We start from the raw sequence: 113799 nt of genomic DNA on the forward strand, positions 1-113799 counted from the left end.
TGCCTCTACACCCTCAAATACGAAGAGCCACTAAACCTGAATCCACTGGTGGATTCGGGTTAGATGAAGCTGATGTGATACCGGGTTGGCGAGGGCTGAAGGACTCTTGCGGATTCGGAAAGACAGTGTCCCCTCAGTCAAGGGAGGCCTTTTCCAGTACGGATCGGATAACAGCGCGCTGCGGGTGAGTAGATCCTGGTGCATCAAAGTCTCGGACTGGTGGCGGCAATCGAACTGTGACTGAACATTAGCTATGCAAAAGCCGAAAACAAGCTTACGATCTGCGTGAGGGGAACAATCGTCCACCTCGTCCCTCTGGGTGGAAAGCGAAAACATAATATGGCGTCACTTCCTACAGGCCTGACGGCCATGCTTGCTATTGGTCTCATTGTTGGCCCTTCAATCGATGGATCACCGGCCGCACAAACTCCAATAGCTGATTCATCACAAAATGCGGCAGAAGTCACTGACGGAGAGGTTTTGCTAGAAAATGAGGAAGTAGCTCCCGAAGTTGAGGCACACGAGGTCGGCGAAGCCCTCGAGTTACTCGATGCCGACCCGGTCTTCCCGGTACTGACTGTCTATGAACCGCGAGTGCTCGAAGCCCCTTTACTAAGTGAAGGTGACGTTGTCGACATCGCGACTGCGGTGTTTCCGATCCCTGACGGCTGCGCTCCCTCTACAGCGGAAGCGTCTTTGGCCTGCGCAACCGGTGCGGTTGATTTGTCCTCCACGGTGATCGATGACAACGGTGATTTTCTGCCAGTTGAGATCAGCGCAGATCCTGAGCAGATTCTTCTGACCTCCCCGATCTCGGAGGATCTTGCCTATCCGCTGATCTTCACGATCTATCTGGCAGAGTCAGGGGCACCTGAGCTGCTGGACGCCGCCGAAGAAACGTTGGCTTGGATGATCGCCGAGGACGAGGGCCCAGGTTTGACCGCCGAGGAACTGGCAGCAGAAGAACAGCAGCTCAACGAAGAGGCCGAGGCAAACGGGTATACCGATAATGAAGAGGAGGCCGATCACACCGAGATACAGTCATCACTGCTCCACGGAACCTTTAGCACCGTTGATGCCCACTTCCAGGCTCAGTCTGCCGCGAGCATTACTGCAGTCCCGGCGTCGAGCAGCCGCCCCAGAAAAGTAACCATACCCAGTAGTTATCGGTATTGCCCCAACAGCTGTACGCCTCCGGCACGTCACGACTATTGCACTTCGCCGGCTCGAAACTACTGGGCGACTCTTTCAGGGGTGGCCGACTTCCGGGGCCCCTGTGCACGACACGACATGATGATTGCCAACATCGCCAAGAAGAAGATCTCCCTTTCATCGAAACAAACACAGCGCTACCAGGGGGATCTGCAGTTCAGAGCAAATCTCCAGCAAAACTGCCGGCACGGCTTCTACAAGTTGAATCAAACAGGAGGCAAGGCCTCTTGCTTCGTCACAACAGGTGCCTATTATTCAGCAGTCGTCTACACGACGTGGCGATGGAACGGGAAGTGACCCATGGAACCAACTCGTGGTAGCGCGATCTACTTTGGACTGGCTGGCCTGGTAAACCTCAGTGTCTTCGTCACGGCCTGGGACTTCTTCGGCCTCTTCAGAGGCTCGCAGCCACCGTTCCTAAGCATCGTTGTGATCGGACTATCGATCGTTGCCCTGTTCACGACAGTGTGGGCCACAACCGGTACTGTGAAGAGGGTTTGGCTACGCCGTATAACGCTGTTTGTGGTTCTTGCGGCGTCTCTGCTAACCGTCGTCGGCGAGGTGCTGGTGCTCAACAGTGAAGATGGAAACATTGGAGTCGGACTGATCCCAGTGCTGGGAGTATTCCTCCACCTGCTGCTGGTACCGTTCTTGGTCACGCAGGCGTTTATCCGTGGTGCATTGCCTGATCAATAACAACCGTTCGATGGTTTGGCACCAGCTCGGACGCGGTGATCACAGTGGGTTCAGGGCTTTGTGCGGCCCGTAGAGCTGCGCCTCTGCCTATGGTTGACCAATGACGAGAAAACAGGTCACCATACGTGTCTCCATCGCCTTACTGCTCGTGGCCGTCGTCGTGTTCTTCCTCGGTCTTGAGCAAGTCGAGTGGTGCGACGATACAGGCGAGGCGTTGACGAGTGAATGTCACTCAACTTGGCAATGGAGCCTTTGGTAGATCTTCGACATAGAGAGTCACGTCGCATCCAGCCTCGGCAGTAGCGGCGGCATCACGTACAACAGTTCACTATGCGGAAATCTAAAAACTCTCCCCAGTCGAGTGAGCGTGACGTGTGCAGCTGGCCCAAAAGGCACCGCGTAGTCAGTGAGCGCTTGCCGGGTTTGATGGCTCTTCGTATTTGAGGGTGTAGAGGCAGGGACGGGGAGCAGCGGCGTGGCGGTGGCTGGATAAGAGTCGAGGCCTTCCGATGATGGAGGTTCCTACGCCTTCCACTCGAAAGACCTCGACGTGCTCAAGCCTACTTTCACCTGTCCTGACCTCAACAGTTTCTGCCTGCTCGATGCGCTCGGGCTCGTCGTCACCGGCCAGCTGATCCGTCGTGACCGGGCGATCCTGGAATGCCGAGTCGCTGAGGATGATCCGTGGTGCCGGGGCTGCGGCGGCCAAGGCGTGCCCAGAGGCACAGTGATACGGAAGTTGGCGCACCTACCACTGGGGTGGCGGCCCACCGCTCTCTGGGTCCGGGTCCGCCGGTATCGGTGCGCCGACTGTGCCAGGGTCTGGCGGCAAGATACATCCCAGGCTGCGGCCCCGCGGGCGAAGCTGAGCAGGCATGCGGTGCTGTGGGCGCTGAAATCAGTGGTCATCGACAGGATGTCCATCGCTCGGGTTGCGGCCGCCCTGGCTGCTTCGTGGCACACCGTCAACGACGCGGTGCTCACCGCCGGCCGGCAGCTGTTGATTGAGGACCCCACCCGGTTCGACGGGGTGAAAGTCATCGGGGTTGATGAGCACTGCTGGCGCCACACCGGCAAGGGGTCGCACTACGTCACTGTGGTCATCGACCTGACCCCGGTCCGCGCCGGGATCGGGCCTGCCCGGCTGCTGGACATGGTCCCGGGTCGGTCCAAGGCCGTGTTCAAGACCTGGTTGGACGCCCAGACCCAGGGCTTCCGAGAAGGCATTGAGGTGGTGGCCATGGACGGGTTCTCCGGGTTTAAGACCGCCACCAGCGAAGAGCTCCCCGAAGCGGTAGCGGTGATGGATCCCTTCCACGTCGTTGCCTTAGCCGGGGACGCCTTGGATCAAGCCCGCCAGCGGGTTCAGCGTGAGACCACCGGGCACCGCGGGCGATCAGGTGATCCCCTCTACGGGGCACGTAGAACGTTGCGCACCGGGGCGGATCTGCTCACCGATCCTCAGGACCGCAAGCTGACCGCGGTATTCGCCGCCGATGAGCACGTGGAAGTTGAGGCGAGCTGGCGGATCTATCAGAAGATCGTCGCCGCCTACCGGTGCCCGTCGAAGCCCATGGGCAAGCAGATACTCACCGAGGTCATCCGCTCCCTGCGTCGCGGGATTCCCGTGAAGCTGGTCGAGTTAAAGAAGCTGGGCCGGACTCTGAACCGACGAGCTGCTGACATCCTGGCCTACTTCGACAGGCCGGGCACATCCAACGGTCCAACCGAGGCGATAAACGGCCGGCTCGAACACCTCCGCGGCACCGCCCTAGGGTTCCGGAACCTCACCAACTACATCACCCGAGCCCTGCTCGACACCGGAGGATTCAGACCCTTGCTACACCCTCATCTGCGATGAGCCTCTTAAGGAGCAATTCCCGTAGGGAGTAGATTGTCGTTCTTAAGGTAGAAGGGGGTCTTTGTTCTGAAGAGAAGCTTCCCTTAGGCAGTGGGTAGTCGTTCTCAAGGTATAGCGCGTTACTCGTTCTGAAGAGACGCTTCCCGTGGGTAGAGGGTTGTTGTTCTGAAGAGGGGCTTCCCGTAGGGAGCAGCGTTGCTCTCCTTAAGAGGCTCTTCGGACTTGGGGTGGGGCTGGCGACTCGCGGAGGATCTTGAGTAGGGCATGAAAGTGGGGCCGGGGCCTCGATGATGTGTAGCGACCAAGCCAACACGTCTCAGAAGGACCCCGACCCCGATGTTCGAGAATACGCGCCTTGTCCCTGCTTGCCCAACAGGCAAGATCAGCTACTGCCACGACTGTGACCTCTTCGCTGATCTTGAGGGCCTGCACGTCACTGCTGTGGACCGGCCGAGCAGGAAGGCGGCGCTGGTCGTGTGGGTTGAATCAGCCAAGACCCTCACCGGTTGCCCCGACTGCGGAGTCATCGCGGTCAGTGCCGGCCGCCGGGAAGTGGAGCTGATTGACGCTCCGGTCTATGCGACACCGGCCCGGTTGGTCTGGCGTAAGCGACGGTGGCGCTGCCAAGACGTTGACTGCCTCAGGGGTGTGTTCACTGAGCAGAACCCCACGGTCGCAGCGCCCAGGGCGCTGCTGACCCGGCGCTGTATCGCCTGGGGTGTTCGGCAGATGCGTAGGGAGAACCTCTCACTCCAGGGCCTGGCCCGCCAACTCGGGGTCGACTGGCACACTGCGTGGAAAGCGATCCGGCCCCTGCTGGAACAAGCTGCCGCTGATGAGCGACGCTTCACCGGGGTCAAGACCCTCGGGGTCGACGAACATATTTGGCATCACGTCAACCCCGCCCGGCGGGGACCGAAGGCGCTGACCGGCATGGTGGACCTCACCCGCAACGCCAAGGGTGCGGTGCAGGCACGGTTGCTGGACCTGGTGCCAGGCCGCACCGGAAAGGCCTACGCAGGGTGGTTAGCAGACCGTAGTGACCAGTTCAGGCGCGGGATCGAAGTCGCTCCGCTGGATCCCTTTGCTGGGTACAAGAACGCCATCGATGAACAGTTAGAAGACGCCACCGCCGTGCTCGATGCTTTCCACGTGGTGCGCCTGGGCACTGCCGCGGTTGATGAGGTCCGTCGCCGCGTCCAGCAAGACACCCTGGGTCACCGCGGCCGCAAGGGCGACCCGCTCTATGGGATCCGCCGAGTGTTGCAATCCGGGGCAGAGAACCTCACACCCAACCAGTCTCGACGCTTAGAGCGGGTCATCACCGCCGACCCGCGGCATGAGGAAGTGTTTCTGGCCTACCAGTGCGCCCAAGAGCTGCGGGCCGCCTACCAGCACCACGACCTGAAGGCTGGTCGGCGGATTGCGCTGAAGGTCCTCGACTCCTTCCACAGCTGCCCTGTACCGGAGATCGCCAGGCTGGGGCGGACCCTGCGCCGCTGGCGCCAAGCGTTCCTGGCCTACTTCACCACAGGCCGTGCCAATAACGGTGGTACTGAAGCGATCAATGGGCTCATCGAACTCGCCCGCCGCGTCGCCCGAGGCTTCCGCAACCGAGAGAACTACCGGCTCAGAATGCTGCTCATCGGCGGAGGCCTCGACGGACACCTCCCCACCTGAAGTCCGAAGAGCCCATTTATCCAGAGTACGTCCCCCACCGCAATTAGATTTGGGGCATCACGTCCAGCCCGAGCCTGCCTTGTCACCGTTCCCCGACATTGCCAGTGCTTTTCTATATGCTGCAGTCTGTTCGGACCGCCGTCCCTTAGGGCGCTAAACGCGGTGCCGACTTTGCTCCAGAAGCGTGTCCTCATCGGATTTCGGCCCGAGAAGGCTTACGGCAATGAAGGAGACGGCACTGATTGCCAACCCATAGTAGATGGGTTCATTCGCCATGAGCCCGGCGACGAACATAAAGAGTATGACGGTCACACTCCCGAGAATCATCGCCGCAAAAGCACCGTGTGGGGTCGCTCTGCGCCAAACCAATGCGCCAATAACTGGCACGAGCAGGCCACCGACCAGGAGGTTGTATGCGACAGTCAGCGCACCTACAACATCACGGACCACCAGGGATATGAGTATTACAACTACACCCGCAGCCAATACCCATATGCGACTTTCTTTCATGGTTTCAACGCGTTCCTTGCCCTGGACTAACCTCCCCCAGACATCGTTAGCCAGAATCGTGGCAGATGCCAAGAGGGTGGCGCTGGCTGTCGACATCACGGCAGCGAGCGCAGCGGCCAGAACGAGTCCACTTAGGCCGATGGGCAGGACTCCCTCCGCCACGACAGCGAAGGCATTGTCCGCAATCTCGAGATTCGGGTAAAGCGTTGCCGCCGTCATCCCGATGATTGCTCCCACCACTGCGTAGGCCATGCAGTAGAGGCCTGCCCCGAGCCCGGCGAATCTTGCCACCTTGGGCGATCGCGCGGTGAAGACACGCTGCCAAATATCTTGTCCGATGATTATTCCGAAGAAATAAATAAGGAAGTAGGTAAAGATCGTGTCGCCACCGATGGCGACAGGATCAAAGAAGCTCTCGGGCAGAGAATTCTGCAGGCCGGACCATCCACCCGCACTATGCAACGCAACAGGAAGTAGGATCAAGAAGATCCCGACTGTCATGATACCGAACTGCAAGATATCTGTTAGAGATATTGACCACATACCCCCAAGCACGCTGTAAATGACAACAACGGCCCCTCCAATGAGAATCGCGGGAATTTGGGGGACCCCAATCATTACGTTGACCACGGTGCCGATCGCAAGGATGGACGTCACCGCCACCATGAGGTCATAGCCAACCATCACCACCCCGCTGATCGCGCGGCTAGCGGCGGTTCCGTAACGACGTTCCAACATTTCAGGCAATGAATAGACCTTGAGCCGGGTGAGCACCCCTGAGAACAAGACACTCAGGGCTATGATGCCTACCCCGAGCCAAAAAACGAGCCACATCCCCGATATCCCGTACTGATAGCCGAGACTCACTCCCCCTACAGTGGAGGCACCGCCCAGTACCACCGCAGCCAAGGTGCCCATGTAAAACATCGGTCCCAAGCGTCGTCCTGCCACGAGGTAGTCGTCGTTATTTCGCGAGCGCCGATAGCCCCAATACCCAGCAGCAAGCATAACTACGAGATAGAGGACGATGATCAAGAGATCGACAGACATTCTTGCCTTTCCGGTGCGTCTTAGCTCGCGTCAGTCTTGATTGTGAACATGGGCCATGAGGCTGATCAGATCGTAGGCGCAATGCGAGGCCGCCACTGAGGTCACTGCCGCGTGGTCGTACGGTGGAGAGACCTCAACTACATCTGCTCCGACGAGGTTGATTCCTTTGAGCCCACGCAACAGCTCGAGCAGTTCGCGGCTAGTCAGACCGCCCGCTTCCGGCGTGCCTGTACCAGGAGCGTGCGCGGGGTCAAGAACATCTATGTCGATTGAAATATATACGGGTGCGTCGCCGACTCTGCGCCTCACACGTTGCATAATGTCGAGAAATTTTTCGGTGTGGAATTCTCTAGCGTGCACAATGGAGAAACCCAGGTTCTCATCATCGGCCAAATCTTCGGGACCGTACAGGGGGCCTCGGATGCCAACATGTGCCGAGTGCTCTTTGATGAGAAGACCCTCTTCGATGGCATTGCGAAAAGGAGTCCCATGCGTGACCGGGGTGTCCATGTATGGCCCCCAGGTGTCTAGGTGAGCATCAAAATGCACCAAAGCCACGGGACCATGCGCCTCATAGATGGCACGAAGAGCACCTAGGGCGATGGTGTGGTCACCGCCTAGTAACAGAACCCGGCGGTTGTCACGGATCAGGTCTCCTACACCAGCCTGAATTTGTTCGAGCGCTTTCGATATGTCGAAGGGTGTGCAATCGATATCACCGGCGTCCACCACCTGCATACTGGCGAAGGGAGACACGTCGCCTGCCGGGTTGTACGGCCGCAATAACCGAGAAGCTTCACGAATCGCTCCAGGGCCAAAGCGTGCCCCGGGACGAAAAGTCACACCCGAGTCGAATGGGACACCTACTACGGCCACGTCGTGGCGAGGTGCCTGGTCCCGCCTGGGGAGCCGCGCGAAAGTTGTCAATCCTGCGAACCGAGGAGAAGCTTGACCGTCCACGGGACCGATAGGTAGCTCGTCACTTGAATCTATGTGCTGCATGATCCGTTCCATCCTGCTCTAGGAGCTTTTCGGACTGAATTGGTTTCCGTTTCCACCCCGTCGGTGCTGAGTGTCCCTCTATGGCTTTCAGAACGATTCTTATACTGGGTCGCGAGTTCTTCGGAATACCTCACGTCCTTTATACGAATGCGTCAGCGAGGCTGAGTGCGTCGTCGATCACATCCAGGCCGAAGTTCAGGTCATCTGGGGTGATATTGAGCGGAGGGCAGATGTGCAGACGGTTCATGTTCATAAACGGCACCGCACCGTTGCTCCGGCATTGAGCCATGATCGCGTTCATGACGGAGGCAGTTTGGCCATAGGGTGCCAGCGGCTCTTTAGTCTCACGGTCGGTCACCAGCTCAATGGCCCAGAACGCCCCGACCCCGCGAACATCCCCGACGCTGGGGTGCTTCTCCTTGATCTGCGCCAGGCGGGGGGCGAACACTTCCTCACTCAGCCGTTGGACGTGTTCTAGCACGCCTTCCGTCTCCATGGCTTCGATGGCGGCCACTGCAGCGGCTGCCGCCAGCGGGTGTCCGGAGTAAGTGAGCCCGCCAGGATAAGCCCGGTGAGCAAATGTGGCGTAGATGGCATCATCCATCACCACCCCGCCCATCGGCACATACCCGGAGTTCACACCCTTGGCGAAGGTGACAATGTCCGGCTCCACATTGAAGTGGTGGTGCGCGAACCACTTCCCTGCCCGGCCGAAGCCGGCCATGACCTCGTCCAGGATCATCACGATGCCATGCTCATCGCAGAGCTTCCGCACGCCCTCCATGTAGCCCGGAGGTGGTACGTATATCCCGGCGGTGCCGGGAATCGCCTCCAGCACAATGGCTGCTACCTGATCCCTGCCTTCCAGCATCATCACATCACGCAGGTGGTTCAGTGCACGCTCGGCCTCCTGCTCCTCGGTCTCCGAGCCGAAGTGGGAGCGGTACGTATATGCCGGGAAGAAATGCACGACGCCGTCGCTGGCCCGGTCTGAGGCGAACCGCCTGGGATCACCGGTGAGGTTGATCGCCAGGTGCGTACCACCGTGGTACGCCCGGTAGGCAGAGAGCACCTTGTGCCGGCCGGTGTGCAGCCGGGCCATGCGCACCGCATGCTCATTGGCGTCGGCACCGCCGTTGGTGAAGAAGACGTGGTTGAGGTCATCGGCCAGCCGTTCAGTGATCAGCCGGGCCGCCTCAGAACGCGCACCGTTGGCGTGCTGGGGCGCGATGGTGCACAGCGCTTCGGCCTGCTCCTGGATCGCCGACACCACTTTGGGGTGCTTGTGACCCAAATTGGTGAAGATCAGCTGGGACGCCAGGTCAAGGATCTTCCTGCCCTGGCTGTCCCACATCCAGGAGCCTTCGGCGTCCACCACCGTCATGGGATCGATCTGCTCCTGCGCGCTCCAGGAGTGGAATACGTGCTGGCGGTCCAACTCATAGGCCCGGCGGCCGGCCTCCATTTGGGATTCGGTAAGGCGCCCCTCCGAGGTCTGCGCGGTGGCCATGGTGTTCATTGTGCCTCGTTTCTGCAACGTTCGTAGCGGTGGGGAGGGGTGCTCAGTCGTTCTGGGGGAAGCCCAGTTCCAGTCCGCCCTCGGCGGGGTCGCCCCACCGGGAGGTGACCACCTTGCCGCGGGTGAAGAAGTTGACCCCTTCAGTGCCGTGAGCATGAGAGTCTCCGAACAGCGAGTGCTTCCATCCGCCGAAGGAGTAGTAGGCCATGGGGACTGGAATCGGCACATTGATCCCGATCATGCCGACCTGGACCTCCATCTCGAAGTGGCGGGCTGCGGCGCCGTCGCGAGTGAAGATGGCGGTGCCGTTTCCATAGGGGTTGCTGTTGATCAGCTCCAGCGCCTGGTCATAGTTCTCTGCGCGAACCACCGAGAGCACAGGCCCGAAGATCTCATCCCGGTAGGCAGCCATCTGAGAGGTCACCTCATCCAACAGGGTCGGACCGAGGAAGGCGGCCTCCGGTTGGTCAGCCTCAGACCAGCTGCGCCCATCCACGACCAGTTTGGCACCTTCTGCCTCGGCGCCGTCGACGTAGCCGCGGACTTTGTCCCGGTGGTCACGGGAGATCAGCGGACCCAGGTCGGGATTATCGCCCTGCATAGTCAGGCCGCGAGTGCGCTCTGCGATTTTCTCCACCAGCTCATCGGCGATATTCCCCACCGCGACCACCACCGAGATGGCCATGCAGCGCTCTCCGGCCGAGCCGTAGCCTGCCGAGACTGCACTGTCTGCGGCCTGGTCCAGGTTGGCATCCGGGAGCACCACCATGTGGTTCTTGGCTCCACCCAGGGCTTGGACGCGCTTGCCGGAAGCGGTGCCGGTCTCGTAAACGTGCTGGGCCACCGGGGTGGACCCCACGAAGGAGATCGCCTCAATGTCAGGATGGGTCAACAGACCATTGACCGCTTCCTTGCCTCCGTGCAGCACGTTGACCACACCGTCAGGCAGACCTGCCTCCTTCCACAGCTGAGCCTGCCAGTTGACGGCGCTGGGATCCTTCTCGCTGGGCTTGATGACCACGGTATTCCCTGTGGCCACCGCGATCGGGGTGAACCACATGGGCACCATGGCTGGGAAGTTGAACGGAGTAATGATCGCCACCGGCCCCAACGGGTGGCGGCCAGAGCGGACATCCACACCAGTCGAGGCGTTCTGCGTGGCAGAGCCTTTGAGCAGATGCGGGGCATTGCACGCGAATTCCACGACCTCGAGGCCTCGGGTCACCTCGCCGAGGGCATCGGAGTGCACTTTGCCGTGTTCGCGGGTGATGATGGCTGCCAGCTCATCCTTCCGAGCATTGAGCAGCTCCCGGTAGCGAAACAGAATCTGGACGCGGCGGGACAGGGAGACAGAGCGCCAGGAGGCGAAAGCTTCTTTCGCAGCGTTGACAGCCTGGTCGACTTCTGCGGAGGAGGCCAGCGGCACCTGGCTGACCACTTCTCCGGTGGCGGGGTTCTCCACCGCTGCAGTCTGGGCATCAGCGGGCATGACCTCTTGGCCATTGATCAAGTGCGGTGTGTTCGTCATCCCTCCATCATCAACCCGCTATGAGTGCGGTCACAGTGACAAGATGTTCGTATCTCCCAGCAATTTCTTCCATACTGTAAAGCTATGAGCGACACTGGCGAGGCGGGACATGTACGGGTCTCCGATGTGTTGGCGCTGCGTTCATTCCAAGAGGCCGAGTGGCAGCTGCTCACCCCGCGGGCGGCACTGACCTCCCCGGTGCGCTGGGTGCACACCATTGATGACCCACGGCCTGCCGCCCTGCTGCAGGGCAAAGAGTTTGTGTTCTCGACGCTGTCGCGATTCACCGAGGACACCGAAGATCTCGAGGAGCCCTTGGGCATCTTCTTGGCCGAGCTGGACTCCGTGCCCGTCTCAGCACTGGCAGTCGAAGTCCTGGCGGACCGGCCAAGGCTGCGCGAAGCTCTGCACGCCGTCGCCCTAGAGCGCTATTCCGGTGGAGCAGACCCGCTGCCGATTGTGCTGTTCACCGAACAGGTGCGATTTGTCGATATCACTGAAGACGTTCACCAGCTGCTGATGGCCCGGCATCTTGCTGACGAGTCTGACCGAGAGTCCGCTGACCCATTGTTCGAGGTCTCAACTCAGCTGATCCAAGAGGTGCTCAGTGGACACCTGTCCTCGGCGGAGCAGGTGAACCAGCGGGCGCAACCGCTAGGATTGGCTGGTGCCGCAGAGTACCGCTCCCTTATGCTGCGGCTGCGTACTACAGCTCGCCGCGGTTCGGCCGCTCGCCTGGGTCCCGCCGGACGGACCCGCACCAAGCACGTCACCGTCAACGCCGTCCGCACTGCGGCCTCCGAGACCCATACCAGAGCGCTTGTGGGCCAATCTTCCGACAGCGACATCGGGATCGTGCTGGCGTTGGACACGCGAGAGCCGTACAGATCAGAAACAGACTTCTGCCGGGCGTTGGGCCGCGCAGTAGCGAAGAGTCGAAGCTCAGGAGTAGTTCCGACTTTCGAGGTCGCCGCCGGTGAGCCGAGTGCCTCAATGCTGAGGGCGATTACTGAGCTGGACTCCGCGCAGCAGGTGCTGCACAGCCTGGAGCGAATCCTGCCCCGGGCGGAGCGCTTCGCCGGCTGGGGAGCGGCAGCTGCTGAGCGGGGCTTCTGGCGGGCTGCCGATCTGGGAGTGCTCGGGCTATTGGCACGCGTGGAGGATCCGGGTGCCATCAACTGGTTCGTCTCAGCGCAGCTGGGACCGCTTGCCGGACCCGACGCCGAAGAACTGCGTGCGGTGATCCGAGCCGTGGCCTCCCCCACCCAAAGCAAGTCGGAAGTCGCCGCCCACCTGGGGATCAGCAGACCCACGCTGTACGCGCGGCTGCGCCGGGTGGAGCGCCTCATCGGTCATGAGCTCACCGATGAGGTCATCCATACCCTGCACCTGGCACTGTTGACCGAAGACCTGCACTGCTGAGCTGAAGTATCGGCCCCATGCTCCTCCAGACAGTCGATTATCATCGCTAAACTCTCGGGCGGCTTGTGAGGCGCTGATGAGCCACTTATGAACCCGTTTCAGCCTTGCGCCGGATGGGTTCATCTGAGTAAGCCGTAGGATCTCCTCTCCGGCCTTCTCCCCCAGCATGGCCAGGGTTGCACTTGTATCTGAAATGCAATACTGTTGCATATGTAACCATGGGTTGCATGTGCGACCGAATGAAGGAATGAAGCCATGAACACGATTCTGCGTACTAACAGTGAGCAGGTCCTCGCCTCTCAGGAAGAAATGAATCAAGCACGTGAGTTGGTTGGCGCTTTTACTGACGAAACACGCATGAGTCTCGAGTCGCACGGCGGGGCTACGCAGCTGCCGCCAGGGCTCTCGCGCATAATTTGCCAGATAGTACGTGTACTCGCCGAAGGCCGTACTGTCACTGTAGGGTCACTGCCTCCTGAGTTGACCACTACTGGAGCGGCACAAATCTTGGGCATTTCGCGTCCAACTTTGATGAAACTGATCAAAAGCGGAGAGATTAAAGCTCACAAAGTGGGCTCTCATACACGACTCCATACTGAGGACGTCATTTCAGCTCGGCGAGCTCGCCGAGACCGCCAGCGTCAAGCGCTTGATAAGCTCCGCGACTTTGAAGATGAGCTCGGCATTTAGTTGTCGGTAAGAGAGCTATCGATACTCTGAGGAGATGCCAGGTCCTCAGATCGTTCTCGTTGACGCCAGCGTGTTCTTTTCTCGAACATTGCGAGATTGGGTTTGCCTTCTTCAATCCAGCTCCATCGGGGAGACCTTTAAGGGTTGCTGGACCGAGGACATCATGTCCGAGACTATATACAAAGTGCGACGTAAGTACCCTAGCCTCTCGGGAGGCCAGCTCACACAGATCCGGCGTGGTATCGAGGAGGCCTTTGAGGGCGGGAAAATTGAAGATTACGAGATTGACCCAAATTTCTTGGGCAGCGACCAGTTCGATGCGCATCTTCACTCTGCCGCTGTAGCTCGAGGCGCTACGATAATTCTGACTTCCAACCGCGAGGATCTCTTGCCCGAAAATCGTAACGCCGACGAGTTGCCCTATGAGATCTACACTCCGGATGAGTTCTTCATTCTCCTAGATGACTCCGCCTCCGAAATTGTTCGAGAGGTCATCTCGAAGCAGCTTGAGTACTTTATGAAGAAACATCAGGAAGTCGATCTCCCTGGCCGGTTACGCGAAGCAAAGGCCCCGCAGTTTGCCCTTCGTGTAGCCCAGCACTTACAGACGATCCCCCTCCCAAGAATGAAGTGAGCAACCTTGCCAAGTTCACGTTGCTTCAATGCAGTTCCCTCTAGGACCGGGACGGCCATCCCCGCCACCTGCCCCGGTGATTCCGTGAGCACCGACCACACCTCGGCCCCGGGCCACATGCCGCCGGGAACCTCCCGGGATCTCCGCGATCTGCCAGTACGAACGGGATTCCAGCAACAAGGAGGTGACCGTCCTGCAATCAGCCATGATGGCCTGCTTCCATAAATTTGAAGGACAGCATCGCCGACTGACGCCACCGCCCATCAGCAGGCCACAATCGCTACCGTGTCCTCAGAACAGCGCTTCCAACTCTGCAGACTCCGTGCCGCAGGCGCTCCAAGCGATTCGCAGAGGCTTAGAGTCACATTCTGGTTACCGCGTCGCTCGCCTCGGTCGCCGTCGGTGGGACACGATGTGTTGGAACGCAGAGAGGTTATTAGCGCTCCCCATGGCGGCATGTCCCGGACAGCAACAGCGTCAGAATTTCTCGGGCCGCAGAACTTCCACATCGGCGATGAAAAGGATCATGGCGTAGTCCTGGTAGTACCGATCATGCAGCAGCGCGGCCAGGGACCGGGCGGTCTCGGCATCGCAGACCACCTCCACCCGGATGTTGGCACTGGCCGGCCAGCCGGCGTCGCGGACCCCATGATCACCTTTACCGCGGGCATCGGTGACGGTGTAGCCGTGCGCGCCGCTGCGGTCGATCTCCCGAATCAGCGTTGATTCCAGGGCAGCCTCAGTGACAATGGTCAACAGTTTCTTGGGGTACGAGTTCATCAGTTGCCTCCTTGTTCAGCCTAGTGCCCAGGCGGCCATGGCGTGGTAGATGGGGATGCCGATCAGGACGTTGAAGGGGAAGGTCACTCCCAGGGCGGCTGCTAGTGACAAGGTGGGGTTGGCCTCTGGGACCGAGATGCGCATGGCCGCTGGCACTGCGATATAGGAAGCGCTGGCCGCCAGTGTGGCCAAGATGACGGTACCCCCAAGGGAGAGACCCAGCATCCATGCTGTTGCGATACCCAAGACAGACGAGAACAGCGGCATGGCGATGCCGAAACCCACCAGGAACACCCCGTAACGGCGCAGGCCGGTCAGCTGAGCGGCAGTGATGAGTCCCATTTCAAGCAGGAACAGGGCCAGAATCCCTTTGAACAGGTCCATGAACAGCGGCTCCAGGGGCTCCACACCGACCGGCCCGGCGGCCCACCCAATGAACAGTCCGCCCAGCAGCAGCACAATGCCTTTTCCGAGGAACACCTCGTGCACCACCGAACCCCACCGGGTGGAGCGTGAGACGCCTCTGGCCAGAATGATGCCGACGATGATCGCCGGGACCTCCATGAGCACCAGCAGCAGCGGCATGTGCTCTTCGAAGGAGACCTGGCGGCTGCCCAGGTAGGCCACTGCCACGGCGTAGGTGCCGACGCTGACCGAACCGTAGTGGGCGGCGATGGACGCCGCGTCCGCACGCTGCAGGCGTCCCAGTTTCCGCAGGATCGGAAAGGCCAGCAGTGCCAGGACGAAGCCCAGCGCCACCACCGCCACCATCTGCGGAAGCAGCTGGCCGAGAGGCTGCTTCGCCAGCTCGATGCCGCCCTTGAGCCCGATGGCCAGCAACAGCACGATGGTGACAAACTCGTAGACCGCCGCAGGCAGCCGAAGCTCCGAACGCAGCAGTCCGGCCGTGATGCCCAGCACGAAGAAAAGTATGACGGGATCCATGATGCCGGTGAGTCCTTCCCAGAAGTGGTGTTCGCAGGTGCGAGGCCAGCGGCAGCCCCACCAAGGAGCAAGGATACACGACATTTGTTTCATGCATCGAATGTCATATATCGGCTATGCTGAAGTATGACCGACTGGACCTTCCTGACCAACCATGCCCATGTGCTCATCTGCGTGGCCCGGGACCCCGGCATGCTGGTCCGCGAAATCGCTCAGCAGGTGGGCATCACCGAACGCGCAGCACAGCGCATCCTGGCAGATCTGATTGCGGAGGGGTACTTGGACCGGGAACGTGACGGGCGCCGGAACCGGTATGTGGTCCACCCGGAGCTGCCCCTGCGGCACCCGCTGGAGCGGCATCACCGGGTGGGTGAGCTGCTCACCGCTCTCAACGCGAAGACGACCTAAAGCATGCGCGCAGCACGAGGCTCCCCTGACTTCAGGGGCGGGGCGGGGCTGGGCGCAGCGCGGGGGGCAGAGCTTGGCACGGCGCAGGGGCGCATGCGGCGCTGCGAGAGCGGAGGAATGTCAGTTTTGGGGCGGATCGTTCCGCTGGGCTCGGCGTGCGGCGTTCTTCCGGTTGTTGACCATAATTGAGCCCAGGAACACCAGCAGCATGACGGTCACGCCCACCAGGAGCACTGCTGTGAGCTGTAACGCAGTCATCAGCCCTGATTCTTGAAGACCACCAGGAAGCGGTGGGCCTCTTCGGTGGTCAGCGGCGAATTCGCTGCGAGTAGGTCGGCTGCCTGGTCCACATGGTCATCCCGCAGCAGTGCATAGAGCTGATCGTGGACCCACGGCTCCAGGTCCTCGTGAGACAGGGTGATCTTCTCATCCCCGCGCTGGACCTCCAGGTGGAAGCCGGCCTGCTCATCCCCGGCCGCCCAATCCTCCGGGATGGTCAGCTCCTGGTCCGGGTCAAACCCGGAAGCTTCCATCAGTTCGCGGGCACGGGCGTCGATCTCTTCGTCATCGCCCTCGGCCGCGGGCCGCTCTCCCCCGGGAATGTTGGGCACGTTGGAGGAATTCTCGCCGACAATCTCGCCAGTGTTGGGGTCCGCCTCCGCCAGTGGTGCCTCCTCAGACTCTGGGGCGGGGGCGGCGTCGTCCCGGACCTCATCAATAGCGTCCTCCAGATACTCCTCACGGACACCCTCTTCCCCGGAGCCGTCCTCATTGAGGTTGAAGCCGTCCTGGAAACGGATCTCTGAGGCGCTCGGCTGGGGGAACCGGTACAGCGCCTGCACCGCCACCACGCAGTCCTGCACCGAGGCACCGGTGGCCTGCTTGAAGACCATCATGGCGCGCTTGGCGTCTTCGGCGGCGATCGCCTGATACACCGCCTTGTGCTGGTCGTCGTTGAGCGCCAGCGCGGCCTGGCGAGCGGTCTCAGGGGTGATTTCCTGCTGAATGCGGTTGCTCATCTTCTGCGCCTGGCGCTGCATCATGGTCCGCACGAACAGGAAGACCACCAGCCCGAGGACTAAGAGCATAAGGATCTCCATAGAATCCAGTGTACGCAATGCATCAGTCCCTGGTCAGACCCTCCCGCCTGCGCTGCACGGTGCTGCTCGGGCCGCAGAAGCCTTCGGCCGTAGGATATGCCTGTGACTATTGACCTCAGGGATTCCTTCAAGGCCTACGATGTCCGCGGAATCGTGGGCGAGACCATCACCGCTGAGTCGGTCCGCGCAGTGGGGGCGGCGTTCGTCGACGTCCTGGAGCTCACCGGGCAGCGGGTCCTGGTCGGCGGGGACATGCGGCCCTCCTCCGCGGAGTTTGCCCGCGCGTTCGCCGAAGGCGCCATGCGGCGCGGTGCCGAGGTCACTGACCTCGGGCTGATCTCCACCGATATGCTCTACTACGCCTCCGGGACGGTGAACGCGCCCGGGGTGGTCTTCACCGCCAGCCACAACCCGGCGGGGTACAACGGGATGAAGATGTCCCGGGCAGGGGCGGCTCCGCTGAGCGCGGAGACCGGGTTGGAGGAGATCCGTGCCGCCGCTCAGGCCTACCTGGACTCCGCTGCGATCCCCCAGCACGACGCCGCCGGCTCGCTGAGCACCGCAGACCTCCTCACCGACTACGCCGGGTACCTCCGCACGCAGGTGGACCTGTCCGGGATTCGCCCGCTGAAAGTGGCCGTCGACGCAGGCAACGGCATGGCGGGAATGACTACACCGGCCGTGCTCGGCGGCGAGCGCCTGGGGGAGCTGCCGTTGGAGATCATTCCGCTGTACTTTGAGCTCGACGGCACGTTCCCGAACCACCCCGCCAACCCCCTGGAGCCGGAGAACCTGCGTGACCTGCAGCGTGCGGTGCGGGACCACGGAGCGGATATCGGCCTGGCCTTCGACGGCGACGCCGACCGCTGCTTCGTCATCGATGAACACGGCGAACCGGTCTCCCCCTCGGCGATCACCGCACTCGTGGCGCGCCGAGAGATCGTCCGAGCCCGGGCTGGCGGAGAGGAAGAACCGGTGGTGATTCACAACCTAATCACCTCACGGGCGGTCCCCGAAGTGGTCGAGCGCGCTGGCGGGCGGGCGGTGGAGACCCGCGTGGGGCACTCCTTCATCAAAGCCGTGATGGCCCAGGAGTCAGCAGTGTTCGGCGGTGAGCACTCGGCGCACTATTACTTCCGGGACTTCTTCAACGCTGACACCGGCATGTTGGCCGCGATGCACGTGCTGGCGGCCCTGGGTGAGCAGGATCTGGGGCTCCAGGAGCTGGCCGCTGAGTACAACCCCTACGCGGCCTCGGGAGAGATCAACTCTGAGGTGGAGGACAAGGCCGGGGCCATCGAACGCCTGGCTGCGCAGTTTGATCGCGACGGTGCGGTGCTCTCCCGGATGGATGGGCTCACCGTCCGCGCCGGTGATGGCACATGGTGGTTCAATGTGCGCCCGTCCAATACGGAGCCGTTCCTGCGGTTCAACGGTGAAGCTCACAGCGCACAGACCATGCAGGCGGTCCGCGATGAGGCCCTGCACCTGATTCGACAGCACTGAAGCTGGCCGGGCGACCATCGTCCGGTCAGGTACCTCAAGTCACGTTGGCCGCCTCACCGGCCGGTGACAACCTCCTTGAGGCGCTCGATGGAGGCCGCCAGGTAGGAGGCATCAATGCTGCGGGCTTTGGGCAGCCGCGCTTGGTCCGTCAGCTCTGACCAGTCATAGGTGTGGGTGACCACTGTGGTGCCGTCGCCGCGCTCCTCCAGCTGCCATCTCCACAGGTGCCCGGCAGGGGCCTGCCCTTCATTAGCAGGTTTCCAAGCGATCAGTCTGTCTTGGGCGAATTCAACAACGTGATTATCCCGCACCTTGTCGTTGGTCAGCCGGACGGTGAACACGTCTCCCACCGCGCTGACCTGCTGGCCAGATTCGGCCTCGCCAACGTTGTTGTTTCCGTCCCACTGGGCCTGTTTGGCGGGGTCTGCCAGCAGCTCGAAGATGCGTGCGGCAGGGGCATCGATAGTGTCACTGGCTTGGACCACATACTCTTGTGTCATAACCCCTAAGGGTACCGCGCACTGTGACTCCCTTCACCGGGGTGATCGCACGGTGGAGCGCTTGAGCAGCCATAACAGATACGGCGGGCCCAGCACAGCGACCACTAAGCCCGCCGGCAGCTGATCAGGGGCGATCACGGTCCGCCCAAACGTGTCCGAAAGCGAGACCAGGCCAGCCCCCAGCAGCGCGGAGACCGGAAGGAACCATCGGTGGCGGCGCCCGACCAGCATCCGCGCCATATGCGGAGCCGCAAGTCCTACGAAGCTGATCACGCCGACACCGAGGACCGCCGCCGCTGAGAGCAGCACCGCGGTGGTCAGCGCCGCCGCCCGCACCCCCGGCAGCCGTATGCCGAGCACCCGGGGGGTGAGGTCGTCGATGCTGATGATGTCCAGCTCCCGGCGTATCAGCACCACCACCGGAACCGCTAACACCAGGGCTAGCAGGATCGGAGCAAGATCGGACCAGGTGGCGCCAAATGTTGAGCCGCCTAGGAAGGAGATGGCCATGGCTTGGCGATGCGGGCTCGTGGTGGAAATCAGCAGCTGGGAGACCGCCTGTGCGGCGGTCATCACGCCGATGCCCACCAGTACGACCCTCTCCGGGGAGCTGTTGCGGGAGCCTGCCAGGAGGAAGACCACCAGCCCGGCGAGCGCCGCACCCACTGCGGCGCCGGCGGACATGGTCCACGCCGAGGAGCTGAACAGGATCAGCGCCACCATGGCGCCCGCTCCCCCAGCGGCGGCGACGCCGAGGATTCCCGGGTCCGCCAGCGGGTTGCGGGTCACCGTCTGCACCAGTGCGCCCGCTATTGCCAGCACCGCACCGGCCAGCACCGCGGCAGCTACCCGGGGAGCGCGGAAGTTCAGGGTTATCTCGATGGCGCGGGCGGCCTGCCCGTTGAGCCACAGGTGAATGTCACCCAGGCGCAGCCACCAGTCCCCCAGCAGCAGACCCGCCGCGACGAAGACGATCAGCAGTGCCGCTGCGGCCAGGCTGAGCAGGACTCTGCGGCTGCGTGTGATCCGGTGCGGAAGCGGCAGAGCGGAGATCTCCTGGCTGCTGCCAGTGCTGCGCACCCGCAGGGCAAGCACCACCAGAAACACGGCGCCGACCAGGGAGGTGACCACACCGGTGGGGATACCCACCGCCATATGGGGGCCGGCAAGAGCAAACACCACCGCCCGGAGGGTCACATCCGAGCCGATGACGATCAGCGCCCCCGCCAGCGCGGAGGCGGCCAGAGCCCACGCAAAACGACCGAAGCGGATGATCTTCACTGAAGCCAGCCGCACGATGGCCGGTGCGCAGAGCCCGACGAAGCCCAGCGGGCCGACCATCGTCACCGCTGCGGCGGAGAGGACCACTGCGCAGAGCAGCAGTCCCGCCCGTAAGAGTGCGACGTTGACTCCCAAGGACTGTGCGGTCGCACCCCCCAAGGAGAGCACGTCGGTGCTGCGTGCCAGCAACACCAGGCCGATCACTGCTGCGGCCACCACCGGAAGCAGGGGCAGCAGTCCGGAGATTCCGGACAGATTGAGCGTGCCGGCACCCCAGAGAAACAGCCCTTGTGTGGACTGGGCGTAGAGCATCAGCAGGGCCGCAGTCACTGAAGCCAGGCCCATAGCGACCACCGTGCCAGCCAGCACCAGACGAATGGGGGCGTGTTCGGAGAATCCCGCTAAGGCGAGCACCACGCCGGCTGCGGCTCCTCCGCCGAGGAATGCCAGCGCCGCAGAGCTCAGCACCGGCAGCGAGACACCGAATGCCGCTGCAGCGGTCAGCGCCAAATGCGCACCAGCATTGACTGCGAGGGTATCCGGGGAGGCCAGTGGGTTGCGAGTCATGGCCTGCAGTGCGCAGCCCGCCGCGCCGAGGGCCGCACCCACTACGAGTCCGCCCACCAAGCGCGGCAGGCGCGAATCCCACGCCAGGGCTCTCAGCCCGTCCGAGGTTTCAGGGTCCCCCGAGGTGAAGACTGCTGCGAAGAGGTCCCAGGGCGAAACCGCCGAGGTCCCCTGAGTCAGGTGGACCGCGGAGAGCACCGCCAGCGCCGCCGCTGCGATGGCCAACACTGCCCCGGCAACGAACCGTGCTCTCACCGGCGGTGGCGCTGCGGGATTCTCACTGGCGATGCCGCCCAGAGGAAGGACGTCTGGGTCAGCAGCAGTCCTGGGTCTGCTCACTGCTGGCCGGCAGTCTCAATCGCCGTCTCAGACAGGTAGTCAATCCACTGTCCGGCAGAGGCTGGTCCCCCGTAGATCCAAATGCGCTCCATGGAGTGCATGGCGTCATTCTCCACGAAATCGAGAGAGTTCCACGCGGAGTTGTCCTCCAGAGGTTCCAGCGGGTCCTCCGGCTCATCCTCGGAGGTCCACCAGTAGACAATGGTGTCCTCGTGAAGGGAGCTCAGCCCCTCGACATCTGATTGGCTGATCGCATACGCCTCATCGCCCTCATCCGCCCAGGCGGATTCAAGGCCAATCTCCTCCCCGAGGGTCTGTGCGAGGGCACCTGGCCCGTGCATGCGGAACGTGGCGGTATTGCCCTCCACCGTGGGGTAGACCAGCACGAAGGGAGTCCCCGCGACATCGGCCTCGGCGATCGCTTCCTCCCCCGCGTCCCGGGTCGCTTCGAACTCCGCCCAGACCTCATCGGCGCGGGCCTGGGCGCCAAGAAGCTCTGCGGTCAGGTAGAAGTTGTCCTCCATGGTCCCCAGCGGATCGGAGGCATCTGCACCCTCTTGCAGCACCACAGGGGCAATCTCCTCCAGATCCTCCAAGAGCCCCTCGGGCACCGAGGAGGTGTCGCCGAGGATCAGGTCCGGGGCGGCCTGGCCGATGGACTCCAGGCTCGGCTCGGTGCGCATGCCGACGTCGGTGACCTCGTCGTCGACGTCGACGGCGCTGGTCCAGGTCTGGAAACCGTCAAGGTCTGCCGCACCCACATGGTTTCCCCCTAGGACCTCCACATTCTCCGTTTGTGCCCATTCGAGGGTCACCACCCGTTCGGCCGGGGCATCTAAGGTGATCTCTTCGCCTCGGGAATCGGTCACGGTGACGGGTCCAGCATTGGCGGTGGGATCACCTGCCTCGGGCTCTGAAACGTCAGTGGTGCCGCACGCGGTGAGAGCGAATACTGCGGCACCGGCGGCGATGGCCGTGCTCCTCAGTGTCAGGGCGAGGTTCATTCTGGACGGGGTTCCTTTCGGGACACGGCAGTAGTGGGCTGGGCAGTAGGGGGCTGGGGAAATCTCAGCAACGCAGGGTACGGAGGACTCAGGCGGAGAGCAGCAGTGGTTCGGCGTATTCCTCGACCTGGTGTGCGGTCCGGCGGCCTGCGCGTTGCGCCCGGACGGCTAAACCCCCGCTGGGCAGGGCATGGACCTCAATGGGCACCCCAAAAACGTCGCTGAGCCGGTCCGCGGTCATCACCTCAGCAGGGGCTCCGACGGCGGCAATCCGACCTTCCGAAACCAGCACCACACGGTCGGCGATATCGGCGGCCTGCTCCAGATCGTGGAGCACCACACCGATGGTCAGCTCATGGTGATCAGCCAGGTCACGGATCAGGTCCAGCAGGCTCATCTGGTGTTTGAGGTCCAAGAACGTGGTGGGCTCGTCAAGCAGCAGCACATCAGTGTCCTGAGCCAAGCAGGTGGCTAACCAGACACGTTGGAGCTGGCCTCCGGAGAGTTCACTCACAGGCCGGTCTTGCAGCTGATCCAGCCCGGTCAGCGTGATGGCTCGCTCCACGGCACGCTGGCTGGCGTGATCAGCGCGGGAGAACCCCTTGCGGTGCGGGTGCCGCCCCAGCTCGACCACCTCGGTGACGGTCAGGCCCGCAGGGGTGGGGCGCTGCTGAGCGAGCACCGTCAGTCGCTTTGCGAATGCCCGGGGAGACAGGGCCGTGGTGTCGACCCCATCGAGTGTGACGGTCCCGGTGGTGTGGGCGAGCCGGCAGATACCGCGCAGCAGGGTGGACTTGCCGCTGCCGTTGGGGCCGATCAGGGCCGTCACGCCTCCGGGAAGCAGCTCCACGGTGGCATCCGTGACTACGGGAGCGGCACCGTAGGAGACGGACAACGACTCTGTACGCAATGCAGCGGGCTGATGTCTGATTTGCACATACAGACGTTATCAAATTATTGGCAAGGTTGCCCTTACTGCACGAAAAAAGGGCTGAGTGGCATATTTCGCATGCCACTCAGCCCTTCTCAGGGTGTCCTGATTAGGCGTTCAACCGCCCGCGGAGTTCCTCGAGCTCGGCGCGGATGCTCTCCGGCAGGGATTCACCGAAGTGCGCGAACCAGGCGTCGATGTCCTCCAGCTCCTGCCGCCACTCGTCCGGGTCGACCTTGAGCGCGTCCTCGATGTCCTGGTCGGTGACCTCCAGCCCGGTCAGATCAAGAGCCTCCGGGGTGGGCGTGTGGCCAATCGGGGTTTCCATCGCCTCGCCGGTGCCCTCCAGGCGCTCCACGATCCACTTCAGCACGCGGGTGTTCTCGGCGAACCCGGGCCAGGCGAAGCCGCCGTCGCGGTTGCGCCGGAACCAATTGACCAGGAAGATTTTCGGCAGCTTCTCCGCTGCGGCGGCACCGGAGACCTCCACCCAGTGCTTGAGGTAGTCACCGGCGTCGTACCCGATGAAGGGCAGCATCGCCATCGGGTCCCGACGCACCGTGCCCACTTGGCCTTCAGCGGCGGCTGTGGTCTCTGAGGACAGAGTGGCTCCGAAGAAGATGCCGTGGTTCCAGTTCCGGGCCTCGGTCACCAGCGGCACCGTGGTCTTGCGCCGTCCGCCGAAGAGAATGGCGTCGAGTTTGACCCCGTTGGGTTCAAAGTACTCCGGGGCGAGCATGTCAGTCTGGTCGATGGGAGTGCAGAACCGGGCGTTGGGGTGGGCCGCCGGAGCCGGCGAGTCCGGGGTCCAGTCCTGGCCCTGCCAGTCGATGAGGTGAGCCGGGGTCTCCTCCGTCATCCCTTCCCACCACACGCCGCCGTCGTCGGTCAGTGCGCAGTTGGTGAAGATGGAGTTGCCTTTGGCGATGGCGCGCATGGCATTGGCGTTGGTGTGCCACCCGGTCCCCGGCGCTACGCCGAAGTAGCCGGCTTCAGGGTTCATGACCCTGAACTCTCCGTCCTTGCCGGGGCGGATCCAGGTGATGTCATCACCGAGCGTTTCGGCCTTCCACCCCTGAAGTGTGGGGTCAATGAGCGCCAGGTTGGTCTTGCCGCACGCGGAGGGGAACGCCCCGGAGACGTAGTAGCTCTTCTGTTCGGGGCTGGTGAGTTTCAGGATCAGCATGTGCTCAGCCAGCCAGCCTTCGTCGCGGGCCATCACTGAGGCGATCCGCAGCGCAAAGCATTTCTTGCCCAGCAGCGCATTTCCGCCGTAGCCGGAGCCGTAGGACCAGATCTCCCGGCTTTCGGGGAAGTGGACGATGTACTTGTTCTCGTTGCAGGGCCACGGCACATCCGCTTGGCCGGGCTCCAGGGGGGCGCCGACAGAGTGCACTGCGGGAACGAAGAAAGCATCCAGCTCCTCCATCTTGCGCAGCACATCGGTGCCGATGCGCGCCATAATCCGCATTGAGGCGACCACATAAGCCGAATCGGTGATCTCCACGCCGAACTTGGGATCGTCCGCCTCCAGGTGCCCCATGACAAAGGGAATGACGTACATCGTCCGGCCACGCATGGCTCCCTGGAACACTCCGCTGAGGGTCTGCCGCATCTCCTCCGGGGCCACCCAGTTATTGGTGAAGCCGGCATCGCGCTCGTTCTCGGAGCAGATGAAGGTCCGGGACTCCACACGGGCGACGTCGGCCGGATCAGAGAACGCGGCGAAAGAATTGGGGAAGTCGGGGCTGGTGAGCCGAGTCAGGGTGCCGGCCTCGACGAGCTGATCGGTCAGCCGGGTGTACTCCGCAGCGGATCCATCCACCCAGTGGATGTTCTCCGGCTGGGTCAGCTCTGCGATTGTGTGGACAAATTCGATGAGTTTCTGATGGCTGGTGGGGGCGTGTGCTGCCTTGCCCCTGAGCTTTTCACCGGGCTCCATTGCAACGGTGTTCACTGTGTTTCCCTCCATTGGGTGACAGACGTTTCACGTCTACACAGGACGCCGACATCATGCCCGACGGGGCGAGCCGCTCACGGCCCCGGCACGAACCTCATTGTTCGCGCACACCCTGACGTGCACTGATGGCTTCGTCGTCCAGGAGTAGACACCGCTAACTCTAACGCCCCAATATGACAATCACGTGAACACGGTGTCCAAATGTGACTGGTATCACACTTACGTGGAGGGGCGGGCCTTACTTCAGCTGGCGGTTCTTCCACCACAGGAGTCGCCGGCGCAGGATGCGGACCTGTCTGCGCACCTGCGTGGTGACCCCGCTTCTCGAGGCGCTTACGCCGGAGCCTCCGGGGCTGCTGGCATTGGCGGGGGTAGGGTGCACCGTCCCACCGCGGCGGGGGAACATCCCGTCCAGCAGCATGCCAGCGGCGTCTCTGGCCTGGCCGACCCAGGGGTAGTGATGTCCGGTGATCATGGCACTGCTGTTGACTTCAAGAACATAGGGCTGGTCCCCGTTGCCCTCGCGAGGCAGGAGCATGTCAATCCCGGCGACTCGAAGACCCGGGATGGCCTTGGCCACCGCTGCTGCCATCTCGATCTCTTCTGCGGTGAGCTCATCGGTGGCATCGACCCCGTCTCCCCCGCTGTGAACATTGGAGTTCGGGCGCAGCCAGACCTTCTGGCCCTGTGCCGGAACGGAGTCCAGGCTGAGCTGTTGCTTCTGCAGCTCCTTGCGCACCACGTCGTCAACGGGGATCTGATAATGCACCGGGTTCTGCGATTCTGTGCGCAGCCGGTTCTTCTCTTCGACCAATTCCGTGATGGTCGAGGTTCCGTCTCCGATCACGTTGGCAGGCACACGACGCGCTGCGGCAGCCACTTTCCCGTAGACCAAGAGCACCCGGTGCTCCACGCCTTCGACAAACCGTTCCACCAGGACGAACTCAGACTGCGCGGCGACATCCTCGAAGGCCTTCTCAAAGTCGGCGAACTCCGTGATGTTCACATGCACCGAGGTGCCCATGCCCTCGTCCGGCGGCTTGACCACCACTGGCAGCTGGCACTCCGCCCAGCTCCAGGCCTGTGACAGCTGGTCGTGACTGAAGGCGACATTTTCCGGGGCGCGCACCCCGTGGTGCCGCAGGAGCCTGCTGGTGACGTCTTTATAGCGGGTGCAGCGGCGGGCCAGCAGATCGTTGAGGTTGGAGCGGGCGCCGTCGAACCAGATCCGGCGCTTGCCCACCTTCAGGCTGAGCCGGCGCTTGGCGTCTGCTGAGATGGGGATACCTCTGGCCATGGCCCGGTTGGCCAGCAGGGTGGTGGTCAACCCGCCCTTGATGTCGTGCTTGACCAGGTATTTGTGCGTCTCAGCCAGGTCCACCGCTGTTTCTTTCATATCCGCCTGTTCCATCGCCGTCAGAGGCCAGCACCTCAATCCGTCGACCACGACTGTACAGGGCTTTGGTCCTCCGCTGGCGCTGCTCCCTTCGCCGGTACAGCCGCACGGCCGCGCTAGGGTGTGCGCGGGCGAGACTGGACCTAAGGGGGAAATACCTGGTTGCAGCTGACCCCCACCCAGCCGGTAGCGTGGCGAGCCACTGCATGGCGTGACAGTCAATACAAGGAGGTTCCAATGCAGACCGAAGAGATGGACACCGTGATTCAGAACCGCGCGGGCCTGGAGTCCGCCGAGCAGGCTCACCGGACCGGCACAGCGGTGCTGAGCGAACTTGGCCGGCTGGACCTTGGCACGGAGGCCCGTGAGGTGGCCGCCCAGCTGCCTGCCGGGTACAAGGACGCCCTCGCCAATGCAGAGGGTTCCGCCGAGCCGGTGACGAAAGAGCAATTCCTCAGCCGGGTCGAGTCCGCTCTTGAGGTGGACCGGGAGGCTGCCACACAGCTGGCACACGCGGCAATCTCCGCCGCTGCCGACGCCGTGACTCCCGGGGAGCGCACCTCCTTCGTCAACGCTCTGCCGCCGGAGATCTCCGGCCTGGCCACCTGGAGCTGAGCCTGCTGATGTCCTACACCCACACCATCACTGTCCCGTTGCCATACGCGGACGCCGTCGAGCGCACCCGTGAGGCTCTGGCCGAGCAAGGATTCGGGATCCTGAGCGAGATTGACGTCCACGCGGCCTTCGAGCAGAAGCTGGGTACCGAGGCGGCCGAGGCGCTTGGTGACTATGTGATTCTGGGGGCGTGCAATCCCGGCCTCGCCAGCAAGGCCCTGGCGGCCGAGCCCCAGCTGGGGGCCCTGCTGCCCTGCAATGTGGTGGTCAGGCGCGGCGCCGAGAGTCAGACCACCATCGAGGCCGTGGACCCCCAAACTCTGGTCGAGCTCAGCGAAGCACCTGAAGTGCGTGATGTGGCCGACGACGCCGACGCGCGGCTGCGGGCGGCGCTGGAAGCGATTCAGAGCGACGCCGCCCCAACCACCTGAGCGCCAGCCCGCCTTCACCTCCCGGAGATTGCCCCTGGGCTGAGCCGGAACGGAACACTAGAGGCGTTTGACGCCGATGGTGTGAGCGGTGGTGAATTCTTCGATGGCCCATTCACCGTTGAAGCGGCCCAGCCCGGAGTTGCGTTCTCCGCCGAAGGCGACGTGGGCTTCGTCCTGGACGGTCATCTCATTGATGAAGGTCATTCCGGATTTCACTTGGTGTGCGAATTGGACGCCGCGGTCGAGGTTCTGGGTGAACACCGCTGAGGAGAGCCCGTAGGCGTGATCGTTGGCCAGGCGGAGGGCGTGGGCTTCGTCGTCTGCTTTGAGGATTGCGACCATGGGACCGAAGATCTCTTCCCGGGCGATCTCCATCCCGGCGGTCACGTCGGTAAAGACATGCGGAGGCACCACCCGGCCCGTGATCTCACCACCGACTGCGACCTGGGCTCCGGCTTCTGTGGCGCGAGCGATCTTGTCCTTCAACCCTTGTAGCTGGTCGTCGTTGATCACCGGCCCCACCAGGGTCGACTCCGCGGTGGGATCGCCGTGGTGTACTGCTTGAGCCGCGGTAGTGAATTTCTCCACGAATTGGTCATAGACCGGGGCTTGGACAATGATCCGGTTCACTGACATGCAGATCTGGCCAGAGTGCAGGAACGCCCCGGGCACTGACTGTTCGACCGCGGCGTCGAGGTCGGCATCATCGAGGACCACCAGCGGCGCGTTGCCACCGAGTTCCAGAGAGACTTTCTTCAGGTGCTCACCACTGCTGGCCACAGTGGCCACGTTCTGACCCACCGGCGTGGACCCGGTGAAAGAGATCAGTCGGGGCACCGGGTGGGCAACGAAGTCATCCCCGATTTCTGCACCTGATCCCACGACCACGGAGAGCACACCGGCCGGCAGCCCGGCTTCTTCGAAGATCCGGGCGATCAGCAACGCTCCGGTCACCGGGGTGTCGGAGGCGGGTTTGATCACTACCGCGTTGCCCAAAGCCAAGGCAGGGGCGACTGAGCGTTGCGACAGGTGCAGCGGGAAGTTCCACGGGCTGATCACCCCCACCACTCCCACCGGTTTCCGATAGACCCGCATCTCCCGGCCCGGGGTGTTCGAGGGATGGATTGTTCCATGGACACGGGAAGGGAACGAGGCAGCCTCCTGGGTGATGCTCACCGCCAAGGAGACTTCGATGTTGGCTTTGAACACTGTGGATCCGGCTTCCTTGACCAGCCAGTCGACGATCTCCTCCCGGCGCTGCTGCAGAATCTGGGCAGCCCGACGCAGGATCTCTGCCCGTTTCCCCGGTCCCTTCTGCGCCCACTGGGACTGGGCGTCCTCGGCAGCACGATACGCCTCGTCCACATCCTCCCGGGAAGCCAACTTGATCTGTGCGACCGCCGCGTCATCGAACGGGTTACGCACAGTACTGACTCGTTCCGAAGAGCCCTGCCGCCACTGCCCGGCGATGAACTGTGACTCTACCGACTCACCGGCAAATCTCGCGGGGGCATGTTGTGTCGCAGCAGTCATAGTGAATCCTCCTGGGGAATTGATTGATATTGACGATAGTGGGTGTGACTCAGGATCGGGTGGAGGCGAAGACTTTGCCCTCAGGATCCAACTCGCCCAGTAGCGCTTCTGCAATGTCAGAGAGCTGCTGCACTTGTTCGGGTGTGAGCCGGTCCAGTACCAACCGGCGCACATTCTCCACGTGGCCCGGTGCCGCCTGCACCACTTTGGCCCAGCCCGCTTCTGTGAGTGAGACGTTCTTCGCTCGCCGATCCTCTGAGCAGGTGGCGCGCTTCACCAATCCAGACTTCTCCAACCCGGTGAGCACTCGCGAGAGCCTGGGCAGCGTAGCGTTCGTCAAAGCCGCCAGTGCGGTGATGCGCAGGGTGCGTTCCGGCGCCTCGGACAGGGATGCTAAGGCAAAGTATTCGAAGTGCGTCAGATCCGAATCACGCAGCAGCTGAGAATCCAGCGCGCCCGGCAGCAGCTCCAGCACCGCAGCGGTGCGCAGCCAGGCCCTCTGCTCGTCCTCGTCGAGCCAGCGTGTCTCTGACATCTCCACACCCTTCTTATGGTTGCACCTACAACGATGTGTCGGTATGCTTTTATTTGCACCTACAACAAATACTACTCGAGGAGTCATCCTGTGACCACCTTCACCATCTTCGGCACCGGCTCCATGGCCACTGCTATTGCCAGCGTGCTCACCAAAGGCGGCGCGACAGTCGAACACATCGGCAGCCAGGACAAGGACGCCGCCGTCAACGGCAGCGTCGCCATTCTCGCGGTCCCCTACCCCGCTCTGGCAGACATTTCTCAGCAGTACGGCGAGAAGCTTGCTGGCAAGGTCGTCGTCGACATCTCCAACCCGCTGAATTTCGAGACCTTCGACTCCCTGGTGGTGCCCGCAGACGGCTCAGCTGCCGCCGAGCTTGCGGCAGCTCTGCCTTCGTCCACGGTTCTGAAGGCTTTCAACACCAACTTTGCCGCCACGCTGACGGACCAGTCGGTGGGCCCGAACCGGACCACGGTCATGGTGGCCGGGGACGACGAAGCAGCCAAGCAGCAGTTGGTGGCCGCTGTGCAGGCTGGCGGCCTCAAGGCCGTCGATGCCGGGGCTCTCAAGCGAGCGCGCGAACTGGAGTCCCTGGGCTTCGTCCAGCTCACCCTGGCCGCTGGCGAGAAGATCCCGTGGAACGCAGGCTTCGCGCTGGTCCACTGACGTCTGCAGCGACCCACCCACCACCACCGCGCATCACCCGACTGAAGGAGCAACCTATGCAGAAAACCGCACTGACCAATACCGGACTCACCGTACTCCGGATCGTTCTCGGATTCCTCTTCACCGCCCATGGCTGGCGGAAGTTCAACGAGTGGACCATTGACGGCACGCAGGCAGCTTTCGGTGAGATGGGCATCCCCTTGGCTCAAACCACCGCCCCGATGGTGGCCACCCTGGAGCTGGTCGGCGGCATCGCGCTCATCCTGGGTCTCTTGAGCCGTCCAGTCGCTGTCCTGCTGAGTGTGATCATGCTCACCGCCCTCGTCATGGTTCACCTAAGTGCGGGAATCTTTGTCGAAGCCGGCGGCGTGGAACTGGTCCTGCTGTTGGGAGCCGGCGCAGCCGCGGTCGCCCTAGCAGGGCCAGGCAAGCTGTCACTTGATTACGCAATGTTCTCCCGGCGGGACTCCAAGCTGGCAGTGCTGGCCTGACAAGCGGATTCTCGGGTCCTCGAGTGGACTTCCGCGGGAAATTTTCCCTAGTCTCTGAAGTTTTTCCGGGGTATCTTGAAGATCCGCATTCTCGATAGATAGACGGGAGAAACACCATGAGCATCCTCGGCTGGATCTTATTAGGGCTGATCGCGGGTGCGATTGCGCGTGCGATCCTGCCCGGCAAGCAACCGGGCGGCATCCTGGTCACGCTGCTCACCGGTATCCTCGGCGCACTCCTGGGCGGCTGGATTGCCTCGGCAATCTTCGGAATCAATGTCAACGATGCATTTTTCGACCCCGCCACATGGGGCTTCGCCATCCTCGGGGGCCTCATCGTCGCCTTCATCTGGGGCGCCATCGCCGGCAGACGCGCGGACTGACTCCCGCCGCACTCGGCTATCTATCCAATGGGCCTCCACCTCATGGTGGGGGCCCATTGCGCTGCCACCACTGACGAAAAGAGCCCCACCGGGCTGTGCCCGGCAGGGCTTCGTTCCGCATCCACAGCTCCAGGCACTCTGCCGGGTATCGACTCCAACGAAGCGCGGCCACTGGGTTCACGTAACGTGATTGAGATCACAGTATCACCCCCAAGGTGGAAGTCAAAAAGCGACTCACCCATCAGCAACGGGCGTTCAGATCCGCCTGCCAGGCGCAGCGAATCATCTCTTCAAGCACTTCGAGATCAATATCCTCGGGCTTGTTGAAGTAGAGGCATGCTTGTCCGGTGGTGTGCTTCCCCAACCGGAGCAGAAGGCTTTCGGCCTGCGGGGAGCCAGTGATTCCATACACCGTGATCTTCGCCTTGCGGGGCGAGAATCCCACCCGGAACGTATCGCCCTCGCGGCCGGTCGCATAGCGGTAATGGACCTGCCCATAACCGATCATGGAGGGGCCCCACATGACCGGCTGCTCACCGGTGGCGCGCGCAAAGATCTCCAGCAGCAGCCGCCCGTGCTCTACCCGTCTGGGCACCTCCAGCTGCTCGACGAACTCACTCGGTGACTGCTTCGACGGCGCAGTCTTGAGATCAGGAGCGTTCTGACCAGTGTGGCCAGGGGTGATCACAGCTCGGCGCACCTCGGGCTCGGGCACCTGGCCGGAGAGCGACAAACCACGCTCCACCAGGGCCGCCTGCAGCCGCTCAAGACCTCGCTTACCGACACCGTGGAGGGAGGCAAGTTTGCCGTAGTCGACGCCGTCCAGAGACTCCAGATCCGGATATCCGGCCAGACGTAAAGCGTCTTGGGCAGGGCGCCCCACCCCGGCGACAGACTCGTAGGAAGTGCTCATGGTCACATCCTACTGAGCACGTGAACATCCCTGCCTCTAGGAGCAGTACAGACAGCATGCTCGAGGAAACCAGTCACAGCAGCGAGCACGTCAAGATTATTCGAAACGAGAAAACCCCCTGCATCCCTGCATTTGCAAGGGATACAGAGGGTGTGTCTGCCTGTGCGCCCATAGGGATTCGAACCCCAGACCTTCGGTTCCGTAGACCGACGCTCTATCCAGCTGAGCTATAGGCGCATCATCCAAGAAATCTCACTGTACCGCGAGTTGGACCTTGACGATACTACACGCGGTGATGGTGGCGGACCAAATCTGGGCCTACCCACGGGACCTCAGCGTGCGGACCCTGCGGTGACGAAGTCCGTGAGGACGGCGTCGCGCCCGTCCAGCTCTGCCCATGGTTTACTCAGTTCGAAACGCGCCAGCCCCGCAGGTGGCCACTGTGTGGCCATCTCCAGCGCGGCACTCTCCTGCGACTCCGCACTGGTCAACCTCATGCTCAGCTCCTGAACCCCAGGCATATGAGCAATCAGCAGCAATGTGCTCACCGTCTCGGGTGTTTCATTCAGCACTGAGCACAGCTGCGCCTCGGACCCCAGATAGATGCGGTCATCCAATTCCGCAGTAGGCGCCTGGTCTCCGAGGACGTGCGAGATCCAGATGCTGGTCTGACGGGTGCGCATGGCGGAGGAGACCACTGTCATCTCAGGAACACATGAGGATCCCAACAGCCACCGGCCCACCTGGCAGGCTTGTGCCTGACCTGACTCGGTCAGGGTCCGGGCAAAATCATCCCCGGAGAAACTGTGACCGGCTTCAGCGTGGCGGAGCACCAAGAGGGTCTTGGACATGGGTCAGATGCTGTATTCAGGTGCGGCCCAGACCGTCACCTCGGGGTGCTCATAGAAGCGGTAGCCCTGACCACGCACAGTGCGCACAGTATTGGCCAGGCGTCCGAGCTTGGAACGCAGACGGCGGATGTGGACATCTATGGTGCGTTCATTGGGCATCTGCTCAACATCCACGTGGCGCCACAACCGTTGGAGCAGCTCTTCACGCCCGACGGTGCGGGCGGAGCTCTCCACCAGGTAGTTCAGCAGTTCGAACTCCTTGTACGTGAGGTTGAGATTCTCGCCGTCGAGCTGGACCTCCCGGCGCGCCAAGTCAATCAGTACCCCGGAGGCGGAGTAGGACGTGGGCGGGACAGTGGCCCCGGCCGCCGGCTCTGGCTGGCCTGCGGCACCCACAGTCGGGTCCCCCAGTGCTTGCCGCACCACCTCCAGATCCTCCCCTTCAGCAGTGGGCGAGGCCATGGCCATCGCCACATGGACCTGCGACTCAGGAGCGATGTGCTCCACGTAGTCACGCAGCTGCGTCGCGATCCGGTGCAATGAGGTGCCCTCAGCTTTGGCCGTATCCTCATCCAGTCCCACATAGATCACGAACCCGCGGGCCACCACATCAGGGTGGCCGGCGCCGTTGTTCGCCGCCAGCACTTGGATCGGCGCCGTGCGGGGGTGCCCGTCCGCACCAGTGGCCCCATTGCGCATTTTGCGGGCCAGCTCAGCACGCCGGGCAGCGTTCCTCACTGAAACGTGAACGTACCCTGGATTTTGGGCCTTATTGAGCGGTGCGGACATGCGAATCGTGACTCTTCCTGGGTGGTTGCCGTGTGAGGGGCCCTCTCAGGATCGCCGTAATATTTCGGGAATGCAAGTAACATAACAGCGAAAATTCCAAATAGTGAGATTTCACTGATTCATTGTGGCGCAGCTACGTACTATTCCGCCAGCCCGTAAAGTCTGTCCCCGGCATCGCCCAAGCCGGGCACTATGTAGGACTTCTCGTTGAGCTTCTGGTCGACTGCCGCCACGAACAGTTCGATCTCACGGTCACCGACTTCATCCTCCAAGCGCTTGATGCCCTCCGGGGCGGCCAAGAGACACAGGCAGGTGATCTTGGCCGCCCCGGCACGCTCCAAGAACCGAATGGCCTCTGCCAAGGTTCCCCCAGTGGCCAGCATCGGATCCAAGACGAACACCTGACGCCCGGTGAGGTCTTCGGGCAGCCTTTCGGCATAGGTGACGATGTTCAGCGTCTCCTCATCCCGCGCCATCCCCAGGAACCCGACCTCCGCAGTGGGGATCATCGCTGTCATGCCGTCAAGCATGCCCAGACCCGCACGCAGGATCGGCACCACCAGCGGCTTGGGGCCGGACAGCCGGGTGCCGACCATCCCCGTCACCGGAGTCTGAATCTGCACCTCCTCCGTGGGCAGCGAGCTGGACGCCTCATAAGCCAAGAGCGACACCAGCTCCCGGGTGAGGTCTCGGAACGTGTTGGACGGTGTCTCCACCCGCCGCAGCTGAGTGAGCTTATGATCGATCAGCGGATGGGAAACGACGTGAGTGCGCATGGAATCAAGGTACCAGCGCATCCGCGGCAGTATCGTGTCAGAGGTGAGCTTCTCCCCCCGGCATCGGCAGACCCAACACCAGCTGATGGGGCAGTGCCTGGAACTGGCCCGCCAAGCCCCCGCTTCCGGTGACGTGCCAGTGGGAGCAGTGGTGCTCAGCGCCGATGGAGTCATTCTCGGCGCCGGCCACAACACTCGCGAACGCGACGCCGATCCCACCGGTCACGCCGAGCTCAACGCGCTCCGCGAGGCTGCCGGGGCGATGGGGTCCTGGCGGCTCGACGGCTGCACTGTGGTGGTGACGCTGGAACCGTGCACCATGTGCGCCGGGGCCATCAGCCAATCGCGGATCTCCACGGTGATCTTCGGAGCCTGGGATAAGAAGGCCGGAGGCGCAGGCAGCGTCTTCGACATCCTGCGCGAACCCCGCCTGAACCATTGGGTGGAGATTCAGCCGGGGGTCCGGGCCGAGGAGTGCAGTGCCCTGCTGAAGGACTTCTTCGCCGAGCAGCGCCGCTGATGCCGCCTGACCCGTGGACTAACTGGTAGCATGGCGTGGCGCGATTTCGTGCGCAGGGTAGCGTGTCCGAGCGGCCGAAGGTGCAGCACTCGAAATGCTGTGTAGGGTAACCCCCTACCGTGGGTTCAAATCCCACCGCTACCGCGTTCTGACGGCCCCACAGACCCCGACGTCTGGGGGCCGTTGCCCTTTCTGCCCGGAGAGGCCAACGATGAGCACAACTGTTGTTGCGGTCGGCAAGAAGCATGAATCGTGGGTGGCCGACGGGATCGCCCGCTACAGCAAGAGGCTCCGGAAGCCCTATGACCTCACCTGGCGTCTGCTCCCCCACTCCGCCAAAGACCACGACGCCGCCCGCGCTGAGGAGTCCGCCAAGATTCTGCAGACTCTCAAGCCTCACCAGCATGTGATCCTGCTCGATGAACGCGGCACCAACTTGTCCTCCCCCGCACTGGCGGCCCACCTGCAGCGGCAGTACGACTCCGGAACCGAGGTAGCCATCATCATCGGCGGGGCCTACGGGGTCAGCCAGGACCTGCACCACAGGGCAAACCTCACCTGGTCGCTGAGCAGTCTGGTCTTCCCCCACCAGCTGGTCCGGCTGATTCTGACCGAGCAGCTCTACCGTGCGCAGGAGATCAGCGCAGGGCGGTCCTACCACCATGTCTGAGCAGGAGGTGGTCGGAGTACTCGGGGCGGGGCGAGCTGGAACAGCCTTCGCCCGAGTCATGCTCCGGGTGGGGATCGGGGTCGACCTCTGCTCCACCCGGCCCCCGAAGGCGCTGCAGCACCACCTGAAGATCTACGCCCCCGGGGCCGAGGCCGTCTGGCCCGACCAGATTGGGGTCCGCACCGCCCGGCAGGGTCCCGGCATCGTCATCCTCGCCGTGCCGCAGGAGGATATGGACGGGGTGGACCCCAGCTGGCTCTACACCACAGGACCGGAGCCGCTGGTGCTCGTGGACGCTACCAATACGTGGCACGACGAGGAACTGCCCAGCTGGCTGCAGGCCGCCCTGGACGAACAGCTTCCCTCCTCCTACGGCATCGCCGGCCGCTTCGGCCAGACTCGCGTGGTCAAGGCGCTGAACCACATCTCGCACCATGACCTGGAGAAATTCGCCGATGCCGAGCTGCCGCTGGATCAGCGCCGGGCGGTGGCACTGGCTGGAGACGACGACGCCGCCCGCGGTCGTGTGATGGGGCTGCTGGTGCGTATGGGGTTTGACCCCGTCTCCCTCGGAGGGCTGGCTGCGAGCCGTCCCATTGAGCCGGAGGGTCCCCTGTTCGACCGGCCGCTGCGCCGCGAGGAGATCCTTCGCTTTGCCCAGTGAATCCTGGCCGCCCGGGCCCGTACCGAGTTCTACAGTGCCGAGTTCTACAGTACCGAGTTCTACAGTGGAGGCCATGGGGCTCGATCAGTTCTCGGAGGCAACCCGTACATGGTTCACCGCCTCCTTCGGGGTGCCCACCGCCGCGCAGGCCGGCGCCTGGGAGACAGTGGCCCAGGGCAAGAACGCATTGGTCGTGGCCCCCACCGGCTCCGGCAAGACTCTGTCGGCATTTCTCTGGTCGATCGACCGCCTCATGAGCCAGGCTCGGCACCGCGAGCCAGCAGACCGGCAGCGCGGCACCTCAGTGTTGTACATCTCCCCGCTGAAAGCCCTGGGTGCCGACATTGAGCGCAATCTGCGCAGCCCGCTGGTCGGCATCGGACACACAGCCCAGCGGCTCGGCGGCGCACCGGCTGAGGTCACCGTGGGGGTCCGCACCGGGGACACCAGCTCCAAACAGCGCCGGGATCTGGTGCGCAATCCGCCCGATATCCTCATCACCACCCCCGAGTCGCTCTACCTGATGCTCACCTCCCAGGCCCGCCGCACCCTGACTGCAGTGGACACCATCATCGTGGATGAGATCCATGCCCTGGCCGGCACCAAACGCGGCGCTCACCTCGCGGTCTCTTTGGAGCGGCTCGATACGCTGCGCGAATCCGGGGAGGCCGCCCGGCCCCGCCCAGCCCAGCGCATCGGGCTCTCCGCCACCGTGGAACCCCAGCACGAGGTGGCCCGGTTTCTGGGTGGGCGCCACCCGGTGGAGGTGATTGCCCCAGCATCAGAGAAGAAGTGGGACATTACCGTCTCCGTCCCGGTGCCAGATATGGCCTCCCCCTCAGCGGAGCCGAGCCCAGGCGACGAGGGCGCCCCGCTGCAGCCCTCCATTTGGCCGCATGTGGAACACCGGGTGGTGGACCTGATCTCTGCCAACCGGTCCACCATTGTCTTTGTGAACTCCCGCCGGCTGGCGGAGAAGCTCACCGGCCGGATCAATGAGATCCACGCCGAGCGGGAGCCTCCTGCGGCCACGGAGGACGGTTCCGCACCTGGTCTCCCCGCGTTGGCCAAGGCCCACCATGGGTCAGTCTCCAAGGAGCAGCGCAAGCAGATCGAGGATGAGCTGAAATCCGGTCAGCTGCGCTGTGTGGTCGCTACCAGCTCTTTGGAGCTGGGGATCGACATGGGCGCAGTGGACCTGGTCATCCAAGTGGAGGCCCCGCATGCGGTCTCCTCCGGGCTGCAGCGCCTGGGCCGGGCCGGGCACCAAGTCGGTGAAGTCTCGGTGGGGTGGTTCTTCCCGAAACACCGCGGTGATCTGCTCAGCTCAAGCGTCGTAGTGGAGAGGATGCTCACCGGCCGGATCGAGGCGCTGAAAATTCCGCGCAGCCCACTGGACATCCTGGCACAGCAGACCATCGCCGCTGCCGCCATGGACACCTTGGATGTGGAGGAGTGGTTCGACACTGTGCGCAGAGCCGCGCCCTTCGCCGCCCTTCCGCGCTCCGCCTATGAGGCCACCCTGGACATGCTCGCGGGAAAGTACCCCTCGGACCGTTTCGCGGATCTGCGGCCGCGGATCGTCTGGGACCGGGACGCAGGCACCCTCACCGGACGCCCCGGGGCGCAGCGGCTCGCGGTAACCTCCGGCGGCACGATCCCCGACCGAGGGCTCTTCGGCGTCTATTTGGTCGGAGCTGAGGACACCCGCACCGGCGGCCGGCGCGTGGGCGAGCTCGATGAAGAGATGGTCTACGAGTCCCGCGTGGGCGACGTCTTTGCCCTGGGGGCCACCAGCTGGCGAATCGAGGAGATCACCTTTGACCGAGTCATGGTCTCCCCGGCTTTCGGCCAGCCGGCCAGCCTGCCATTTTGGCGCGGGGACGGCATCGGCCGCCCAGCCGAACTCGGTGCCGCCATGGGGGCGTTCACCCGGGAGCTGCACACCGCCAGCGTCAAGGAAGCCACTGAGCGGCTGACCGCGCTCGGGTTGGACCAGTGGGCGCGGGAGAACCTGCTGCGGTATCTGTCTGATCAGCACGACGCCGCCGGTGCCGTGCCCTCCGACCGCACTCTGGTGCTGGAGCAGACCAAGGACGAGCTGGGAGACTGGCGGATCATTCTGCACTCCCCTTACGGGATGCAGGTCCACGCGCCCTGGGCGCTGGCGGTGGGCGAACGGCTGCACGAACGCTACGGCTTGGATGGCGCCGCCTTCGCCGCCGACGACGGAATCGTGCTGCGGGTGCCCATGATGGACGACCAGCCGCCCGGGGCCGAACTGTTCACCTTTGAGCCCGAGGAGCTGGAAGAGCTGGTCATCCGCCGGGTCAGCAGCTCGGCGCTGTTCGCCGGACGTTTCCGAGAATCAGCGGCCCGGGCGCTGCTGCTGCCACGCACCCGCCCGGGTCAGCGCACCCCGCTGTGGCAGCAACGTCAACGATCTTCGCAGCTGCTGGAAGTCGCCCACCAGTACGCGGACTTCCCCATGATCATGGAAACCATGCGGGAGGTCCTCCAAGATGTCTACGACCTCCCGGCCCTGGACGCGCTGACCCGCAGACTCGCCCAACGCAGCGTCCGGATGGTGGAGGTCACCACCTCCACCGCCTCACCGTTCGCCCAGTCCATCGTCTTCGGCTACATCGCCCAATACCTCTACGAGGGCGACTCGCCCCTGGCTGAGCGCCGCGCCGCGGCCCTGAGCGTGGACCCCACGCTGCTCAACGAGCTCCTGGGCCGGGTGGAGCTGCGCGAATTCCTGGACGCCGGCGTGATCAGTGAAGCTGAAGCCTCCGCGCAGCGGCTGACCCCCGCCCGCCGACTGCCCACAGCCGATGCCCGAGGCCCGGAAAGTGTGGCCGACCTGCTGCGGCTGCTGGGCCCGCTCACCGCCGATCAGCTCGCCCTGCGGCTGCGTCCTGCCGATGACGACGACGAGGCCACCCTCACGGCCGCCGAAGCCCGTGAGTTCGCCGAGGAGCTGGTCAGCACCCAGCGGGCCATCCCGGTGATGTTCCAGGCCGAAGCGCGGTTCGCCGCGGTGGAGGACGCTGCGCGACTGCGCGACGGGCTGGGAGTCAATATCCCGCCAGGTGTCCCCCACACATTCCTCGAGCCCTTGGAGGATCCGCTCGGGGATCTCGTGGGGCGCTTCGCGCGCACACACGGACCGTTTACGCCTGCCCAGGTCAGCCGTGCGTTGGGCCTGCCCAGCGCGGTGGTGGTCGATGTGTTGCGCCGGCTGGTCCAGGACGCCCGCATCGTCGAGGGGCTGTTCACCCCGGATGCTGAGGCCGAGGCGGAGTACGTGGACGCGGAGATGCTCCGCCGCATCCGCCGGCGATCGCTGGCGGCGCTGCGAGCGGCGGTGGAACCTGTACCGCCGCGGGCTTACGCCCAGCTGCTCACCGAATGGCAGCTGACCACCAGAGCCACCGGGGTCAGTGGTCAATCCGGGCTGGCTGAAGTGCTGGCCCAATTGGCCGGGGTGCCGGCTCCGGCCAGCGCGTGGGAGTCTCTGATCCTCCCCGCGCGGGTCAGCGACTACTCCCCCACCATGCTGGACACCCTGCTGGCCAGCGGCGAGTTCCTCACCAGCGGACACGGGGCACTCAGCGGCCATGACGGCTGGCTGGCGTTCTACCCGGCAGAGGAGTCCGCCCTGGTCAGTGCCGGCCGCGACCTCACCGCCCCCGAGGGGCTGGCAGCTCAGGTGCACCACGTGCTAGAGCGTGGAGGGGCATGGTTCCCGGAAGCCATCGCCGCAGAGTTGGAGGACGTCTCGGCAGTGCAGTGCCAGCAAGCTTTGTGGGAGCTGTTCTGGGCCGGGCGGGTCCACCCGGACAGCTACGCTCCGCTTCGGACGTTCATGGGTGCCGGCCCCACCGCGCACAAGGCCAGGCCCTCCAGCAGGAGCCGGCGAGTCAGCCGCCGGACCGCCCTGCGCCAAGCTGTCACCGCCGCCCGGGGTGCGGCCTCCGCCCCCTCAGGAGGGCGCTGGCAGGTCATTGCCCCCGCGGGCGTCGGGGCCACCGAGATCGCCCATGCTCGGGCAGAGATCCTGCTGGATCGGTACGGGGTGCTCACCCGGGGCTCGGTGGTGGCCGAGCAGACCCCCGGGGGGTTCGCCGGAGTCTATAAGGTCTTGGCAGCAGCTGAGGAGGCCGGGCGGGTCCGGCGCGGCTACTTCATCGAGCACCTGGGGGCCGCCCAATTCACCCTCAGCTCCACCATCGACCGGCTCCGGGAGATCTCCGAGCAGCTCGAGCGTCAGGATGACCCCTACGTCACCGCGCAGCAAGCCCCGGTGGCGCTGGCTGCCACCGACCCTGCCAACCCCTTCGGTGCCGCCCTGGACTGGCCCGAACTACCCGCCGCCGGAGATGCCCCCGCTGTCAAGGCACGTCCGGGGAGGAAGGCCGGCGCCGTCGTCGTGCTCAGCCACGGAGAACTGGTGCTCTACATGGAGCGTGGCGGCAGGACCATGCTGCTCTACACCCGGGACCAGAGCGCCGGCGATGCCGCCGCCGCTGCGCTGGTCAGCGCATTGACCCGGGGCAGAGCCGCGAAGCTGGCCGTGGAGCGCATCAATGGTGAGCCCGTACTGCAGCATTGGTTCGGTCAGTCCCTGCGCACTGCAGGATTCCACTCCACCCCCTCCGGCCTGCGCCTCTCCCCCTGAACCCGTGGCGCTGGCTATCGCCGAACCTGCGAGGTCGGCCACGTGCCTCCCACGCGTATGGGCTACTCTTGCCCCATGATTCTGTGTATGCCATTCATGATGTTCCAGGGCCGAGCCCAGGAAGCCATCGACCATTATCTCGCGACGTTCCCTGACGCCCAGCTCTTGGAAATCATGCACCACCCAGAAGGCACAGAGATCTTTGACCCAGAGGCCACCGAGGCTGGACCCGGGACCGCTGCACCGGCGGCCGGGACCTCCCAGGATGACACCGCAGCCATGGAGACAGTGGTGGACTGGGACACCACCCTGGTGGCCACCGCGCAGCTGCAGGTGGGCGGGCAGATTCTGATGATCCAGGATTCGCTGGTCAAGCATGCCTTCGACTTCACGCCCTCGATGTCCATGGCCGTCGTGGTCGACACCGAGGAGGAGTTTCACCGCATCACCAACTCACTGGTGGACCAGGGCGAGTATCTGATGGAGCCCGGTGACTACGACTTCGCCCAGAACTTCGCCTGGGTCCAGGACCGGTTCGGGATGACCTGGCAGATCAACCACCCCCGCGGCACCCCGAACCCTTCAGACACGGACTCAGCCGCCAATGTGGCGCAGTCCAAGGCTCCGGAGTGGAGCTGACCCGCCCCCTGTGCCGCACAAGTCCCCCCTGCCTGTCCGCAACGGCGTCAACGCCACCCGGCTGCGGGTGCCCGCCGCGGGTCCGTGGCCCACAATCCATGAGTATGTCCAAGAGACATTCGGCCATATAGACCCTGCCGGCATCACCTCCCGCTTCCGTGGCGGTGAGGTGGTCGACGCCGCCGGTGTCCCGCTGGACACCACGACTCCGCTCGGCGCTGCGGAGTTCATCTGGTACTACCGCTCCCTGCCGCAAGAGCCCCCGCTGCCGGTCCAGGAAGCGATCCTGTGGGAGGACGAACACCTCTTGGTGGTGGACAAGCCACACTTCCTGCCGACCACCCCGGCCGGGCGCTATGTCCAGGAGTCGCTGCTGGTCCGGCTGCGCCACCGGTTGGAGATGCCGCACCTGGTGCCCATTCACCGGTTGGACCGTGGGACCGCCGGGGTGGTGATCTTTGCCAAAGAGCCGCAGACCCGCGGGGCGTACCAGCTGCTCTTTGAGAACCGCCGGGTGTACAAGACCTATGAATGTGTCAGCCTGCTCAATGACCACCCCAGCGGCGTCGTCGACCGATTTCCGCTGACATTGCGCAACCGCATCGAAAAGACCAAAGGGGTGGTGGTCAGCCAGCTGTGCAGCTATGACACGGCTGACTCCGGACGGCGCCCGGCTCAGCAGTGGCACCGCGTGAAGGGCAGGCGACGCACAGATCCTGTGCCCGGAGCGAACTCCTCCTCCCGGATCGAGCTGCTCCACCACGGCCCGCCACCGGGTGGCGCACCCGAGTCCCCGGTCGGGTTGTTCCGGCTTACCCCGCATACAGGAAAGACCCATCAGCTGCGGATTCACATGGCGATGCTGGGGCTAGGCGTTCTGCACGACCGGTTCTATCCGGAGCTGTGGGATGACACCCCCGATGACTTCAACACCCCGTTGCAGCTGCTGGCCCGCAGCCTGAGCTTCACTGATCCGCTCACTGGTGCGTCACGGCAGTTCACCTCGACCCGTAAACTGGACTACGCCCCAGTCACACCGGACTCGGAGGCTTCCTAACAGCAGAAAAAGGGGACAGATGGTCGAGCTGATCGACACGTGGGGCGCATGGTTCCTTCCGTTACAGGCACTTCTGGTGGCGCTGACCGCTCTGTTTCCGCCATTTCCCTCCGAAGTGCTGGTGATCGCCTCCGGCACGATGGCCTCCGCAGGACTGCTCTCACTGACCTGGGTGATGATCGCCACCACACTGGGGTGCCTCGCCGGGGACCTGCTGCTGTACGCCCTGTTCCGCTATCAGCTGATCCGACTGCTGTACCGGTGGCGCTGGGGGCGGCGGCTGCACCGTGCGATGCTGCGCGCCTCGATTCGTGGCGGTGACGCCACCACCTGGGCCGGACTGCTGCTGATCCGGTGGATTCCCGGCGGACGTTCAGCCTCCATGGCCACTGCGGGGATCATGCGACTGTCCTGGCGCCACGTGCTGGCCTTGGCGGTCTTCGGGGCCGTGATCTGGAGCGGCTGGCTGATCGGCTTAGGTTACATTACGGGAACAACTACCGGACTTCCCCCCTGGGCGAGCACTCTGACCGCCATAGGTATCGGTACCCTAGTGGGAGTGACCATCGCTTGGTTCTCCACGAGGCGGCGTCGTGCTCGTAGTCAGGCTTCTGTGGAAGTATCGACAGTCAGCCCAAACTCCTAATATGCGTGAGAAGCGCACATGATTGCTCTAGGGAGGCAGCAGTTGTCCGAGCCAATGAGCCCAGACACCTCCTCACGTCCTGCCGACGGCTCCGCGACCAGTCTTGCGGAGGAGGAACGCCCCGATGCAGCCGCCGTCGAGGTGGCCGGCCAGACAGCTGAGCACCCGGCGCCGCAGACTCCTGCCGAGAACCCACCCGAGAACCCACCCGAGAACTCAGGCTCCGTGGACTCTCCACGCGCTGAGGCGCAGCCTGAAGGTTCTGCATCCGCGCCCCCAGCGGTCCCGGAAGCTGACGCTGACGCTGTCGCTGTCGCTGTCGCTGTCGCTGACGACGATGAAACCAGCGACGCTGATTCCGGGGACGCTGAGTCCGGCGAGGCTCATTCCGGCGAGACTGATTCCGGCGACCCCGGGACCGAAAGCCCTGACGCTGACTCCACCGAAGCTGACTCCACTGAACCCGACAACGCCGAATCGGACAACTCCGAATCCCTAAACTCCGAGCAGCCGCAGGGTTCGGACGGTGCCGAGGAGCCAGCGCAGGAGACTCCCCCACCATCCCCGCCGGAGGGCAGCTCCCCTGCTGAAGCGCCGCCGGCGGAAGGCGACTCCGCGCAGTCCCCTCCCGCTAGGCCAGGCATAGCCCCTGCACGTGCCGTTCCCGCCGGGCCGGATAAGAGCCTGGGTGGTTTCTTAGACACCTTGGATGAACGGGCCAAGAATTGGTGGGCCAACCGGAAGGTGCGCCATGCTCGGCGCAAAGCCGAGGCCGCCCGAGCCGCCGCCGAGGTTCCGGAAACACCTGCTGCGGGGACCTCGGCGCGCCATGCGCGACGCAGCGGTGGGCAGCTGCCGGTGCCCGCCCCCCAGGTCTCTCTCCCCAAACCGCCCCCGGCCGAACAGCGCCCCGAGCCGCAACTCTTTACCGACGCGATCCCGGTGGTACCTGCCGAGGAGACCACCGTGCTTCCCCCCTACTGGGACGAGCCCCAGGCTCCGCCGCCACCAGCTGCTCGCCGTGAGCTTGATGAGCAGCGCAAGCGCACCGTGATCGCGCAAAAGGCTGCGGCTATTGAGAAAGCCACCGCGCAGGATTCGCCGCGTCCGTATGGCGGTTCAGGGTCCATCGGGGGCCAGTACCGCCATGAGGCTGCGGCCTTCGCCGACGATGAGGAAGATCTCTACACCTACATCCCCCCGTACAACTTGCCCTCCCGCAGCCCGGACCCAGAGCCCACCCAATGGGATCTGGCACGGCGGATATTCGTCAGTCTGGGTGCCGTGGCAGCGGTACTGTCCACCATGTGGATGTTCGGCTGGTTCGGCTCCAGCGAGGAGAATCCCGCCATCCTGGGACAGCGCGGCCTGCAGGAGGCCCAGGCCGGAGGGTGGTACTCCGGGGAGCAGGCGCTGCTCTCACCGGACTACAACTGGTACTGGCTCTGGCCTGCCATCACTATCGGGCTCATCATTCATGCGTGCTACCAATGGCGCCCCGCCCAGCACTCCACCCCTCGGCAACAACGTTCCGGGTGGTTGATCGGCACCGCCGCGATGCTGATGTGGGTCGTGACCGCTTCGCTGTACGCCGGGCTTTTCACCCTGAACCTGCTCAGCTCCTTGGCCATCGCCGCCGCGCTGACCGAGGCAGTGCGGCAGTTCAACCTCTACACCGCCCGCAACGATACCGAGCGGAAGCTCACCGATGACATTGTGGGTCTGTTCTACGGCTTCGCCCTGGTCCAGGTCATGAGCGCTCTCTCAGTGTGGCTGACCCAACTGGGGTGGCACATCCCAGGCATTCCGGCCCCCCTGTGGGCCACGATCGGCTTGCTGATCTGCGTGTGGACCGCAGCGTTCTACTCCATGACAGAGCGCGGCAGAATCACGATCGCACTGAGCCTGGCCTGGGGTCTGTTCTGGCTGATCTTCCCGCGCATCCTGGGGGAGGTCACCAGTGTATGGGTGGCGCTCGGAGCGGCGATGGGCGCCTTCATCGTCATTCTGTGCACCCAGTCCCGCCGGTACCGGATCAACCACGCAGAGCGCCGCGCGGCAATGGGGCGGCCACTCGAAGACATCATCTGAGTGGCCCGCCGCGCTCGTGAGAACATAGTGCCATGTCTGTCCGCACACCCGATCCACACCCCGGCTGGCTCAACGAGGAGGACCTCTACGAGGCCCGGCGCCGCCTCCCCATGGTCTACGTGGAGGCTATCCCTGTCCGGCTGGACTCACTGGGCTACGTCACCGAGGTGGGACTGCTCTATACCGCCGACGGTGACGGCCGGGTCTACCGCACCGTGGTCTCCGGACGTGTGCTCTACCGGGAGACCCTCCGGGCTGCCCTGCTGCGGCACATAGAGAAGGATCTCGGCCCGATGGCCATGCCGCAGCTGCCGGCCTCCCCTACACCGCTGACGGTCGCGGAGTACTTCCCCTACCCTTCGGAGACCGGGCTGGTGGACGACCGGCAGCACGTGGTCTCCATGGCCTACATCGTGCCCGTCAATGGTGAGTGCTCAGCACGCGAAGACGCCCTCGAACTGTCCTGGCTGACCCCGGAACAGGCGCTCAGCGCCGAGGTGCAGTCAGAATTTATCGGCGGGCGGGAAAAGCTGATCCGCCAAGCCCTGGCCCATGTGGGCCACACCGCATGAACTGAGCCCAGGCAACTGTCTGGGAAGCCCCGTGCCGCGATAACCGAGGAGAACCATGACCACTCCAGCTCCGGAAAAAGCCGCAGGACGACGACGCCGAGCCACCTCCTCGACAGCGGCATCCCGACCCCGCCTGCGCCTGGGCGCTGTGGGCTGGACGGTCTCCTGGCTGGTGCCCACCGCACTCATGGGAGCAATCCTGCTGGGATTGTCGTTCCTGCCAGGATTGGACGGCGAGGGATACCTGAGTCCGCTGATTCCGCTGCTCGCCGCAGCAGCCGTAGTGGTCGGCATTCCCGGGACACTGCTGGTCAGCTGGTTGCTGCGCCACCACGTCAACCCGGTGGCGCATGTGCTGGGTTACGTGCTGGTGGGGCTCTTCTACGGGCCGGTCGTGCTCTTCGCCGGCGCGGAGGGGCTGATGCCCATGCTGATTCCGATCATCGGCTTCCCCGCCGGCGTGCTGCTGGGGCTGGGCCGGTGGTTGGCTCAGCCGCTGACCAGCCTCGAGCCCGCCCGGGGGAATGCCGCCGCTTGATGGAGGGCTCGGGCGGTGCCGTTCTCACCGCCCGAGCCACAGGTCGGATGAGCCAATTCCGGAGTCGTTGCACCAGCACTCCAGGTGCTCGAAATCCCACCTGATTGTGAACGCACCTGAAGTGCGCCGCACCCATAGATTCTGTGCGCTGTGCAGCCACGTGCCTAGTCAACTTTCGTCTAGACATGTCAGCGCGCTGCAGTTCACGACTGCTTCATACCGCTGACACAGACGCGCCAGCGGCCGGCGTCATCATAACCAGTCTGGGTCACGCCCCCGAAAGCTGCGGCGCGGTCGCGCACGCCAATCAGTCCTGCCCGTGAGGCCGCCCACTCTGGTCTGCTGTGCTCAGCAGCCACCACAGTGTTGGTCACCCGCATATTGACGTGCTCCTGGTCCACCTCGATCTCAATCCAGCATTCAGCCCCGCGGCCGGCGAACTTCGCCACGTTGGTGGTGCACTCCTGCAGCATGCGGTAGAGCGCTGAGCTCACCGAACGAGACAACGCAGCCAGCTCCCCCTGGATGCTGCACTGAACCGTCACCCCCAGGCGCTCCAGCTGCTCGGCAAAAACTGTGACTCCACTGCGGACATCCAGTGCGCTGGCAGCACCCAACTGACCGCTTGCAGTACTGTCCTGGATGAGGTCCTCCTCTTTGAGAACCTCCAGCACACGGCGGAGATCGTTCAGCGCTGCTCGCGACGAATTGCCGATCACCTCGAGTGCCTCACGGTAGGCCTCCAGCGTGTCCTTCATCTGCGCAGCCCGGGACTGCATGGCAATGATGGTGATGTCATGAGCCACGATGTCGTGAAGGTCCCGGGCAATGGAGCGTCGCTCGGCGGTCTTGGCAGCCTCATGACGCTGCTCGGCGACTTCAAGATCCTGAGCGGATTGCAGCCGGTCGTGAGTGGCCCGCCGGAATGAAGATCCGATCCCATAAGCTACAAACAACCCGCTGCTGACCCCGATGAGCGCCAAGCCGGTGACCGCCGGATCGTTCAGTGTGGCGGCGTAGGCCACCCCCCAGATCAGCATCACTGCAAGGGTGCTGCGCCGGAAAGGCGCAGTCGTGGTCAGCGCAGCCAGTCCCGTCAGCAGCAGAGCCAGCAGCACCGAGTAGGCGCCGCTATCAACAAAGAGCGCCAGCACCAGTACCGCAGCTCCTGCGGCGACCGCGAGCGTGACGCTGGTCCAGAGCAGTATTACGCAGCCCACAGCGATCAGACCTGCAATGGCCAGGGCTGCGGAGAACTCGTCGCTGACGAAAACGTCGTAGAGGACGTCGACCCCGAAAGCGAGCCCGAAGCCGAGGGTCACCACTACCAGCAACCATCTGTCGAGTGCTCGGCTGAACCAATATCCTCCCGCTTCAAACTCCTCGGCGATGGTCGGAACAGAACCCTGAGCTGGTGAGGACATGCAGGCAAGTCTAGAGACTCTCCACGAGTCACCCCGGCAGCTGCTGTGCGGGGGACGCTCAGGGGATTCCCGGTGGCGTGGCATAGCATGGTGATCATGCCCCAAACTGCCCACAGCCCTGAGACAGTTCCGGCTCAGTCAGCAGCGCACCGGCAGGATAATGTGCGGGTCCTGATCTGTGATGACCACCCCATCATGTCAAAGGCTCTGCGCACCTATGTGGATTCAGCCCCCGGCCTGGAATGCGTCGGAGAAGCCCGAGATGGTGAGACGGCGGTGGAGATGTCTGGCCAATTGGACCCCGACATCGTCCTGATGGATCTGCACATGCCCACCATGAGCGGCATCGAGGCCACTCGCCTGATACGGGAGAAGTTCTCCGACATTTCAGTGCTGGCCGTGACCACCTTCTCCACCGAGCTGTATGTGATTCCGGCACTGCGGGCCGGCGCTGGCGGGTACTTCCTGAAAGATTCAGAACCTGACCAGATCATCGAGGCCATCCGCGAGGTGCACGAGGGCGCAGCGGTGTTCTCCCCCTCAGTGGCCCGGCAGCTGCTGGTAGCGGTGAAGAACGCGCCCGCCCAGGTAGCCACAGCACTGCAGAGGTTCCCGGAGGCTCCGCATATTCCGGCTCGCGAGCTTCAGGGCTTGGAGCTGCTGGCCACCGGCTGCTCCAATGCTGAAATCGCCGAGAAAATGATGGTTTCCGAGGCCACTGTGAAGGTATACATGGGCAGGCTCATGCAACGCCTGGACGTGCGGGACCGGGTCCAGCTGCTGATCCGGGGCGTGGAGCTGGGCCTGGTGGAGCCTTCGCTGAGCTGATTCGAGCAACGATGTGACCCTCCGGTAACATGTGCGGTATGACACATGCGCCGGATCCTGCGACTGACCCTGACTACAACCTTGCCGCGCCTCTTGACCTGGACTACTACGGCGTTTTTGCAGATCTCCCAGAGGCTGACAAGCGGTGGTGGAGCACGGCACGCCGGTTCGGTGAGGGGCTCGAGGCGCGAATGACCCAGCATTGGGAAAAAGCCGAGTACCCGGTGGATCTGCTGCGGCAGGCAGGCTCTCTGGGCTTGTTCACTGACGGCGTCGATGTCTCAGATCTCGGCATCGAGACCCTCTCTCCGATGGCCGCCGGCCTCGTCAACATGGAAACTTCCCGCATCGACGGATCTCTGAGCACTGCGCTGGCGGTCCAGGGCGGGCTGGCGCTGCGCACCCTGGCGCTGTTCGGCTCGGCAGCCCAAAGGCAGGAGCACCTGGCCAAGCTCGCCTCCTGCGAAACCCTGGGCGCGTTCGCGCTGACTGAGCCCACCCACGGCTCCGATTCGGTCTCCTTGGAGACCACCGCCGAACTCCACGGTGATGAGGAGACCGGCCGGTACGTACTCAACGGCGCGAAGAAGTGGATCGGCAACGGGGCCTCCGGGGGGATCACGCTCACCTGGGCCCGGGTGCTCGGCGGCGAGCATGACGGCAATGTGCGCTGCTTTCTGGTCCCCCAGGAGACCCCCGGCTACCGTGCGCAGGTCATTGAGCACAAGGCCTCACTGCGGGCCATTCACCAGGCACTGATCCAATATGACAACGTGGAGCTGCCCGCCACTGCCGTCCTGCCACTGTCGAAGACCTTCAAGGATGCCGCCACCGTCCTGTTCGCCACCCGGCTCGGTGTGGCCTGGTCGGCGGTGGGGCATGCCGCGGCGTGTGTTGAGGCCGCCCTGACCTACGCGCAGCAGCGCAGACAGTTCTCCAAGCCGATTGGTGCCCACCAGCTGGTGCAGGAGCGGCTGGCCTTCATGGTCTCGGAGCTGACCAGCATGCAGCTGCACGCCAAGCAGGTCACCGAGCTCGACGCCGCCGGCCGGCTCTCCGGGCCGCAAGCGTCGATGGCCAAGCTCCACAACACCCGCAAGGCGCGGCAGATCGCGCAGGTGGCCCGGGACATGCTGGGCGGGAACGGGATTCTGCTCAGCAATAAAGTCGCACGGCATATGGCGGATATAGAGTCCGCCCACACCTATGAGGGAACCGAATCGGTGCAGTCACTCATTATCGGTCGCGACCTCACCGGATTCTCCGCTTTCGCCTAGACCACAACCCGTTGATCAGGAACTGCTGCCCTGCCGCTTGTAGAACGGTGGTTTGACGACCTTGAACGGAATGGGCTTGCCCCGTACATCGACCTGGACCTCCGTGCCCGGCTCCGTGTACGCCACATCGACGTATCCCATAGCGATGGCATAGCCGAGCGTGGGGCTGGGCGCCCCTGATGTCACTTCTCCGATCGGGGTCCCCTCCTGATTCTGGATCACGTGGCCGGTGCGGGCGGCCCGCTTCCCGGCCGCCTTCAGACCCACCAAGCGCTGGCCGGTGGTGCGGCCGAGGCCTTCGGCCTTCGCCTGCTCCAGCGCAGCTCGGCCCACGAAGTTCTCCTCCTTGGAGAAGGCCACCACCGGCAGTCCGGCCTCCTGGGGCTTACGCGAGGTGGTCAGCTCGTTGCCGTAGAGCGGCATGCCAGCCTCCAGGCGCAGCGAGTCCCGGCAGGCCAGGCCGCAGGGAGTCAGCCCGAAATCGGCGCCGCCCTCCAGCAGGGCGCGCCACAGCGCGCCAGCCTTGTCATTGGGCAAGTAGAGTTCAAACCCGTCCTCCCCGGTGTATCCGGTGCGGGCGAGCAGAATCTGCTGACCACCGATGGTGACAGTGGTATGGGCGTAGTAGGAGACACCGTCCACCAGCTCGACCTCATCAGCTCGCACCATGGAGCGCAGAATCGCCGCGCTGGCCGGGCCCTGCACAGCAATCAGGCTGATGCCTTCGGATTCGTCCCAGACCTCAACGTCGAACCCAGCCGCTCGGTCTGTCAGCGCTGCCGCCACCGTTTCCCGGTTGCCGGCATTGGGAATCACCAGATACTCCTGCTCACCCATCCGGTAGGTGATCAGGTCATCGATGATCCCACCCTCCGGGGTGCAGATCAGCGAATACTTGGCCTTGCCTGGCTCGATGTTCGCCAGATTGCCCACCAGAGCGGTGTTGAGGAAGGTGGCGGCGTCGGGCCCGACTACCCGCACCTCTCCCATATGAGAGAGGTCAAACATGCCAGCCGTGCTGCGCACCGCGCGGTGCTCTTCCAGCTCGGAGGTGTACTTCAGCGGCATGTGCCAGCCCCCGAAGTCCGTGAACGAGGCGCCCAACGCCTCATGTTCAGCAGCCAGGGCGGTCTTCTTCAATTCCGTCATCAGTTCACCTCAAACGCTTCGGGGGGCGGGCAGGAGCAGACCAGATTGCGGTCCCCATGGGGGCCGTCGATCCGGCTCACCGGTGGGAAGTACTTGTCCTGCCGCAGTTCCGGCACCGGGAATGCGCCCTGCTCCCTGGAGTAGGGGCGGTTCCACTCCTCAGCGGCCACCACTGCTGCCGGGTGGGGCGCGTGGCGCACTGGTGAGTCGGCGACGTCGTGCTCGCCGTCAATGACCTGCTGGATCTCGGCGCGCACGGCGATCATCGCCTGGATGAACCGCTCGATCTCCTCCAGATCCTCCGACTCAGTCGGTTCCACCATCAGCGTCCCGGCCACTGGGAAAGCCAGCGTGGGAGCGTGGAAACCGTAGTCAATCAGACGTTTGCAGACATCTTCGGCGGTGATACCGCTGGCCTTGGTGAGTTCGCGCAGATCCAGGATGCACTCATGGGCGACCAGTCCGTTCTCACCGGTGTAGAGGGTCGGGAAGTGGTCGGCCAGCCGTCGGGAAATGTAGTTGGCGCTGAGCAGGGCGTGGGCGGTGGCGCTGGTGAGGCCTTCGGCCCCCATCATGGCGAGATACGCCCAGCTGATGGGCAGCACGCCCGCCGAGCCATACGCCGTGGCAGTGACCGGGGCGTGGCCAGCGGGGTCCTCCGGGTGTCCGGGCAGGAAGGGCAGCAGGTGCTCAGCCACCGCGACCGGGCCTACACCGGGGCCGCCGCCTCCGTGCGGGATGCAGAAGGTCTTGTGCAGGTTCAGGTGAGAGACGTCGCCGCCGAATTCTCCCGGCTGGGCCAGTCCCACCAGGGCGTTGAGATTGGCCCCGTCGATGTAGACCTGACCGCCAGCCTGGTGGACCTTGTGGTACACCTGCCGCACGTCAGCCTCGTAGACACCGTGGGTGGAGGGGTAGGTAATCATGATCGCGGCGATGCGCCCGGGGTACTGTTCGATCTTCGCGTCAAGATCAGCCAGGTCGATCGTGCCGTCTTCCGCGGTGGCGACCACTGCGACCTGCAGACCGGCCAGGACTGCGGAGGAGGCGTTGGTGCCGTGTGCTGAGGCGGGGATCAGACAGATATCCCGGGCGGAGTCACCCTTGGAGAGGTGGTATTCGTGGATGGCCAGCAGCCCGGCGTACTCTCCCTGGGACCCGGCATTGGGCTGAATGGAGACCCCGGCATATCCGGTGATCTCGGTCAGCCGCTGCTCCAGATCCGTGATCAGGCCGCGCCAGCCCTCGGTCTGGTGCTCAGGTGCATAGGGGTGGATCCCGGCGAACTCCGGCCAGGAGATGGCCTCCATCTCAGTGGCAGCATTGAGCTTCATCGTGCAGGAGCCCAAGGGGATCATCGTCCGGTCCAGAGCGAGGTCCCGGTCGCCCAGGCGCCGCAGGTAACGCATCATCTGCGTCTCAGACCGCACGGAGTGGAAGATGGGGTGGGTCATGAACTCGCTGGTGCGCACCAGGGTGTCGCTGAAGGCGTACTCGCCCTCAAACTCGACGCCGTCGTAGAGGTCAGCGGCTTGGCTGGGCTTTTCCACCAGGCCGAAGGCGTAGGCCAGCAGGTACATTTCACGGGTGGTGGTGGTCTCGTCAGTGCTCACCCCCACGGTGGTGTCATTGACGCGGCGCAGGTTGATGCCGGCGGATTCCGCTTTGGTGACCAGTTCCTGGGCTTGCTGGGCAGAGTCGCAGCGGACCTGCACAGTGTCGAAGAAGGACTCGGTGACCAATTGCCATCCGGCCCCGCGCAGCACCTCGGCGAGGGCCCGGGCCTGATTGTGGGCGCGCTCTGCGATCCGGGTCAGCCCCTCTGGGCCGTGATAGATCCCGTACATGGAGGCGACCACGGCCAGCAGCGCCTGCGCGGTGCAAATATTGGAGGTGGCTTTCTCGCGGCGGATGTGCTGCTCACGTGTCTGCAGGGCAAGCCGGTAGGCGGGGCGCTGCTCGGCGTCTTTGGAGACCCCGACCAGGCGTCCGGGGAGCTGGCGCTGCAGCCCGGATTTCACTGCCATGTAGGCCGCATGTGGACCGCCGAAGAACAGGGGCACCCCGAAGCGCTGCGAGCTGCCGACAGCGATGTCAGCACCCTGCTCCCCCGGTGAGGTCATGAGGGTAAGCGCCAGCAGGTCAGCGGCGATGCTGACCAGCCCGCCGCGCTCCTTCGCCTCGGCGATGACCGCGCTGTGGTCGACCACAGCCCCGGAGTTGCCCGGCTGCTGCAGCACCAGTCCGCAGAGCTCGCCTTCCGGCAGGCCCTCAGTGAGGTCGGCGAACTGCAGCTCAATGCCGACCGCCTGGGCGCGCCCTTCTATGACCGCGCGGGTCTGCGGGAAGATATCAGCGTCGACGACAATTTTGGCTTTGGCGTGCTTCTTGTTCGACCGGCGCATCAGCAGGATCGCTTCCGCCACTGCGGAAGCCTCATCCAGCAGGGACGCGTTGGCGAGGTCCAGCCCGGTGAGGTCGGCCACCATCGTTTGGAAGTTCAGCAGCGCCTCCAACCGGCCCTGGCTGATCTCCGGCTGATAGGGAGTGTAGGCGGTGTACCAGGCGGGGTTCTCCAGCACATTGCGCAGGATCACGCTGGGGGTGTGTGTGCCGTAGTAACCCTGGCCGATCATCTGTGTCTTCACCTGGTTCTGGCCCGCATACCGGCGGAGGGCGGCGAGCGCCTCGGATTCAGACAGTGCTGGTGGCAGGTTCAGCGGTGCTTGCTGCCGGATGCCCCCGGGGACCGCGGAGTCAACGAGATCCTCCACGGAGTCGTAACCGAGAGTGCTCAGCATGGTCTCCGCTGTGGCGTCAGTAGGACCCATATGCCGGGAGGCGAATCCAGCGGGTATTGAGTAAGTCATAGGCTCAACCTTACGGGCAGGGGATGAAACAGGTCAGTGCCCCTTGCTCTGTGATCAAACCTGAGAGATTCGCCGGAGTTACCGGTTTGCACCTTCGGTGAGGGAGGGTGAGCCTCCGCTGCTTTCCAGAGTCGCCACCCCGCTGCGGTCCCGCCTGGCCTGAGAGATTCGGAGGGGGTTCCTTGCTCCTTCGGCGCCGAACGGTCAGTGACCGGACGAACTCTCCCGCATCAGGGACGTGGCCTGTATTCAGTTGGTCCTATTTTGCCACATCTCGGCCAACCCGCAGGCGGGTCGCCACTGAACATAGCCCCGACGCCGCGGCAACTGTCATGACGACCCCTCTACTGTGGGTCAGTCTGGTGGAAGCGCTGCCTGTTGCGGAAGAGGAAGAGGACCACACAGCTGCTGAATAAGAAGAAGCTGATCGCGGCCACTGCTCTCAGGTGCGCGGCAAACGGAAGCTCAATGGCCGCCCACCAGATCGACAGTGCGGTGGCCGCGAACGTCGCCAACCAACCGGCCACCCCGACCCCGAGCGCGGCGTTGCGCGCGATCGTTGCCGGAGTGGAGAAGTCCGCCCAGATGGCGAAGTTCAACACCGTGTAGATGCTCACCGCCACGGCGTAGAGCAAGGGCATCCCCAGAGTTGGCGGTGCCTGCGGCATGGTCAGCGCATGGAACATGTAGCTGAGCTGGACGAGAGCGAAGAGCCCGAAGGCCCCACCCAGCAGCACGACTAACGGCAGCGTTCGGTAAAGAATTCCGGCGAAGAGGGCGGCGAGCACGTGCGCGATACCGATAGCCCAGAGCGTTTCAGACTCCGCAGAGCCCCATGCGAACCTGAGGTAAATAGGCGTATCGATAATGCGTATGAACCCCAAGCTGTCGACGAAGTAGACACCGAACATGAGTGCCAGGCAGAGTATGAACGCAGTTCTCGGCCACCCGCGCACACCTTGACGCACAAAGCGCCCGGGACCGTAACTGTCCAGGCGGTGCTGTCGCGCCAGGGAAGCCGTCACTGGCCATGGGATAAAAGGCAAGGACCAGCAGACCCACCGTGCTGGGAATCATGAACCACACCATCTGCGCGGCAAACTGGTCGATACGCCAATCGGAGGCGAACACCGCAGCAGGTAGGAACGCGGCCGAGGTCACCGCCGCCGCGACAATGCCGCGGTGGCGGATGGGGACGAGGTCGCAGGTCAGCCCGAACAGGCACGGGACTCCAAGACCCAAACCTATCGAGGCAAGTACGATCCACACGGTCAATTCCGTCTGACTGCGGAGCAGGGGAGCCACCAGGGTCAATGCCGTCTGCAGTACCGCCACGGCAGCCAGCAACTGCAGTTTGAATTTGAAGCTTTCACTCCAGCGCCGACGATGCATCACTAGCCCTGTCCCCAGCGCCACCACCAAAGTGACACCTGCTAAGAGTGCCATCGCCTGTGCAATTCTCCCCGCCGGCAGCTCAAGGACACGTGAACCCAGATCCACCACGCCGAGCTGGATGAAGGTGAGATTGTAGAAATACCCCGCTGAGGCCAGGGCCACGAAGAGGCCGATTCCCACCCAGGAAACCCACCTGCTCTCTGCCGCGTGCTCGCTCATACCATCACGGCTCCGAACTCGGCGCGACTCCTCGCCCACAGCGGCCGGGGAACGCCGGGGTCACAGCCAGGACGGCGCGCACTAGGAGCGGAGCGGTTGCGGGAAGAATCGTCTCCCCCGGGAAGGGACCTTGACACTGTGAGTCCTCCCCCACCTCGCGCCAGAGAGCCTCAATGCTCATGGTAAGGGCCTGCCGCGTATGGACGAAGGACTATGGGCCCGCGTGGGCCGCCCTCACGTCACTCGCTCGCGTGCGGGTTGATCTGTTCGCCCGGCTGCGCCCGGCAAGGCGCGGTAGACTCCCAGCCCCAGTGCCCCTAACCGCTGCGCCGGGCTCAATGTGCTGTTCTGTCCGGCCGCACTCAGGTGTGGAAGGTGGGCCGCGGCCACGGCAAGGCTGGTTCCCGCTCCCACCGGGTCCTGGCGTGTGATGAGCACGGAGGTCCAGCCGCGCACTGCGGGGGTGGCACGCAGCTCCAGTCCGGAGACGCTCCACTGCGGCACGCGGCGGGGTCCATAGCCAGGCAGTCCGTAGGCGAGCCCGGTGGGTTCGAAGACTCCGGCCATCCAGCCCAGCACCTGCTCGGCTGCCGTGTGGCTGATTCCCGTTGCTGGGCGCTGCGGCGGGTGCGGAGCCGACGACGCCGCCGGGTTCTGCAGGCCCCCCGCCTGCGCCAGGGCGGTCAGCAGGGTGACCAGGTCCCCCGGGGAGCTGCGCCCAGTGAGCAGATCACCGGTGGCGTCATGGACGTCCTCCTCCGCAGTGATGACGGTCCGCTCCAGCGTCTGAAGCGACTGTGAAACTCTGCCGATGACCTCCTCTGCTGCGGCAGGCAGATCCATGCGCCGGCGCTTCAGCGTTCGCCGCAGCGCCAACGCGGCTGAGGCATCTGAGGTGGCGATCACCAGAGCGAGCGCGTCAGCCAAGCACAGAGTCAGCTCACCGGTGTGGGTGCGCAGGGGGCCTACCGCCGCGGCTCTGCGGTCTTCTGCGGTGATCGTCACCGGGTCCCGGAGCAGGACGGGATCCTCGGCTCCGGCCTCGGCGATCGCGAGCGCGGCGAGAAGCTTCCCGGCTCCGCTGAGCGGATGGGCGGTGGCCGGCGCCTCCTCCCCCTGTGGCGGCGTGGACGGTGCCAGCACCTTCCAGCAGTGAGGTATCGGTCCGTGGGTGGTCTCTCCATGGGTGGTCTCTCCATGGGTGGTCTCCAGGTTCTCCGAGCGTTGCGGAGCCAGCGACGGGCTGCTGTGCTGAGTGGGACGCTGTCGCATGTGCCACTGCTCCACTGCTCGGCCGATGCCTGCGAACAGCTCGTAGACGGCTAGGCGTCCGGGGCGACCGGTGGGCAGCTCAGTGGGTATCTGTTCAGCGAACACGGCCACGGCTGCCACTGCCGTGTCCTGCGGGTCCAGCGCGAGTCCCACCTGGGAGAGGCTGCGTAGCCCCCTACCGTTCTTCTCGGCGAATCCCACCGCGGTGGTGAGCGCACCCAGCAGTGGGGTGTGAATCTGCCGCATCAGCGTCACGGCGAACCGGCACAGACTAGGGCTCAAGTGCAGTGCTGCTGCGACGGCGTCGTCGGCTGCGGCCCTGCCGAGAAGTTCCAGCAGCCACGCCTGGTCCCGGGGGGTGGTCACCGTCATCTGGTGGATGCTGTGATGCCAGGCCAGGTCGCCGCTGCGCGGGAAGATCTCGCGGTGCAACGTGGCGTGCATGCCGATCCAGGAGCAATAGTCGTTGACCCACTGCAGGCTGTCTCCGGTGGCTTGCGCGATGGCTTCAAAGACCAGCTGGGTGCAGATATTGTCGGAGCTGATCATCATCTGCCGGAGGTGGTCTTCCAGGCTCAGTTCCACCCCAGGGGCGAGGTTTTTCATGATCCCGGCCTGGACACCCTCCCGCATCTCCTCGGTGATGAGCAACCGCTGGTCCAAATCCACGTCCCCGCGGTGCACCAGCGCCAGGCATGCCAGCAATAAGCTCACCTTGCGGGTGCTGAACGAGGCCACCTGAGCCGCGTCACCCTGGCCGATACTGGCGCGGGTCTGTGGCGCAGCGGCACCCTGCAGGGCTCGGATCTGCCAGTGCACCGCGAAGGGCTGCTGGGCGACCAATTCCGAAACGTGCGAATGCAAGTCACTGAGGCCAGCAGGTGGCGAAGTCCGCTGCGGAGCGGGGCTGGCCGCAGGGTGGCTGGTCGGCGGAGGGCTGTGCACCATTGTCCTACGCTACCGGGACTGCTCAGGACAGTGAGAGGAAAAGCTTTTCGAGTTCCTCGACAGTGAGCCCATCATCAGTCTCTCGGGCGGCTTCTGGGTCGGTGAGACAGTACTGCATGGCGGAGGAGACCACGCTGAAGCCCGCCCGGTCCAGTGCGTGGGAGACTGCCGCTAACTGTGTGACCACATCGCGGCAGTTGCCGCCGGTCTCCACCGCTCGGATCACGGAGTCCAGCTGGCCTCGGGCGCGCTTGAGTCGGTTCAGGATCTTTCGCTGGGTCTCCGGGTCAGCTTCTTTCATGAGGTACTCCTCTCAGGGCGGTCTCCTGGGAAGCTCCCACTTCCTGTGCGGAGGGGGGCGTGCCTGGTGCGTCTGTACCTGTCCGGCGACGCTGCAGGACCTTGACCAGGATCAGGGTGATGACAATGAGAATACCCGTGGTGAGACCGTAGAGGATCGGCAGCTCGTAGAGGAGAACAATCACGCCCATCGCAAGGACCATGTAACCGAAAGCTTTCTTCAGCATCTTGTCAGGCACTTTGGAGCTCACCGCTGAGCCGAGGAGTGCGCCAGCGACGGTCACACCGGTGATGAGCAGCACCGGGCCCCAGTCGATACTTACTGAGGTCAGATATCCGGCCATCCCGGTGAATGACTTCATCGAGATGATCAGCAGTGAGGTTCCGACTGCGGCTGACATGGGCAATCCCCCCAGCAGGACCAGGGCGGGCACTACGAGAAACCCTCCTCCGGCCCCGACCACCCCAGTGACCAGCCCGACAACCAACCCTTCCATGACGATCTTGAGAACGGGAAGTTTGGACCGGTATTTCGGCTCGGAGGGCGCCCGGCGGTCCACGACCATGGCGAGCGCGGTGGCGATCATCATGGCTCCGAAAGCGACCATGAGCACCACGCCAGGCAGTTGGCTGCCCAGGACCCCACCTCCGAAGGCGCCGGTCATACTGGCCGCACCGAACACCAACCCCATGCGCCATCGCACGTTACCGCGCCGCGCGTGTGCCCCGACGCTGATCAGGGCTGTGACCCCGATGATGAACATCGAAGCGGCGATGGCTTCCTGGGGCGGCATTCCGGCCACGTACGTCAGCAGCGGCACTGCCAAGATGGTGCCCCCGCCGCCGAGCAGCCCCAGACTGAGACCGATGCCAATGGCGAGAACGAGCGTGACGAGCAGCGCGGTGCTCACCGGCTTGGTGCTTTCACCTGAATGGCGGAGGGAATCTCTGCCAGGACCTTTTCCACGCTTGGATCGGCGTCCACCCTGTTCCACGGCATCTTCTGCAGTGCTGATGCCATCGCACAGGAGTCGGTGAGAGCGGAGAAGGTCAGACCCGCCCCGACGGCCCCAGCGAGGTAACCGATCTTCGGTGAGATGAGCTTGCTACCGAGGAATCCCGTGAGCACCAGGCTCCCTGCCACCATGCGGACCTGGCGGTCCATGGCCCAACGGTTCTGGCCGCGCCGTGTGTGATGCTGGTGCTCGGCCTCCATGGCGGTGACGCCTCCATTCAGCACCCGGGCGGAGTCCAGGCCGGCGGAGCGCAGGTGCTCTTGAGCCTGTTTGGCGCGGTTGCCGGTCTGGCAGATGAGCACGACCTCCCCGTCGTACTGCCCAGCGAGCCGTTCGCAGTTCTTCTGCAGCAGCTCCAGCGGGACATTGTGGGAGTCCGGCACCCGCAGCGATTCGTACTCGGCAGGTGTGCGTACGTCGAGCAGCAGCGGGGCCTGGGGAGTCCCCAGGCGCTCGGCGAGCTCCGTGGGACTGATGGGCACAGCAGTGCTCTTCGGCGAAGTCTGCGAGGTCACGGTGGTCATAAGAGTCAGTTTCCTTTCACGGATGGGCATGTCTCAGAGCGGGCAGACCGCGGTCTGCCCGCAGTGGCGATGTGGTTCAGCGGCTGTGTGCGTACTCCGACCAGCCGGCGAAGCTGCCTTCGAGTTCGCGAACGTCGTAGCCTTCGCGGCGCAGTGCACTTGCCGCCACCGAGTTGCGGCGGCCGGACTGGCAGTAGGTGACGATAGGACCGCTTTGTGGGAGTTCGTCGAGGTTCCACAGCACTCGCCCGGCACTGAGCTGTTTGGAACCGGGGATGTGGTCCTCGGCGTGCTCTGATCTGTTGCGCACATCGAGCAGCAGGGCGGAATCGAAGTTTTCGAGTTCAGCAGGGCTGATGGTGGCCGGCCGGGTCTGCGGCAGGCCCTCGATGGTGGTGACAAAAGTGGTCACGGCGTCGATGCCGACTCGCATCAGGTGGGCGCGCTGATATTCAGCATCCTCAGCGTCCTCGGCCAGTACGATCATCGGCCGGTCCTCGCGCTCAGGGTCGTAGGCCCAGGCCCCGAAGCTGGCGGGCTTGCCGTCGGCAGGAATGTTCAGGGAGCCGACCACTGTGCCCCGGTGCACTTCAGTGTGAGGCCGGGTGTCGATGAAGACTGCGCGCTCCTCCTCGATGGCCTGCCGAGCTTGGTCGGTGGTCATCTCGGTCAGGGGCTGAAGATTGCCCAACACATGGGGCCCGTCTCGGTTCTCTCGCTTCATTCTTGCGAAGTACGCGTGGGCGTCGGGCTGCCCATCGAGCATCTCGTCGATGAAGCCCTGCTCGTCGTCGCGCTCGAGGTACTGCGACCACCAGGCATTGTGCCTCTCGTAACCCACCGTGGTAGCAGGCAGCGCACCCAGTGACTTGCCGCAGGCGCTGCCTGCGCCGTGGCCGGGGAGCACCAGCACGTAGTCCGGCAGTGTGAGGAACTCGTCCTTCAGGCTCTTGAAGATTTGCTTGGCGCCCTCGAATCGAGTGTCCTGACCGCCTGCAGCCTCGTCCAGCAGATCAGGCCTGCCCAGGTCGCCGGCGAAGATGAAGTCTCCCGAGATCATGTACCCGGGATCGTCGCTGAACGCTCCGTCAGTGACCAGAAAGATGAGGTGCTCAGGTGTGTGGCCGGGAGTGTGGCGGGCCTCAATGCGGATATTGCCCAAGGTGATGACGTCGCCGTGGTGCAGACGGTTGGCCTCGAAGCCGTACTGCCAGTCTGGGCTGCCCTCACCTGAGACGTAGAGCGGAGCGCCGGTGACTGCGGCAATCTCCCGAGTGCCTGAGAGGTAGTCGGCATGGATATGCGTCTCCGCCACGGCGGTGATCCGCATTCCGTGCCGGTGTGCCAAGTCCAGATACTCCTGGACGTCTCGGCGGCCGTCAATGACGATCGCCTCGCCAGTGGCCTGGCAGCCGATGAAGTAGCTGGCCTGGGCTAGGTCTTCGTCATAGATGCGTTCCAACAACATGTGCATGTCCCTTCCATCGCTTAACCTGCCTTGCATACCCCATGGGGTATGCGACCAAGTCTCACATATACCCCCTCGGGTATACAAATGGGCGGGCGCGAGACACGAGAAGGGCCGGCAGTCTCCCCCGTACTGGGGGCACTGCCGGCCCTTCTGACGCAGCCAGTCAGGTCAGCTGGCTGGGGTGCACTTACGCGTCTTCAGTGACCACCTGGTTGACGCTCTGCTTGTCCTCATTGGCTTCGGGTTCGTCGACAACCGGGATCAGGCTCAGCTTGCCGCGGTCATCAACCTTGGAGAGCTCAACCTGGATCTTCTGACCGACTCCGAGGACATCCTCGACGTCGTTGACGCGCTTGCCCTCGTTGAGCTTGCGCAGCTCAGAGATGTGCAGCAGACCGTCCTTGCCCGGGGTGAGGCTGATGAACGCACCAAAGGTGGTGAGCTTCACCACGGTACCCAGGTAGCGTTCGCCGACCTCGGGCACAGTGGGGTTGGCGATGGCGTTGATGGCCGCGCGGGCGGCATCGGCAGCTTCACCCGTGGTGGCGCCGATGAGCACCGTGCCGTCATCTTCGATGGAGATGTCCGCACCGGTGTCCTCCTGGATCTGGTTGATCATCTTGCCCTTGGGGCCGATGACCTCACCGATCTTGTCCACCGGCACGCTGACGCTGATGATGCGCGGGGCGAACTGGCTCATCTCGTCGGGGGCATCGATGGCGGCACCGATAACACCCAGAATGTGCAGCCGTGCCTCGCGGGCCTGCTTCAGAGCAGCCGTCAGCACGCTGGCGGGGATGCCGTCGAGCTTGGTGTCGAGCTGGATGGCGGTGATGAACTCAGAGGTGCCAGCGACTTTGAAGTCCATATCGCCGAACGCGTCTTCGGCGCCAAGGATGTCGGTCAGCGCGGCGTAACGAGTCTCGCCGTCGACCTCATCTGAGACCAACCCCATGGCGATTCCCGCCACCGGTGCCCGCAGCGGCACACCAGCGTTGAGCAGGCTCAGCGTGGAGGCGCAGACGGAGCCCATGGAGGTGGACCCGTTGGATCCCAGGGCTTCCGAGACCTGCCGGATGGCGTAGGGGAACTCCTCACGGGTGGGCAGCACCGGAACTATCGCGCGCTCTGCCAGGGCGCCGTGGCCGATCTCCCGGCGCTTGGGGGAGCCCACACGCCCGGTCTCGCCCACGGAGTAAGGCGGGAAGTTGTAGTTGTGCATGTAGCGCTTCTTGGTCTCCGGGGAGAGACTGTCGATGCTCTGCTCCAGCTTCAGCATGTTCAGCGTGGTGACGCCCATGATCTGGGTTTCGCCGCGTTCGAAGATCGCCGAACCGTGGACTCGGGGCAGCACCTCCACCTCGGCGGTGAGCTGACGAATGTCGGCCAGGCCGCGCCCGTCGATGCGCACCTGGTCCCGCAGGATGCGCTGGCGGATAACCTGCTTGGTCACCGATGACAGGGCCTTGCCGACTTCACCTGCGCGACCCTCGAAATCCTTGCCTTCACCGGCGAGCTGCTCCACCAGTTCGGCTTTGAGCTCGGCGTCCGCGACTTCACGCTGCTGCTTGTCGGCGATCTGGTAGATGTTGGCCAGCTTGTCCTCAGCGGCGGTCTTGACTGCTTGGAAGACATCATCCTGGTAGTCCTCAAAGATCGGCACCTCGACCGGCTGCTTGCCGGCCCGGGAGGCCAGATCAGCCTGCGCCTCGCAGAGCACTTTGATGAACGGCTTGGCCGCCTCAAGACCCTCGGCCACGATCTCCTCGGTGGGAGCGGTGCGACCCTGGTCCTTGATCAGCTTCCACGAGTCGTCGGTAGCCTCAGCCTCGACCATCATCACCGCGATGTCATCGCCGACCACCCGACCGGCCACCACCATGTCGAACACGGCGGTCTCCAGCTGAGAGTGCTTGGGGAAGGCCACCCACTGGGCGCCGTCGCCATTGTCGATCAGCGCAACGCGGACACCACCGATCGGCCCGGAGAAGGGCAGACCGGAGAGCTGGGTGGACATGGAGGCGGCGTTGATGGCCACCACGTCGTAAAGGTCGTCGGGGTTGATCGAGAGCACGGTCTCGACCACCTGGACCTCATTGCGAATGCCCTTGGTGAAGGCCGGCCGCAAGGGGCGGTCGATCAGCCGAGCGGTCAGGATTGCATCCGTGGAGGGGCGTCCCTCACGGCGGAAGAAGCTGCCGGGAATCCGCCCGGCGGCGTACATGCGCTCCTCGACGTCGACGGTCAGCGGGAAGAAGTCGAAGCCCTCGCGGGGGGATTTGCCGACCGTGGTGGCCGAGAGCAGCGTGGTTTCCTCATCGAGGGTGACCAGTGCAGAACCGGCGGCCTGCTTGGCCAGCCGTCCGGTCTCGAAGCGGATAGTAGATGTGCCGAACTTGCCGTTGTCAATGACGGCTTCAGCAGTGTGAACCTCAGGTCCCTGCATAGGGGTGTGTCCTTTCATGTTGCGGTGAGGGAGAAGATCCCTCGGTTGGCGTGGGAGATGTACTCCCCTTATGAGCGGGCCAACACAGCGCGCTGAGATGCTCAGTGCAGTTACGAGCCGAACCTGAGCAAGGCGGTCATCGATCGAAGCCCACGGGTGCGGGTGCCCTCACGCACTCCCGTAAGCCACTACCGAGGACCGGACCATGCGTCGTCGTCGGTTCGTCAGCTGTATCGGCTTCCGCCAGTCTCTCATACAACGATGGACGGCCCCGCAAGGAGCCGCCCATCACTGTGCTTGGTGTCGGTGCTTGACCGAAGTATCAGCGGATACCGAGTCGCTTCTTCAGCTCACGGAACCGCGTGATGTCTTTGCGCTCGAGGTACTTCAGCAAACGACGACGACGCCCGACCAGGATCATCAGCCCCCGGCGGGTGTGGTGATCCTGCTTGTGCTCCTTGAGGTGCTCGGTGAGGTCGGAGATCCGACGGGTCAGAACTGCGACCTGAACCTCTGGGGAACCGGTGTCGCCCTCGTGGGTGGCGTACTCCTCGATGATCTGCTGCTTGACAGCGGGATCCAAAGCCATGGTAAAGCTCCTTGTATGTGGTGCCGCGTTCAGGAATCCGGTCTCACCCGGCGCTGGCCACCGCGGACTGCAGCACAGCGACTTACCAGCCTACCTCACCAGTGCCGCAAGTGCCGCACCAGTCAGACCTTCACCGGCGAATGACCGACCCGGAGGCAGGATAACCGGTCTCCGCGACCCCGTGACTGCGCCCGGCATCCAGCAGCGTGGCGTGCAGGTAGCGGCCGGAGGAACGCTCACAGTGAAGGAGGTACCGCCGGCGCCCGCCTTCCTCGTCGTGCCGGATAAGGTCAGTCACCACGCCCGCCACATTGGTGCGCAGGGCCGCTCCGTCGGGGACCATGTCATCGGCGAGGTCGATGGCGCACACGGCGGCCAACAGCTCAGCGGCAGACTCTCCGCTGAGCTGAAACAGGGCTCGCCCGTGCGTAAGGTCCACGATTGAGGTGAGCTCCTCCGCATCCTGGAGGATCTCGCTGAGCTCGTTCAGGGCTGCGGCTCGTTCCCCCGGCTCAGCGAGCACCATCCATTCCCCGGGGCCTGAGCCCACCACCAGGAGCCGATCGCCCCAAGGCCGCGCCTGCCCGAAAGCCGCGGGCATCCGGTCAGCTGTGACACCGTCGGGGGCTGCACGCACGCTGATCTTCACCAGTGGAGTCACGTCCGCCAGGGTCAGAGGCGCCATGCTCTGCTCGGTCGAGACTTCCCATCCGGCGATGCTGGTCTTTGGCCCCGGTGCTGGTACTGAGCCCCGAGCCACGGGGTCTGCCCACCTCTCCGGTGCTTCGGGCCCGGTGTCATTGTTCAACCGGGTCCCCTCGGGGTCCACATGCGCCAGCTGCGGCATCACGGTTCCCTGTACGATCCGGCCGTCGGCCAGACGGATATCCAGCACGGTGCCCGGGTCGCTGAGGGCACGCTCCACCTGGCCCAGACAAATGGAGCGGTTCAACGTCGGCGAATACCGACTGGAAGTGATCCGGCCACCAATCCTTCCCGTAGGGAACAGGACTTGGGCGGCTTCCTCCGGCACGACGCCGGGATCCACGGGTTGAATGGCCACCAGGCGGTGGCCTGAGCCCTGCTCGTGCTGCCAGACCAACTCCGGCTTTCCTGCGAAGTCGGGCTTGTCCAGCTTTACGGCCCAGTCCAGCCCGGCGCTGTATGCCTTGGTCAGCCCGTCGGTGTCCTGACCGACAATCAGATGCCCCTTCTCCAAACGCAGCACCCGCTGCGCCTCAACTCCGAAAGGTGTGACTCCCAGGTCCTCTCCGGCGCTCAGCAGCGCCTCCCACACGTGAAGCCCGTATGAAGCCGGCACGTGGATCTCATAAGAGAGCTCCCCGGTGAACCCGATCCGCCAGAGGATGGACTCGTCCACCCCGGCCACCCGGCCGGTGCGCACCCGCATATAGCCGAACTCCTCCGCAGAGAGATCCACCCCTTCAGTCAGCCGCGACACCAACCGGCGGGAATGCGGCCCGGCCACATTGATGCTGGTGTAGGCGGTCGTGACCGGAGTGACGTGCACCTGCCAGTCCGGGTGCATGGTCTGCAACCACTCCTCCACCCACTCCCACACCGCGCCGGCCCCTGAGGAAGTCGTGCTCATCACGTAGTGCTCCTCACCCAGGCGAGCGGTGACGCCGTCGTCGAAGACCACCCCGTCCTCGGCGCACATCACTCCATAACGCACCCGGCCGATGGCCAGCCGCGACCACTTGTTCACGTAGAGCTGGTTGAGCAGCTTGGGCACGTCTGGGCCGCGGAGGTCCAGCTTGCCGATAGGGGTGACGTCGATGATGCCGACTCCCCGCCGCACCGCCTTCACTTCCGCCACGGGGTCCCCGTAGTGCTCCGGCCGGATCCATTGGCCAGCGACCAGCGGCACCGCTCCATGGGAGGCGTGCCAGGGCTGCAGCTCCGAGTACCGCACCGGATCGTAGTTCCGGCCAGCCAGGGCGCCCAGCGTGACGGAAGTGTACATAGGCCGCCACGTGGTGGCACCGGTCTCCGCAATGGTCTTCCCGGTGGTCGACGCAATGACGGCCAGGGCGTTGACCAACTCGAACTTCCCCTGCGTGGGCCCCATCGTCACCGTGGTGTAGCGCTTGACCAGTTCGGAGCTCTCATAACCTTCCCGGACTGCGGACTCCAGATCCCGGGAGGTGACGTCTTCGGAAAAGTCCACCATGCCGTGGGTGGTGGAGCGGAACAGCTCCGGATGCTCGGGCACCGGCAGGGGGGCCACCGGGCCGGGGCTGCTGGGAGACTCATTCTCGGTGGCGGGCACACCAGTGGGGGTGGCCGCCACGGCGGCGCGACGCTTCCGCAGAGCGTGCTGAGCAGCCTGGATTCCCACTGCAGCGCCGTGCTGGTGGAGCTGCTCCGCATCGCCGTCTCCCACCAACCCCCCGGTGCTGTAGACCCCTGCTTGAGGCTGTGCGCTGGAGAGGAACCGGGCCGCTTGGGGAACGTACTCCGGTGCAGCCCCGGACATGTTCAACAGCGCCGTCGGTGCGGTCCAGCCGGTGGCGGTGACGAGCAGGTCTGCCTCGATCCTGGTGCCATCGGTGAGTTCGACCTGCTGCAGTGTCTTCCGTCCTCTGGCCCGGCGCACATTCCCGCCGGTGCGGGCATCCACCACGCGTGCCACCTCGATTCCCGCCCGCTCCAGGTGCGCCACGGCGGCATCGCCCTCAGGATTCGCAGTAAGCACCACCGCTCGTTCGCCCGGGGCCACCGCGTGCAAGGCGATGAGTCGGCGTGCAGCGCTGGAGAGCATCACGCCGGGCAGATCATTGCCGGAAAAGATGTAGGGCCGTTCGATAAGTCCGGCGGCGACCACCAAGCTCCCTGTCCGTGTCTTCAGAATCCGCTCCGGCTCCCCCGGGGCGGGCTCGCGCTGAATCACCGCGCACCAGTTGCCGTCGTAACGAGCGGCGACGGTGGCATTGGTCAGCACGTGGATCCCCTCCGCCTTGCGGACCTGGTCGGCTAACTCGGCCGCGCCGGCGGAATTGGCCCATCGGAGGTGTCCGCCCAGCTGGTGCTCCTCTTCCACCAGCATCACCCGCGCACCGGCTTGCGCTGCGGCCAGCGCAGCGGCCATGCCCGCGGGGCCGCCGCCGGCGACGAGCACGTCCGTGTGGGCGTAGCGCTTTTCGTACCTCTCACCGCGTGCCGACTGGTCCACTCTGCCTGCGTGCACGAACTGGCGCAGCACTTTCTCATACGTCGGCCACAGTCGGCGTGGCCACATGAACGTCTTGTAGTAGAAGCCCGGTGCCAGGAAACGTCCGCCCAGCTGGGTCACGGCTTTCAGATCAAGGTGCAGCGAGGGCCAGGTGTTCTGTGAGGTCACGCCCATGCCCTCCCGGAGCAGGCGGTGGGCGGCGCGCACATTGGGCTCGTCGTCGACTTGGAGCATGCAGTGGGGGTCGTGCATGGTCGCGCTGAGTATTCCGCGCAGCCGGTGGTATTTGAAACTCCGTGAGAAGACCTGCTCCCCCGCTGCGGCCAGGGCCGAGATGATGGAATCGCCTTCGTAGCCGCTGAGCCGCCGTCCGTTCCACAGGAACTGCAGCGTCCGGTCTCGGTCTATCACTTCGCCGGGTTGTGGGGGCAGGCGCCGCGGCTGCTGACCGGTCCGCTGGGTGGAGGTCATGGGTGCTCTCCCGGTTGCGTGGCGTTGGTGTAGGTGTCACGGGTGATGCTGATGAAGCGCCGGCACCCGGCGGAGTGGTACCACCTCTCCTCCACCGGTCCGCAGGGGTTTTCCTGAAGATACAGATAGCGGTGCCACTGCTCCACCGAGGCCGGCTCCACCTCCGGACGTGGGGAGTGCGGACCGTGATGACGGAATTCGGTCACGTTGCGCGGCCCGCACCAAGGGCAAGGGAGCTGCATCATCTCAGGGACCTCCTTGGGAGTAGGTGGTGACGCCGGGCCTGGCGCCGCGATGTGATCAATGGCCCACCGCCGCCGCGCCTTTCTCACCGACGAGCCGGCCCGAACGGAAGCGATCGAGCCCGAAGTGGGCGATGATCTGCGGGGTGCGGCCGGTGCTGATGCACTCAGCCATAGCTTCTCCGGCCACGGGTCCGGCCTTGAAGCCATAGGTGCCCCAGCCCACATCCACGAAGAAGCCTTCCACCGAGGTTGGCCCCATGATGGGCGAGTAGTCGGGGGTCATGTCACAGAGCCCGGCCCATTGGCGCAGCAGCCGCATCTTGGACAAGCCCGGCATCAGTTTCAGCACATTGGAGGCCAGTCCTTCAACGAACTCGAGGGACCCGCGCACCGAATAGGAGGTAAAGGGGTCCACGCTGGCGCCGAAGACCAGTTCTCCGCGGTCGGTCTGGCTGACGTAGACGTGCAGAGTTCCGGAGACCACCACGGTGTCGAGAAAAGGTTTGACGGGTTCGGTCACCGCGGCTTGCAGCGGGGAGGTGGTCACCGGCATCTCAACTCCGGCCATCTCAGAGATCAGTGTTGCCCAGCCAGCGGTGCAGTTGACCACCGTCCCGGTGGCAATGTCCCCGCGCGTGGTGCGGACCCCCGTGACGCGGCCGTGACGGACGTCAATACCGGTCACCTCGGTCTCCTGGTGCAGGTGCACCCCTAGACCTGCTGCCGCTCGGGCGTATCCCCAGACCACGGCGTCGTGCCGGATGATCCCCCCAGGGGGGTGATAGAGAGCCCCCAGGATGGGATACCTCGCCTGGGCAGAGGTGTCCATGCTGGGTACGAGCTTCTTGATCTCCTCCGGACCAATCACCTCGGAGTCGACCCCTTGGACCTTGTTCACCTCAGCCCGCCAGCGCATGGTTCTCAGCCCGCCGTCGTTATGCGCCAGAGTCAGGTGTCCACGCTGGGAAAACATCACGTTGAAATTCAGCTCGCTGGCCAGGTTTTCGTACAGCTTCAGCGAACGGTCGTAGAACCTGACTCCTTCGGGGGTCAGATAGTTGGATCTCACGATTGCTGTGTTGCGGCCGGATCCGCCCCCGCCCAGATATCCCTTGTCCAGCACGGCGATATTCCGCACACCGTGATAAGCCGCCAAGTAATAGGCGGTTGCCAGCCCGTGGAGCCCCCCACCGATGATGACGACGTCGTAGCGGGGCTTCAGATCGTGGTGTCTCCAGACCTTCGGCCAGTCTGCCTTCGTCAGGCCTTTGGACAGCAGGCGCCCCGCGGAGTATCGAGGCTGGGGCGCTCGACGCGTCCGTCTGCGAGATGTCCTGCCTGAACCAGGGCGATTTGAATGACGACTCTGCACCGCGCCCCCGCTTTCCACTGCGAACTCTCTAGCCTTATTTTAATTTTTGTTCACATAATTGTCGCATTTTTAGATCAGCTCACTGAGCCTGCTGGCAGGAGACAGAATCGCTTTCAGCAGCCGAAGAAAAAGATGCAGTTGTATTGATCTAAAATTGCACAGGCGTCCCTTAATTAAGTGGGCAGATGCGGCCACTACAAGAACAGAAAGAATCTAGCCCCGCTGTGATGCAGTGACTAACCCCCAAAGGTAGACAAAATAGAACCATGGGCCTACTTGACTGTCAAGGGTGCGCTGCTCGCTCCACACCGTAGAAATTTCCGCGGAAATTGCGGGGTCCGGGCGGACGAGACGCATTCGCCGAACCGCATCAGAACCGCTAAACATTAGTCGCCTGAGCTATTGACACTATAGCCGCGACAATGTCAAGCTGAAATGGCGGAGAACGTCAACCGTCCGCAAGCGAGTGGTTCTTGTTCTCGGCTTCCTATCCTCCCGTCACTGCGATTTGGAGAGAGGGCGCACCGTGACAATTGCCCCGGATTCAAAAGACACCGTCAAAAAAGTTCTCGATGAAAATAATGTAGAATTCATTTTCGCCTCATTCACGGAAGTCCGCGGGAAATCCAGTGCGAAGCTGGTGCCCGCTTCACAGCTGGACAATCTCTTCTCTTCTGGGGCGGGGTTCGCCGGCTACGCCGCTGGGGAGATTGGTCAGGGCCCGCACAGCCCGGACATCGAGGTCGTGCCAGATCCTGGGACTCTCCGTGTGGTCCCCTGGCAATCGGGCCTGGCGCATATCATCGGTGACGCCCGCGTCGACGGTGAGGAGTGGCCTTACTGCCCCCGGACCATACTGCGCAAGCAGACCGAACGGGCCCGAGACCTCGGCTATGTGTTCAAAGTCGGATTTGAGGCTGAGTTCACGCTGGTCGACTTTGATGAGCAGGGGAAGCTGATGGTGGCTGACCGGCTCGACAACTGGCCCAAGCCCTGTTACGACGTCAAGGGGCTGACTCGCCAGTACGATTTCGTCACCCGCCTGTCCAAGTACGTGACGGATCTGGGCTGGGAGAACTATGCGGTGGATCATGAAGATGCCAATGGTCAGTTCGAATGCAATGTGACCTTCTCCGACGCCATGGAGACGGCGGATCGCGCGGTCTTCTTCCGCTACATGACTGAAACGGTCGCTCAGGAATACGGAGTCATCGCGACCTTCATGCCCAAGCCCTTTACACACAACACCGGCAACGGCTTCCACTACACCATGAGCCTGTGGGACGCCGAACGGGACGTCAACCTCTTCGCTGACCCCGATGATCCGCGCGGCCTGGGCCTGTCGAGGCTCGGATACCAGTTCGCCGCCGGCATCCTGGCCCACGCCCCCGGTTATATGGCGATGGTCAACCCGACGGTGAACTCCTACAAACGGATGAAAGCCGGCACGGAGTCAGTGCGGACGTGGGTGCCGGTAGCGGTCACCTACGGAGGAAACAACCGGACTCAGATGCTGCGCGTGGCTCGCACCGGCGCCATTGAGGATCGCACACCGGACTTCTCGGGAAGCCCGTACCTGGGGTTCACCGCTGCGCTGGCTGCCGGCTTGGATGGAATCGAGCGCGGGCTGGACCCCGGCGAGCCCAACACCAGCAACCTCTACGACGTCCCCCCGCAGGTTCTCGAAGAGCGCGGCATTCAAATGCTGCCGCACAACCTCATGGAATCCGTCCATCACCTGCGGCAGGACGATGTGCTTCGCCAAGCATTCGGAAGAGTGCCGGTAGACGGCACCTACGGCGAACCGACGGACAAGACCGAGGACTTCGTGGACTATTACGCCCGAATGAAGATGGACGAATATCACGACATCGCGGACATGGTCACCGATCACGAGGTCCGCCGCTACCTGCAGTTCCCCTGAGCGACGGGTGCGCCACACCCTTGACCCTAGGACGGCCGATATGTTGAAACGCTCCCTTCTCACCACCTTGTTGGTCTGTCTGGCGTTGGTGATTCACCCCGCCGCAGCTCACGCCGCGGAGCTGGGTGAAGAGACCACCCACCTGTTTCAGTACCACCGGGGACAGGACGTGCTGTTCATGCTCATGCTCGTGGCGTTCCTGATGCTGTTCATCCGACGCTACGAGTGGGGCGTTGCGCTGGCCACGCTCCTGGTCCTGTCCGTCAGCTGGCCGCTGTACCTGATCGGCCACACCCAGGTCCTCGGCCATGACCTCAACATCGAGGCCATCATCCTGGCGCTGTTCGCCTCGATCACTCTGGTGATCGCCATCGGGGTCTTTCTGGGTCACATCTCCACTATCCATTACTTGTTGGCCGGGGCGCTGTTCGTTCCGGCCTATATGTTCAACGAATGGTTCCTCTTTGACTTCCTCGACGGCGTCTACGACGCCGGAGGGTCGGTGCTGGTCCACATGTTCGCCGCTTACTGGGGCTGGGGGGTCATCCTGGCGCTGCGCAACAAGCGGGTCAGCGACGAGCCGATGAAGACCAGCGTGCACAGTGTGTCCTTCGTGTGGCTGGCCAGCATGCTGCTCTTTGTTCTGTGGCCTTCGTTCGTCACCGCCCTGCTGCCCCCCGAAGACATCATCCCGGGAATGATCAATACCTACCTGGCGCTGATGGCGGCCACCTTGGCCACCTACGTGCTGCTCTACCTGCTCAAGCGCACAATCGACCCGCTGATCTTCACCTACGCCATCCTGGCTGGAGGCGTGGCGATCGGCGCCACCGTAGACCTGGCCAATCCGTGGCAGGCCTGGCTGATCGGGCTGGTGGGTGGAATCGCCTCCACCCTGTCCTTCATCTACATCAACGACTGGCTGTGCCGGAAGACCGGGGTGCTGGACACCATGGGCGTCCAGAATCTGCACGGCATCCCGGGAATCGTCGGCGGCTTGGCCCCGATCCTCATCGTCGGCGCCGGCCTGAGTCAGCTGGGCGCGGTGGCCGGGACCTTTGTCATCGCATTGGCTACCGGAGTCGTCACCGGGCTGATCCTGCGACTGTTCAAACCCCCGGCTATCATGCTCGACGATGCGGAGTCCTTCCCCATCGATACCATGCGAGCCACCGATCCCGCGTGAGAACCGATATGGTCCTATGACCACCGACCACTGCAACAAAGGAGGCTCGTTCCATGTGCGGGATCATCGGTCTTCACCTCAGGGACCCTGTGTTGTACGAACGTCTCGGCCCGCTCATGGCTGAGATGCTCCAAGGCATAGTGGTCCGGGGGCCGGACTCGGCCGGTGTCGCCATCTACGGAGACAAGTCCCGGTGCCCTGCGGGACAGGCCGCGGTGTCGCTGCTGAATGCGCCTGAGGGCTTGGCGGATGCTGTGGCCAGAGAGCTTCCCGGAGTCGAGGAGGTGCATACAGAACTGGTCGGTGAGACGACAGTGCTCACCGCAGCCACGTCGCCGGAGCTGCTGTCCGCAGCGGTCGCCGCCGTCTCTCCCGAAAGCCGCGTGGTGGGCATGGGGGAAGACATGGTGATCTACAAAGGCATTGGAAACCCCAATGAGCTGGCGCGGACCTACCGGCTGCAGGAGGCCCGAGGCTGGCAGGGCATCGCCCACACCCGAATGGCCACGGAGTCTGCAATCAACGCCGAAGGGTGCCATCCGTTCTCCGTGGGTGTCGGAGTGAGCTTGGTGCACAACGGCTCGTTCTCAAATTACGCCTCGATCCGGCGCGAGCTGGAGGCGGAGGGCATCACCTTCGACTCCCACAACGACACCGAGGTCGGGGCCCGGTTTGTCGCCTCGCGGCTGGCGAAGGGCGACGACCTCTCCACTGCACTGACGGCACTGAGAAAGAAATTCGACGGTTTCTACACCTTGCTGGTGACCACGGAAAAAGGCTTCGCGGTGGCGCGCGACGAGTTCGCCTGCAAGCCGGCGATCATCGCCGAACACCCTCGATGGGTCGCCATGGCCTCGGAGTTCCAAGCTCTGGCCATGCTGCCAGGCATCGACGAGGCTCATGTTTTCGAACCGCTACCAGGACGGGTATACGCATGGAGTCGCTGAACGACGGGACCGCGGAGTTCGACCTCGCGGTGCGGAGCGTGCGGGAGCTGAACGCAGAGTTGCACGCTCCGAGCGTCGAACGGTACGTGGTCAGGCATCCCCGGGGCGCCCATGCGGTGGCGGCCGGGGTCAACCGCCCCCTTCAGGTGCGCATCGACGGTGACGTCGGCTATTACTGTGCCGGGATGAACCAGGAGGGGCTGATCACAGTCGATGGGTCTGCCGGCCCCGGGGTGGCGGAGAACATGATGTCCGGAGTGGTGCGCATCCGAGGCAACGCCTCCCAGTCCGCTGGCGCGACTGCTCATGGCGGACTGCTGATCATCGAGGGAAATGCTTCCACCCGCTGTGGAATCTCCCTCAAAGGGGGAGACATCGTCGTCGGCGGCGAGATGGGAGCCATGGGGGCCTTCATGGCGCAGGCCGGGCGGATCGTGGTCTGCGGTGACGCCGGGGATGGCTTGGGCGACTCCATCTATGAGGCCCAGATCTACATCCGCGGAAGCGTCGGGACCCTGGGTGCCGACTGCGTGGAGAAGGAGATGCGCGCCGCTGACCGAAAGTCCCTCCAAGACCTGCTGGTGCAAGCCGGTATGACATCACAGGCAGAGGATGCGTCCTACCTGGACGGATTCCGCCGCTACGGCTCAGCACGCACGTTGTATCACTTCACCCACGACCATGCCGGGAGTTACTGATGCGAAGCCCTGAAGACCGTGGCCTCCGTGAGTCCGCTACTTTTGACCGCGCAGCCATCACAGCCATTCAGGCCGCCGCAGCCACCGGTGTGTACGATATCCGCGGCTGGGGGGCCAAGCGACGCGTCCCGCACTTTGACGACCTGCTGTTCCTCGGATCCTCCATGTCCCGGTATCCCCTGGAGGGATACCGGGAGCGGTGCGACACAGACGTAGTCCTCGGAGATCTCCACGGTGCTGAGCCCATCCACATCAAGATTCCGGTGACAATCGCCGGGATGAGCTTCGGCGCACTCTCCGCCCAGGCCAAGGAGGCCCTGGGCCGGGGCGCCTCGAAGGTCGGCACCGCCACCACCACCGGTGACGGAGGCATGACAGAGGAGGAACGGGGTCACTCAGACAAACTGATCTACCAGCTCCTGCCCAGCCGCTACGGGATGAACCCGGACCATCTGCGAGCTGCCGATGCTCTGGAAGTGGTGCTGGGCCAAGGAGCCAAGCCCGGTGGCGGTGGGATGCTGCTGGGACAGAAGATCTCTGAACGCGTCGCCGAGATGCGTACGCTGCCGGCGGGAATCGACCAGCGCAGCGCCTGCCGTCACCCCGATTGGACCGGACCGGACGACCTCACGATCAAGATCAACGAACTGCGCGAGATCACCGACTGGACGAAGCCCATCTTTGTGAAGATCGGCGCTTCCCGGCCGTATTATGACGTGAAACTGGCAGTCGCCGCCGGTGCTGACGTGGTGGTGCTCGACGGTATGCAGGGCGGGACGGCGGCGACCCAGGAAGTCTTCATCGAACACGTCGGCATTCCCATTCTGGCGGCACTTCCGCAGGCGGTTCAGGCCTTGCAGGAGCTGGGGATGCACCGCAGAGTGCAGTTGGTCGCCTCAGGGGGAATCCGGCATGGTGCTGACGTCGCGAAAGCACTCGCCATGGGCGCCGATGCGGTCTCCATCGGCACGGCCGCACTGATCGCCCTGGGGGACAATGATCCCAAGTACGCTGAGGAATACGAGAAGCTCGGCTCAGCCGCTGGGTATTACGACGATTTCCAGGATGGCCGTGACCCGGCGGGCATCACCACCCAGGATCCTTATCTGGCGGCGCGGCTTGACCCGGTGGAGGCCGGTGACAGGCTGGCCAATTATCTCAGGGTGCTCACCCTGGAGGCGCAGACTCTGGCCAGAGCCTGCGGCAAGTCTCACCTGCTGAATCTTGAGCCCGAAGACATGGTCTCACTCACGGTGGAGGCGGCTGCGATGTCTCGCATTCCTCTGGCGGGGACATCATGGATCCCCGGTGCCGAAACCCGCGGCGCTGAATGATCCGGTCCGCTTGCGGATCTCATCTGCGCCGGGCCGTGTGCAGCACCGTGATCTGCGGCAGCACCACCTCATGGTCCGCCTCCAGACCCAGTTCACCGAACAGGAATTCCTCCAGATTGGTCCGCCGAGTGGCCCGACTGGCAGGCGAGGCCGAGAGCCAGGAGCTCAGCGTGGTGGCGTAGCGGAAAATCTCGCTCACACTCAGAGTGCGGCTCCACCGGTATTCGACGCTGTGGATGGGCATGAAGTACACCGGGTCCAGCCGGGGCTGCCACCCCGCACGGTAGACATCCCCGGCGCGCATGATGCGGGTCAGCCTGTGCACGGTGGGGTCAGCGGTGTCCAGGTAGTTCCACAACAGTGCCAGGGACCCACCGGGACTCAGCAGCCGGAACGCTTCGTCCTGAGCCGCAGCCGGGTCGAACCAGTGCCAGGCCTGGGCTGCCACCACCAGATCTGCACAGTCATCGGGCAGACCGCTGCATTCATAGGAGGCGCAGTGCCCCTGCACCCAGGAACGGTTTCCGGCCACGGCACGCGAGCTCTCCAGAAGAATGTCCAGCATGGGAACGCTGGGCTCCACGGCATGCACATGCGCTCCGGCCTCCAGCAGCTGCCGGGTGAGAATTCCCGTGCCAGCGCCGAACTCCACGACACTGGGCAGCTGGTGAGTACCGCCCTCTGCTGGCTGCGCCGGCCGGACCTGACTCAGCGTCTGCGTCACGGCGCGAGCGGGGTAACGGGGGCGCAATGCATCGTACTCGGCGGCTTCGGCGGCAGTCTGCTGCTCTGCGAAAGAGCCGCCCAACTGGTGGCGCCGCTGCGCTGAGACAATCTGCGGCTGCGCGTCGGACCGCCGTTTCGGTCGGTTCGGCGGCATCATTCTGCGCGCAGTGCGCTGACCGGAGTGGCTCTGCCACTGGCGGCGAGGACTCTGCGGGTGTCCTCGACGTCCTTATGCATCTGCTCGACCAGCTTCTCGACACCTTCATAGGCCACCATGCCGCGAAGCCGGTCGACGAACTCGACACGGAGCCGTTGGCCGTACAGGTCGAAATCCTCCACCTGCTCGTCCGCTCGGTCCAGGATATGTGCTTCGACGACCCGCATGAGTCCGTCGAAGGTGGGATTGGAGCCCACAGAGATTGCCGCTGGCCACCGGTGGTGGTGGGCATCGGTGACCCATCCGGCGTAGACACCATCGGCTGGCACCATGCCTTCGGCCTCTTGGGAGAGGTTGGCTGTGGGGAAGCCGAGCTCGCGACCCCGCGCTTCACCGTGGACGACTTCTCCCACCACGGCGTGCGCACGGCCCAGCATCCCGGCAGCTGCGGCGACGTCGCCCTGCTGCAGTCCTGCCCGGATGGCGGTGGAGGAGCAGCGCCGTGGTGCCCCGGTCCCGACTCCGGACCCGGTCTGACTCTCCACTGGGAAGTCGTCGACTCCGATGACCTCAAACCCGTACGCCTTTCCCAGGCCCACCATGGTGGAGAAGTCCCCCTGATTATGGCGCCCGAAACGCACGTCATGCCCGATGACCACCGCCACCGGGTTCAGCGCTTCCACAAAATAGCGCCGGATGAAGTCTTCTGCGGTGTGCCCGGCCAACTCTGGGGTGTAGTTGAGCACCACGGCGGCGTCTACTCCACTGGAGCGCAGCCGGTCGAGTTTCTCCCCCAGGCCGGTGAGCAGCTGAGGTGCCGATTCAGGTCGGTGTACCAGCGCCGGGTGCGGGTCGAAGGTCAGCGCTACGGCGGCTGCGCCACGGCGGCGTGCGGTTTGGTTCAGCTGCGCGAGCACGTGCTGGTGTCCGCGGTGCACACCGTCAAAGTTTCCGATGGTGAGCACAGTGGGCCCCAGATCGGGGGGCACTTCATCAAGCCCGTAGTAGATACGCACGGCGTCCATCCTACGGCCGGTGACGGAGGAGCCAGAAAAGCCCCACGAACGGCAGAATCAGCGGAATGAACCCGTAGTCCCGGCCGAAGCCTCCCCAGACAGTGGCCACCTCGAACAGTTCCGGCTGCACCAGGGTCCATGCACCGACCCCGATCACCCCGGCCATCTCGATGAGCACCGCCGCCAGGGCCACCGACCAGGCGGTGGGCGAGGTACGGGCTAGGGCCAGAGTGGCCACCACGTAGACCGCAGCGGCAAACGCCGACAGTGTCAGCGCCAGGGGCGCATCGACGAACTGCACTTTTCCCTCCTGCGGGAAGGGAGCGATCTGGTAGAACGCGCGGGCAAAGGCACTGACCGCAAAGATCCCGTAGGCAGTAATGATCAGAGTGCCCACACCCCGGTTGCGGGGAGTCTTGGACGGCGTCTTCTCCGCGCCGGCACCAGCGCCTAGAGTGCGGTTCCCCACCAGATCTCCTCCATACGGTAGACCATGACAAACACCACGAGTCCGACGAAGCTCATCACCAGATTAGACCACCGGGTCTTATCCACCATGGCCCAGACGAAGACACCCACCGGCAGCATCAGGGCAGTGATGATGTAGCCCCAGAACTCCCAGGATTCACCGGTGATCGGGGCGCCCATCACTTGGCGGATCCCGGCGTAGATCCCGTAGACAATAAGGTACAGCTCAATGGCGGCCAGACTGATAATCGCCGAATCCGCAGGGTGCGCCCGCACTGCGGTCATCGTCCAGCAGATCAGCGTCGACAGGGCACAGATGACCGTGCCAAGAAGGAACATGACAGTCACAGCGCGAAGACCAGCTCAGGTTTGGCCTGCCACGGCTCGGCTCCGGCTGCGGCTGCGGCGGCCTCGGCAGCATCCGGCGACGACGAGGCACCCTGCTTGGCAGGGATATTCTGCAGCAGCGCCACCAGCTCCCCATCGGGAGCGAAGGCAGCGGTGAGCTCAGCGGAGGCACTGGCAGTGATGCGCCGACCGTGGCGCAGGTGCTCCGCATCCGCGGCGGTCACTGCCCGAGAGGGAAACAGCTGCGCGGCCGCTTCGGCGAGACTGATGTAGCCGAAGTCCTCGGCAAGCTGCCCCAACGTCAGGCACTGCTCAACTCGGTACGGTCCCACCGCGGTCCGGCGCAGCGCCGTGAGATGCCCACCGGTTTCCAGCAGTTCGCCGAGGTCACGGGCCAGGGCCCGGACGTAGGTGCCCGAGGAGACCGTCACCTCAATGTCCACGTCCATCAGTCGGCCGCCCTCCACCCGGCGAATCTCCCTGATGGTGAAGTCATGAACCGTCACCGGGCGTGAGGCCAATTCCACTTTTTCTCCGGCCCGGGCGCGGTCGTAGGCGCGCCGACCGTCGACTTTGATCGCACTGACGGTACTGGGAACCTGCATGATCTCACCAGTGAGCTTGGCGGCTGCGCCGCTGATGCGCTCCGGGGTCAGCGCGTTGGCGAATCGGGTGGAGACCGTCTCGCCTTCGGCGTCGTCGGTGGTGGTGCTCTGCCCCAAACGGACCGTGGCAGTATAGGTCTTGTTCACCCCGACGATGTGGGTCAGCAGTCGCGTGGCGCGATTGATGCCGACCACCAGGACGCCGGTGGCCATCGGGTCCAATGTTCCCGCGTGGCCGACCTTGCGTGTTCCGGCAAGTTTCCTCAGCCGCCCGACGACGTCGTGGCTGGTCCAGCCGTCCGGCTTGTCCACCAGGACAAGACCGGAACCGACTTCCAGCTCTTCAGGACGTTGCTTCTTAGCCACTGTTGGTGGTGGCTCTGCTCAGCGGTCTTCCGGGGAGGGACGATCGCCTGGGGCGTTCGCCTCTCCGGCGTCGGCCTCGGACCGGTAGGGAGACTCGTTGACCGGCTCAGCACCTTGCCGCAGTGCCCGCACCTGTTCGTCCTGTTCGCGGGCCTTGCGCAGAAGGTCCTCCAGGTGGGCCGCCGACTCGGGGATCTCGTCAGCGGTGAATTCCAGGGTGGGGGTGAGCCGGATGCTCAGCTGCCGGCCGACCTCGTATCGCAGCACCCCGCGGCTGGCCCACAGCAGCTCCACGGCGCCCTGCTTGGTCTCTTCGTCCTGAGCCAGGACCGTGTAGTACAGCGTGGCGTGCTGCAGATCGTTGGTGACCCTGGCGTCGGTAATGGTGATCATCTCCGCCCGGTCGTCCTTCACCCGGGTGCGCAGGGCCTCAGCCACAATCACCTTGATGCGGGATGCCAGGCGCGAGGCGCGTGCTGGATCTGCCATTGATACCTCCTTGGCTGTGCTGTGAGCCTTGCGGCCGGCCACCGGGTTCCCACCCTGTGACCGGCCGAAACGCTGCCAGCGTGCGGTGTTAGGTGCGCGGGATCTCGCGCATCTCCCAGGTTTCGATGATGTCGCCCTCTTTGAGGTCGTTGAAGCTGCCCAGTCCGATACCACATTCGAATCCTTCGCGGACCTCGGTGGCGTCGTCCTTGAACCGGCGCAGCGACTCGATGGCGAGGTTGTCGCCGACCACGCTGCCGTCGCGAACCAGCCGGGCCTTGGCGTTGCGGCGGATGATTCCGGAACGCACGATGGACCCGGCGATGCTGCCGAACTTCGACGAGCGGAAGACCTCACGGATCTCGGCAGTGCCGAGCTGGACCTCTTCGTACTCCGGCTTCAGCATGCCCTTCAGCGCAGCCTCGATGTCGTCAATGGCCGAGTAGATCACCGAGTAGAAACGCATGTCCACGCCTTCGCGGTCGGCCAAGCTGGTGACGCGTTCTGCTGGGCGGACGTTGAAGCCGATGATGACCGCGTTGTCCACGGTGGCGAGGTTGACGTCGTTCTGCGTGATGGCTCCGACGCCGCGGTGGATGACTCGGAGCTGCACATCGGCTCCAACGTCGATCTTCAGCAGCGCATCTTCCAGGGCCTCCACGGCACCGGAGACGTCTCCCTTGAGGATGAGGTTGAGGGTGTCGATCTTGCCCTCGGCCACAGCCTGGTCGAAGTCCTCCAGCGTGATGCGCTTCCGGCGCTTGGCCAGCAGGGCGTTGCGCTCGGCTGCCTCACGCTTCTCCGCGATCTGCCGGGCAGTGCGGTCGTCGTTGGTGACCAGGAAGCTGTCACCGGCACGCGGGACGGTGGACAGGCCGAGCACCTGGACCGGACGCGAAGGAGTCGCCTCCTCCACGGCTTCTCCCGTGTCGTCGAACATCGCACGTACACGGCCGAACCCTGTGCCGGCGACCATGTTGTCGCCCACCCGAAGGGTGCCCGACTGCACCAGCACTGTGGCCACGGCGCCGCGTCCCTTGTCCAGGTTCGCTTCGATGGCCACACCGCGTGCGGCCTTCTTCGGATTCGCAGTGAGCTCGAGGGCGGCGTCGGCGGTGAGCAGGACCGCTTCCAGCAGCTCGTCGATGTTGGTGTTCTGGATCGCGGAGACGTCGACGAACATCACGTCGCCGCCGTACTCTTCGGGGATCAGCTCGTACTCGGTGAGCTGGCCGCGGATCTTGTCCGGCGCCGCGCCCTCCTTGTCGATCTTGTTGACCGCGACGACCACCGGGACGCCAGCAGCCTTGGCGTGGTTGAGCGCCTCCACCGTCTGCGGCATCACGCCGTCGTCGGCGGCGACCACCAGCACCGCGATATCGGTGACCTTCGCACCTCGGGCACGCATGGCGGTGAAGGCCTCGTGACCGGGGGTGTCGATGAATGTCAGCGAACGCTGCTGGCCCTCGTGGGGAACTTCCACCTGGTAGGCACCGATGTGCTGGGTGATGCCTCCGGCCTCACCTTCGGTGACTTTGGAGGACCGGATGGCGTCGAGCAGTCGGGTCTTGCCGTGGTCGACGTGACCCATCACGGTCACCACGGGGGCGCGGGTTTCCAGGTCCTCTGCAGACTCGCCGGCCTCTTCTGCGTCGAGGTCGATGTCGAAGGACTCCAACAGCTCGCGGTCCTCGTCCTCCGGGGAGACGATCTCCACTTTGTAGCCGAGCTCCTCGCCCAGCAGGTGGAAGGTCTCCTCGTCCAGTGACTGGTTCGCCGTGGCCATCTCCCCGAGCTTCATCATCACGGTGATCAGGGCTGCCGGCTCGGCATTGATCTTCTCGGCGAAGTCACCCAGGGAGGAGCCGCGGCGCAGCCTGACGACGGTGGTGCCGTCACCCTTGGGGACGCGCACTCCGCCGATCTCGCGGGTGTGCTTCTGCTCGAGCTCCTGACGCTTCGCCCGCTTTGACTTGCGGGCCTTGGACTTGGATCCACCGCGGCCGAAGGCGCCGGCGGCACCGCCGCGGCCCCGACCCCCGCCACGTCCGCGTGGTGGCCCGCCTCCTGGAGGGCCGCCTGGGGCGCTGCCCCGGCTCGGGGCAGGCGACTGCCCCGGCATCATGGAGGGTTTTGGTGCTCCCGGACGGGGAGGTGCTCCCGCGGAGCGGCTGCCTTCTGCACCTGCCGGACGCGGCGCCCCGGGGCGGGCACCCGGCCGTGGTGGCCCACCGCGTTCACCGCCGCGCATACCCTGGCGAGGCGCGAAGGGGTTGTTGCCCGGACGGGGGCCACCGGGACGCGGACCTCCACCTCCGGGGCGGGGGCCAGCGGGACGGGCGCTCTCACGCTCTGATGCCAGGCCGAAGGGGTTGTTCCCACCGCTGCGCGGCTTCGGGCCACCTGGTTTGGCACCGGAGGGTTTGGGCGCACCCGGCTTGGGTCCGGGGGTAGGCGGTTTGGGTGCACCCGGCTTGGGCGCAGCGGAGGCTTCTTTCGGAGCCTCGGGCTTCTCCGGAGACGGCTTGGGAGCCTCGCGTGCGGGCTCGGCCGGTGCGGGCTCCACCGCCTGGGGCTCGGCTGGTTCCGGCTGGGCGGCGTCGGGCTTTTTTGCCGGGCCAGGTTTGGCGCTGCGCGGCGCGGCAGGCTTCTTCGGCGCGGGCTTGGCAGCAGGCTTCTCGGCAGGCGTTTCCGCCTTGGGGAAGGCGGCTCGCAGCTTTTTCGCCACGGGGGGCTCGACAGTTGAGGACGGGGACTTGACGAACTCGCCCATCTCCTGGAGCTTTGCTAATGCTTCTTTTGACGAGACGCCAATCTCTTTGGCGATCTCATGTACGCGGGCCTTGGCCACTGTTCTCCTTCTCTGGCCCGCGCGACGCCCCGCCGGCCAAGCGGGGCTTGACGTCAGCGGTTCATCGAATCAGGCCGTTTAGCGTGATTGATTTCCGACTGGGAATGGTGCTCATGATGGGGAGCTCATCCGTCGGTGCTCATCGGGTGTTCATCTCTTTCCAACCCGCCTTCTTCGCTGTGGTCAACCGTTCGATGTCTTCGAACGCGAGCTGTGCTGTATCGACCGGCTTCCGGAATGCCCGATTGAAGGCTCTTCGCTTCAGCGCGATCTCGAAACATTGTCGACTGCGGTGCAGCCACGCCCCTCGGCCTGGCCGCTTCCGCTCGGCATCCAGGGTTACCTGGTCACCGTCGAGCACGAAACGTACTGCACTGTCCTGCTCAGTCTGCGATCGGCAGCCGATGCACGTCCTGATTGGGACCATAAGAGTCTATCAGTGCGGTCAAGAGCCTGCGGCCGAGCCTCAGGCCGCCGAATCCGAGACGATGTCGATCCGCCAGCCGGTCAGCTTGGCGGCCAGCCGGGCGTTCTGCCCCTCTTTTCCGATCGCCAGCGACAGCTGGTACTCCGGAACCACCACTCGCGCCGATCGTGCCACCTCGTCCAGAATGGTGACCGAACTCACTTTGGCCGGAGACAGCGCATTGGCGATGAGGCGAGCGGGATCGTCGCTGTGGTCGATGATGTCAATCTTTTCATCGTTGAGCTCGTTCATCACCGCGCGCACCCGCGAACCCATGGCCCCGATGCACGCACCCTTGGCGTTGATTCCGGACTGCGTGGCGCGCACCGCAATCTTGGTCCGGTGACCGGCCTCGCGCGCAATCGAGGTGATCTCCACAGACCCGTCTGCGATCTCCGGGACCTCGTGGGAGAAGAGTTTCTTGACCAGGCCTGGGTGAGACCGAGACAGGGTGATCTGCGGGCCCTTGAATCCGCGGTGGACATCCACCACGAAGGCTCGCAGCCGGGACCCGTGCACATAGGACTCGCCGGGGACGTGCTCCTGGGCTGGGAGGTCAGCCTCCACACCGCCGATGTCCACCTTGACGGTGTGCGGATTGCGGTCCTGCTGCACGATGCCGGAGACCAGCTCTCCTTCTTTGGACTTGAACTCGCCGATGACGCCCTCGTCTTCGGCATCACGAATCCGCTGCATGATCACTTGGCGGGCCGTGGAGGCCGCCACCCGCCCAAAGTTCTTCGGGGTGTCGTCGAACTCCCCGATGACCTGGCCGTGCTCATCGGTTTCTTTGGCCAGGATCGTCACGTGCCCGGTTTTCTGGTCGATCTCGGCGCGGGCGTGCTGCAGCGCTCCGGGGCTCTTGTGATAAGCGAGCACCAAAGCCTGCTCAATGGCTGGCATCAGCCGTTCGAGAGGAATGTCACGCTCTTGCACCAGCATGCGCAGGGCGCTCATATCGATATCCACTTGTGCCTCCGGTCCACCTTCTTCAGTCTTTGTGAGAAAACTCTACCTGGACCCGCGCCCGGGTGATGGATGCGAAGCTGATATGGATCTCGGGTCCCACCTTGGGCTTCATGCCTTTCTTCGGTGCGGGGATGAGCTCCGTCACGACGATGCCCTCCTGGTCCACCTCGATCAGCCGGGCGGTGAGTGCGGCATCTGCGGCGGAGGGATCCTGAGCGGTTCTCTGAATCTCCAGCAGCCGTCCGATGTTCCTGCGGAAGTGGCGAGGCTCTGTCAGGGGCCTGGTGGCGCCGGGGCTGGTGACCTCCAGATCGTATGTGTCCAGGGCTGCCAGGGGCGCGGCGTCGTCGTTCTGCTCAGCCTGGTCCAGCACCACGGAGAGCGCTTCAGAGATCGCAGCAATGGTGTCCAGGTCAACAGTGTCGGTTCCTTCTGCAAAGTCCACGGAGACTTCCAGCACCGTGCGCGGACCACTGGTGGTCAGCGCCACCTGCTCCACGCAGAGGCCGTGCGCCTTCACCGTGGGCTCGATCATGGTGGCCAGCTGCTCGGCGCGGGGGTCGGAAAAGCGTTGGTCTGCGGAGGTGCGCGGTGGGACTGCCATACCTCCCATTCTGCCAAACAACTGAAGCTGGGCCCGACTAGACTCATGCTCATGACCACACGCCTGTCCCACCTTTTCCTGCGCACCTTGCGCGACAACCCCGTTGATGCCGAAGTGGCCAGCCACCGGCTGCTGGTCCGTGCCGGGTACATCCGCCGGGCCGCTCCCGGGATCTACTCCTGGCTGCCGCTGGGCCTGAAGGTGCTGCGTCGGCTGGAGCAGATTGTGCGCGAGGAGATGGACGCCATCGGGGCCCAGGAGGTGCACTTCCCGGCCCTGCTGCCCAAGGAGCCCTACGAGACCTCCGGGCGCTGGAAGACATACGGGGACGGCATCTTTGTGCTGGGGGACCGAAAGTCCGAGCAGGTGGAGCCCCGAGTGCGCCGGCCCAACTATCTGTTGGCGCCGACCCACGAGGAGATGTTCACCTTGCTGGTGAAGGACCTGTACAGCTCATACAAGGACCTACCGGTGAATCTGTATCAGATCCAGACGAAGTACCGGGATGAGGCGCGTCCGCGTGCGGGGCTGCTGCGCGGCCGGGAGTTCGTGATGAAGGATTCCTACTCCTTCTGCGTCACCGATGAGGATCAGCGCGCCGCCTATGATGCGCACCGCGAAGCCTACGTGCGGATTTTTCAGCGGCTGGGCCTGCCGGCGGTCCCCGTCTCTGCGGACAACGGAACCATGGGCGGTTCGGCCTCTGAGGAGTTCCTGTTCCCCTGTGATATCGGTGAAGACACGTTCGTCGAGTCTCCCGGGGGGTACCGGGCCAATGTGGAGGCCGTCACCAGCGTGCCGCCGGAACCCGTGCCGTACGACGACGCCCCCGCCGCCGTGGTGCACCACACTCCTGGCACAGACACCATTCAGACCTTGGTGGACGCGGCGAATGCGCACCAGCCGCGGCAGGACCGCGCCTGGACCGCTGCTGACACGCTGAAGAACGTGGTGGTCGTGGTAATCACCCCAGAGGGTGAGCGCCGGGTGACCATCATCGCCGTCCCCGGCGACCGCGAGGTGGATCTCAAGCGGGCTGAAGCCACAATCGGCAGCACCCTGGGCATCGAGGGGGAGGTCTCCGTGGAGGCGGCCGAGGCGCAGGATTTCGCTCGGCACCCGGAGCTGGTGGCCGGGTACATCGGACCCGGGATGAGCCTCGAATCGGCACACCTGGGCAGGGAGTCCGCCACGGGGATCCCGTATCTGGCCGATCCGCGGATCGTGTCCGGTACTCGGTGGATCACCGGAGCCAACAAGCCGGACCACCACGTCTTCGGTCTGGTCGCCGGCCGCGACTTCACCTGGGACGCCACCATCGAGTCAGTGGTGGTGCGCGACGGCGACCCCGCACCTGACGGGTCCGGGCCGCTGAGCACCCGCCGCGGTATCGAGCTGGGGCACATTTTTATGCTCGGGCGATTCTTTTCTGAGGTGCTGGGGCTGAAGGTGCTTGATGAGAACGGCAAGCAGTCCACTGTGGCCATGGGGTCCTACGGGTTCGGCGTCACCCGAGCACTGGCAGCGCTGGTGGAGGCCAACCATGACGAGAAGGGGATCATTTGGCCAGCCGCAGTGGCCCCGGCTGACATCCATCTGGTGGCCACCGGCAAAGGGTCGGAGGTCTTCGAGGTTGCGGAGGAGCTGGCGCACCAGCTGGAGGCTGCGGGACTGTCCGTGATCTACGACGATCGCCCCAAGGTCTCCCCCGGTGTGAAGTTCGGCGACGCCGAGCTGGTGGGCGTTCCTACGATTGTGGTGGTCGGCCGTGGCCTGGCCGAGGGCAACGTAGAGGTCAAGGACCGCCGCAGCGGTCAGGCGGAGAACGTAGCCCTGGACCAGGCGGTGGGGCATCTGGTGGAACGGGCCGCCTCGCTGATCTGAGCCTCACTCCCCCCTTGCCGAGTTTTACCCTGCCTCGACGGGACGACCCTGCGCTATAGCGCTGGGGGTAACCGCGGAGGCAGGGTAAAACGTGTGGAAGCCCGCGACTCGTCACCAGGTTTTCCACAAACACCTGCAAAAAGCACCACAGACCACCAAATTGCGTCATTCTGAAGTGATGACAGTCGCAACACAGACGGCAGCTCGCAGCCGAATGCTCCAGCTACATCATGGTGCTGATGACAGCACGGCCGACCGCCTCCGGAATCAGGTCAACAGTGCCAAGCTGGTCAGGGTGCGCCGCGGCTGCTTCCTGGCGGCTCCGGCGTGGCTGCGCAGCCCGCCGTGGGAAAGGCATCTGATCACATGCCTCGCCGTGGGCATGACTACCCCTGGGGTGATCTTCTGCCGCGAGACTGCGCTGGCCCTGCACGGGGTGCCGCTGCTGCGGACACCTCAGGCGGTCCACCTGCGTACTCACAGCAACAGCCAGTCCGGGAGGCGGCGCTCGGCTGCGATCACCGGGGCGGCGCCACGGGCAGCGCTAGTCAAGATCTGGCAGGCGACGTTCGGAGAAGATCCGGCGGGCCAGGGGTGGCTGCGCCGATTCACCGGCGTGGACACCAAGCGCGTCCAATACCCGCGCCCACTGCGCGCCGGGGTGCGCAGCGGGCTGGACCCCCGGGCCGAAGCAGCCTATCAGCGAGCGGTAAAGCACCTGGAGCCCCCGCTGCTGACCCATGTGCATCCCCCCGCGGTGCAGCTGCGTACCGAGTCGTTGGCTCTGAGCGTGGTAGACACCGTATGCCATGCAGAGTTCGCCGCCGCCGTGGTGATCCTCGATGCCGTGCTCGCCGGGCGCCACACCGGCCCCATGGTGGAGTCGGATGCGTTGGAATCATGGCTGCCCTGTGCGCCCAGCGCGCGGGCGCAGGACCGTTGGGAACGCGCGCTGGCGTTCGCCGATCCGCTGGCTGAATCTGCCGGGGAGTCACTGTCACGGGTGCGGATTGCTCAAGCGGGGTTCCAGGTGCCGAGGCTGCAGTACACCATCACCGTCGCGGACGGAAAGCGGTACCGGACGGACTTCTATTGGCCTGAGGCGAAGATTGTCGGGGAGTTCGACGGCGCTATGAAGTACACCCGTGCCCGCGCCTTGCAGGGAGCGGAGCCGGCCGAGGTGGTGGTGCAGGAGAAGAACCGCGAGCGCCGCATCGAACAGCAGGGTTACCGGGTAGTGCGGTGGGACTGGAATGATCTGCGCTCCCCCGATGCGCTGCGCCGCATCCTCAGCGACTACGGTGTCCCCCGCGCCAGATGATCTGACCCCGGCCTTCCGGCACCACACCCCGCTACAGCGGTGGGTCAAACGAATAGGGGCGGGTCAAACGAACAGCGGTGGGTAAATCGGTCTGGGGTAGGAGCGGATTCAGGTAGCACCCGCCTGGGGCAGTGCCGCAGATGACAGTCACTGCAGGACTCGGTCAGTCAGACTCCGACGCGTCCTCATCCGGGTCCTGGTCCCCGCCCTCATCCTCATCCTCGTCGTCTGGCTCGGGCTCAGGTTCGGGTTCGGGTTCGGGAGCTAGGATCTCCTCCTCGACCACCGCGGAGAGCACCGCCGCGGCCCGGGCCTCCAGCTCGACCAGCGCCTCTTCCTGATCGGCCTCCGAGTCCTCGGGCTCCGACGCAAGCACAGCGTGCGCACCGTGGCGCAGCAGCACGGTCAGCTCACGCTGCACGGTCTCCGGAGCTTCCATCACTGTGCGGACGGCCAGCCCCTCCTCAGCCCCGGTGCGCAGCCGCAGCTCCGTCACCGTGGTCTCCGCCTCCACTTCCTCTGTGCCGAGATCCCGAGTGACGGTGTGCTCGTGGCAGCCCTCCACTCCTTCACGTTCAGACTCCACATACTCCTGGGCGGATTCGGCATCTGTGAAGGTGTAGACCACCGTGCGGGATTCATCCATCTCCGCCAATACACCCAGCGCACCAGGGGGCACCGGCAGGGCGGACGCGGTGACGTAGGTCTTGCAGTCTGTTGGCTCGACTCTCAGCCGCTGCAATTCGCGGTTGAGGTCCCGCAGGGTGGGCCACCAGTCATCGGTGTCGGTGATGGTCGCCCGGCCCAGGGAATCCTCCAGGGCCTGCTGCATCTCCTCGTGGCTCAGCTGCTGCCCCCGGGGATCAGGCGCGGCCGCCTGTGCTTCGGCCATCGAACCGTCCAGCGGTCCTCCGCCCAGCGGGGAGTCGTCCGCCTCCACCTCCGCCGCACAGCCAGCGAGCGCGAGGACAGAGAGCGGCAAGGCTGCCAGCGCGGCAGGGCCCCATCGGCGTGCACGTTTCATCGGATCTAGTATGTGCGCGGACTGTCCTTCCGCGCGGCCGCACGCGCCGGGCAGCGATGCACTCGCATGGGTGAGGTCTTCAGCTGGACGTGCCAGATCACCGCTCAGCTTTCAGGCTCAGAATCCTCCAACTCGTAGTCAGCGCCGGATTCGTCCTGGTCAGTCGACTTCACGGTGATCACCACCCGGCGATTGAGCTGCCGGCCCTCCTCGGTCCTATTGTCTGCTCGCGGATAGTCTTCGCCCAGCCCTTCGACGGTGATGAGCTCCTCGTCGACCCCAGCGTTGCCTATCAGCCATTCGGCCACAGATCGCGCCCGCAGCTCAGAGAGCTGGCGGTTGTCGTCGTAGCTCGACGTCGGAAGATCGTCAGTATGGCCCTCCACCTCGATGAGGTAGTCGTCCGCACGATCTGCAATGTCCGCCGCAACGGCTTCCAGCTCAGGCTCCGCGTCGGATCGAATGCGGTATTCGTCGCTGTCGAAGAGGACATCGCCCTCGGTGACGTAAGAAACCGCGTTGTCATCGTCGATGCGCTCGGTGTTCTCGCTGCCCTCCAACCGGTAGGTCTCCAAGGTCTCTGTCGGGACCACCACCGTGGGCAGGTGCATGGTCTCAGAAGAATATGTCGGCAGCGTCATGGTGGGCGTTCTCACCCCGTCAATGTTTTCCGACCATCGCGTCTCCGACCACTGAGTTTCCGACCACTGCGTCTCCGACCAGCGGGTCTCAGACCACCGGGTGACACTCCAGACGATGTCGCCGGGCTGCAGATCGCCCTCCTCGTCCTGGCAGATCTCCTCCGCACGCACACGATCGATCTCGACGGCGGCGACTTCTACAGCCTCCTGTCCCATTTCCTCGAGGACAGTGCCGTCGGGCAGCTCTACAGCCGGTAAGGCACGTTCAGGCAGGACATATCCGGGGATGAATGCGCGGGAGATTTCCACCGCTGGCAGACATCCCCCCGGCGCTGAATATTCGATGATGCATCCTGCCTGACCGACTCGTTCGGGAATGACGATTGCGGGGGCTCCAGGTACTTCAAGAGTCCCGCCCTCAAACTGCACCGTCTCCGTCTCCACCCCCGGAAACGTCTTCTCACTGATGACGACGTCCTCGAGCCAGGTCACGGCAGCGCTGCTGTCCTGTTCAGCCTCGGTGCATTCCTCGAACTCCACCGGCTCATCAACGTCGGCGACCAGCACGTCCTCATCCGGGTGAAGCCCCTCAGACTCTTCGGCGTCCGGCTCCGGAGACTCTTCCGGGGGCCGTTCCTCGGTGGGCTCAGCGGCGGCGGTTTCGCCCTCTTCAACGCTGGCTGTGCTTTCGGCGCTTTCGGGGGCGCAGGCTGTCAACGCGAGGACCGCAACTACCGCCGGAAGGGAAAGCCGGCGTCGATCGACGAGGCCTCCTCGAGCATTCCTCGCCCGGGCCAGCACACCGTCGGCCTGATCGCCAGTCCCCCTCATGAGTGCAAGTCTATAGTGTGCTGACAGAGCCACGGCAGGTCAGGCCCGGAGCTGTGCGCACTAGAACAGGACCGTGGAATAGGTGCCGGCGTGCTGGAACCCGACCCGTTCGTAGGCGCGGACTGCCGGGGTGTTGTAGGCGTTGACGTACAGGCTCACGCGGGGCGCAAGGCGGAGCCCGTAATTGACCACGGCAGCCATCCCTGGAGCGGCCATGCCGCGTCCCCGCCACCGGGGATTGACCCATACGCCTTGGACCTGCACAGCCTGCGGGGTGACGGACCCAAACTCTGCTTTGAAGGTGATCTGCCGGGTCTCCGAGTCCACCGCAATCAAGGAGTGGCCGGCGTGGATGAGGCCGCGAATCCGGTCCCGGTATTGGCTGGCCCCGTGGTCGTAGGGTGAAAACCCCAGCTCCTCGGTGAACATGGCGGCACACGCCTGCTCGACGGCGTCGAACTCCTCCGGACGGGACCGCCGCACCCCGGGCAGCGGGGACATCTGCGGCTCTTGGTACATCACCATCAGCGGCTGATCCGCGCGGACCTCACGGTGGTTGGACCATCCAGTGGCTTCAAAGAGAGCAAGAACCGCCTCGGAACGCCCGTAGATGGAAGACACGCGGCGGCGCAGCGCACTGGCTGCGCGGCCGAATTGCTCAGCCGATGCGGGATCAGCGCCGACCGGAATGATGTTGGACCCCAGCCAGCAGGCCGAGGCCAGGGGCCGGTCGGTGCCCTCCCTAGGTTCCGCGTCTATCCCCAGCAGCATGGCGCCCTGCCGCCCTTTCCCGAGCCCCGCCGTTCCGCGATGCTGCAGGGCCGCGGCGACGGAGGTGTTCCCGACGGGGTCGTTATCCAGCAGATCGTGCAGAGCCCGCGTGTCATCACCGGTCAGCACACGGACTCGCCCACCGGTGGCGCGGGAGATCTTCCCCTCGGGGCTAGCTGACGGAGACCACAGGGGCACCGGACTGAGCGTCCTCTCCCTCAGCACTGAGGTCCATCTGTTCAGCCAGCCGGTTCGCCTCTTCAATCAGCGTCTCCACGATCTGGTCCTCCGGGACGGTCTTGATGACCTCGCCCTTCACGAAGATCTGGCCCTTGCCGTTGCCGGAGGCCACGCCCAGGTCAGCGTCGCGGGCCTCCCCCGGCCCATTGACCACGCAACCCATGACTGCCACCCGCAGCGGGTGCTCCATGCCTTCGAGGCCCGCGGTGACTTCATCGGCCAGGGTGTAGACATCCACCTGAGCTCGTCCGCAGGAGGGGCAGGAGACAATCTCCAGCTTCCGCGGCCGCAGGTTCAGCGATTCCAGCAGCTGGTTGCCGACCTTGACCTCTTCGGCGGGCGGGGCTGAGAGGGAGACCCGGATCGTGTCCCCGATGCCCTGTGACAGCAGCGCGCCGAACGCCGTCGCGGACTTGATGGTCCCTTGGAAGGCGGGCCCGGCTTCAGTGACGCCCAAGTGCAGCGGCCAGTCCCCACGCTCGGCCAGCATCTGGTAGGCCTGAACCATAATGACCGGGTCACTGTGCTTGACCGAAATCTTGAAGTCGTGGAAGTCATGCTCCTCGAAAAGGCTGGCCTCCCACACCGCAGACTCCACGAGCGCCTCAGGGGTCGCTTTGCCGTATTTGTCCATCAGCCGCTTGTCCAGCGACCCCGCATTGACTCCGATGCGCAGGCTGACCCCGTGGTCCTTGGCCATCTTGGCGATCTCGCCGACCTGATCGTCGAACTTCCGGATGTTGCCCGGGTTGACCCGCACCGCGCCGCAACCGGCCTCGATCGCAGCGTAGACATACTTGGGCTGAAAGTGGATGTCCGCGATCACCGGAATCTGCGATTTCATCGCGATGATCGGCAGCGCCTGTGCGTCCTTGTCAGTGGGGCACGCCACCCGCACAATGTCACACCCGGAGGCAGTGAGTTCTGCGATCTGCTGCAGGGTGGCGTTGATGTCATGGGTCTTGGTGGTGGTCATCGACTGCACCGATATCGGGTGGTCACTGCCGACCCCCACATCGCCGACCATGAAATTCCGGGTCTTCCGCCGCGGGGCCAGGACGGGGGGCTCTTCCTTCACCGTGGGCATGCCGAGATTAATCGCGTTCACCCCTCCATGGTACCGATGACGACGACGCCTGCTCGCCTGGGAGCCCCAACTTCTCCCCTGGCTTACCCGGCGGTGAAATACTGAACACGGCACTGACTCTCTGGGAGGACATGTGAGGCCGATTGTGGTGATGGGCGTCTCCGGCTGCGGGAAATCAACCGTGGGGGCGCTGCTGGCGCAGCGTTTGGGCGGGCGTTTCATCGACGCCGACGACTTGCACACTCCGGGTGCGCGAGCTGCGATGGCCGCCGGCACCGCGCTGACAGATCGGGACCGCGAACCCTGGCTGGTACGGGTGGGGCAGCGCATGGCCGAAGTAGAGCCGGACCGCGCAGTGGTGGTGGCGTGCTCCGCCCTGAAGCGCAGCTACCGAGATCTGCTCCGGCAGCAGGCAGGCGAGGTGTGGTTTGTGCACCTGCACGGCAGCAGTCAGCTGCTGCAGTCGCGACTGGCCGCCCGCACCGGTCATTTCATGCCGCCCGCACTGTTGGCCTCACAGCTGGCTACGCTGGAGCCGCTGCAGCCCGGCGAGTGCGGGATCACCCTCAATGTCGACCAGCCGTGTGAGGCCCTGGTCGACGCCGCTGTGGAGTGGACTACTCAAACAGGCGTATCGGATTGATGATGTCTGCCAATATGAGCAGCAGCCCCATGCTGATCAGCAGCACGGCTACCACATAGGTCAGGGGCAGCAGCTTCGAAATGTCGAATGGCCCCGGGTCCGGGCGCCGCAGCAGCTTTGCCAGTCTCCGGCGCAGCGCTTCATACAGGGCCCCGGCCACATGCCCGCCGTCCAGGGGAAGCAGCGGGATGAGGTTGAACACCATCAGCGCCACGTTGACCCCGGCCACCAGCGACATCAGCGTGGCGAATCTGGACTCCCAGGGGATCTGGTCCTGGGCGGAGATTTCTCCGGCCACGCGCCCGACACCCACCACGGACATCGGCCCCTCCGGGTCGCGTTCAGCGGCGGTGAAGGTGGAGACTCCGACCTCGTACATGCGCTGTGGCAGGGTGAGCACCACGTGCCCGACCGCCTTGGTCTGCTCATAGACGATCGGTCCCGCCTCCCAGGGCGGCTGCCGCTGCACCTCAGTCAGGGACACCACCCCGATGAATCCCACCGGCTCGGTCACCAGGGAACCATCAGCCTCCCGCTCAGGGGCGCCCATCCGGCCCTCCACCGGACGTTCGGTGAGAATCGGGGTGACCTCCGTGGTGCGCTCTTCTCCGTCGCGGAGATAGACCACCTGGCTGGGGGTCCCCGCAGCGTCTCGGATCAGCGGTGTGAGGTCGTCCCACTCATCGATCGGCGTACCTGCGAAGGCGACGATCTCATCCCCGGGTTCCAGACCGGCCTCGTAGGCGGGGCCGGCCGGGTCAGCATCTGTGCACTCCCGCTCGTCGAGCCACTCCGCTGCCTCCTGCGCCTCCACTGTGGTGATGCACTCGAACACGTCGGCGACCTCTGTGGTGGCGGTGTTCATGCCGTGGAGCGACACCGTTCCGGCGGTCAGCAGCAGCGCCAGAATGCCGTTCATGGCCGGGCCGCCGAGCATGATGATGACTTTCTTCCAGGTGGCCAGCTTGAAGAACATCCGCTGCTCGTCCCCGGGGCGCAGCTCTTCGGCGGCGACCTCGCGTGCCTCCTGGGACATCTGCTGGAAGATGCCCGTGGAGTGGGAGATCACCGTCTTGCGCTCCTGGGGCACCCGCTCTGCCGCAGCGCTGCGTTCCACCGGCGGAGCGACGTACTGGGCACCGATGTGCTGAAGGTAGGGATCGGCCGGGCCGGCGTCGTGCTCTTCTTCCTCCTCCGTGCCTGCCGCGGCGTCGTGCTGCTGCTCCGGCGGTGGATACATCCCGATCATGGCCACGTAGCCGCCCAGCGGCACCGCCTTGATGCCGTACTCCGTTTCACCCCTGACCTTGGACCACAGGGTGGGGCCGAAACCAACCATGTACTGGGTGACGCGGACGTTGAAGAGTTTGGCCGGCAGCAGATGCCCCACCTCGTGCAGGGCGATGGAGGCGATGATGCCGATCGCCATGATCAGCACGCCGGCCGACATCAGCAGAGCAGTCATCGCACAGCACCCGACGACGCCGTCCGCGGCCGGGCGATCAGCGCTTCGGCGCTCTGCCGGGCCCACTCCTCCGCACCCAGAACAGCCTCGAGATCCGCCTCCGCCTCAGGGACTCCGCTGTGCTCGCTGAGGACCCGCTCCACGGTGTCCAAGATCCCCGGGAACGCCAACCGGCCGGCGTGAAATGCTGCGACAGCCTGCTCATTGGCGGCGTTGTAGACCGCCATGTGGGTCGCCGAGCTGGCGGCGGCCTGTTTCGCCAGCTCGACTGCGGGGAAGGCATTGTGGTCCAAGGGTTCGAACTCCCAGCTCATCGGCCGAGACCAGTCCATGGGGTGGTCAACCTGCCGCAGCCGCTCCGGCCAGCTCAGTCCCAGAGCGATCGGCACCAACATCCGTGGCGGGCCAGCCTGGGCCATGGTCGAACCGTCGTGGAACTCCACCAGTGAATGGATGTACTGCTGGGGGTGTATGACAGTGGTGATGCGTTCCAGCGGCACATCGAATAACAGGTGAGCCTCCACCACCTCCAGGGCCTTGTTCACCATAGTGGCCGAATTGGTGGTCACCATCAGCCCCATGGCGAAGTTCGGGTGGTTCAGCGCCTGCTCCGGGGTCACCGAAGCCAGCTGGTGTGCCTGCCACCCGCGGAACGGACCTCCGGAGGCGGTGAGGATCAGCTTCGCCACCTCTGTCTCACCGGAGAGCTCCTGCTGACCCGGAGCCAGTACCGCACACATGCCCCGCTGGTGCCGGCCCGAGGCCAGCGCCTGGGCCAACGCGGAGTGCTCCGAGTCCACCGGGACCACCTGGCCCGGCCGCTGCATAGCTTGATGCACCAGTGCGCCGCCGACCACCAGGGACTCCTTGTTTGCCAGAGCCAGGGTGGCGCCGGTGCCCAATGCCGCAATCGTGGGCTGCAGTCCGATCGAGCCGGTGATGGCATTGAGCACCACATCGGCGCCGGAGTGCTCAGCGATCTGCTCAGCGGCGCTGTGCCCGGAAATCAGCTCGGTGCCCACATCGGTGAGCTGGTCAGCCAAGGACGGGGCGGCGTCGTCGTCCCGGATGCCCACAATCTCGGGCCGGAAGGTGCGTGCCTGCTCCGCCAGAAGGGCAGCGTTGGTGCCAGCACAGAGAGCGACGACGCGGAATGACTCCGGGTGCGCGGCAATGACTTCCAGCGCCTGAATACCGATGGAACCGGTGGAGCCCAGGATGGCGACGCGGCGGGGAGAGGACATGCGCCCCATTATCCCGCCTTGTCCACCGGTGCCCAACTCGCCGGGCTGCGGCCAGCACCCGGACCGTAGCGCAGGCAGGGCGCATGCGCTGGCGGGGATGGGAGTCTGCTCCCGTGAGCCGGAACACTGTGAGCAGGTAGGCTGGGGGCAACCCACTTTCAGATGTCTCGGCCACAAGCCGATGTGAAGGAGCCTTCCATGGAGATTACGCTGCGCGATGTGCAGGCAGAGGACTTGGACCAGTTCTTCGCCTTTCAGCAGGACGCCGACGCGGCGCATATGGCCGGTTTCGCACCGACTAACCCCAAGGACCGCACGATTTTCGACCACCATTGGGCTGAGCTTCTCAACGACAAGAACTCATTGGTGCGCACCATTGATGTTGACGGTCAGGCGGCTGGTTCCATTGCGGTGTTCCGCGACGGCGACATCCATGAGGTGATGTTCTGGACCGATAAGCAGTTCTGGGGCAACGGTGTGACGACCACCGCGTTCGACCTGTTCCTGGACGAGTTCACCAAGCGGCCGCTGCGCGCGCGGGTAGTCACCGACAATATGGGCAGCCTGAAGATCCTGGAGTCGCGCGGGTTCACAGAGATAGGAGAAGAGCAGGTCTTCTCCAACGCGCGCGCTCAGGTGGTGACAGAGAAGCTCTTCGAGCTCAAGGACTGATCCGCGCCGCCGGTGAGCATGTCCGGCCAGCGTCCCGCTGCAGGGGGTTACCGGTGCGGGGCGGGCTGCTGCAGGAACTGGATGGTGCGGCGCTGCCGCCGGGGTGGCTAGGTGCAGAACTGCCGCTGGCTGGTCAACGTGTCTCTGGGTGCAACGCTGCCGCTGGCGGGTACTGGGGCTGCCCGGTGCAACATTGGAGGGGATACTTGTGGCCTCCGGCGGGGAAATCCCACCGTATGTTGCATCTCAGGCGTATTTTTTGCCCGTCGCGGGAGAACCGATGGGAGACACCGCTCGCGCAGCGCAGCTGTCCCACCGAATGTTGCGGATCAGCCCACTGAGGCCATGATCTCTGTCATGCGGTCCAGGAAAGCATCCACCTGAGCCTCATCGTACGCGTCCTCGGCGGTGGCCGTAGGGAAGGTGATGGTGCGGATTTCGTCCACACTCATGGGGTTCTCCCCATCGAGGTACTTCTCCAGCTCACGGCACAGGCGGTCCACCTCACTCTGCCGGTACCCCACGGTGCTCTCCCCGGCAGGGGTGCGGAACCGCTGACCATCGGGGCGTTCCATCCGGCGGCGCAGCGGCTGGGACCGGTGGTGGAGCTGTTCGTACCACGCGTCCTCACCGTACTGCTCGATGTAGCGGTCACGCTCTGCACCGGCGAAGGCGTCCTCGAGGCGGTCCAGTGCGGAGTCGACCTCGGCCGGGTCGTATCCGCCCGGCCCCATGGTGAAGCTCGCTTGGCGGATCTCGGCCAGGGGCATGCCTCGGCCGGAGTCATAGGCCTCTCGGGCGCGAGCCATGAACTGGTCAACTTCGGCGCGGTCGTACCCCTGATCGTTGTCCTCCAGCAGAGTGAACAGTGGTGCGGAAGTGGTAGACATAGCTATAAGCCTAACGGCAGTCCGACTGAGTCGCCGGTCAACGCCACGATCACGAAGTACGCGGTGGGCATGGCGAAGACCAGCGAGTCCAATCGGTCCATCACGCCCCCGTGGCCGGGCAGTACGTGGGACATGTCTTTGATGGCCAGTTCGCGTTTGACCATGGATTCGCTGAAGTCTCCGGCGGTTGCCGCCACTACTACCGCTGCGGCCAACAGTGCTCCCACGTAGAGCGGCTCGTCGAAGATCAGCCATGAGGCGAGCACCCCGACCAGGATGGCACCGCCCATAGAGCCTGCGAAGCCTTCCCAGGATTTCTTGGGCGAGACCTTGGGTGCCATCGGGTGCTTGCCGAAGAACACTCCTACGGCGTAGCCGAAGGTGTCATTGGAGACCACAAGGAGAACCACCACCACGAGCCGCCACTCACCCTGGTCGACTTGGATCAGCAGCAGGGCAAAGGAGATCAGGAACGGTACCCAGCAGGCGACGAAGAGGGAGGCCACAATGCTGCGGCCGGGATCGGGCACCCGCCACAGCGCTGCGCCCACCAGCACCGCAACTCCGGTGATCATCAGTGCCAGAGTCAGCGCCTCGACACCGCCCCAGTAGGCGGCTGCCGGCATGGCTGCCGCCCCCAGGTAGAGCGGCAATTTTGGGATGCGCAGCCGGGGCGTATCTCTGACCTGATGCGCCTCGAGGGCGCGGGCGACCTCCCAGACGCCCAGGCAGAGCACCACCACCCAGACTGCAATCAAGAGGGGTTGGAACCAGAAGATGCCGAAGACTGCCGGTACCAGCAGCAGCGCCCCGGTGACGATGGCTGCGGGAAGGTTGCGCCCGGCCTTGACTCGACGCGCTGATTCAGCAGCCGCGGGGGGCGGAGAGTCGTGTGGCGGCGTCGTCATCACATGCTCAGACTTCGAGCAGCTCCGCCTCTTTGCGCTTGATCATTTCGTCAATGCGTTCGGTGTACTGCCGGGTCAGCCCGTCGAGCTCCTTGAGGGCGCGGTCGCCGTCGTCTTCGCCGATCTCGCCGTCCTTGACCGCCTTGTCGATGGCGTCCTTGGCTTTGCGGCGCGCGTTGCGGACCGAGACTTTGTGGTCTTCACCCTTGGACTTGACCAGCTTGACGTACTCTCGGCGACGTTCCTCGGTGAGGTCCGGCATGGTGATGCGAATCTGCTTACCGTCGTTGGACGGGTTCGCGCCGATCTCGGAGTCGGACAGGGCCTTTTCAATCTCTCGCATCGCCGAGACGTCATAGGGGGTGATGAGAATGGTGCGGGCGTCCGGGGTGGTGAAGGAGGCCAGCTGCTGCAGCGGAGTCGGTGCGCCGTAGTAGTCCACCAGCACCTTCGAGTACAGCGAAGGGTTGGCCCGGCCGGTGCGCACAGTCGCGAAGTCTTCGGATGTGGCGTCCACGGCCCGCTGCATCAGCTCGTCGGCTTCGAGCAGGGTCTCTTCAGTCACAGGTCTCTCCTTGGGCTCTAGGGTCTTGCATCACAGTCTATCGGTCGGAAGGGAATCGTCAGGGAGTGACCAGTGTCCCTATCTCTTCGCCCAGCAGCGCGCGCGTGACGTTGCCTTCGCCCTCCATCCCGAAGACCCTCATGTCCAGACCATTGTCATTGCACATGGTCATAGCGGTCTGGTCCATCACGCGGATATTGCGGTGCAGGGCCTCGGTGTAGGTCAGCCGGTCAAGCTTCTGAGCCTGCGCGTCCTTCTGCGGATCGGCGGTATAAACCCCGTCCACGCCGGACTTGCCCATCAGCACCATGTCCGCCCCGACTTCCAGTGCGCGCTGGGCGCAGACGGTATCGGTGGAGAAGAAAGGCATGCCGGCTCCGGCGCCGAAGATCACCACCCGGCTCTTCTCCATGTGCCGGATCGCCTTCAGCGGGATGTAGGGCTCTGCTACCTGCGCCATGCCGATGGCGGTCTGCACGCGGGTAGGCTGACCGGACTGTTCCAAGAAGTCCTGCAGAGCCAAGGCGTTCATCACTGTGCCGAGCATGCCGATGTAGTCGGCCCGGGAACGGTCCATCCCCGCACGGGAGAGTTCCGCTCCGCGGAAGAAGTTGCCTCCGCCCACCACGACGGCGACCTCAACCTGGTCGTAGACTGCGGCAATCTGTTCAGCGATTCCCCGCACGGTGGCGGGGTCGACGCCGACGGCACCGCCGCCGAAGACCTCCCCGGAGAGTTTCAGCAGCACGCGACGGCGCCGGGTTACGTTCTCGGCCATCAGATTCCTTTCAGGGCAGACAAAAAGGGGGCGCCATCCGGATGAGATGGCCACCCCCTTTTCGGTTGGTCAGACGTTAGGGACAAGTCTAACCGTTACGGCGGGTTCAGTGCCCTGTGCTCAGGAGCTCCCCACGCGGAAACGTGCGAAGGCAAGCGCGTTGGTGCCGGCCTGCTCCAGGACCTTCGCGACAGAGACCTTGGGGTCCTTCGCGAACGGCTGGTCGACCAAGACGTGCTCCTTGAAGTAGGCGTTGGTGCGCCCTTCGATGATCTTCGGCATTGCCTGCTCGGGCTTGTTCTCGGCCCGGGCGGTTTCCTCTGCGATCCGACGCTCGTTGGCCACCGTCTCTGCAGGCACCTCATCCCGAGTCAGGTATGACGGGGAGAAGGCAGCTGCGTGGACGGCCACATCGTGAGCTGCGGTCTGGGCTTCCGGAGTGTCCGAATCCACAGCCACCAGCACGCCCACCTGCGCGGGGAGGTCCTTGGAGGTCTTGTGGAGGTAGGCGTCGACGTAGGAGCCGGTCACCTTGGCCAGACGGCGGACCACAATCTTCTCGCCCAGGATGGCCCCGCCTTCCTCGGTGACGTAGTCGCTGACCTTGCGACCATCGATGTCAGCCTCCAGCAGCGCCTCTGCGGAGTCGACGCCGTGGCTCACGGCTGCTTCGAGGACTTTCTCAGCCAGGCCGATGAACTTGTCAGACTTGGCCACGAAGTCGGTCTCGGCGTTGATCTCCAGCAGGTAGCCGGTGCCGTCGACGACTTTGGCAAGCACGATGCCCTCGGCGGCTGAGCGTCCTTCACGCTTGGCCGCGCCCTTGAGCCCCTTGATCCGGATGGCTTCGATGGCTTTATCGACGTCGCCGTCGGCTTCATCGAGCGCCTTCTTCACGTCCATCATGCCTGCGCCGGTACGTTCGCGCAGGGCCTTGATATCAGCAGCGGTGTAATTCGCCATTAGTGTCTGTGTCCTCTCAGATCAGAGTAAGTAGATCAGCTGTCGGAGGTCTTCGCAGCGGCCTCGCCGGCGTCAGCGTTGACAGGCACTTCAGCTTCGCCCGTCTCGTCCTCAGCAGCAGCGTCACTGTCGGTGCGCGGAGCAGCCTGGTCAGGCTCCTGCTCAGCGACGGTGGCAGCCGAGTTCTGCTCTGCGGCGTGCTTCTCCAGCAGCTCACGCTCCCACTCGGCCATCGGCTCAGCTGCCGCGCCGGAGCCGCCTCCGCGGCGCTCCTCGCGCGCAATCAGACCGTCGGCCACAGCGTCAGCCACCACGCGGGTGAGCAGGTCCACGGAGCGGATGGCGTCGTCGTTGCCCGGAATCGGGTAGTCGACCTCGTCCGGATCGCAGTTGGTGTCCAGGATCGCAATGACCGGTATGCCCAGTTTCTGCGCCTCGTCCACGGCCAGGTGCTCTTTGTTGGTGTCCACGACCCACATTGCAGAGGGAGTCTTGGTCATGTTGCGGATACCGCCGAGGTTGGCCTGCAGCTTGTCCAGCTCACGGCGCAGCAGCAACAGTTCCTTCTTGGTGTGGCCGGAGCCGGCGACGTCCTCGAAGTCGATCTCTTCCAGCTCCTTCATACGCTGAACGCGCTTGGAGACGGTCTGGAAGTTGGTGAGCATACCGCCGAGCCAACGGTGGTTGACGTAGGGCTGGCCCACCCGGGTGGCCTGCTCGGCGATGGCTTCCTGGCCCTGCTTCTTGGTGCCGACGAACAGGATGCTGCCGCCGTGGGCGACAGTCTGCTTGACGAACTCGTAGGCACGGTCGATGTAGCTCAGTGACTGCTGGAGGTCAACGATGTAGATGCCGTTGCGCTCGGTGAAGATGTAGCGCTTCATCTTGGGGTTCCAGCGGCGGGTCTGGTGGCCGAAGTGCACACCGGAGTCGAGCAGCTGACGCATAGTTACGACAGGCATGATGTCCTTTCACTGCCGGGCTTTTCACACAGCGCGCTGTGCAGCACCGGCTCATTTTTTGTCGGTTGCAAAATTGCTCGGTTCTCCCGAGCTCCTAGCGCGGTCAGAGGTGTGACCTCATACTCCCGGACACGCCAAGTGCCGCTTCCATGAGCGGCTTGTCGTGGACCGAAGGGAGCATCCTCACCCAGACTGCAAGTGAGCTTCCCGCGCGCGTAGTCAGCCTTCCGGTGGGCACCACGAAGTGCACACAGTCAAGCTGCTGGTTGTAGTCTAGCGCGGGCCCAGAGTTTTCCCCAACTGGCAGCTCGGCTGCTCCACTCCGCTGAGTCCTGCACAGGCGTGCGCTTCGAGACTGCGGCGTTCGGTGCTGCGGCTGACCCTGGTGATATGTCCCCTGAACAGCCTGCGACGGCGCCGGCGCTCTTTCCGCACTCGGGACGGCCAGTCCTGTGGTGGCCCCGTCCGCACCAGTTGCTAGTGATGCTCCTGCTCGCTCTGGCCGTCCTGGGGATGCCGCCTGCCTCGGCGGAGAATCGGCCTGCACAGTGGCTTCCTCCGGTGGAGGGAGAGGTGGTAGAGGAGTTTGCCGCTCCCCCGGCTCCCTGGGCAGCCGGCCACCGCGGAGTGGACTTGGCCGCTCCATCCGGCAGTGAGATTCGGGCACCGGCTCACGGTGTGGTGAGCTTCTCCGGCCTCGTGGTCAACCGCGAGGTTCTCTCCATCAACCACGGTTCGGGATACGTCAGCTCTTTCGAACCGGTGGAGTCCGAGCTCGAGCCCGGAGACCCGGTCTCCACAGGCGAGACCGTGGCCCGCCTGGGCACCTACGACGACGGCACCCATCACTGCGCCGAACCCTGCCTGCACTGGGGTGTGCGACTGCACGGTGAATACATCAACCCTCTGCTGCTCACCGGTGAGGTCGAACCCTCCGTCCTGCTACCTCTACATGAGTCGGAGGAGCGCTGATGGCAGCCCATTAGGGAACACTTCACAAAGTTACGGTCCGATATCGAAGACCCATGCAGGTAAGGGCTGGCACGGACGGCAACCGGTCACACAACCCCTGAGCCGCCCAGTAACAGCCCCACTACGTAGGTGGTTCCGAGCGCAAGAGCTCCACCGACCACCAGGCGCAGAGCCGCTCTGACCCGCGAACTACCGCCTACCTGCGCTGAGGTCAGTCCCGTCAACCCCAATGCCACCAGCACCGCGAGGAAGGTCACCGGTACCCGCCACGCCTCGGGTGGCAGCAGAATCGCGAGCAATGGCAGGAGCCCACCGACCGTGAAGGCTGCGGCCGATGCCGCCGCGGCATGCCAAGGGCTCACGACATCCTCCTGATCAATATTCAGCTCCGCTGAGAGGTGAGCTGCTAATGCGTCGTGCTCTGTAAGCTCGAGGGCAACCTGTCGGGCCGTCTTCCTGCTGAGACCTCGAGCGCGGTAGAGGTCGGTAAGCTCCTGGAGTTCCTCCTCGGGCAACTCCTCGAGCTCACTCCGTTCCTTCGCGATAAGCGCCCGTTCACTGTCGCTCTGACTGCTCACCGATACGTACTCCCCCAGCGCCATCGAGACCGCACCACCCACCAGCCCCGCGACGCCTGCAGTCAGAACAGGGCCTGTGGCTGTCGACGCCCCAGCGACACCGACGACAATCGCCGCCACAGAAACGATGCCGTCATTAGCGCCCAACACACTGGCACGAAGCCAGTTCAAGCGTGTCGCAAGACCTGACCGGTGAGGTTCGGCAGGATGTCCGCCTGGAATCGGCGCAGAAGCCATTCGCCTCATGTCATCACCTGATCCGTTCTTGCTCAGTGATCCTGGTTGTATCACTCACCGCACAGGGTGCCTCTAACATATCACTCACCGCACAGGGTGCCTCTAACACATCCCAAGTGTCTGCCCGAGCACTCGAAAGCGCGGTCGACCTCTTCACATCCCAGCATCCTTGACCTGTTCACGCTAGAGCCCAAGGGCCTAAGAGTTGCGTCACGAATGAGGTGACACCGGACTCGAACCCTCCGACGTACTGCCACTGCCATCACGACGCGTCCACCGCCTACTGCCCGGTGAACTCAAACACGTCGTTCAGCCCCTGCTAAGTGACGATTGATAACAATGTGGACCGGGAGATCCTCTCGCGTCCAATATCAACACGGTGAAAAAGCCGGCATTGTCAGGGTTCTGACCAACCAGAGCGACAGGGCCCTTGATCTCGAAAGGAGCCACTCTTATGCGCTATGACGAGTTCATCAAGACCGTGAGCGAACGCGACGGTCACGACGACCGCGAAATAGCTGTCCAGACGACCGAAGTTGTCCTGGCTGACTTGGGCCAGCGTCTGAAGGGCGGTGAGGCTGACAACCTTGCGGCCCAGCTCCCCGAAGAACTCAAGGGGCCCCTCACAGAGCATGCGGCAACTGAGCCTGTTGTCGATGACGTGGATGATTTTCTGCGCCGGGTCGCAACTCACTTAGGCGCGGGGGTCGACCCGGAACAGGCCCGGCACCACGTCGCAGCAGTGTTCGCGACTCTGAGCGAAGCCGTATCTGAAGGCGAAATCCAGAACCTGCGCTCTCAGCTGCCGGCTGGTTTCGGTCCGCTTTTCAAGTAAGGAGCAGTCTGAGCACCAGAAAGACCCACGGCTTCCCGCGGGATCCCCGCGGCGGGGAGGAGAAAACGTGCTAGTGCGGCGATCTCTCGCCTTGCCTTCCGCCTTGCCTTCGGGGTGCGGCGAGTCGGTCTTCGCGCCCCATAGGGACATACACGCCTGGTGAATACAGCGAAAATGTAGAAATGCCCCTCGGACACATTTGCGTCCGAGGGGCATTTCAGTGCCTTCGATGAAGTTGGCGGAGCTTAAACGCCGGGGCCTAGCCCTTCAGGAGGTGCCCCTCAGGAGATGCGGGGTACGCCTCCGCCTTGGGTTCCATCCACCGGGGGCGTGGAGGCCGGGGTGCCGGTCTCGGACCCGTGGCCGATCTTGCCTCTCCAAGCACCCGTGGAGTAGCCCTCGGACTCGATCAGCTCCTTAAAGTTCTCTAGGTCCTTTTCAGCCCGGTTGTCCACCACGTTGAGCGTGTCGCCTACCTTCTCGACCCAGTTGTCGGGCTCGTACTCCAGTTCAAGGCGCACTTCAGTCTTCCCGGGTCCTGCTTCCTTGAAGGTCACCACGCCGGAATTGACAGCACCTTCTGTGGCCGCCCAGGCGATCTTCTGGTCAGGCACCTGCTCCAGGATCTCCGCCTTCCACTGCCGGCGCACACCACCGATCTCCGCGACCCATTCCAGGCGCTTGTCATCAAGCTGGTGAACAGCGGTGACGCCGTTCATGAAGTGGGGGAATTCCTCGAACTGAGTCCACTGGTTGTAGGCGGTGGACTCAGGGACCTCGATTACCACGGTCTTTTCAACTTTGGTCGTCATGACATCTCCTCATCTCGGGATTATCTGTCAACGCGAGGTCACGACCCGCGATACGGGCGACTATACATACTCGCCAGTAGACCTAATAGGGGGGTATCGCTGGGTATTTTCTGTTAAGAGTCTGAACGCTCTGAAGGGGTGGCACCCGCCATACTGCTCCACTTCACAGGTCTCGCGCGGTGCGGAAGACTGCACATCAGACCGGAGTGACCCTCACCAAGGAGGTTTGAACATGGACGAGCTGTTAGAAATGAGCGCCGTGGAACTCGTGACCCGCCTGCGTGACAGGGAGGTCTCCTCCCGTGAAGTGGTCCACGCGCACCTGGAACATATTGAAGGGGTCAACCCAGCCATCAACGCCGTGGTGACCGTTGAGGCAGAGGCGGCGCTCGTGGCTGCAAGCCGCGCGGACGAACTCATCGTTTCCGAAGGCCCGGCCGGACCTCTTCATGGTCTGCCGATGACCCACAAAGACACTCATCGCACGCAAGGAATGCGGACCACACAAGGGTCCCTGGTATTCCAGAACGAGATCCCGAAAGAGGACGATCTCATCATCAGCCGACTCCGTCAGGCGGGGGTCATCTCCACCGGAAAGACCAATGTCCCGGAGTTCGGCGCCGGATCGCACACTTTCAACGAGGTCTTCGGCACCACGACCAACCCCTATGCCACTGATCGCAGCGCTGGTGGGTCCAGCGGCGGCGTCGCTGCGGCAATTGCCGCGGGAATTCAGCCCTTGGGTGAAGGGAGCGACATGGGCGGTTCGCTGCGCATCCCCGCATCGTTCTGCAACCTCACAGGCTTCCGCCCCTCCTACGGAGTCATTCCAGCCCCGTCGCCGGTGGATGCGTGGCAGTGGCTCGGGCGCACCGGACCGATGGCGCGCACGGTGGCCGACATTGCCCTGTTCATGTCAGCCGTGGCGGGGCCCGCCCCCGAGCAGCCCCTGCCCGCTCCGGTACAGGCCGGCTCCTTCGCCGGTCCACTGACCGGCGATCTGGCCGGAGTGCGCATTGGCTGGTCTCCTGACTTCGGTCTTGGAATCCCCGTGGAACGCGATGTGCTGGAGGTGCTGGAGGCGCAGCTGAGTATTTTCGAGGAGATGGGCGCCACAGTGGAGGAGGCATCCATCGACTTTTCTGAGGCAGACACCGTCTTCACCACCACCCGGGCGATGACCTTCGCCGCCGGATTGGGAGACCTTGTGCGCCAACACCGAAGCCTGATCAAACCTGAGGTGGTCTGGAACGTGGAGCAGGGATGGGCGCTGACAGCGCAGGACTGGATTGACGCCACTGCGGCTGCCACCCGCTTACAGGACCACGTGCGGGCATTCTTCGCCACATTCGACCTGTTTCTCAGTCCCGCTGCCCAGGTGCTCCCCTTCGACGCCTCCCTCCGCTACCCCACCGAAATTGAGGGCCAGCGGCTGCAGACGTACTTGGACTGGATGCGTTCAGCGTGTGTGCTCTCGGCGACGTCGCTGCCGGTACTCAGCCTGCCGGGCGGCTTCACCGCCGACGGACTCCCCGTGGGTTTCCAATTGGCAGCCAACCACTACCACGACGTGCAATTATTGCGCTACGGCAAGGCCTTCGAAGAGCGGAACTCTGCCGGCGCACGACGGCCGAGGATGCTCAGCACGGGCACTGACTCCCAGGACCCAACGTGAGGTGAGGATGAGAGAAACAGACGCGAGCGGCCTTGATCCGGAGTCCGAAGACGGCAGCGGCGTGGGCCCGGTGCTGCGGGACAAAGCTCGGCGTGCCCGGGAGGTAGTGCGGCGCCCAGAATTCCTCACCGACGTGCTGCAGATTCTCAAGACAGTGGTGGCAGGGACGGGTGCGTGGTGGTTTTCCGTCAGCGTACTGGAGTCGGAACTGGCGTTTCTGGCACCGTGGACTGCGCTGCTGACCGTCCATGCCACGGTCCACCGGTCGCTCTCGCATGGAGTCCAGACCACGGTCGCCTCGAGCGTCGGGGTGGGAATGTCCTTCGTCATTGGGTACTTCCTGGGCGTGAGCCTGTGGACTTTTGCGCTGGCGCTGTTTGTCGGCGTGGCGGCTGCCCGGATCTCCTGGATCCGCGATGAAGGAGTAGCGATCGCGACGACGGCCATCTTTGTGCTGGGCAGCGGATTCGGTGAACAAGCCCCTTTGCTGGATGACCGGATCCTTGAAGTCGCAGTGGGGGTCGCCGCCGGAGTCCTGGTCAATATGCTCATTGTGCCGCCCCTGGGTGACAAACAGGCCAGCCGGTACGTGGACAGCCTGAACGAACGTATGGGTGGGGTCCTGGTCAATATGGCCAATGAGTTCTCGGATTCGTGGGATACCGACAGGGCCGAGGCGTGGTTCAAGGAGACGGAGTCGATGAGCCAGGAGCTCAATTCGGCCTGGGCGGTGGTGCGCTTCGCCCGGGAATCGCGCCGAGCCAACCCGCGGGGCCGCCGCGCAAGAAAGAAGCTTCACCGCAGCGGGTGGAATGCGGAGGAAGCCAGTTACGAGGACATCCTTGAGCGGACCGACGAAGGGATCTCGCATCTTCGCCATTTGGCTCGCTCACTGCGGGAGGCCTCATACTCCGACGGCCAGTGGGACGACCGTTTCCGTGTCCGGTGGGCGCGGATCGTGGGAGATGTGGGCCGGTCCATCGCAGACCCGGACAAAGAGGTGGCCCCGCTGCACGAGGACTTGATGGTGCTCTCGGCCGATTTAGCCGCCGACGACGGCCTGCCAAGTGATTCGTGGCCGACTTACGGTTCGCTGATAGCCAGTATTCGCCATATCGTGCTCGTGGTTGACGACGTCGCCTCCGCCCGCAAGGCCCGCGAGAGCCAGTCCGATAACCCCAAGGTCTCCAGCTGAAGATCCCATAACGGCACCGGCTGCGCCAAGAGTAGGGGGTGCGGGACTTGAACCCGCGACCAAAGGATTATGAGTCCTCTGCTCTAACCAACTGAGCTAACCCCCCGTGGCCGCTGATGAGGTGCACCGGCAGCCGCTCTATCCTAACCGAGACCCACGGCGTCCATGAGCGAAATGGAACCGGCCCGTCACTGGCTAAGCTCGATCCGCACCGAAGCCCGCGCCCGCGGATGCTCATCCGCGGCAATCTCCAGGGCACGCAGACCGTGCCCTTCGGGGAGCGCCTGTGCCACCTGCAGGGCCACATGCTGGCAGATGACCTCGGTAGTGGAGATCTTGTCCGTGAAGCTCGGATGTTCGTCCAAATTCCGGTAGCGCAAGCCGTCCAACACCTCAGCCAACAGGGAGGTGGCTTGGCCGATATCGATCACGACCCCGTGCTCGTCGAGACCCTCACGCTCAAAGGTGGCGGTGATCGCCAAAGTTGCCCCGTGCATCCGTTGGGCGGGACCAAAGAACTCGCCAGGCAGCGAATGCGCGATCATCACGTGGTCGTCCACAGAGATGCGAAACACGGGAGTGTGGGCTGAAATCATGGGGCTCCTTCAGGCTCAGACTGGCGGTAAGTCACCGCGTGCAGCAGCTGGTTTCGGGTCCAGTCTGCCTTACGGGAAAAATCTTCGAAGACGCCGGGGAGCTCATCCAAGGCAGAGACCCCGGTGATCAGTGCGTCAAAGCGGGAGTCCAACAGGTGCAGTGCAGCAGCAAGGCGCTGCCTGCGCGTGCGTCGGAGCCGCTTGGGCGCGGCCACCTCGCCGACCTGCGCGCCAATGATGCGCAATCGACGGGCGTGAAAGTCCGCCCCCAGTGGGACCGCGGGCTCGCGAGTGCCGTACCAGGACATCTCCACCACCGCAGCGTCGTCACCGGCGAGCTCTAGTGCCCGGCGTAGTCCCGCATCCGCAGCGGAGGTGTGGAACACCGCGTCGTTGTCCCCGGCCGCGTCCTGCGGCGCGACCGTCTCAAGCCCCAGCCCAGCGGCTAGGGCTCGGCGCGCGGGGTCAATCTCGACCAGCTGCAGCCGCGCCGGGCTGACCTGAGCCAGCAGCAATGCAGTCACCAGGCCCACCAGCCCGGCCCCCACCACTGCCACTCGGTCCCCCACGGTGGTCTGGGCCTCCCACACCGCGTTGAGTCCCACCTCGGCAATGCCTGCAAGCAGTGCCCGCTCGCTGGGCATGCTTTCTGGCACCACATGGCAGGCCTCCGCCGGCACGACCGCATGGGATCGGTGGCCGGTGAGGGAGAAGACACGCTTGTCCAGCAGCTCCTCCGGACCTTGGCGAACCACCCCCACGTTGAGATACCCGTGCGAGACCGGGTACGGAAGCTGTCCCAATTGGTGAGGTGCGGCCATCAGCGCAGTCACCGCAGCAGGCACTTCACCGCGGTAGATCAGCGTCTCTGTCCCGGGGGAAATTCCCGAGCGCAGCGTCTCAATCAGCACCTCGGAGGGACCGGGCTCAGGCGCAGGCACCTCACGCACCCGTGCACAGCCGGGTGCTTCGATCCACAGTTCACGGGCGCTGAGCGTCATCGTTCCTATCCTCGCACGCGGAACGGAGCAGCCCGGGGAGGTGACAGACTGAAGATATGAGGCTCTTCATCGACTGCCGCTATGTGCGCCCGGAGGTCCATGACGGGATTTCCCGGTACACCGCATCCTTGGTCAGAGCCGCCGCTGGCAGCGCCGATATCACCATGCTTATTCATGACCCAGCGCAGCTCAAGCAGCTGCCTGAGCTGCCGCATCTGCGCATCAGCTCCCCCACCGGGCCGCGCGAGCCCTGGGTGGCTCGGCAGATCAACCCCCACCGTCCCGACGTCGTGTTCTCCCCTATGCAGACCATGGGCAGCGTGGGCCGCAAGTACCGGCTCATCCTCACCCTTCATGACCTCATCTACTATCAACACCGGACGCCACCGCAGAACCTGCCGGCGCCGGTGCGGCTGGGATGGCGGCTGTACCACCTCAGCTATGTGCCGCAACGGCTGGCACTGAACCGGGCCGACGCCGTCGCCACCGTCTCGCAGACCACGGCCGAGCTCATCAGCACTTACCAGCTCACAAGACGCCCAGTGCACCTGATCCCCAATGCGCCCCAGGAAGTGCAGCGGGCTCGTGATCCCCAGCGACCTCCTGAGAAGGAGCTCGTGTACATGGGATCGTTCATGGGGTATAAGAATGTGCCGGGGCTGATCGCGGGCCTGAACGAACTTCCCGAGTACCGGCTGCACCTGTGCTCTCCGGTGACTCCCACGCAGCGTGCCCAGCTGTCATCCATGGCGCAGCGGCCCGGCCAGCTGGTATTCCACAATGGGATCTCTGAGGCTGACTACCACCAGCTGCTGCAGCGAGCCACGGCATTGGTCACCCTTTCCAGGGCGGAGGGGTTCTGTCTCCCAGTGGTGGAAGCTTTCTCACACGGGACACCGGTGATCACCTCAGACTTGGCCATCTTCGGTGAGGTGATTGGCTCGGCGGTCGAGACCTGCGCTGGGCAGATTATCGGTGCCGATGCGCCGGAGCAGCTGACGGCTGCGGTGCGAGCCCTGGAGGATCCCCTGACGTTCGCCGCCGCCAGCCAAGCAGCGCGGGCGCGCAGCCAGGAGTACTCCTGGGCCGCCTCCGCCGCCCAACTGCTTGCACTGGCCGAATCGCTGACAGGCTCCGAAGCCCCACCCGGAGCGGACTACCACCCAAACTGGTAGGTCTCGGTCCAGTTCGCGCCATAGTACAGCGCCTCGTAGGCGGCCATCGTCTCACCGATAGCGTGCTGCTCCGCCTTCTCCCGACTCACCTTCCCCATCGTGGCCCGCTGCTGCGGGGAGGCACGGAAGATCCGGTTGAGCTGCTGGGCAAGGTGATCGCTGTTGAACGGCTCGAAGAGGTACCCGTTCTCTCCTTCGGCCACCAGGTGCGGCAGCGCTAAGGCATCGGCCAGAACAACTGGTTTGGCCGCACTCATCGCTTCCAGGGAGACCAGGGACTGCAGCTCGGATGTGCCTGGCTGGCAGAACACATCGGCGGCGATGTAGGCCTCGCGGAGCTGAGCGTCGTCCACGTGACCTCTGAAGGTGATGCGGTCCTCGATGCCCAGCTGGGCGGTCTGGTCGCGGAGCTTGTCGCGCTGGTCCCCGTCGCCGACGATTTCCGCGCAGACGCCCAGCTCGGGGTCAGTCTTGGCCACCGCATCAATGAGCACATCGACGTTCTTCTCGACGGCGAGCCGGCCCACAAAAAGCACCGTCGGCTGGGCCCGCCTGGGAATCTCCTCGCCGGGCCGGGGACTGTAGTAGTCGACGTCGATGCCGTTGGAGAGCGGGAGCACATGTTCTAACCCCGCCTTGGCGCGCATCGTGTCGGCGGCCAGTGGTGTAGGCGTGGTCACCACGGAGGCGCGGCCCATCAGCCTGCCCATGTCGCGCCAGGAGTTACGGGCCACAATGCGCTTGAACCAGCGGGGGAACGGGAGGAACGGGTCGAGGTTCTCCGGCATGAAGTGGTTGGTGGCCACAGTCCGGACCCGGGCTGCGTCTGCGGCGAGGATGGCGGCCTTGCCGATCATGTAGTGGCACTGAACATGCACCACATCCGGCTGAATCTGGGCGATGAGCCTGCGCATGGCGGGCTCGACCAGCAGCGGCAGGCACAGCCGGTGGTATTCGTGGGTGGGTGCTTTGAAGGACCTGAACCGGTGGACAGTTGCTTCCGCGCGGTGCTCCACCACGTCTGGGCCGGGCACCGGCCGGGCGGCCGCAATGTGCACCTCGTGGCCCCTGGCCGTCATATGTCTGGCCAGTCGATACCCGAAGATGGCTGCCCCGTTGACATCTGGTGGGTAAGTGTCTGCAGCAATGAGAACGGTCAGTGGCTTTCGGGTGCTCACTCTGTGTCGGCCTTCCGGCGGGATCGTTGAGCTCTGGCCTCCAGATCTGCTGGCGAGGCGGGTGGCTGTGTCTTCGCTTCACCTGGGAGCGGCCCGCGTGCCGAAGCGGCCGCACCAGTCCTGGCCCAGGTGGCGCGCCGCCACGGGTTGATGTCTGCTGCGCGCAGCCTGCGGAATTTGCCGAGTGCTTGGACAAGGTAGTCCGTGGAGGCAATGATGTGCATCACCGCTGCAGCGAGTAGGAACGACTCGGCGACCACTGGAAAGAGCGCGCCGAGGTTATCCGAGACCTCCGGCACTTCCACCAGCAACAGCACCGGCAAGCTGATCATCAGGCACGCGGTACGGACTCTGCCCATAGCGGAGACGGGCAGCTCGGGCGAACCTGCGAAGAGCAGTGCCGAAGCGGCCAACAGGACCAGATCTGGGATAAGGATGGCCCAGATGAGCCACACCGGAGCAATTCCGGCTTGGACCACGGTAAGGGTGACGACGATCATGGCAAGCCGGTCGGCCAGCGGATCCAGCCACCGGCCTACGGTGGACATTTGGTCGAAGAACCGTGCGATGAAGCCATCGAGCCAGTCAGTGGCACCCAGCACCACCAAGATCCAGAAGGCGGACAGGTGCTCATCCTCGCTGATGAGATAGACGAAGACCGGGATGAGGAGGAAGCGCAGAACGGTCACCACATTCGGAACAGTCCAGAAAGTGTCCCTGACCGTGTACTCGAAACCCTTCCGGGTCCCAGCACCAAATATCCTCACCGAACTCAGCTATTTCTTGATCAGCTCACGCAGAAACGCTCCTGCGGCAGCGGTGGAGCCAGCGGCGACAGCCAACGGCTTCCAACGCTCTGCCAGGAAATCTTTGGCATTGCGAGCCTCGTGATGTGGACCAGGCTGCGGAGGTGTGTGCGCCGGGTCGGAGGAAGCCAGCGGAGCTCGCTCGCCAGCGAGGGGTTCTGCCGCGGAGTCCGTCTTGGAGAAACGCTTCCGCAACTGATCCTGCAGACCGGCAATGTGGTCACGGCGCAGGGCGGTCCTGCGCAGCAGCTCGGTGTAAGTAGGCTGCTGCGGCTTGCCTTCACCCGGAGTCTTTTTCTGCGCGGCCGCGCGGCGCTTGGCTTCCTCCTTGGCCCGGCGACGCTCCTGGTCCGCACGATCCAAAGATTTCGGATCGAAGTCGGAGCCCTCTCTGGCCACGCCCATGTCCAGCCGGAACCCGCGGATGGCGTCATTCGGAGCAAGAGGTTGGGCACCCTTGAACTTCGCCAGTCCGATCAGTGCAAAGAGCAGTGCAATAAGCAGGAATGCACCGGCAACGATGAGTGCTGCCAGCCAGAGCGCAAGCCCCGCGGCATAGAGACCGCCGATAGCGGCGACGATCAACGCAACCACCAGAAAGGTGAGGAACACCAGTCCCACCGCCATCAGTGCGGCCGCGATGCCGGCGGCGATCCCCTTAGCCTTCATCTGAGCGATGGCCAGGGAGATTTCATCGTTGATCTGTTTCGGTCCCAGCCGAACGAGAACTTTGGCGACGTCGAGCAGGGAAGGTTTCGATGCCGCGTTCTGAGTGTTCTGCTGCGCCACGACAGCGCCTCCATCCGTGGTTGAGAAGCGTATATTCAGGTCCAAACTACCACCTGCACCCCCGGGGAGGCGCCCAGGTCAGGGCTTTCGTACTGGCACTAGACTTGAAGTATGCCCGCGGACTACGACCTCGACGAGCTCTACGCCAACACCTACACCGAGCAGGACCGGCGTGCCTTCGAGACCCAGCCCGAATCTTCCAAGAAATTCCTGGTCGCGTGGTCGCTGGCGCTGTTCTTGGGACCAATCGGTGCGCAGCGGTACTACCTGGGATACCTGCCCACCGCAGTGCTTAAGACCAGTATGTTCT

General features: G+C 64.2%; 105 protein-coding genes, 3 tRNA genes and 2 riboswitches (1 of these 110 only partly in view). Of the genes, 42 read left to right on the forward strand and 66 right to left on the reverse strand.

Going from position 1 to position 113799, the window contains the following annotated elements; genetic code table 11:
* The first annotated feature begins 339 nt into the window (after window positions 1-339).
* The 4 genes from FEF27_RS06720 (at window position 340) to FEF27_RS06735 (ending at window position 5449) form a co-directional block, all read left to right on the forward strand.
* Window positions 340-1509: a hypothetical protein gene (locus tag FEF27_RS06720; protein WP_138170089.1), complete on the forward strand. Its 1170-nt coding sequence runs from the start codon at window positions 340-342 to the stop codon at window positions 1507-1509.
* Window positions 1510-1512: 3 nt separating this feature from the next.
* The gene (locus FEF27_RS06725; RefSeq protein WP_138170090.1) at window positions 1513-1908 is read left to right on the forward strand and encodes a hypothetical protein; all 396 of its coding nucleotides are present in this window, start codon (window positions 1513-1515) and stop codon (window positions 1906-1908) included.
* A gap of 550 nt (window positions 1909-2458) precedes the next feature.
* Complete coding sequence (locus FEF27_RS06730; protein ID WP_138170091.1) at window positions 2459-3769, forward strand: ISL3 family transposase; 1311 nt, start codon at window positions 2459-2461, stop codon at window positions 3767-3769.
* Between the two features lie 336 nt (window positions 3770-4105).
* Complete coding sequence (locus FEF27_RS06735; protein ID WP_243729130.1) at window positions 4106-5449, forward strand: ISL3 family transposase; 1344 nt, start codon at window positions 4106-4108, stop codon at window positions 5447-5449.
* A 153-nt stretch (window positions 5450-5602) separates the two neighbouring features.
* Here the strand turns inward: FEF27_RS06735 and FEF27_RS06740 are convergent, their stop codons facing one another.
* The 4 genes from FEF27_RS06740 to FEF27_RS06755 form a co-directional block, all read right to left on the reverse strand.
* On the reverse strand, window positions 5603-7009 hold the full coding sequence (locus FEF27_RS06740) for a sodium:solute symporter family protein (protein ID WP_138170092.1): 1407 nt from the start codon (window positions 7007-7009) through the stop codon (window positions 5603-5605).
* Window positions 7010-7039: 30 nt separating this feature from the next.
* Window positions 7040-8023: an agmatinase gene (gene speB / locus FEF27_RS06745; protein WP_481850142.1), complete on the reverse strand. Its 984-nt coding sequence runs from the start codon at window positions 8021-8023 to the stop codon at window positions 7040-7042.
* A 127-nt stretch (window positions 8024-8150) separates the two neighbouring features.
* Window positions 8151-9521 carry an aspartate aminotransferase family protein gene (locus tag FEF27_RS06750; protein ID WP_138170094.1) on the reverse strand — a complete coding sequence of 457 codons (1371 nt, stop codon included), beginning with the start codon at window positions 9519-9521 and terminating at the stop codon, window positions 8151-8153.
* A gap of 52 nt (window positions 9522-9573) precedes the next feature.
* The gene (locus FEF27_RS06755) at window positions 9574-11058 is read right to left on the reverse strand and encodes a CoA-acylating methylmalonate-semialdehyde dehydrogenase (RefSeq protein WP_138170095.1); all 1485 of its coding nucleotides are present in this window, start codon (window positions 11056-11058) and stop codon (window positions 9574-9576) included.
* A gap of 84 nt (window positions 11059-11142) precedes the next feature.
* On the opposite strand from FEF27_RS06755, the gene FEF27_RS06760 reads away from it, so the two are divergent.
* From FEF27_RS06760 to FEF27_RS06770, 3 genes are all read left to right on the forward strand, one after another.
* A complete protein-coding gene (locus tag FEF27_RS06760) occupies window positions 11143-12480 on the forward strand; it encodes a PucR family transcriptional regulator (RefSeq protein ID WP_138170096.1) in 1338 nt (445 codons plus the stop codon).
* Between the two features lie 255 nt (window positions 12481-12735).
* Entirely contained in the window at window positions 12736-13170 is a 435-nt protein-coding gene (locus FEF27_RS13850) for a helix-turn-helix domain-containing protein (protein WP_138170097.1), read from the forward strand.
* Between the two features lie 34 nt (window positions 13171-13204).
* Complete coding sequence (locus tag FEF27_RS06770) at window positions 13205-13804, forward strand: PIN domain-containing protein (RefSeq protein WP_341805703.1); 600 nt, start codon at window positions 13205-13207, stop codon at window positions 13802-13804.
* A gap of 477 nt (window positions 13805-14281) precedes the next feature.
* Here the strand turns inward: FEF27_RS06770 and FEF27_RS06775 are convergent, their stop codons facing one another.
* A complete protein-coding gene (locus tag FEF27_RS06775; protein WP_138170099.1) occupies window positions 14282-14584 on the reverse strand; it encodes a P-II family nitrogen regulator in 303 nt (100 codons plus the stop codon).
* Window positions 14585-14599: 15 nt separating this feature from the next.
* Window positions 14600-15529 (reverse strand): sodium-dependent bicarbonate transport family permease, encoded by a 930-nt coding sequence (locus FEF27_RS06780; RefSeq protein ID WP_166429940.1) that lies wholly within the window; start codon window positions 15527-15529, stop codon window positions 14600-14602.
* Window positions 15530-15655: 126 nt separating this feature from the next.
* On the opposite strand from FEF27_RS06780, the gene FEF27_RS06785 reads away from it, so the two are divergent.
* Entirely contained in the window at window positions 15656-15937 is a 282-nt protein-coding gene (locus FEF27_RS06785) for a helix-turn-helix transcriptional regulator (RefSeq protein WP_138170100.1), read from the forward strand.
* A gap of 120 nt (window positions 15938-16057) precedes the next feature.
* On the opposite strand, the gene FEF27_RS13330 is transcribed toward FEF27_RS06785, so the two are convergent.
* On the reverse strand, window positions 16058-16195 hold the full coding sequence (locus FEF27_RS13330) for a hypothetical protein (RefSeq protein ID WP_166429941.1): 138 nt from the start codon (window positions 16193-16195) through the stop codon (window positions 16058-16060).
* Complete coding sequence (locus FEF27_RS06790) at window positions 16195-17037, reverse strand: hypothetical protein (RefSeq protein WP_138170101.1); 843 nt, start codon at window positions 17035-17037, stop codon at window positions 16195-16197. The genes FEF27_RS13330 and FEF27_RS06790 overlap by 1 nt, the downstream gene beginning before the upstream one ends.
* A 96-nt stretch (window positions 17038-17133) precedes the next feature.
* Between FEF27_RS06790 and FEF27_RS06795 the strand changes: the two genes are divergently transcribed.
* Window positions 17134-18543: a phosphomannomutase/phosphoglucomutase gene (locus FEF27_RS06795; RefSeq protein ID WP_138170102.1), complete on the forward strand. Its 1410-nt coding sequence runs from the start codon at window positions 17134-17136 to the stop codon at window positions 18541-18543.
* Between the two features lie 53 nt (window positions 18544-18596).
* Here the strand turns inward: FEF27_RS06795 and FEF27_RS06800 are convergent, their stop codons facing one another.
* The 6 genes from FEF27_RS06800 to FEF27_RS06825 all read right to left on the reverse strand — a co-directional run bounded on the left by FEF27_RS06800 (window position 18597) and on the right by FEF27_RS06825 (window position 26521).
* Window positions 18597-19043, reverse strand: a complete 447-nt coding sequence (locus FEF27_RS06800; RefSeq protein WP_138170103.1) for an SRPBCC family protein — start codon at window positions 19041-19043, stop codon at window positions 18597-18599.
* A gap of 33 nt (window positions 19044-19076) precedes the next feature.
* Window positions 19077-21230: an iron ABC transporter permease gene (locus FEF27_RS06805; RefSeq protein ID WP_243729132.1), complete on the reverse strand. Its 2154-nt coding sequence runs from the start codon at window positions 21228-21230 to the stop codon at window positions 19077-19079.
* A complete protein-coding gene (locus FEF27_RS06810; RefSeq protein ID WP_138170104.1) occupies window positions 21227-22234 on the reverse strand; it encodes an ABC transporter substrate-binding protein in 1008 nt (335 codons plus the stop codon). The genes FEF27_RS06805 and FEF27_RS06810 overlap by 4 nt, the downstream gene beginning before the upstream one ends.
* An 88-nt stretch (window positions 22235-22322) precedes the next feature.
* Window positions 22323-23129, reverse strand: coding sequence for an ABC transporter ATP-binding protein (locus FEF27_RS06815; RefSeq protein WP_138170216.1), 807 nt, complete (start codon window positions 23127-23129; stop codon window positions 22323-22325).
* 145 nt (window positions 23130-23274) lie between these two features.
* Window positions 23275-25107: a phosphoenolpyruvate carboxykinase (GTP) gene (locus tag FEF27_RS06820; RefSeq protein WP_138170217.1), complete on the reverse strand. Its 1833-nt coding sequence runs from the start codon at window positions 25105-25107 to the stop codon at window positions 23275-23277.
* 256 nt (window positions 25108-25363) lie between these two features.
* Window positions 25364-26521, reverse strand: a complete 1158-nt coding sequence (locus tag FEF27_RS06825) for an ATP-grasp domain-containing protein (protein WP_166429942.1) — start codon at window positions 26519-26521, stop codon at window positions 25364-25366.
* A 237-nt stretch (window positions 26522-26758) separates the two neighbouring features.
* Here FEF27_RS06825 and FEF27_RS06830 point away from each other — a divergent pair, with 237 nt between their 5' ends.
* Both FEF27_RS06830 and FEF27_RS06835 read left to right on the forward strand, forming a co-directional pair.
* Window positions 26759-27136: a DUF2267 domain-containing protein gene (locus FEF27_RS06830; protein ID WP_138170106.1), complete on the forward strand. Its 378-nt coding sequence runs from the start codon at window positions 26759-26761 to the stop codon at window positions 27134-27136.
* 8 nt (window positions 27137-27144) lie between these two features.
* The gene (locus FEF27_RS06835; RefSeq protein ID WP_138170107.1) at window positions 27145-27567 is read left to right on the forward strand and encodes a DUF302 domain-containing protein; all 423 of its coding nucleotides are present in this window, start codon (window positions 27145-27147) and stop codon (window positions 27565-27567) included.
* Between the two features lie 57 nt (window positions 27568-27624).
* Here FEF27_RS06835 and FEF27_RS06840 read toward each other — a convergent pair whose 3' ends face one another.
* A complete protein-coding gene (locus tag FEF27_RS06840) occupies window positions 27625-29100 on the reverse strand; it encodes an aldehyde dehydrogenase family protein (RefSeq protein WP_138170108.1) in 1476 nt (491 codons plus the stop codon).
* 49 nt (window positions 29101-29149) lie between these two features.
* Window positions 29150-29635 carry a MarR family winged helix-turn-helix transcriptional regulator gene (locus FEF27_RS06845; RefSeq protein ID WP_138170109.1) on the reverse strand — a complete coding sequence of 162 codons (486 nt, stop codon included), beginning with the start codon at window positions 29633-29635 and terminating at the stop codon, window positions 29150-29152.
* 90 nt (window positions 29636-29725) lie between these two features.
* On the opposite strand from FEF27_RS06845, the gene FEF27_RS06850 reads away from it, so the two are divergent.
* The 3 genes from FEF27_RS06850 to FEF27_RS06860 all read left to right on the forward strand — a co-directional run bounded on the left by FEF27_RS06850 (window position 29726) and on the right by FEF27_RS06860 (window position 31175).
* Complete coding sequence (locus FEF27_RS06850) at window positions 29726-30301, forward strand: NADPH-dependent F420 reductase (RefSeq protein ID WP_138170110.1); 576 nt, start codon at window positions 29726-29728, stop codon at window positions 30299-30301.
* A gap of 56 nt (window positions 30302-30357) precedes the next feature.
* A complete protein-coding gene (locus FEF27_RS06855) occupies window positions 30358-30792 on the forward strand; it encodes a DoxX family protein (protein WP_138170111.1) in 435 nt (144 codons plus the stop codon).
* A gap of 116 nt (window positions 30793-30908) precedes the next feature.
* Entirely contained in the window at window positions 30909-31175 is a 267-nt protein-coding gene (locus FEF27_RS06860) for a GlsB/YeaQ/YmgE family stress response membrane protein (protein WP_138170112.1), read from the forward strand.
* 241 nt (window positions 31176-31416) lie between these two features.
* Here FEF27_RS06860 and FEF27_RS06865 read toward each other — a convergent pair whose 3' ends face one another.
* From FEF27_RS06865 to upp, 5 genes are all read right to left on the reverse strand, one after another.
* Window positions 31417-32088 (reverse strand): DUF1801 domain-containing protein, encoded by a 672-nt coding sequence (locus FEF27_RS06865; RefSeq protein WP_138170113.1) that lies wholly within the window; start codon window positions 32086-32088, stop codon window positions 31417-31419.
* A 163-nt stretch (window positions 32089-32251) separates the two neighbouring features.
* Window positions 32252-32325: transfer RNA gene (locus tag FEF27_RS06870), tRNA-Arg, on the reverse strand.
* A 95-nt stretch (window positions 32326-32420) separates the two neighbouring features.
* Window positions 32421-32939: a SixA phosphatase family protein gene (locus tag FEF27_RS06875; RefSeq protein ID WP_138170114.1), complete on the reverse strand. Its 519-nt coding sequence runs from the start codon at window positions 32937-32939 to the stop codon at window positions 32421-32423.
* Between the two features lie 3 nt (window positions 32940-32942).
* On the reverse strand, window positions 32943-33728 hold the full coding sequence (locus tag FEF27_RS06880) for a winged helix-turn-helix domain-containing protein (RefSeq protein ID WP_138170115.1): 786 nt from the start codon (window positions 33726-33728) through the stop codon (window positions 32943-32945).
* A 140-nt stretch (window positions 33729-33868) separates the two neighbouring features.
* Window positions 33869-34504 carry a uracil phosphoribosyltransferase gene (upp, locus tag FEF27_RS06885; RefSeq protein ID WP_138170116.1) on the reverse strand — a complete coding sequence of 212 codons (636 nt, stop codon included), beginning with the start codon at window positions 34502-34504 and terminating at the stop codon, window positions 33869-33871.
* Between the two features lie 85 nt (window positions 34505-34589).
* Between upp and tadA the strand changes: the two genes are divergently transcribed.
* The 11 genes from tadA (at window position 34590) to FEF27_RS06945 (ending at window position 46585) form a co-directional block, all read left to right on the forward strand.
* Window positions 34590-35024, forward strand: a complete 435-nt coding sequence (gene tadA / locus FEF27_RS06890; RefSeq protein WP_138170218.1) for a tRNA adenosine(34) deaminase TadA — start codon at window positions 34590-34592, stop codon at window positions 35022-35024.
* Window positions 35025-35080: 56 nt separating this feature from the next.
* A tRNA-Ser gene (locus FEF27_RS06895) sits at window positions 35081-35168 on the forward strand.
* Window positions 35169-35235: 67 nt separating this feature from the next.
* A complete protein-coding gene (locus FEF27_RS06900; RefSeq protein ID WP_138170117.1) occupies window positions 35236-35694 on the forward strand; it encodes a 23S rRNA (pseudouridine(1915)-N(3))-methyltransferase RlmH in 459 nt (152 codons plus the stop codon).
* The gene (locus FEF27_RS06905; RefSeq protein WP_138170118.1) at window positions 35687-36358 is read left to right on the forward strand and encodes an NADPH-dependent F420 reductase; all 672 of its coding nucleotides are present in this window, start codon (window positions 35687-35689) and stop codon (window positions 36356-36358) included. The genes FEF27_RS06900 and FEF27_RS06905 overlap by 8 nt, the downstream gene beginning before the upstream one ends.
* Window positions 36359-36431: 73 nt before the next feature.
* Window positions 36432-41042 (forward strand): ATP-dependent helicase, encoded by a 4611-nt coding sequence (locus FEF27_RS06910; protein WP_138170119.1) that lies wholly within the window; start codon window positions 36432-36434, stop codon window positions 41040-41042.
* A gap of 75 nt (window positions 41043-41117) precedes the next feature.
* On the forward strand, window positions 41118-41681 hold the full coding sequence (locus tag FEF27_RS06915; RefSeq protein ID WP_166429943.1) for a VOC family protein: 564 nt from the start codon (window positions 41118-41120) through the stop codon (window positions 41679-41681).
* 10 nt (window positions 41682-41691) lie between these two features.
* Window positions 41692-42738: a pseudouridine synthase gene (locus FEF27_RS06920; protein WP_138170121.1), complete on the forward strand. Its 1047-nt coding sequence runs from the start codon at window positions 41692-41694 to the stop codon at window positions 42736-42738.
* 19 nt (window positions 42739-42757) lie between these two features.
* The gene (locus FEF27_RS06925; protein WP_138170122.1) at window positions 42758-43384 is read left to right on the forward strand and encodes a DedA family protein; all 627 of its coding nucleotides are present in this window, start codon (window positions 42758-42760) and stop codon (window positions 43382-43384) included.
* Between the two features lie 54 nt (window positions 43385-43438).
* Window positions 43439-45475, forward strand: a complete 2037-nt coding sequence (locus FEF27_RS06935; RefSeq protein WP_166429944.1) for a hypothetical protein — start codon at window positions 43439-43441, stop codon at window positions 45473-45475.
* A 32-nt stretch (window positions 45476-45507) separates the two neighbouring features.
* Window positions 45508-46047 carry an NUDIX hydrolase family protein gene (locus FEF27_RS06940; RefSeq protein WP_138170125.1) on the forward strand — a complete coding sequence of 180 codons (540 nt, stop codon included), beginning with the start codon at window positions 45508-45510 and terminating at the stop codon, window positions 46045-46047.
* A 55-nt stretch (window positions 46048-46102) separates the two neighbouring features.
* Window positions 46103-46585, forward strand: coding sequence for a hypothetical protein (locus FEF27_RS06945; protein WP_138170126.1), 483 nt, complete (start codon window positions 46103-46105; stop codon window positions 46583-46585).
* A 203-nt stretch (window positions 46586-46788) separates the two neighbouring features.
* On the opposite strand, the gene FEF27_RS06950 is transcribed toward FEF27_RS06945, so the two are convergent.
* Entirely contained in the window at window positions 46789-48009 is a 1221-nt protein-coding gene (locus FEF27_RS06950) for a sensor histidine kinase (RefSeq protein WP_166429945.1), read from the reverse strand.
* Between the two features lie 96 nt (window positions 48010-48105).
* Here FEF27_RS06950 and FEF27_RS06955 point away from each other — a divergent pair, with 96 nt between their 5' ends.
* A complete protein-coding gene (locus tag FEF27_RS06955; RefSeq protein ID WP_138170128.1) occupies window positions 48106-48837 on the forward strand; it encodes a response regulator in 732 nt (243 codons plus the stop codon).
* 38 nt (window positions 48838-48875) lie between these two features.
* A complete protein-coding gene (locus tag FEF27_RS06960; RefSeq protein WP_138170129.1) occupies window positions 48876-50114 on the forward strand; it encodes an acyl-CoA dehydrogenase family protein in 1239 nt (412 codons plus the stop codon).
* Window positions 50115-50129: 15 nt separating this feature from the next.
* On the opposite strand, the gene gcvT is transcribed toward FEF27_RS06960, so the two are convergent.
* From gcvT to FEF27_RS07030, 14 genes are all read right to left on the reverse strand, one after another.
* Window positions 50130-51263 carry a glycine cleavage system aminomethyltransferase GcvT gene (gcvT, locus tag FEF27_RS06965; RefSeq protein ID WP_138170130.1) on the reverse strand — a complete coding sequence of 378 codons (1134 nt, stop codon included), beginning with the start codon at window positions 51261-51263 and terminating at the stop codon, window positions 50130-50132.
* Complete coding sequence (gene gcvP, locus FEF27_RS06970) at window positions 51263-54133, reverse strand: aminomethyl-transferring glycine dehydrogenase (protein ID WP_138170131.1); 2871 nt, start codon at window positions 54131-54133, stop codon at window positions 51263-51265. The genes gcvT and gcvP overlap by 1 nt, the downstream gene beginning before the upstream one ends.
* 46 nt (window positions 54134-54179) lie before the next feature.
* A riboswitch (glycine riboswitch) is annotated at window positions 54180-54264 on the reverse strand.
* Between the two features lie 4 nt (window positions 54265-54268).
* Window positions 54269-54371: riboswitch (glycine riboswitch) on the reverse strand.
* A gap of 106 nt (window positions 54372-54477) precedes the next feature.
* Window positions 54478-54921: a hypothetical protein gene (locus FEF27_RS06975; protein WP_166429946.1), complete on the reverse strand. Its 444-nt coding sequence runs from the start codon at window positions 54919-54921 to the stop codon at window positions 54478-54480.
* Between the two features lie 28 nt (window positions 54922-54949).
* Window positions 54950-55747, reverse strand: a complete 798-nt coding sequence (locus tag FEF27_RS06980; protein ID WP_138170133.1) for an MFS transporter — start codon at window positions 55745-55747, stop codon at window positions 54950-54952.
* Between the two features lie 234 nt (window positions 55748-55981).
* Window positions 55982-57967, reverse strand: coding sequence for a serine hydrolase (locus FEF27_RS06985; protein ID WP_138170134.1), 1986 nt, complete (start codon window positions 57965-57967; stop codon window positions 55982-55984).
* Between the two features lie 22 nt (window positions 57968-57989).
* Window positions 57990-58268: a metal-sensitive transcriptional regulator gene (locus FEF27_RS06990; protein WP_138170135.1), complete on the reverse strand. Its 279-nt coding sequence runs from the start codon at window positions 58266-58268 to the stop codon at window positions 57990-57992.
* Window positions 58255-59178 (reverse strand): sulfite exporter TauE/SafE family protein, encoded by a 924-nt coding sequence (locus tag FEF27_RS06995; RefSeq protein ID WP_138170136.1) that lies wholly within the window; start codon window positions 59176-59178, stop codon window positions 58255-58257. Before FEF27_RS06995 ends, FEF27_RS06990 begins: the two co-directional genes overlap by 14 nt.
* Entirely contained in the window at window positions 59175-59807 is a 633-nt protein-coding gene (locus FEF27_RS07000; RefSeq protein ID WP_138170137.1) for a rhodanese-like domain-containing protein, read from the reverse strand. Before FEF27_RS07000 ends, FEF27_RS06995 begins: the two co-directional genes overlap by 4 nt.
* Before the next feature lie 76 nt (window positions 59808-59883).
* Window positions 59884-61275, reverse strand: coding sequence for an MBL fold metallo-hydrolase (locus FEF27_RS07005; protein ID WP_138170138.1), 1392 nt, complete (start codon window positions 61273-61275; stop codon window positions 59884-59886).
* Between the two features lie 190 nt (window positions 61276-61465).
* Window positions 61466-63724 (reverse strand): polyribonucleotide nucleotidyltransferase, encoded by a 2259-nt coding sequence (locus tag FEF27_RS07010; RefSeq protein WP_138170139.1) that lies wholly within the window; start codon window positions 63722-63724, stop codon window positions 61466-61468.
* A gap of 322 nt (window positions 63725-64046) precedes the next feature.
* The gene (gene rpsO, locus FEF27_RS07015; protein WP_138170140.1) at window positions 64047-64313 is read right to left on the reverse strand and encodes a 30S ribosomal protein S15; all 267 of its coding nucleotides are present in this window, start codon (window positions 64311-64313) and stop codon (window positions 64047-64049) included.
* A gap of 130 nt (window positions 64314-64443) precedes the next feature.
* Window positions 64444-67980, reverse strand: coding sequence for a 2Fe-2S iron-sulfur cluster-binding protein (locus FEF27_RS13785; protein WP_138170141.1), 3537 nt, complete (start codon window positions 67978-67980; stop codon window positions 64444-64446).
* Window positions 67977-68225: a sarcosine oxidase subunit delta gene (locus tag FEF27_RS07025; RefSeq protein WP_138170142.1), complete on the reverse strand. Its 249-nt coding sequence runs from the start codon at window positions 68223-68225 to the stop codon at window positions 67977-67979. The genes FEF27_RS13785 and FEF27_RS07025 overlap by 4 nt, the downstream gene beginning before the upstream one ends.
* A 55-nt stretch (window positions 68226-68280) precedes the next feature.
* The gene (locus tag FEF27_RS07030; protein ID WP_341805711.1) at window positions 68281-69489 is read right to left on the reverse strand and encodes an FAD-dependent oxidoreductase; all 1209 of its coding nucleotides are present in this window, start codon (window positions 69487-69489) and stop codon (window positions 68281-68283) included.
* Window positions 69490-70123: 634 nt separating this feature from the next.
* Between FEF27_RS07030 and glnT the strand changes: the two genes are divergently transcribed.
* From glnT to FEF27_RS07055, 5 genes are all read left to right on the forward strand, one after another.
* The gene (gene glnT / locus FEF27_RS07035; protein WP_208009715.1) at window positions 70124-71521 is read left to right on the forward strand and encodes a type III glutamate--ammonia ligase; all 1398 of its coding nucleotides are present in this window, start codon (window positions 70124-70126) and stop codon (window positions 71519-71521) included.
* Between the two features lie 40 nt (window positions 71522-71561).
* Window positions 71562-72707 (forward strand): ammonium transporter, encoded by a 1146-nt coding sequence (locus tag FEF27_RS07040; protein ID WP_138170143.1) that lies wholly within the window; start codon window positions 71562-71564, stop codon window positions 72705-72707.
* A gap of 89 nt (window positions 72708-72796) precedes the next feature.
* The gene (locus FEF27_RS07045) at window positions 72797-73654 is read left to right on the forward strand and encodes a class II glutamine amidotransferase domain-containing protein (RefSeq protein ID WP_243729133.1); all 858 of its coding nucleotides are present in this window, start codon (window positions 72797-72799) and stop codon (window positions 73652-73654) included.
* A complete protein-coding gene (locus tag FEF27_RS07050; protein WP_138170145.1) occupies window positions 73642-74352 on the forward strand; it encodes a glutamate synthase in 711 nt (236 codons plus the stop codon). Before FEF27_RS07045 ends, FEF27_RS07050 begins: the two co-directional genes overlap by 13 nt.
* Window positions 74352-75686, forward strand: coding sequence for an FMN-binding glutamate synthase family protein (locus tag FEF27_RS07055; protein WP_166429948.1), 1335 nt, complete (start codon window positions 74352-74354; stop codon window positions 75684-75686). Before FEF27_RS07050 ends, FEF27_RS07055 begins: the two co-directional genes overlap by 1 nt.
* A 19-nt stretch (window positions 75687-75705) precedes the next feature.
* On the opposite strand, the gene FEF27_RS07060 is transcribed toward FEF27_RS07055, so the two are convergent.
* The 10 genes from FEF27_RS07060 to FEF27_RS07105 all read right to left on the reverse strand — a co-directional run bounded on the left by FEF27_RS07060 (window position 75706) and on the right by FEF27_RS07105 (window position 84751).
* Complete coding sequence (locus tag FEF27_RS07060; protein WP_138170147.1) at window positions 75706-76569, reverse strand: class I SAM-dependent methyltransferase; 864 nt, start codon at window positions 76567-76569, stop codon at window positions 75706-75708.
* Entirely contained in the window at window positions 76566-77585 is a 1020-nt protein-coding gene (locus FEF27_RS07065) for a bifunctional riboflavin kinase/FAD synthetase (protein WP_243729134.1), read from the reverse strand. The genes FEF27_RS07060 and FEF27_RS07065 overlap by 4 nt, the downstream gene beginning before the upstream one ends.
* 10 nt (window positions 77586-77595) lie before the next feature.
* Window positions 77596-78054: a hypothetical protein gene (locus FEF27_RS07070; protein ID WP_208009717.1), complete on the reverse strand. Its 459-nt coding sequence runs from the start codon at window positions 78052-78054 to the stop codon at window positions 77596-77598.
* The gene (locus FEF27_RS07075) at window positions 78036-78392 is read right to left on the reverse strand and encodes a hypothetical protein (RefSeq protein ID WP_138170222.1); all 357 of its coding nucleotides are present in this window, start codon (window positions 78390-78392) and stop codon (window positions 78036-78038) included. Before FEF27_RS07075 ends, FEF27_RS07070 begins: the two co-directional genes overlap by 19 nt.
* Window positions 78393-78397: 5 nt before the next feature.
* Window positions 78398-79372 (reverse strand): tRNA pseudouridine(55) synthase TruB, encoded by a 975-nt coding sequence (gene truB, locus FEF27_RS07080; protein WP_138170149.1) that lies wholly within the window; start codon window positions 79370-79372, stop codon window positions 78398-78400.
* An 18-nt stretch (window positions 79373-79390) separates the two neighbouring features.
* Window positions 79391-79861, reverse strand: a complete 471-nt coding sequence (rbfA, locus tag FEF27_RS07085) for a 30S ribosome-binding factor RbfA (RefSeq protein WP_138170150.1) — start codon at window positions 79859-79861, stop codon at window positions 79391-79393.
* 88 nt (window positions 79862-79949) lie between these two features.
* Window positions 79950-82712, reverse strand: a complete 2763-nt coding sequence (gene infB, locus FEF27_RS07090) for a translation initiation factor IF-2 (RefSeq protein ID WP_138170151.1) — start codon at window positions 82710-82712, stop codon at window positions 79950-79952.
* A gap of 139 nt (window positions 82713-82851) precedes the next feature.
* A complete protein-coding gene (locus tag FEF27_RS07095) occupies window positions 82852-83139 on the reverse strand; it encodes a YlxR family protein (RefSeq protein ID WP_138170152.1) in 288 nt (95 codons plus the stop codon).
* Between the two features lie 39 nt (window positions 83140-83178).
* The gene (nusA, locus tag FEF27_RS07100) at window positions 83179-84147 is read right to left on the reverse strand and encodes a transcription termination factor NusA (protein ID WP_138170153.1); all 969 of its coding nucleotides are present in this window, start codon (window positions 84145-84147) and stop codon (window positions 83179-83181) included.
* Between the two features lie 22 nt (window positions 84148-84169).
* Window positions 84170-84751, reverse strand: coding sequence for a ribosome maturation factor RimP (locus FEF27_RS07105; protein ID WP_166429949.1), 582 nt, complete (start codon window positions 84749-84751; stop codon window positions 84170-84172).
* 51 nt (window positions 84752-84802) lie between these two features.
* On the opposite strand from FEF27_RS07105, the gene FEF27_RS07110 reads away from it, so the two are divergent.
* Together FEF27_RS07110 and FEF27_RS07115 are read left to right on the forward strand one after the other, a co-directional pair.
* Window positions 84803-86635 (forward strand): proline--tRNA ligase, encoded by a 1833-nt coding sequence (locus tag FEF27_RS07110; protein ID WP_138170155.1) that lies wholly within the window; start codon window positions 84803-84805, stop codon window positions 86633-86635.
* 178 nt (window positions 86636-86813) lie between these two features.
* A complete protein-coding gene (locus FEF27_RS07115) occupies window positions 86814-87956 on the forward strand; it encodes a PDDEXK family nuclease (protein WP_138170156.1) in 1143 nt (380 codons plus the stop codon).
* Between the two features lie 163 nt (window positions 87957-88119).
* Here the strand turns inward: FEF27_RS07115 and FEF27_RS07120 are convergent, their stop codons facing one another.
* From FEF27_RS07120 to ispG, 4 genes are all read right to left on the reverse strand, one after another.
* Window positions 88120-88980, reverse strand: a complete 861-nt coding sequence (locus FEF27_RS07120; protein WP_138170157.1) for a hypothetical protein — start codon at window positions 88978-88980, stop codon at window positions 88120-88122.
* Between the two features lie 104 nt (window positions 88981-89084).
* A complete protein-coding gene (locus tag FEF27_RS07125) occupies window positions 89085-90452 on the reverse strand; it encodes an OmpA family protein (RefSeq protein ID WP_138170158.1) in 1368 nt (455 codons plus the stop codon).
* A 60-nt stretch (window positions 90453-90512) separates the two neighbouring features.
* Window positions 90513-91421: a GNAT family N-acetyltransferase gene (locus FEF27_RS07130; RefSeq protein ID WP_138170159.1), complete on the reverse strand. Its 909-nt coding sequence runs from the start codon at window positions 91419-91421 to the stop codon at window positions 90513-90515.
* Window positions 91396-92550, reverse strand: coding sequence for a flavodoxin-dependent (E)-4-hydroxy-3-methylbut-2-enyl-diphosphate synthase (gene ispG / locus FEF27_RS07135; protein ID WP_424991673.1), 1155 nt, complete (start codon window positions 92548-92550; stop codon window positions 91396-91398). Before ispG ends, FEF27_RS07130 begins: the two co-directional genes overlap by 26 nt.
* Window positions 92551-92683: 133 nt before the next feature.
* On the opposite strand from ispG, the gene FEF27_RS07140 reads away from it, so the two are divergent.
* A complete protein-coding gene (locus FEF27_RS07140; protein ID WP_243729135.1) occupies window positions 92684-93193 on the forward strand; it encodes a gluconokinase in 510 nt (169 codons plus the stop codon).
* On the opposite strand, the gene FEF27_RS07145 is transcribed toward FEF27_RS07140, so the two are convergent.
* Together FEF27_RS07145 and dxr are read right to left on the reverse strand one after the other, a co-directional pair.
* Entirely contained in the window at window positions 93168-94658 is a 1491-nt protein-coding gene (locus tag FEF27_RS07145) for a M50 family metallopeptidase (protein ID WP_138170161.1), read from the reverse strand. The two genes, FEF27_RS07140 and FEF27_RS07145, sit on opposite strands and share 26 nt — an antisense overlap.
* A complete protein-coding gene (gene dxr / locus FEF27_RS07150) occupies window positions 94655-95902 on the reverse strand; it encodes a 1-deoxy-D-xylulose-5-phosphate reductoisomerase (protein ID WP_138170162.1) in 1248 nt (415 codons plus the stop codon). Before dxr ends, FEF27_RS07145 begins: the two co-directional genes overlap by 4 nt.
* A gap of 198 nt (window positions 95903-96100) precedes the next feature.
* Between dxr and FEF27_RS07155 the strand changes: the two genes are divergently transcribed.
* Complete coding sequence (locus FEF27_RS07155; RefSeq protein WP_341805709.1) at window positions 96101-96574, forward strand: GNAT family N-acetyltransferase; 474 nt, start codon at window positions 96101-96103, stop codon at window positions 96572-96574.
* A gap of 329 nt (window positions 96575-96903) precedes the next feature.
* On the opposite strand, the gene FEF27_RS07160 is transcribed toward FEF27_RS07155, so the two are convergent.
* From FEF27_RS07160 to rpsB, 6 genes are all read right to left on the reverse strand, one after another.
* Complete coding sequence (locus FEF27_RS07160; protein WP_138170164.1) at window positions 96904-97464, reverse strand: DivIVA domain-containing protein; 561 nt, start codon at window positions 97462-97464, stop codon at window positions 96904-96906.
* A gap of 2 nt (window positions 97465-97466) precedes the next feature.
* Window positions 97467-98372, reverse strand: coding sequence for a phosphatidate cytidylyltransferase (locus tag FEF27_RS07165; RefSeq protein WP_138170165.1), 906 nt, complete (start codon window positions 98370-98372; stop codon window positions 97467-97469).
* Window positions 98373-98379: 7 nt separating this feature from the next.
* Window positions 98380-98937: a ribosome recycling factor gene (gene frr / locus FEF27_RS07170; protein WP_138170166.1), complete on the reverse strand. Its 558-nt coding sequence runs from the start codon at window positions 98935-98937 to the stop codon at window positions 98380-98382.
* 58 nt (window positions 98938-98995) lie between these two features.
* On the reverse strand, window positions 98996-99715 hold the full coding sequence (gene pyrH, locus FEF27_RS07175; protein WP_138170167.1) for a UMP kinase: 720 nt from the start codon (window positions 99713-99715) through the stop codon (window positions 98996-98998).
* Window positions 99716-99835: 120 nt separating this feature from the next.
* Window positions 99836-100678, reverse strand: a complete 843-nt coding sequence (tsf, locus tag FEF27_RS07180; RefSeq protein ID WP_138170168.1) for a translation elongation factor Ts — start codon at window positions 100676-100678, stop codon at window positions 99836-99838.
* A gap of 35 nt (window positions 100679-100713) precedes the next feature.
* On the reverse strand, window positions 100714-101640 hold the full coding sequence (rpsB, locus tag FEF27_RS07185) for a 30S ribosomal protein S2 (protein WP_138170169.1): 927 nt from the start codon (window positions 101638-101640) through the stop codon (window positions 100714-100716).
* Window positions 101641-102030: 390 nt separating this feature from the next.
* Here rpsB and FEF27_RS07190 point away from each other — a divergent pair, with 390 nt between their 5' ends.
* Entirely contained in the window at window positions 102031-102612 is a 582-nt protein-coding gene (locus FEF27_RS07190) for a M23 family metallopeptidase (RefSeq protein WP_138170170.1), read from the forward strand.
* 86 nt (window positions 102613-102698) lie between these two features.
* On the opposite strand, the gene FEF27_RS07195 is transcribed toward FEF27_RS07190, so the two are convergent.
* On the reverse strand, window positions 102699-103427 hold the full coding sequence (locus tag FEF27_RS07195; RefSeq protein WP_138170171.1) for a VIT1/CCC1 transporter family protein: 729 nt from the start codon (window positions 103425-103427) through the stop codon (window positions 102699-102701).
* A 454-nt stretch (window positions 103428-103881) separates the two neighbouring features.
* Between FEF27_RS07195 and FEF27_RS07200 the strand changes: the two genes are divergently transcribed.
* Entirely contained in the window at window positions 103882-104262 is a 381-nt protein-coding gene (locus tag FEF27_RS07200; protein WP_138170172.1) for a DUF2267 domain-containing protein, read from the forward strand.
* A gap of 281 nt (window positions 104263-104543) precedes the next feature.
* Here FEF27_RS07200 and FEF27_RS07205 read toward each other — a convergent pair whose 3' ends face one another.
* On the reverse strand, window positions 104544-105074 hold the full coding sequence (locus tag FEF27_RS07205) for an SRPBCC family protein (RefSeq protein WP_138170173.1): 531 nt from the start codon (window positions 105072-105074) through the stop codon (window positions 104544-104546).
* Between the two features lie 232 nt (window positions 105075-105306).
* On the opposite strand from FEF27_RS07205, the gene FEF27_RS07210 reads away from it, so the two are divergent.
* Together FEF27_RS07210 and FEF27_RS07215 are read left to right on the forward strand one after the other, a co-directional pair.
* Window positions 105307-106749: an amidase gene (locus FEF27_RS07210; RefSeq protein WP_138170174.1), complete on the forward strand. Its 1443-nt coding sequence runs from the start codon at window positions 105307-105309 to the stop codon at window positions 106747-106749.
* Window positions 106750-106756: 7 nt separating this feature from the next.
* A complete protein-coding gene (locus FEF27_RS07215; protein WP_138170175.1) occupies window positions 106757-107944 on the forward strand; it encodes an FUSC family protein in 1188 nt (395 codons plus the stop codon).
* Window positions 107945-107976: 32 nt separating this feature from the next.
* Here the strand turns inward: FEF27_RS07215 and FEF27_RS07220 are convergent.
* The 3 genes from FEF27_RS07220 to FEF27_RS07230 form a co-directional block, all read right to left on the reverse strand.
* Window positions 107977-108050 (reverse strand) — tRNA-Ile (locus FEF27_RS07220).
* Between the two features lie 82 nt (window positions 108051-108132).
* Complete coding sequence (locus FEF27_RS07225; protein WP_243729136.1) at window positions 108133-108540, reverse strand: 6-pyruvoyl trahydropterin synthase family protein; 408 nt, start codon at window positions 108538-108540, stop codon at window positions 108133-108135.
* On the reverse strand, window positions 108537-109541 hold the full coding sequence (locus FEF27_RS07230) for a zinc-dependent alcohol dehydrogenase (RefSeq protein ID WP_208009719.1): 1005 nt from the start codon (window positions 109539-109541) through the stop codon (window positions 108537-108539). Before FEF27_RS07230 ends, FEF27_RS07225 begins: the two co-directional genes overlap by 4 nt.
* A gap of 56 nt (window positions 109542-109597) precedes the next feature.
* Here FEF27_RS07230 and FEF27_RS07235 point away from each other — a divergent pair, with 56 nt between their 5' ends.
* Window positions 109598-110716 (forward strand): glycosyltransferase, encoded by a 1119-nt coding sequence (locus FEF27_RS07235; protein WP_138170176.1) that lies wholly within the window; start codon window positions 109598-109600, stop codon window positions 110714-110716.
* On the opposite strand, the gene FEF27_RS07240 is transcribed toward FEF27_RS07235, so the two are convergent.
* From FEF27_RS07240 to FEF27_RS07250, 3 genes are read right to left on the reverse strand one after another with little or no spacing between them, the layout of a single operon-like run.
* Window positions 110698-111894, reverse strand: a complete 1197-nt coding sequence (locus FEF27_RS07240; RefSeq protein WP_138170177.1) for a glycosyltransferase — start codon at window positions 111892-111894, stop codon at window positions 110698-110700. The genes FEF27_RS07235 and FEF27_RS07240 overlap by 19 nt on opposite strands.
* Window positions 111891-112661, reverse strand: coding sequence for a CDP-alcohol phosphatidyltransferase family protein (locus FEF27_RS07245; RefSeq protein WP_138170178.1), 771 nt, complete (start codon window positions 112659-112661; stop codon window positions 111891-111893). The genes FEF27_RS07240 and FEF27_RS07245 overlap by 4 nt, the downstream gene beginning before the upstream one ends.
* Before the next feature lie 9 nt (window positions 112662-112670).
* Window positions 112671-113489, reverse strand: coding sequence for a phage holin family protein (locus tag FEF27_RS07250; protein WP_166429950.1), 819 nt, complete (start codon window positions 113487-113489; stop codon window positions 112671-112673).
* A 111-nt stretch (window positions 113490-113600) separates the two neighbouring features.
* Between FEF27_RS07250 and FEF27_RS07255 the strand changes: the two genes are divergently transcribed.
* A protein-coding gene (locus FEF27_RS07255) for a TM2 domain-containing protein (RefSeq protein ID WP_138170180.1) crosses the window boundary here: on the forward strand, window positions 113601-113799 show its start. 248 nt of this gene lie beyond the right edge of the window; only the first 199 of its 447 coding nucleotides appear in the window; its start codon is at window positions 113601-113603; its stop codon lies off the right edge, out of view.

It is taken from the genome of Nesterenkonia sphaerica, assembly GCF_005771565.1.
Lineage (GTDB): Bacteria > Actinomycetota > Actinomycetes > Actinomycetales > Micrococcaceae > Nesterenkonia > Nesterenkonia sphaerica.

Excerpts from the sequence above, each read along its gene's own strand:
- FEF27_RS13850 (WP_138170097.1), top strand. The coding sequence starts at position 12,736 with ATGAACACGATTCTGCGTACTAACAGTGAGCAGGTCCTCGCCTCTCAG.
- FEF27_RS07095 (WP_138170152.1), bottom strand. The coding sequence starts at position 83,139 with ATGGTCCCAATCAGGACGTGCATCGGCTGCCGATCGCAGACTGAGCAG.
- FEF27_RS07025 (WP_138170142.1), bottom strand. The coding sequence starts at position 68,225 with ATGATGCAGCTCCCTTGCCCTTGGTGCGGGCCGCGCAACGTGACCGAA.
- FEF27_RS07235 (WP_138170176.1), top strand. The coding sequence starts at position 109,598 with ATGAGGCTCTTCATCGACTGCCGCTATGTGCGCCCGGAGGTCCATGAC.
- upp (WP_138170116.1), bottom strand. The coding sequence starts at position 34,504 with ATGCGCACTCACGTCGTTTCCCATCCGCTGATCGATCATAAGCTCACT.
- FEF27_RS06800 (WP_138170103.1), bottom strand. The coding sequence starts at position 19,043 with ATGACACAAGAGTATGTGGTCCAAGCCAGTGACACTATCGATGCCCCT.
- FEF27_RS06720 (WP_138170089.1), top strand. The coding sequence starts at position 340 with ATGGCGTCACTTCCTACAGGCCTGACGGCCATGCTTGCTATTGGTCTC.
- FEF27_RS06910 (WP_138170119.1), top strand. The coding sequence starts at position 36,432 with ATGGGGCTCGATCAGTTCTCGGAGGCAACCCGTACATGGTTCACCGCC.
- FEF27_RS06755 (WP_138170095.1), bottom strand. The coding sequence starts at position 11,058 with ATGACGAACACACCGCACTTGATCAATGGCCAAGAGGTCATGCCCGCT.
- FEF27_RS06875 (WP_138170114.1), bottom strand. The coding sequence starts at position 32,939 with ATGTCCAAGACCCTCTTGGTGCTCCGCCACGCTGAAGCCGGTCACAGT.
- FEF27_RS06955 (WP_138170128.1), top strand. The coding sequence starts at position 48,106 with ATGCCCCAAACTGCCCACAGCCCTGAGACAGTTCCGGCTCAGTCAGCA.
- FEF27_RS06840 (WP_138170108.1), bottom strand. The coding sequence starts at position 29,100 with ATGACTGCTGCGACACAACATGCCCCCGCGAGATTTGCCGGTGAGTCG.
- FEF27_RS06990 (WP_138170135.1), bottom strand. The coding sequence starts at position 58,268 with ATGAAAGAAGCTGACCCGGAGACCCAGCGAAAGATCCTGAACCGACTC.
- FEF27_RS07230 (WP_208009719.1), bottom strand. The coding sequence starts at position 109,541 with ATGACGCTCAGCGCCCGTGAACTGTGGATCGAAGCACCCGGCTGTGCA.
- FEF27_RS06820 (WP_138170217.1), bottom strand. The coding sequence starts at position 25,107 with ATGGAGCCCGGTGAAAAGCTCAGGGGCAAGGCAGCACACGCCCCCACC.
- FEF27_RS06950 (WP_166429945.1), bottom strand. The coding sequence starts at position 48,009 with ATGTCCTCACCAGCTCAGGGTTCTGTTCCGACCATCGCCGAGGAGTTT.
- FEF27_RS06935 (WP_166429944.1), top strand. The coding sequence starts at position 43,439 with ATGAGCCCAGACACCTCCTCACGTCCTGCCGACGGCTCCGCGACCAGT.
- FEF27_RS07215 (WP_138170175.1), top strand. The coding sequence starts at position 106,757 with ATGAGAGAAACAGACGCGAGCGGCCTTGATCCGGAGTCCGAAGACGGC.
- FEF27_RS07200 (WP_138170172.1), top strand. The coding sequence starts at position 103,882 with ATGCGCTATGACGAGTTCATCAAGACCGTGAGCGAACGCGACGGTCAC.
- FEF27_RS06845 (WP_138170109.1), bottom strand. The coding sequence starts at position 29,635 with ATGTCAGAGACACGCTGGCTCGACGAGGACGAGCAGAGGGCCTGGCTG.
- FEF27_RS06925 (WP_138170122.1), top strand. The coding sequence starts at position 42,758 with ATGGTCGAGCTGATCGACACGTGGGGCGCATGGTTCCTTCCGTTACAG.
- FEF27_RS06860 (WP_138170112.1), top strand. The coding sequence starts at position 30,909 with ATGAGCATCCTCGGCTGGATCTTATTAGGGCTGATCGCGGGTGCGATT.
- FEF27_RS07050 (WP_138170145.1), top strand. The coding sequence starts at position 73,642 with ATGGAGTCGCTGAACGACGGGACCGCGGAGTTCGACCTCGCGGTGCGG.
- FEF27_RS07055 (WP_166429948.1), top strand. The coding sequence starts at position 74,352 with ATGCGAAGCCCTGAAGACCGTGGCCTCCGTGAGTCCGCTACTTTTGAC.
- FEF27_RS07120 (WP_138170157.1), bottom strand. The coding sequence starts at position 88,980 with ATGAAACGTGCACGCCGATGGGGCCCTGCCGCGCTGGCAGCCTTGCCG.
- tadA (WP_138170218.1), top strand. The coding sequence starts at position 34,590 with ATGGGGCAGTGCCTGGAACTGGCCCGCCAAGCCCCCGCTTCCGGTGAC.
- FEF27_RS07105 (WP_166429949.1), bottom strand. The coding sequence starts at position 84,751 with ATGGCAGTCCCACCGCGCACCTCCGCAGACCAACGCTTTTCCGACCCC.
- FEF27_RS07165 (WP_138170165.1), bottom strand. The coding sequence starts at position 98,372 with ATGACGACGCCGCCACACGACTCTCCGCCCCCCGCGGCTGCTGAATCA.
- FEF27_RS06980 (WP_138170133.1), bottom strand. The coding sequence starts at position 55,747 with ATGAGCGAGCACGCGGCAGAGAGCAGGTGGGTTTCCTGGGTGGGAATC.
- FEF27_RS06785 (WP_138170100.1), top strand. The coding sequence starts at position 15,656 with ATGACCGACTGGACCTTCCTGACCAACCATGCCCATGTGCTCATCTGC.
- tsf (WP_138170168.1), bottom strand. The coding sequence starts at position 100,678 with ATGGCGAATTACACCGCTGCTGATATCAAGGCCCTGCGCGAACGTACC.
- speB (WP_481850142.1), bottom strand. The coding sequence starts at position 8,023 with ATGGAACGGATCATGCAGCACATAGATTCAAGTGACGAGCTACCTATC.
- FEF27_RS07040 (WP_138170143.1), top strand. The coding sequence starts at position 71,562 with ATGTTGAAACGCTCCCTTCTCACCACCTTGTTGGTCTGTCTGGCGTTG.
- FEF27_RS06775 (WP_138170099.1), bottom strand. The coding sequence starts at position 14,584 with ATGAACTCGTACCCCAAGAAACTGTTGACCATTGTCACTGAGGCTGCC.
- FEF27_RS07010 (WP_138170139.1), bottom strand. The coding sequence starts at position 63,724 with ATGCAGGGACCTGAGGTTCACACTGCTGAAGCCGTCATTGACAACGGC.
- FEF27_RS06830 (WP_138170106.1), top strand. The coding sequence starts at position 26,759 with ATGCAGACCGAAGAGATGGACACCGTGATTCAGAACCGCGCGGGCCTG.
- pyrH (WP_138170167.1), bottom strand. The coding sequence starts at position 99,715 with ATGGCCGAGAACGTAACCCGGCGCCGTCGCGTGCTGCTGAAACTCTCC.
- FEF27_RS06865 (WP_138170113.1), bottom strand. The coding sequence starts at position 32,088 with ATGAGCACTTCCTACGAGTCTGTCGCCGGGGTGGGGCGCCCTGCCCAA.
- rbfA (WP_138170150.1), bottom strand. The coding sequence starts at position 79,861 with ATGGCAGATCCAGCACGCGCCTCGCGCCTGGCATCCCGCATCAAGGTG.
- FEF27_RS06810 (WP_138170104.1), bottom strand. The coding sequence starts at position 22,234 with ATGAACCTCGCCCTGACACTGAGGAGCACGGCCATCGCCGCCGGTGCC.
- FEF27_RS06945 (WP_138170126.1), top strand. The coding sequence starts at position 46,103 with ATGACCACTCCAGCTCCGGAAAAAGCCGCAGGACGACGACGCCGAGCC.
- FEF27_RS06825 (WP_166429942.1), bottom strand. The coding sequence starts at position 26,521 with ATGAAAGAAACAGCGGTGGACCTGGCTGAGACGCACAAATACCTGGTC.
- FEF27_RS06940 (WP_138170125.1), top strand. The coding sequence starts at position 45,508 with ATGTCTGTCCGCACACCCGATCCACACCCCGGCTGGCTCAACGAGGAG.
- FEF27_RS07000 (WP_138170137.1), bottom strand. The coding sequence starts at position 59,807 with ATGACCACCGTGACCTCGCAGACTTCGCCGAAGAGCACTGCTGTGCCC.
- FEF27_RS06905 (WP_138170118.1), top strand. The coding sequence starts at position 35,687 with ATGTCTGAGCAGGAGGTGGTCGGAGTACTCGGGGCGGGGCGAGCTGGA.
- FEF27_RS07125 (WP_138170158.1), bottom strand. The coding sequence starts at position 90,452 with ATGAGGGGGACTGGCGATCAGGCCGACGGTGTGCTGGCCCGGGCGAGG.
- FEF27_RS06960 (WP_138170129.1), top strand. The coding sequence starts at position 48,876 with ATGACACATGCGCCGGATCCTGCGACTGACCCTGACTACAACCTTGCC.
- FEF27_RS07145 (WP_138170161.1), bottom strand. The coding sequence starts at position 94,658 with ATGACTGCTCTGCTGATGTCGGCCGGCGTGCTGATCATGGCGATCGGC.
- FEF27_RS06790 (WP_138170101.1), bottom strand. The coding sequence starts at position 17,037 with ATGGAGATCCTTATGCTCTTAGTCCTCGGGCTGGTGGTCTTCCTGTTC.
- gcvP (WP_138170131.1), bottom strand. The coding sequence starts at position 54,133 with ATGACTTACTCAATACCCGCTGGATTCGCCTCCCGGCATATGGGTCCT.
- FEF27_RS06855 (WP_138170111.1), top strand. The coding sequence starts at position 30,358 with ATGCAGAAAACCGCACTGACCAATACCGGACTCACCGTACTCCGGATC.
- FEF27_RS06780 (WP_166429940.1), bottom strand. The coding sequence starts at position 15,529 with ATGGATCCCGTCATACTTTTCTTCGTGCTGGGCATCACGGCCGGACTG.
- FEF27_RS06915 (WP_166429943.1), top strand. The coding sequence starts at position 41,118 with ATGATTCTGTGTATGCCATTCATGATGTTCCAGGGCCGAGCCCAGGAA.
- FEF27_RS06900 (WP_138170117.1), top strand. The coding sequence starts at position 35,236 with ATGAGCACAACTGTTGTTGCGGTCGGCAAGAAGCATGAATCGTGGGTG.
- FEF27_RS06880 (WP_138170115.1), bottom strand. The coding sequence starts at position 33,728 with ATGTCCGCACCGCTCAATAAGGCCCAAAATCCAGGGTACGTTCACGTT.
- FEF27_RS07075 (WP_138170222.1), bottom strand. The coding sequence starts at position 78,392 with ATGTTCCTTCTTGGCACGGTCATCTGTGCCCTGTCGACGCTGATCTGC.
- FEF27_RS06735 (WP_243729130.1), top strand. The coding sequence starts at position 4,106 with ATGTTCGAGAATACGCGCCTTGTCCCTGCTTGCCCAACAGGCAAGATC.
- FEF27_RS07155 (WP_341805709.1), top strand. The coding sequence starts at position 96,101 with ATGGAGATTACGCTGCGCGATGTGCAGGCAGAGGACTTGGACCAGTTC.
- FEF27_RS06760 (WP_138170096.1), top strand. The coding sequence starts at position 11,143 with ATGAGCGACACTGGCGAGGCGGGACATGTACGGGTCTCCGATGTGTTG.
- FEF27_RS07160 (WP_138170164.1), bottom strand. The coding sequence starts at position 97,464 with ATGTCTACCACTTCCGCACCACTGTTCACTCTGCTGGAGGACAACGAT.
- FEF27_RS06725 (WP_138170090.1), top strand. The coding sequence starts at position 1,513 with ATGGAACCAACTCGTGGTAGCGCGATCTACTTTGGACTGGCTGGCCTG.
- FEF27_RS07195 (WP_138170171.1), bottom strand. The coding sequence starts at position 103,427 with ATGGCTTCTGCGCCGATTCCAGGCGGACATCCTGCCGAACCTCACCGG.
- FEF27_RS07005 (WP_138170138.1), bottom strand. The coding sequence starts at position 61,275 with ATGTTGTTGGAACGCATCTATGACGAAGACCTAGCCCAGGCCAGCTAC.
- FEF27_RS06835 (WP_138170107.1), top strand. The coding sequence starts at position 27,145 with ATGTCCTACACCCACACCATCACTGTCCCGTTGCCATACGCGGACGCC.
- FEF27_RS06985 (WP_138170134.1), bottom strand. The coding sequence starts at position 57,967 with ATGGTGCACAGCCCTCCGCCGACCAGCCACCCTGCGGCCAGCCCCGCT.
- FEF27_RS07110 (WP_138170155.1), top strand. The coding sequence starts at position 84,803 with ATGACCACACGCCTGTCCCACCTTTTCCTGCGCACCTTGCGCGACAAC.
- FEF27_RS06770 (WP_341805703.1), top strand. The coding sequence starts at position 13,205 with ATGCCAGGTCCTCAGATCGTTCTCGTTGACGCCAGCGTGTTCTTTTCT.
- ispG (WP_424991673.1), bottom strand. The coding sequence starts at position 92,550 with ATGCCCACGGTGAAGGAAGAGCCCCCCGTCCTGGCCCCGCGGCGGAAG.
- FEF27_RS13330 (WP_166429941.1), bottom strand. The coding sequence starts at position 16,195 with ATGACTGCGTTACAGCTCACAGCAGTGCTCCTGGTGGGCGTGACCGTC.
- FEF27_RS13785 (WP_138170141.1), bottom strand. The coding sequence starts at position 67,980 with ATGACCTCCACCCAGCGGACCGGTCAGCAGCCGCGGCGCCTGCCCCCA.
- FEF27_RS07225 (WP_243729136.1), bottom strand. The coding sequence starts at position 108,540 with ATGATTTCAGCCCACACTCCCGTGTTTCGCATCTCTGTGGACGACCAC.
- FEF27_RS07210 (WP_138170174.1), top strand. The coding sequence starts at position 105,307 with ATGGACGAGCTGTTAGAAATGAGCGCCGTGGAACTCGTGACCCGCCTG.
- FEF27_RS06750 (WP_138170094.1), bottom strand. The coding sequence starts at position 9,521 with ATGGCCACCGCGCAGACCTCGGAGGGGCGCCTTACCGAATCCCAAATG.
- FEF27_RS07205 (WP_138170173.1), bottom strand. The coding sequence starts at position 105,074 with ATGACGACCAAAGTTGAAAAGACCGTGGTAATCGAGGTCCCTGAGTCC.
- gcvT (WP_138170130.1), bottom strand. The coding sequence starts at position 51,263 with ATGACGGAATTGAAGAAGACCGCCCTGGCTGCTGAACATGAGGCGTTG.
- rpsB (WP_138170169.1), bottom strand. The coding sequence starts at position 101,640 with ATGCCTGTCGTAACTATGCGTCAGCTGCTCGACTCCGGTGTGCACTTC.
- FEF27_RS07190 (WP_138170170.1), top strand. The coding sequence starts at position 102,031 with ATGTCCCCTGAACAGCCTGCGACGGCGCCGGCGCTCTTTCCGCACTCG.
- FEF27_RS06740 (WP_138170092.1), bottom strand. The coding sequence starts at position 7,009 with ATGTCTGTCGATCTCTTGATCATCGTCCTCTATCTCGTAGTTATGCTT.
- FEF27_RS07115 (WP_138170156.1), top strand. The coding sequence starts at position 86,814 with ATGACAGTCGCAACACAGACGGCAGCTCGCAGCCGAATGCTCCAGCTA.
- FEF27_RS07060 (WP_138170147.1), bottom strand. The coding sequence starts at position 76,569 with ATGATGCCGCCGAACCGACCGAAACGGCGGTCCGACGCGCAGCCGCAG.
- FEF27_RS06795 (WP_138170102.1), top strand. The coding sequence starts at position 17,134 with ATGCCTGTGACTATTGACCTCAGGGATTCCTTCAAGGCCTACGATGTC.
- rpsO (WP_138170140.1), bottom strand. The coding sequence starts at position 64,313 with ATGGCTTTGGATCCCGCTGTCAAGCAGCAGATCATCGAGGAGTACGCC.
- dxr (WP_138170162.1), bottom strand. The coding sequence starts at position 95,902 with ATGTCCTCTCCCCGCCGCGTCGCCATCCTGGGCTCCACCGGTTCCATC.